Source organism: Paenibacillus sp. JNUCC 34, from assembly GCF_058269055.1.
In genome coordinates this window covers 2412382-2527724 of sequence record NZ_CM177770.1, presented here as the reverse complement: position 1 = coordinate 2527724, position 115343 = coordinate 2412382, and the positions used below count along the sequence as shown (strand labels likewise).

The 115343-nt window shown below is 42.0% G+C and carries 101 protein-coding genes, 6 pseudogenes and 3 riboswitches (2 of these 110 only partly in view); of the genes and pseudogenes, 24 read left to right on the top strand and 83 right to left on the bottom strand.

Annotated features, from left to right (window positions below):
* The 5 genes from AC2TF5_RS11970 to AC2TF5_RS11950 form a co-directional block, all read right to left on the bottom strand.
* Nucleotides 1–400 carry the 5' end (the start) of a DUF5643 domain-containing protein gene (locus tag AC2TF5_RS11970; protein WP_491302359.1) on the bottom strand. 488 nt of this gene lie to the left of the window's left edge, so only the first 400 of its 888 coding nucleotides appear in the window; the start codon lies at nucleotides 398–400; the stop codon falls past the left edge of the window.
* A 177-nt stretch (nucleotides 401–577) separates the two neighbouring features.
* Nucleotides 578–1768 (bottom strand): DUF4179 domain-containing protein, encoded by a 1191-nt coding sequence (locus AC2TF5_RS11965; RefSeq protein WP_491302358.1) that lies wholly within the window; start codon nucleotides 1766–1768, stop codon nucleotides 578–580.
* A complete protein-coding gene (locus AC2TF5_RS11960; protein WP_491302357.1) occupies nucleotides 1734–2327 on the bottom strand; it encodes an RNA polymerase sigma factor in 594 nt (197 codons plus the stop codon). Before AC2TF5_RS11960 ends, AC2TF5_RS11965 begins: the two co-directional genes overlap by 35 nt.
* Nucleotides 2328–2482: 155 nt before the next feature.
* The gene (locus tag AC2TF5_RS11955) at nucleotides 2483–3334 is read right to left on the bottom strand and encodes a DUF2785 domain-containing protein (RefSeq protein ID WP_491302356.1); all 852 of its coding nucleotides are present in this window, start codon (nucleotides 3332–3334) and stop codon (nucleotides 2483–2485) included.
* A gap of 158 nt (nucleotides 3335–3492) precedes the next feature.
* Nucleotides 3493–4473, bottom strand: coding sequence for a phosphotransferase family protein (locus AC2TF5_RS11950; protein ID WP_491302355.1), 981 nt, complete (start codon nucleotides 4471–4473; stop codon nucleotides 3493–3495).
* A gap of 446 nt (nucleotides 4474–4919) precedes the next feature.
* On the opposite strand from AC2TF5_RS11950, the gene AC2TF5_RS11945 reads away from it, so the two are divergent.
* Genes AC2TF5_RS11945 through AC2TF5_RS11935 form a run of 3 tightly spaced genes read left to right on the top strand, consistent with a single transcriptional unit; the run spans nucleotide 4920 to nucleotide 8535 of the window.
* Nucleotides 4920–6272: a glycosyltransferase family 2 protein gene (locus AC2TF5_RS11945; protein WP_491302354.1), complete on the top strand. Its 1353-nt coding sequence runs from the start codon at nucleotides 4920–4922 to the stop codon at nucleotides 6270–6272.
* A gap of 33 nt (nucleotides 6273–6305) precedes the next feature.
* Complete coding sequence (locus tag AC2TF5_RS11940; protein ID WP_491302871.1) at nucleotides 6306–7397, top strand: acyltransferase; 1092 nt, start codon at nucleotides 6306–6308, stop codon at nucleotides 7395–7397.
* A 4-nt stretch (nucleotides 7398–7401) separates the two neighbouring features.
* Nucleotides 7402–8535 (top strand): glycoside hydrolase family 18 protein, encoded by a 1134-nt coding sequence (locus tag AC2TF5_RS11935; RefSeq protein ID WP_491302353.1) that lies wholly within the window; start codon nucleotides 7402–7404, stop codon nucleotides 8533–8535.
* A 100-nt stretch (nucleotides 8536–8635) separates the two neighbouring features.
* Here the strand turns inward: AC2TF5_RS11935 and AC2TF5_RS11930 are convergent, their stop codons facing one another.
* The 7 genes from AC2TF5_RS11930 to AC2TF5_RS11900 form a co-directional block, all read right to left on the bottom strand.
* Complete coding sequence (locus AC2TF5_RS11930) at nucleotides 8636–10111, bottom strand: protein adenylyltransferase SelO (protein ID WP_491302352.1); 1476 nt, start codon at nucleotides 10109–10111, stop codon at nucleotides 8636–8638.
* A complete protein-coding gene (locus tag AC2TF5_RS11925; protein ID WP_491302351.1) occupies nucleotides 10108–10590 on the bottom strand; it encodes an SRPBCC family protein in 483 nt (160 codons plus the stop codon). Before AC2TF5_RS11925 ends, AC2TF5_RS11930 begins: the two co-directional genes overlap by 4 nt.
* A 314-nt stretch (nucleotides 10591–10904) precedes the next feature.
* On the bottom strand, nucleotides 10905–15896 hold the full coding sequence (locus tag AC2TF5_RS11920; RefSeq protein ID WP_491302350.1) for a DUF4132 domain-containing protein: 4992 nt from the start codon (nucleotides 15894–15896) through the stop codon (nucleotides 10905–10907).
* Nucleotides 15897–15915: 19 nt separating this feature from the next.
* Complete coding sequence (locus AC2TF5_RS11915; RefSeq protein WP_491302349.1) at nucleotides 15916–16335, bottom strand: ubiquitin family protein; 420 nt, start codon at nucleotides 16333–16335, stop codon at nucleotides 15916–15918.
* 58 nt (nucleotides 16336–16393) lie between these two features.
* Complete coding sequence (locus tag AC2TF5_RS11910) at nucleotides 16394–16930, bottom strand: SMI1/KNR4 family protein (protein WP_491302348.1); 537 nt, start codon at nucleotides 16928–16930, stop codon at nucleotides 16394–16396.
* 27 nt (nucleotides 16931–16957) lie between these two features.
* Nucleotides 16958–18622, bottom strand: a complete 1665-nt coding sequence (locus AC2TF5_RS11905; RefSeq protein WP_491302347.1) for a DUF6138 family protein — start codon at nucleotides 18620–18622, stop codon at nucleotides 16958–16960.
* A 50-nt stretch (nucleotides 18623–18672) separates the two neighbouring features.
* Nucleotides 18673–20247 carry a HEAT repeat domain-containing protein gene (locus AC2TF5_RS11900; protein WP_491302346.1) on the bottom strand — a complete coding sequence of 525 codons (1575 nt, stop codon included), beginning with the start codon at nucleotides 20245–20247 and terminating at the stop codon, nucleotides 18673–18675.
* 360 nt (nucleotides 20248–20607) lie between these two features.
* Between AC2TF5_RS11900 and AC2TF5_RS11895 the strand changes: the two genes are divergently transcribed.
* Nucleotides 20608–21042: a DUF4259 domain-containing protein gene (locus AC2TF5_RS11895; RefSeq protein WP_491302345.1), complete on the top strand. Its 435-nt coding sequence runs from the start codon at nucleotides 20608–20610 to the stop codon at nucleotides 21040–21042.
* 89 nt (nucleotides 21043–21131) lie between these two features.
* Here AC2TF5_RS11895 and AC2TF5_RS11890 read toward each other — a convergent pair whose 3' ends face one another.
* The 12 genes from AC2TF5_RS11890 to AC2TF5_RS11835 form a co-directional block, all read right to left on the bottom strand.
* A complete protein-coding gene (locus AC2TF5_RS11890) occupies nucleotides 21132–21767 on the bottom strand; it encodes an RNA ligase family protein (protein WP_491302344.1) in 636 nt (211 codons plus the stop codon).
* Between the two features lie 12 nt (nucleotides 21768–21779).
* On the bottom strand, nucleotides 21780–22739 hold the full coding sequence (locus AC2TF5_RS11885) for an AAA family ATPase (protein ID WP_491302343.1): 960 nt from the start codon (nucleotides 22737–22739) through the stop codon (nucleotides 21780–21782).
* Between the two features lie 210 nt (nucleotides 22740–22949).
* Complete coding sequence (locus tag AC2TF5_RS11880) at nucleotides 22950–23774, bottom strand: phosphoenolpyruvate hydrolase family protein (RefSeq protein ID WP_491302342.1); 825 nt, start codon at nucleotides 23772–23774, stop codon at nucleotides 22950–22952.
* Nucleotides 23775–23847: 73 nt separating this feature from the next.
* Nucleotides 23848–25059: a Tm-1-like ATP-binding domain-containing protein gene (locus tag AC2TF5_RS11875; RefSeq protein WP_491302341.1), complete on the bottom strand. Its 1212-nt coding sequence runs from the start codon at nucleotides 25057–25059 to the stop codon at nucleotides 23848–23850.
* Nucleotides 25060–25203: 144 nt separating this feature from the next.
* Complete coding sequence (locus AC2TF5_RS11870; protein WP_491302340.1) at nucleotides 25204–26394, bottom strand: phosphoenolpyruvate hydrolase family protein; 1191 nt, start codon at nucleotides 26392–26394, stop codon at nucleotides 25204–25206.
* 106 nt (nucleotides 26395–26500) lie between these two features.
* Entirely contained in the window at nucleotides 26501–27877 is a 1377-nt protein-coding gene (locus AC2TF5_RS11865; RefSeq protein ID WP_491302339.1) for an MFS transporter, read from the bottom strand.
* Between the two features lie 139 nt (nucleotides 27878–28016).
* On the bottom strand, nucleotides 28017–28442 hold the full coding sequence (locus AC2TF5_RS11860) for a MarR family winged helix-turn-helix transcriptional regulator (RefSeq protein ID WP_491302338.1): 426 nt from the start codon (nucleotides 28440–28442) through the stop codon (nucleotides 28017–28019).
* A 238-nt stretch (nucleotides 28443–28680) separates the two neighbouring features.
* On the bottom strand, nucleotides 28681–29472 hold the full coding sequence (locus tag AC2TF5_RS11855) for a hypothetical protein (protein ID WP_491302337.1): 792 nt from the start codon (nucleotides 29470–29472) through the stop codon (nucleotides 28681–28683).
* A 174-nt stretch (nucleotides 29473–29646) separates the two neighbouring features.
* Nucleotides 29647–30990: an amino acid permease gene (locus AC2TF5_RS11850; RefSeq protein ID WP_491302336.1), complete on the bottom strand. Its 1344-nt coding sequence runs from the start codon at nucleotides 30988–30990 to the stop codon at nucleotides 29647–29649.
* Nucleotides 30991–31269: 279 nt separating this feature from the next.
* Complete coding sequence (locus AC2TF5_RS11845) at nucleotides 31270–31926, bottom strand: GAP family protein (RefSeq protein ID WP_491302335.1); 657 nt, start codon at nucleotides 31924–31926, stop codon at nucleotides 31270–31272.
* Nucleotides 31923–32702 (bottom strand): MerR family transcriptional regulator, encoded by a 780-nt coding sequence (locus AC2TF5_RS11840; RefSeq protein WP_491302334.1) that lies wholly within the window; start codon nucleotides 32700–32702, stop codon nucleotides 31923–31925. Before AC2TF5_RS11840 ends, AC2TF5_RS11845 begins: the two co-directional genes overlap by 4 nt.
* A gap of 90 nt (nucleotides 32703–32792) precedes the next feature.
* Entirely contained in the window at nucleotides 32793–32936 is a 144-nt protein-coding gene (locus AC2TF5_RS11835) for a hypothetical protein (protein ID WP_208919420.1), read from the bottom strand.
* 220 nt (nucleotides 32937–33156) lie between these two features.
* Between AC2TF5_RS11835 and AC2TF5_RS11830 the strand changes: the two genes are divergently transcribed.
* A complete protein-coding gene (locus AC2TF5_RS11830) occupies nucleotides 33157–33828 on the top strand; it encodes a DUF4097 family beta strand repeat-containing protein (RefSeq protein WP_491302333.1) in 672 nt (223 codons plus the stop codon).
* Nucleotides 33829–33940: 112 nt separating this feature from the next.
* Here the strand turns inward: AC2TF5_RS11830 and AC2TF5_RS11825 are convergent, their stop codons facing one another.
* Both AC2TF5_RS11825 and AC2TF5_RS11820 read right to left on the bottom strand, forming a co-directional pair.
* Nucleotides 33941–34480 carry a GrpB family protein gene (locus AC2TF5_RS11825; RefSeq protein WP_491302332.1) on the bottom strand — a complete coding sequence of 180 codons (540 nt, stop codon included), beginning with the start codon at nucleotides 34478–34480 and terminating at the stop codon, nucleotides 33941–33943.
* 131 nt (nucleotides 34481–34611) lie between these two features.
* Nucleotides 34612–36285 (bottom strand): ribonuclease J, encoded by a 1674-nt coding sequence (locus AC2TF5_RS11820; RefSeq protein ID WP_491302331.1) that lies wholly within the window; start codon nucleotides 36283–36285, stop codon nucleotides 34612–34614.
* Nucleotides 36286–36587: 302 nt separating this feature from the next.
* On the opposite strand from AC2TF5_RS11820, the gene AC2TF5_RS11815 reads away from it, so the two are divergent.
* Complete coding sequence (locus AC2TF5_RS11815; protein ID WP_491302330.1) at nucleotides 36588–37325, top strand: hypothetical protein; 738 nt, start codon at nucleotides 36588–36590, stop codon at nucleotides 37323–37325.
* 61 nt (nucleotides 37326–37386) lie between these two features.
* On the opposite strand, the gene AC2TF5_RS11810 is transcribed toward AC2TF5_RS11815, so the two are convergent.
* The 15 genes from AC2TF5_RS11810 to AC2TF5_RS11740 form a co-directional block, all read right to left on the bottom strand.
* Nucleotides 37387–38100, bottom strand: a complete 714-nt coding sequence (locus AC2TF5_RS11810; RefSeq protein WP_491302870.1) for a YjjG family noncanonical pyrimidine nucleotidase — start codon at nucleotides 38098–38100, stop codon at nucleotides 37387–37389.
* Nucleotides 38097–38558 carry a DMT family transporter gene (locus AC2TF5_RS11805; RefSeq protein ID WP_491302329.1) on the bottom strand — a complete coding sequence of 154 codons (462 nt, stop codon included), beginning with the start codon at nucleotides 38556–38558 and terminating at the stop codon, nucleotides 38097–38099. The genes AC2TF5_RS11810 and AC2TF5_RS11805 overlap by 4 nt, the downstream gene beginning before the upstream one ends.
* An 85-nt stretch (nucleotides 38559–38643) precedes the next feature.
* On the bottom strand, nucleotides 38644–39342 hold the full coding sequence (locus AC2TF5_RS11800; RefSeq protein WP_491302328.1) for a Crp/Fnr family transcriptional regulator: 699 nt from the start codon (nucleotides 39340–39342) through the stop codon (nucleotides 38644–38646).
* A gap of 53 nt (nucleotides 39343–39395) precedes the next feature.
* On the bottom strand, nucleotides 39396–39821 hold the full coding sequence (locus tag AC2TF5_RS11795) for a DMT family transporter (RefSeq protein WP_241929417.1): 426 nt from the start codon (nucleotides 39819–39821) through the stop codon (nucleotides 39396–39398).
* 89 nt (nucleotides 39822–39910) lie between these two features.
* Nucleotides 39911–41056, bottom strand: a complete 1146-nt coding sequence (locus AC2TF5_RS11790; protein WP_491302327.1) for an MFS transporter — start codon at nucleotides 41054–41056, stop codon at nucleotides 39911–39913.
* Nucleotides 41057–41120: 64 nt separating this feature from the next.
* Entirely contained in the window at nucleotides 41121–41717 is a 597-nt protein-coding gene (locus AC2TF5_RS11785) for a TetR/AcrR family transcriptional regulator (protein WP_491302326.1), read from the bottom strand.
* A gap of 164 nt (nucleotides 41718–41881) precedes the next feature.
* The gene (gene arcC / locus AC2TF5_RS11780; protein ID WP_491302325.1) at nucleotides 41882–42820 is read right to left on the bottom strand and encodes a carbamate kinase; all 939 of its coding nucleotides are present in this window, start codon (nucleotides 42818–42820) and stop codon (nucleotides 41882–41884) included.
* On the bottom strand, nucleotides 42802–43725 hold the full coding sequence (locus AC2TF5_RS11775; protein WP_491302324.1) for an oxamate carbamoyltransferase subunit AllH family protein: 924 nt from the start codon (nucleotides 43723–43725) through the stop codon (nucleotides 42802–42804). Before AC2TF5_RS11775 ends, arcC begins: the two co-directional genes overlap by 19 nt.
* 34 nt (nucleotides 43726–43759) lie before the next feature.
* On the bottom strand, nucleotides 43760–45025 hold the full coding sequence (locus tag AC2TF5_RS11770; RefSeq protein ID WP_491302323.1) for a YlbE family protein: 1266 nt from the start codon (nucleotides 45023–45025) through the stop codon (nucleotides 43760–43762).
* Between the two features lie 43 nt (nucleotides 45026–45068).
* Nucleotides 45069–46811, bottom strand: a complete 1743-nt coding sequence (gene fdrA / locus AC2TF5_RS11765) for an acyl-CoA synthetase FdrA (protein WP_491302322.1) — start codon at nucleotides 46809–46811, stop codon at nucleotides 45069–45071.
* Between the two features lie 42 nt (nucleotides 46812–46853).
* Nucleotides 46854–47903, bottom strand: a complete 1050-nt coding sequence (gene allD, locus AC2TF5_RS11760; protein ID WP_491302321.1) for an ureidoglycolate dehydrogenase — start codon at nucleotides 47901–47903, stop codon at nucleotides 46854–46856.
* A gap of 42 nt (nucleotides 47904–47945) precedes the next feature.
* Complete coding sequence (gene allE / locus AC2TF5_RS11755; RefSeq protein ID WP_491302320.1) at nucleotides 47946–48710, bottom strand: (S)-ureidoglycine aminohydrolase; 765 nt, start codon at nucleotides 48708–48710, stop codon at nucleotides 47946–47948.
* A gap of 56 nt (nucleotides 48711–48766) precedes the next feature.
* On the bottom strand, nucleotides 48767–50011 hold the full coding sequence (locus AC2TF5_RS11750) for an MFS transporter (protein WP_491302319.1): 1245 nt from the start codon (nucleotides 50009–50011) through the stop codon (nucleotides 48767–48769).
* A 54-nt stretch (nucleotides 50012–50065) separates the two neighbouring features.
* The gene (allC, locus tag AC2TF5_RS11745; RefSeq protein WP_491302318.1) at nucleotides 50066–51298 is read right to left on the bottom strand and encodes an allantoate deiminase; all 1233 of its coding nucleotides are present in this window, start codon (nucleotides 51296–51298) and stop codon (nucleotides 50066–50068) included.
* Between the two features lie 169 nt (nucleotides 51299–51467).
* A complete protein-coding gene (locus tag AC2TF5_RS11740; protein WP_491302317.1) occupies nucleotides 51468–53150 on the bottom strand; it encodes a PucR family transcriptional regulator in 1683 nt (560 codons plus the stop codon).
* A 263-nt stretch (nucleotides 53151–53413) separates the two neighbouring features.
* On the opposite strand from AC2TF5_RS11740, the gene AC2TF5_RS11735 reads away from it, so the two are divergent.
* Nucleotides 53414–54280, top strand: a complete 867-nt coding sequence (locus AC2TF5_RS11735) for an alpha/beta hydrolase (protein ID WP_491302316.1) — start codon at nucleotides 53414–53416, stop codon at nucleotides 54278–54280.
* Nucleotides 54281–54296: 16 nt separating this feature from the next.
* Here AC2TF5_RS11735 and AC2TF5_RS11730 read toward each other — a convergent pair.
* Nucleotides 54297–54570, bottom strand: a pseudogene (locus AC2TF5_RS11730) (recombinase family protein); the annotation flags it as partial.
* Between the two features lie 34 nt (nucleotides 54571–54604).
* Between AC2TF5_RS11730 and AC2TF5_RS11725 the strand changes: the two are divergent.
* Nucleotides 54605–54739 carry a helix-turn-helix domain-containing protein gene (locus tag AC2TF5_RS11725; RefSeq protein WP_491302315.1) on the top strand — a complete coding sequence of 45 codons (135 nt, stop codon included), beginning with the start codon at nucleotides 54605–54607 and terminating at the stop codon, nucleotides 54737–54739.
* Here the strand turns inward: AC2TF5_RS11725 and AC2TF5_RS11720 are convergent.
* The 9 genes and pseudogenes from AC2TF5_RS11720 to AC2TF5_RS11680 form a co-directional block, all read right to left on the bottom strand.
* Nucleotides 54702–55445 carry a replication initiation factor family protein gene (locus AC2TF5_RS11720; protein WP_491302314.1) on the bottom strand — a complete coding sequence of 248 codons (744 nt, stop codon included), beginning with the start codon at nucleotides 55443–55445 and terminating at the stop codon, nucleotides 54702–54704. The two genes, AC2TF5_RS11725 and AC2TF5_RS11720, sit on opposite strands and share 38 nt — an antisense overlap.
* Before the next feature lie 595 nt (nucleotides 55446–56040).
* Entirely contained in the window at nucleotides 56041–56451 is a 411-nt protein-coding gene (locus AC2TF5_RS11715) for a hypothetical protein (RefSeq protein ID WP_491302313.1), read from the bottom strand.
* 4 nt (nucleotides 56452–56455) lie between these two features.
* Nucleotides 56456–56764, bottom strand: a complete 309-nt coding sequence (locus AC2TF5_RS11710; protein ID WP_491302312.1) for a hypothetical protein — start codon at nucleotides 56762–56764, stop codon at nucleotides 56456–56458.
* A gap of 120 nt (nucleotides 56765–56884) precedes the next feature.
* Nucleotides 56885–57658 carry a transposase gene (locus tag AC2TF5_RS11705; RefSeq protein ID WP_491302311.1) on the bottom strand — a complete coding sequence of 258 codons (774 nt, stop codon included), beginning with the start codon at nucleotides 57656–57658 and terminating at the stop codon, nucleotides 56885–56887.
* 79 nt (nucleotides 57659–57737) lie between these two features.
* Complete coding sequence (locus AC2TF5_RS11700) at nucleotides 57738–58325, bottom strand: hypothetical protein (protein WP_491302310.1); 588 nt, start codon at nucleotides 58323–58325, stop codon at nucleotides 57738–57740.
* A 206-nt stretch (nucleotides 58326–58531) separates the two neighbouring features.
* Nucleotides 58532–59122 (bottom strand): annotated as a pseudogene (locus AC2TF5_RS11695) (RHS repeat-associated core domain-containing protein); the annotation flags it as partial.
* 70 nt (nucleotides 59123–59192) lie between these two features.
* Nucleotides 59193–59822, bottom strand: coding sequence for a hypothetical protein (locus tag AC2TF5_RS11690; RefSeq protein ID WP_491302309.1), 630 nt, complete (start codon nucleotides 59820–59822; stop codon nucleotides 59193–59195).
* Between the two features lie 30 nt (nucleotides 59823–59852).
* A complete protein-coding gene (locus AC2TF5_RS11685; protein WP_491302308.1) occupies nucleotides 59853–60506 on the bottom strand; it encodes a thioesterase domain-containing protein in 654 nt (217 codons plus the stop codon).
* Nucleotides 60463–62355 (bottom strand): RHS repeat-associated core domain-containing protein, encoded by a 1893-nt coding sequence (locus AC2TF5_RS11680; RefSeq protein ID WP_491302307.1) that lies wholly within the window; start codon nucleotides 62353–62355, stop codon nucleotides 60463–60465. The genes AC2TF5_RS11685 and AC2TF5_RS11680 overlap by 44 nt, the downstream gene beginning before the upstream one ends.
* Nucleotides 62356–62357: 2 nt before the next feature.
* Here AC2TF5_RS11680 and AC2TF5_RS11675 point away from each other — a divergent pair.
* Nucleotides 62358–62552, top strand: a pseudogene (locus AC2TF5_RS11675) (IS3 family transposase); the annotation flags it as partial.
* A 261-nt stretch (nucleotides 62553–62813) separates the two neighbouring features.
* Nucleotides 62814–63996: pseudogene (locus AC2TF5_RS11670) on the top strand (IS256 family transposase).
* 57 nt (nucleotides 63997–64053) lie between these two features.
* Here AC2TF5_RS11670 and AC2TF5_RS11665 read toward each other — a convergent pair.
* From AC2TF5_RS11665 to tnpA, 9 genes and pseudogenes are all read right to left on the bottom strand, one after another.
* Nucleotides 64054–64683, bottom strand: a complete 630-nt coding sequence (locus tag AC2TF5_RS11665; RefSeq protein ID WP_491302306.1) for a hypothetical protein — start codon at nucleotides 64681–64683, stop codon at nucleotides 64054–64056.
* Between the two features lie 91 nt (nucleotides 64684–64774).
* Entirely contained in the window at nucleotides 64775–66154 is a 1380-nt protein-coding gene (locus AC2TF5_RS11660; protein WP_491302305.1) for an RHS repeat-associated core domain-containing protein, read from the bottom strand.
* Nucleotides 66155–66575: 421 nt separating this feature from the next.
* Nucleotides 66576–67115 carry a hypothetical protein gene (locus tag AC2TF5_RS11655; RefSeq protein WP_491302304.1) on the bottom strand — a complete coding sequence of 180 codons (540 nt, stop codon included), beginning with the start codon at nucleotides 67113–67115 and terminating at the stop codon, nucleotides 66576–66578.
* Nucleotides 67115–67912: pseudogene (locus AC2TF5_RS11650) on the bottom strand (Tle-like phospholipase domain-containing protein); the annotation flags it as partial. The gene AC2TF5_RS11655 and the pseudogene AC2TF5_RS11650, both read right to left, overlap by 1 nt.
* A 75-nt stretch (nucleotides 67913–67987) precedes the next feature.
* On the bottom strand, nucleotides 67988–68614 hold the full coding sequence (locus AC2TF5_RS11645; RefSeq protein WP_491302303.1) for a hypothetical protein: 627 nt from the start codon (nucleotides 68612–68614) through the stop codon (nucleotides 67988–67990).
* A 30-nt stretch (nucleotides 68615–68644) separates the two neighbouring features.
* A complete protein-coding gene (locus AC2TF5_RS11640; RefSeq protein WP_491302302.1) occupies nucleotides 68645–73699 on the bottom strand; it encodes an RHS repeat-associated core domain-containing protein in 5055 nt (1684 codons plus the stop codon).
* A 5-nt stretch (nucleotides 73700–73704) separates the two neighbouring features.
* Nucleotides 73705–74589 carry a hypothetical protein gene (locus AC2TF5_RS11635; protein ID WP_491302301.1) on the bottom strand — a complete coding sequence of 295 codons (885 nt, stop codon included), beginning with the start codon at nucleotides 74587–74589 and terminating at the stop codon, nucleotides 73705–73707.
* A 26-nt stretch (nucleotides 74590–74615) separates the two neighbouring features.
* Nucleotides 74616–76214 carry a hypothetical protein gene (locus tag AC2TF5_RS11630; protein ID WP_491302300.1) on the bottom strand — a complete coding sequence of 533 codons (1599 nt, stop codon included), beginning with the start codon at nucleotides 76212–76214 and terminating at the stop codon, nucleotides 74616–74618.
* Between the two features lie 578 nt (nucleotides 76215–76792).
* Entirely contained in the window at nucleotides 76793–77131 is a 339-nt protein-coding gene (gene tnpA, locus AC2TF5_RS11625; protein ID WP_491302299.1) for an IS200/IS605 family transposase, read from the bottom strand.
* Between the two features lie 45 nt (nucleotides 77132–77176).
* On the opposite strand from tnpA, the pseudogene AC2TF5_RS11620 reads away from it, so the two are divergent.
* Nucleotides 77177–78023 (top strand): annotated as a pseudogene (locus AC2TF5_RS11620) (transposase); the annotation flags it as partial.
* A gap of 310 nt (nucleotides 78024–78333) precedes the next feature.
* Here AC2TF5_RS11620 and AC2TF5_RS11615 read toward each other — a convergent pair.
* A complete protein-coding gene (locus tag AC2TF5_RS11615) occupies nucleotides 78334–78975 on the bottom strand; it encodes an NAD(P)-dependent oxidoreductase (protein ID WP_491302298.1) in 642 nt (213 codons plus the stop codon).
* Nucleotides 78976–79360: 385 nt separating this feature from the next.
* Here AC2TF5_RS11615 and AC2TF5_RS11610 point away from each other — a divergent pair, with 385 nt between their 5' ends.
* Both AC2TF5_RS11610 and AC2TF5_RS11605 read left to right on the top strand, forming a co-directional pair.
* A complete protein-coding gene (locus AC2TF5_RS11610; protein ID WP_491302297.1) occupies nucleotides 79361–79996 on the top strand; it encodes an acetylglutamate kinase in 636 nt (211 codons plus the stop codon).
* Nucleotides 79997–80238: 242 nt separating this feature from the next.
* Nucleotides 80239–81123, top strand: coding sequence for a pentapeptide repeat-containing protein (locus AC2TF5_RS11605; protein WP_491302296.1), 885 nt, complete (start codon nucleotides 80239–80241; stop codon nucleotides 81121–81123).
* Nucleotides 81124–81243: 120 nt separating this feature from the next.
* Here the strand turns inward: AC2TF5_RS11605 and AC2TF5_RS11600 are convergent, their stop codons facing one another.
* The 4 genes from AC2TF5_RS11600 to AC2TF5_RS11585 all read right to left on the bottom strand — a co-directional run bounded on the left by AC2TF5_RS11600 (nucleotide 81244) and on the right by AC2TF5_RS11585 (nucleotide 84032).
* Nucleotides 81244–81759, bottom strand: coding sequence for a VanZ family protein (locus AC2TF5_RS11600; RefSeq protein WP_491302295.1), 516 nt, complete (start codon nucleotides 81757–81759; stop codon nucleotides 81244–81246).
* A 4-nt stretch (nucleotides 81760–81763) separates the two neighbouring features.
* Complete coding sequence (locus AC2TF5_RS11595) at nucleotides 81764–82636, bottom strand: M15 family metallopeptidase (RefSeq protein ID WP_491302294.1); 873 nt, start codon at nucleotides 82634–82636, stop codon at nucleotides 81764–81766.
* Between the two features lie 174 nt (nucleotides 82637–82810).
* Nucleotides 82811–83191, bottom strand: coding sequence for an LSm family protein (locus tag AC2TF5_RS11590; RefSeq protein ID WP_491302293.1), 381 nt, complete (start codon nucleotides 83189–83191; stop codon nucleotides 82811–82813).
* Nucleotides 83192–83399: 208 nt separating this feature from the next.
* Entirely contained in the window at nucleotides 83400–84032 is a 633-nt protein-coding gene (locus tag AC2TF5_RS11585) for an FMN-dependent NADH-azoreductase (protein ID WP_491302292.1), read from the bottom strand.
* Between the two features lie 124 nt (nucleotides 84033–84156).
* On the opposite strand from AC2TF5_RS11585, the gene AC2TF5_RS11580 reads away from it, so the two are divergent.
* Nucleotides 84157–84285, top strand: a complete 129-nt coding sequence (locus tag AC2TF5_RS11580; RefSeq protein ID WP_491302869.1) for an AraC family transcriptional regulator — start codon at nucleotides 84157–84159, stop codon at nucleotides 84283–84285.
* 230 nt (nucleotides 84286–84515) lie between these two features.
* Complete coding sequence (locus tag AC2TF5_RS11575; protein WP_491302291.1) at nucleotides 84516–84950, top strand: extracellular solute-binding protein; 435 nt, start codon at nucleotides 84516–84518, stop codon at nucleotides 84948–84950.
* A 1-nt stretch (nucleotide 84951) separates the two neighbouring features.
* Here AC2TF5_RS11575 and AC2TF5_RS11570 read toward each other — a convergent pair whose 3' ends face one another.
* Entirely contained in the window at nucleotides 84952–87723 is a 2772-nt protein-coding gene (locus AC2TF5_RS11570; RefSeq protein ID WP_491302290.1) for an endo-beta-N-acetylglucosaminidase, read from the bottom strand.
* Nucleotides 87724–88015: 292 nt separating this feature from the next.
* On the opposite strand from AC2TF5_RS11570, the gene AC2TF5_RS11565 reads away from it, so the two are divergent.
* The 3 genes from AC2TF5_RS11565 to AC2TF5_RS11555 all read left to right on the top strand — a co-directional run bounded on the left by AC2TF5_RS11565 (nucleotide 88016) and on the right by AC2TF5_RS11555 (nucleotide 92089).
* Nucleotides 88016–88234, top strand: coding sequence for a hypothetical protein (locus tag AC2TF5_RS11565; protein ID WP_491303037.1), 219 nt, complete (start codon nucleotides 88016–88018; stop codon nucleotides 88232–88234).
* Between the two features lie 219 nt (nucleotides 88235–88453).
* Nucleotides 88454–90076: a glycosyl hydrolase family 18 protein gene (locus AC2TF5_RS11560; RefSeq protein ID WP_491302289.1), complete on the top strand. Its 1623-nt coding sequence runs from the start codon at nucleotides 88454–88456 to the stop codon at nucleotides 90074–90076.
* 291 nt (nucleotides 90077–90367) lie between these two features.
* Nucleotides 90368–92089 carry a MutS-related protein gene (locus AC2TF5_RS11555; RefSeq protein ID WP_491302288.1) on the top strand — a complete coding sequence of 574 codons (1722 nt, stop codon included), beginning with the start codon at nucleotides 90368–90370 and terminating at the stop codon, nucleotides 92087–92089.
* Nucleotides 92090–92334: 245 nt separating this feature from the next.
* On the opposite strand, the gene AC2TF5_RS11550 is transcribed toward AC2TF5_RS11555, so the two are convergent.
* Both AC2TF5_RS11550 and gcvH read right to left on the bottom strand, forming a co-directional pair.
* Nucleotides 92335–93099, bottom strand: a complete 765-nt coding sequence (locus tag AC2TF5_RS11550; protein WP_491302287.1) for a DUF4253 domain-containing protein — start codon at nucleotides 93097–93099, stop codon at nucleotides 92335–92337.
* A gap of 226 nt (nucleotides 93100–93325) precedes the next feature.
* On the bottom strand, nucleotides 93326–93715 hold the full coding sequence (gcvH, locus tag AC2TF5_RS11545) for a glycine cleavage system protein GcvH (RefSeq protein WP_491302286.1): 390 nt from the start codon (nucleotides 93713–93715) through the stop codon (nucleotides 93326–93328).
* 165 nt (nucleotides 93716–93880) lie between these two features.
* Nucleotides 93881–93996, bottom strand: a riboswitch (glycine riboswitch).
* A 170-nt stretch (nucleotides 93997–94166) separates the two neighbouring features.
* Nucleotides 94167–94264, top strand: a riboswitch (glycine riboswitch).
* Nucleotides 94265–94267: 3 nt separating this feature from the next.
* Nucleotides 94268–94379: riboswitch (glycine riboswitch) on the top strand.
* A gap of 101 nt (nucleotides 94380–94480) precedes the next feature.
* Between gcvH and gcvT the strand changes: the two genes are divergently transcribed.
* The 3 genes from gcvT to gcvPB are packed head-to-tail and all read left to right on the top strand — an operon-like array spanning nucleotide 94481 to nucleotide 98390.
* The gene (gcvT, locus tag AC2TF5_RS11540) at nucleotides 94481–95587 is read left to right on the top strand and encodes a glycine cleavage system aminomethyltransferase GcvT (protein WP_491302285.1); all 1107 of its coding nucleotides are present in this window, start codon (nucleotides 94481–94483) and stop codon (nucleotides 95585–95587) included.
* Nucleotides 95587–96936, top strand: coding sequence for an aminomethyl-transferring glycine dehydrogenase subunit GcvPA (gcvPA, locus tag AC2TF5_RS11535; protein WP_491302868.1), 1350 nt, complete (start codon nucleotides 95587–95589; stop codon nucleotides 96934–96936). Before gcvT ends, gcvPA begins: the two co-directional genes overlap by 1 nt.
* Nucleotides 96933–98390 carry an aminomethyl-transferring glycine dehydrogenase subunit GcvPB gene (gene gcvPB / locus AC2TF5_RS11530; RefSeq protein WP_491302284.1) on the top strand — a complete coding sequence of 486 codons (1458 nt, stop codon included), beginning with the start codon at nucleotides 96933–96935 and terminating at the stop codon, nucleotides 98388–98390. The genes gcvPA and gcvPB overlap by 4 nt, the downstream gene beginning before the upstream one ends.
* Before the next feature lie 539 nt (nucleotides 98391–98929).
* Here the strand turns inward: gcvPB and AC2TF5_RS11525 are convergent.
* From AC2TF5_RS11525 to AC2TF5_RS11515, 3 genes are all read right to left on the bottom strand, one after another.
* Complete coding sequence (locus AC2TF5_RS11525; protein ID WP_491302283.1) at nucleotides 98930–99568, bottom strand: nitroreductase family protein; 639 nt, start codon at nucleotides 99566–99568, stop codon at nucleotides 98930–98932.
* A 119-nt stretch (nucleotides 99569–99687) separates the two neighbouring features.
* Nucleotides 99688–100143, bottom strand: coding sequence for an RrF2 family transcriptional regulator (locus AC2TF5_RS11520; RefSeq protein WP_491302282.1), 456 nt, complete (start codon nucleotides 100141–100143; stop codon nucleotides 99688–99690).
* Nucleotides 100144–100239: 96 nt separating this feature from the next.
* On the bottom strand, nucleotides 100240–101187 hold the full coding sequence (locus AC2TF5_RS11515; RefSeq protein WP_491302281.1) for a carbon-nitrogen hydrolase family protein: 948 nt from the start codon (nucleotides 101185–101187) through the stop codon (nucleotides 100240–100242).
* Nucleotides 101188–101431: 244 nt separating this feature from the next.
* On the opposite strand from AC2TF5_RS11515, the gene pdxR reads away from it, so the two are divergent.
* The gene (gene pdxR / locus AC2TF5_RS11510) at nucleotides 101432–102868 is read left to right on the top strand and encodes a MocR-like pyridoxine biosynthesis transcription factor PdxR (protein ID WP_491302280.1); all 1437 of its coding nucleotides are present in this window, start codon (nucleotides 101432–101434) and stop codon (nucleotides 102866–102868) included.
* Nucleotides 102869–102954: 86 nt separating this feature from the next.
* Here pdxR and AC2TF5_RS11505 read toward each other — a convergent pair whose 3' ends face one another.
* The 8 genes from AC2TF5_RS11505 to AC2TF5_RS11470 all read right to left on the bottom strand — a co-directional run bounded on the left by AC2TF5_RS11505 (nucleotide 102955) and on the right by AC2TF5_RS11470 (nucleotide 108636).
* Nucleotides 102955–103530: an SCO family protein gene (locus AC2TF5_RS11505; RefSeq protein ID WP_491302279.1), complete on the bottom strand. Its 576-nt coding sequence runs from the start codon at nucleotides 103528–103530 to the stop codon at nucleotides 102955–102957.
* A gap of 13 nt (nucleotides 103531–103543) precedes the next feature.
* Nucleotides 103544–103882, bottom strand: coding sequence for a c-type cytochrome (locus AC2TF5_RS11500; RefSeq protein ID WP_491302278.1), 339 nt, complete (start codon nucleotides 103880–103882; stop codon nucleotides 103544–103546).
* A 202-nt stretch (nucleotides 103883–104084) separates the two neighbouring features.
* Nucleotides 104085–105014 (bottom strand): COX15/CtaA family protein, encoded by a 930-nt coding sequence (locus AC2TF5_RS11495; RefSeq protein WP_491302277.1) that lies wholly within the window; start codon nucleotides 105012–105014, stop codon nucleotides 104085–104087.
* A gap of 252 nt (nucleotides 105015–105266) precedes the next feature.
* The gene (locus tag AC2TF5_RS11490; protein WP_241929456.1) at nucleotides 105267–105461 is read right to left on the bottom strand and encodes a hypothetical protein; all 195 of its coding nucleotides are present in this window, start codon (nucleotides 105459–105461) and stop codon (nucleotides 105267–105269) included.
* A gap of 30 nt (nucleotides 105462–105491) precedes the next feature.
* A complete protein-coding gene (locus tag AC2TF5_RS11485; RefSeq protein ID WP_491302276.1) occupies nucleotides 105492–106973 on the bottom strand; it encodes an aminotransferase class I/II-fold pyridoxal phosphate-dependent enzyme in 1482 nt (493 codons plus the stop codon).
* Nucleotides 106974–107211: 238 nt separating this feature from the next.
* Nucleotides 107212–107520 (bottom strand): 50S ribosomal protein L25, encoded by a 309-nt coding sequence (locus tag AC2TF5_RS11480; RefSeq protein ID WP_491302275.1) that lies wholly within the window; start codon nucleotides 107518–107520, stop codon nucleotides 107212–107214.
* 40 nt (nucleotides 107521–107560) lie between these two features.
* On the bottom strand, nucleotides 107561–107776 hold the full coding sequence (locus AC2TF5_RS11475; protein WP_491302274.1) for a sporulation protein Cse60: 216 nt from the start codon (nucleotides 107774–107776) through the stop codon (nucleotides 107561–107563).
* 164 nt (nucleotides 107777–107940) lie between these two features.
* A complete protein-coding gene (locus AC2TF5_RS11470; protein WP_491302273.1) occupies nucleotides 107941–108636 on the bottom strand; it encodes a VOC family protein in 696 nt (231 codons plus the stop codon).
* 126 nt (nucleotides 108637–108762) lie between these two features.
* Here AC2TF5_RS11470 and AC2TF5_RS11465 point away from each other — a divergent pair, with 126 nt between their 5' ends.
* Nucleotides 108763–109638 carry a LysR substrate-binding domain-containing protein gene (locus AC2TF5_RS11465; protein ID WP_491302272.1) on the top strand — a complete coding sequence of 292 codons (876 nt, stop codon included), beginning with the start codon at nucleotides 108763–108765 and terminating at the stop codon, nucleotides 109636–109638.
* A 154-nt stretch (nucleotides 109639–109792) separates the two neighbouring features.
* Here the strand turns inward: AC2TF5_RS11465 and AC2TF5_RS11460 are convergent, their stop codons facing one another.
* A complete protein-coding gene (locus tag AC2TF5_RS11460; protein WP_491302271.1) occupies nucleotides 109793–111850 on the bottom strand; it encodes a stalk domain-containing protein in 2058 nt (685 codons plus the stop codon).
* A 509-nt stretch (nucleotides 111851–112359) separates the two neighbouring features.
* On the opposite strand from AC2TF5_RS11460, the gene AC2TF5_RS11455 reads away from it, so the two are divergent.
* Nucleotides 112360–113028: a cupin domain-containing protein gene (locus AC2TF5_RS11455; protein ID WP_491302270.1), complete on the top strand. Its 669-nt coding sequence runs from the start codon at nucleotides 112360–112362 to the stop codon at nucleotides 113026–113028.
* 40 nt (nucleotides 113029–113068) lie between these two features.
* On the opposite strand, the gene AC2TF5_RS11450 is transcribed toward AC2TF5_RS11455, so the two are convergent.
* The 3 genes from AC2TF5_RS11450 to sigJ all read right to left on the bottom strand — a co-directional run.
* Nucleotides 113069–114019, bottom strand: coding sequence for a hypothetical protein (locus AC2TF5_RS11450; RefSeq protein WP_491302269.1), 951 nt, complete (start codon nucleotides 114017–114019; stop codon nucleotides 113069–113071).
* Nucleotides 114016–114558 carry an RNA polymerase sigma factor gene (locus AC2TF5_RS11445; protein WP_491302268.1) on the bottom strand — a complete coding sequence of 181 codons (543 nt, stop codon included), beginning with the start codon at nucleotides 114556–114558 and terminating at the stop codon, nucleotides 114016–114018. The genes AC2TF5_RS11450 and AC2TF5_RS11445 overlap by 4 nt, the downstream gene beginning before the upstream one ends.
* 145 nt (nucleotides 114559–114703) lie before the next feature.
* Nucleotides 114704–115343, bottom strand: the 3' portion of a protein-coding gene (sigJ, locus tag AC2TF5_RS11440) for an RNA polymerase sigma factor SigJ (protein ID WP_491302267.1). Its footprint extends 221 nt past the window's final position; the window shows 640 of its 861 coding nt (coding positions 222–861); the start codon falls outside the window, past its right edge — the gene reads right to left on this strand; the stop codon is at nucleotides 114704–114706.

Below are 115343 nucleotides of genomic sequence, written 5' to 3'. Positions count from 1 at the left end.
TATTGAAATTATCCGGGAGCTTCTGTTTGCCATTTATGGAGTAGGAGATCAAAGCTGTGTTGTTTCCCTCACTAGTAATTATACTGGTAGAAAACATCATTTCTTTCCCGTCAACAGACAATACTGGGAAATTCAACGGATCCATCGTCCCCCCCTCTTGTCGAACAGTAATGTCTAGACGATTTCCGTCATACATAACTTTGGGTAAGCTAAACGTCACGCCGCTATGTTTAATCCCCTTCATCGCTGCGGCGGTGTAACTGGCAGCAGCCGCCTGTTTGGAAGTGTCGGCACTAACGTAAGTAGGAAATTCACTGCCTATGACAGTCATTCCCAATGCTACTATCAATGCAGTTAAAGCGATTTTATTTCTAATGTAATTTGATTTAGTAGAGATCAATGGTCTCGCTCCTATTCTATTATTGTCTGCTATACCTTCTTTGAAAAAGGCCGGTTTTCAAAAAGGTATTCATACTTAGGGTGAATCGGCTCGTCCGAATGGTTATTCAGACGAGCCGATCGCTACGTTTACAACATGCACAAGATGATAAAGCTGATGTATCATCACTTTTCTTGATTATTGTTTAACTGGAATGGTCAATTCCAGATCTTTCAGATATGTTCTATCACCTTGACTGTTCTTCCCTTCGCCGACAACACTCCAATCCTTGGTGTTCACAGTAAGGGTAAACGGCTTGATCGTAATGGTTTTAGGTGTTTCATTAAACGGACTGAACAGTTGATCAATGTGATATTCTGTTTTTGGTTTGCTGTTGAAATACTCAAATCTACTTGGGTTCAGGACATTTCCTTGGTCATCCACAATCTCATAATATACCATGCTGGCGCTGTAATCGCCTCTTTGCTCTGGAGAGTTTGGAACCTGACCCTTACTATCCAGAACGAGACGTGTAGATACTGGTGAAAGGTCCAGCTGCTTGACGGTATAACTGAATTGTCCGTCAGATTTGGAGGCCTCCGGCTTCAGAACGAGCGCTTTATTATTTATATTTACTGGAATTTTGAACTCAAAGGTTCTGTTTACCCCTGTGACATTCGCCTGTATGGTTAGCTCGAATTGGTCAGGCAATTTCAGATCCTTGGTCAATTCAACGATATAAGCATTTCCCTTCTTTGGATAATCCCCAAAACTACCTTCGCTGAAATCCACTTTTTGTCCATTCGCAAGAATGGTTGGCATCTTAATATATCCTTTCTTCTGATCTTTTTCAGGAATCTTTCTGGATTTGATATACTCGTTATCAGGATTTCCAATAATCTTGGAATCTTCATCAATATATGGAGAAGACGTATTCGGCAAATCTACCCCTTCACGATCCAAAATGAAGGACAAGCGGGTTCCATCATATAGCAAATTGGCTACCGTCAACGTGATTCCATCATAAGTTACACTCTGATTAGGTTCAGATACGATTCCTTGCTCTATGGCAGCTTGCACAGATTTTTCACTGGTTCCTTCAAAGAGTGTTCCAAACATTGGAATCTTCTTCAAAGCATCCGCCATTACCGGCGATACAAATCCTGTGCCAATCACACCTGCACCGAGTACTGCTGCGGCAGATGCCACCAACACGGTTCTTTTAATTAAATTAGGCTTTCGTCTAGAAGATGTTCTTGACAATGGACTCTCCCCAATCTTATTCATAATTTGATAACTCATACTGTTCTTCGATAATGACGATTCACGAATCATTTGTTCAATGGCATCCATATCAGCGAATTCCGTTTGTTTCGACAAATTTCCCATGTATCACCTCTCCTTTCTGGCTTGTGCAATCCATCAGTTTTCGACGCAATCGTTCATATCTCTTCCGTAATGTGGCGGACTTGATGCCCATGATCTCGCTTATCTCATCAAAGGTGTACTGTTCTACCGCCTTAAGGAGTAAAATATGACGCTCTTCCGCGGTAAGATTAGTCAAGAGTTCACTAACTACTGACTCGTGTTGAGAGATTTGCAGCACAGGCTGCTGCTCTTTGTAATGTTCGACCAACTTGAGCCAACGACTCTGCTTTTTCTTCATATTGATTAAATGATGATAGGCCAACTTATATAGCCAGGCAGAGAAGGATACTTGTCTGCTGTACTGATGAATATTTTCGTAGGCACGGATAAAGATTTCCTGTACAGCATCTTCTGTCTCCGCATGATTTTTCAGAATATAGTAGCAGTAAGTATACATTTGCCGTTCAAATTGGATAATAATCTCTCTGAATGCCTGTTTGTCTCCTGCTTTGACCTGTTCTACAGCTTCTTCAATTGCATTTCTTTTTTCATCTATTGTCCCGGGGATGGTTGACTGCAAAAGCTCACCTCCTCTCTTCTTTACCTATATAACAATCTCAAACTGTGATTTTGTGACACTATTTAATTCATGTGGTGAAATAGAATAGATCTGCTCAGCTGTAACGAAAAAAAACCCGCCATTAGCGGGTTCCTCCAAATCATTTCCCAAGATCATTAATTCGTACTTATCAAAAATCTGTTCAATTTAGCTTCGGCTGCAAGTATGGTAGCGTTAAGACTATTTCCCCGGCTATCCTGTCCTCTCCTGAAATAGAGGCTTCGCAGAAAGTTCTTGCTGTTCACCCGGGCGATCACCTGAATACGGCTTCTAGGCCACTCGCTACATTGTGCCAAGGCGTTTATCCAGTCATCGATCTCCTGGTGAGGAAGCAGGTCTTTGTCGATCATAATATCCACAATGCTCGAGATCCGCTCATCTTCCTCGTCACTAAAAATATGGTTGCCATTATGCAACATCCCTTGGATAGCGGCAAGAACATCAAGAAGTAAATCTGAATCGCACTCGGGGCACTGTACCAGTTCCACCAAAGCGTCTGCACCGTGGGCCGCGCTGTGAGCCCATCCTCCTTCGGGCAGATAGCCTCGCAGATCCTTCTCCTCCTTATAATAGCGGAGCAGTGAATGCTTTAGGTTTTGAAAATCATTAAAGTTTAGAAAAGGCTTCTGCCTGTGACACCCTACAATTAAAGCTATGGGAAGGACTGAGAATGTTCTTGTAAATACAGTCTGATCACCCTCGCTGCCGATATGATAGAACAAATGCTGACTGTCGGTCAGGACAGTCAGGAGATTGCGCAATTCCTCTTCCGTTAATCTGTTCTCCTCATTAATCCATTCATAAAATGTCGGATAGATAAGATTGTCCCGCAATTCTGGATCAGGATCACCGATATATTGCAGCATCAGAGTTACATAATCCTGAAGCTGCTCGCCTTCACGAAGCTGGTAGTTTTCATTCTCGATTCTTTGCAGGTCCAGCATAAATTCTGCCCTTGACTTGTTCATTCTTCCATTCCTTTCAGAATAATAGTTGATTAATAAATTCATTTTCTTTGATCGTTAATATTTCCCAATTCATTTTATTATACCACATTCTGGATTTGATGCTTCCATAACTATATTGAATAAATGTTGCTAGGCAAATAAGCGCCCCTTCTCTCTAGTCATCTAAAGGTCTGAACCGTTCTTGCGATCAAGCGTTGAAGATCCTGCATCCGGTTTGGGGTGTCTATGGTGGAATTGTTCAGCATATCACACAGGGCAACGAGATCTTCAAGCTTGGAGAGAAGTTTCCAATTGTCTTCAAGAATCGCTCCTTGTTCCTGATAAGCTCGAATAAAAAACTCTTCAAAGATTGAACCATCTTCTTCATATCGCAGCATGTTGCCAATATCAACGTGAGGTCTCCAGGAAAATGCCTCCTCCCAATCAAGAACAGACGATACCGAACACCCGGTTGGACCATACTTCATCAGTATATTTAATCCGTTGAAATCCGAATGAACGAGGACAGGCGGTTTGCTGCTTTCCGACAATAAAGGGCCATATGTTTTGCAAAAAGACCATAACTCTTGTGTGAGTTCCTTACCCAGCCATTTACCGCATTGGTCATGAAAAAGAATTTGTTCCATGAATGAGAGAAATCGATCACCGTCCATCCTTAAGGGATGGTTGATTTTCAAATTCTTGCCGAAAAAACCTGATTCAGTAAAGTGGTAGCTATGTATATTTGCAAGAACGCTGCCGACAGAAACTGCAGCTGAAGTAATATCCTGGAGAGTTCCGCTTCTGAACACATCGCGCAATAGGAAGCCCTCCTTCCACTCCAACACTGCCCAAGATTTATCGAACCTGCTGCAACTTGTTTCGACATATATGAAGTCGGCGACAGGCACGGTTTGTTGCACAAGCCGAGTTATAGCAAGCTCTTTGTCTGCAATCTCCTCACCGCCCCTGAAAAAACGAACCACATAAGGCTCGACGCACCCTTCCAGATGAATTTTGTAGTTCGAATTACTGAGTCCGGTGCTGATTCGTTCAGCTGTGATTACCCTTTTACCCGGAAAGGCAGGTCTGATGATTTCATTTATTTCTGAAAGGTCAAGAGTTATGGGCAGATTTTTTCGTTCCCAGCCTTCTTTCATGCTTGCGCCTCCTGTTTGCAAATCTTATTAGATATTTCGTCATCTTCCTTCTCGTTCTCTAAATAGTAACATTCCGTTCACTCCTATGACATATCTCATTAAATATTGTTTTAATCTCCTAAAATGTAGAAATCCGAACCATAACAGAGGCAGTATTCGAAAAGCAACTATGTATTCGTTTTCTTGCTCCATTGAGCGATTTTACATTTGGAAGCGATCTAAGATAGTTTATTAAATAAGATGTCATTTGGGTTTATATGGAACGAAAGGTTGTAACTGGGTGTATTTATCCCCCGATAATGATTTTTTGTCCCTTGACATCGATTTCTATAGAAAATGTGCTTCATCAAGCCATTTCAGATAGAAATGTAGATGAAATGGACAGAAGCGCAGCCATACTGGTTTTACAAGAAAGAGAGATAGATAGAGAAAAAGGAGTGAGGAAATTGCAGTACTTTTTTTATGGATTAGCAGGTGTATTTCTTGTGTTTCAAGCCCTGTACACGATCATTCCGTTATTGTGCAGCAAGGTCAAAAAACTGAATCCGGATCTTGCCGAAAAATCAATATCGGTTCTCGTTCCTGCTTATAACGAGGAGCTTACGATCCGAAATTGCATTGATGCCATGGCAGGCTTGCATTACAGCAATTATGAGATCATGATCATCAACGATGGTTCCAAGGATGGTACCTTGTCTGCGCTTCACGAGCTGCTGGAATTAGAGCCAGATTACCGGAAGCCAGACCACAAGCTCTCCTATAAAACGATAAGAGGATTTTATCGTTCGAACCGCTATCACAACATTTATGTTATCGATAAACTGAATGGCGGGAAAGCCGACTCGCTGAATGCGGGTATCGATTGTGCTGCCTCGGATATCGTCATTACGCTTGATGCGGACAGCATGCTGGAGACCAACTCACTCAAGTATGTAAATCAATATTTTCATAATAGCGACATCATTGCGCTTGGCGGTACAGTCAAGATTGTGCAGGGTGCCGAGAGGAAAAAAAACGGTGCTATTGTGGAGAACTTTCGCGGAAAAGGGCTAATCAAGAGCCAAATCATCAATTATACACACGGCTTCTATGTCCGAAAATTAACGCAATCGTTCTTTAATTCCATTGTTGTCATTTCAGGCGCTTTTGGGGCCTTTTACAAAGATGTTCTGGTTCAAGTAAACGGCTTCCGTAGCACGGTAGGCGAGGATATCGATATTACCCTTAAAATTCATGAATACATAAAAGCAAATCGCTTAAAGAAAAAGCTAGTATACGCACCCGAAGCGGTATGTTATACCGAATGTCCCGAGAATCTCCCGAACTTCTATAAGCAGCGCATTCGCTGGCAAAAAGCGTTTGTCGATTGTGTCCTGATCTATTGGTCCAGGCTCTCTCAGAAATTCAGTGTCAGTGTGAGTCTGTTTTTTGCCATCGACGGATTTATGTTAGGGACGCTCTCGGCATTTACCACTTTATTTTATCTGGGCCAAGCGCTGATTTCCGGCGGAAATATTATACAAGCGATCATCTTTCTGCTCATTAGCGTGCTGCTCAATGCGGCGCAAATCATCATTTCCCTATACTTATGCCGTAAATACGGCAGCACTTATACTTTAGCAGAGTATCTGAGAATGTTCCTGTTTAGCCAAGTTGAGTTGTTGACCTACCGGAATCTACTGGTCTACATCAATATTGCAGGAACGTTTAAATATTTTGACAATGATGAAGGCTGGGGCTTCGTGGAGCGGAAAGGTGTTGCCACCATCAGCCAGAACATCGCGGCAGGATCGAATTAAGTAATGATGAAGGAGGCTACCATGAACAACAGCATGGTTCAAAATAAAAGAATTATATATATAGATATTCTAAGAATCCTATCTATCGTTGCCGTCATTATTTTGCATTACACGGCGGAGGTTTTGACCAGCACGAATGATTTCAATACCTCCTCGTGGTGGATCAGCAATGGATTTAATTCCATTTCGCGCTTTGCCGTGCCGGTATTCTTCATGATTAGCGGGGCAATGATCCTTAGAACGAAGATCACGTCCTATCGGGAATTCTATACCAAGAGAGTGCTCCCGCTGGTCATTCCCCTCTTGACCTGGTCACTTATTTATGGCTTATACAATCAATACTATATTATGAGAAGCCAGATGAATGCCTATGAGTTCGTTATAGACTTCGGTTACCGGCTGCTTACCGACAGAAATTATATCCATCTATGGTTCCTGTATGCCATTATCGCGATTTATATAACGGTGCCGCTGATCAGCAAATTCATAAAATCGTGCAGCGAGAGGGATCTCCGATATTACCTGCTCTTATGGTTCATCATCAGCATAGCGTACCGTTTCATCTCGGATACTGTATTCCGTGCAACGGATCAATACATCAACATTCCTATTATGAACATCCCTTTTTTCATGGGATTTCTGGGCTACTTTATTCTGGGATACTATCTCTTCCATTACGACCTATCGCTGAAAGCGAAAAATGTATTATACAACTTAGGCATCATATCGTTCTTTCTGACTCCTATAGCCACATACTTTGTCTCACTCCGTAGCGGCGTACTGGATGAGATGTTCTACGGTAACTATTCCATCACCACGTTTTTCATGGCAGTCGGTTTATTTATTTTCTTCAAAGAAAACGAAACCCGGATGAGCGATAAAGTGAATCACAAAATCCAAAAATTAATCAGCTCGATCTCCAGAGCCAGCTTCAGCATCTATCTCATTCACTTACTAGTTGAGATGATGCTCTCAGGCAGAACGGAATTAGAGGCAACATTTCTGGAGGCGACCCTCAGTCTTATCGTGAATATTGGCATCATCTTCGCCATCAGTTACATCACCGTCAAGGTGCTCAACTTAAGTAAAACTGCAACCTACATCTTATTTGGTGGGAGGGGTTAACAGAATGAGAATAAATAAATTTACGAAGATGTTTATCGTTGTGTTGCTCGCAGGCATGAGTCTTTACTTCTACCAAGTATCAGCAGCAGACGACCGTAAAATTACGGCGGTGTACGTGGAAGCTTGGCAAGACTACAAGAACATTAAGCTGTCTGAGAAGGGTGTTGACATTGCCTTTATCGCGTTTGCCAAAATCAAGGGAACGGATATATATTTTCATGAGGACAGTACGACCAATGCCCAGATTAAAGAAAACATTAAAAAGCTAAAAGAGCATAATCCGACCACCCGAATGGTATTAGCGGTAGGCGGCTATGGCGCGGATGGCTTCTCGGATGCTTCATTGGACGGAAACCGCTATCTGTTCACCGAGAGCATCATCAATATGATTAAGGAGCTGGAGTTGGATGGGGTTGATATTGACTGGGAGTATCCAGCATTCCATGCCTGGAATACGCAGAAAGCGCGCCCTGAGGATACGAAGAACTTTACAAATCTGATGAAGGAATTAAGAGAGAAACTGTACAGGTTACCTCACAAGAACAAAAAGTATTTGTTAACCTTCGCATCGGGCACGCAGGACTGGTATTTTCAAAATGTCGAAGTGAAAATAGTCGAGAAATACGTTGACTACATCAATGTCATGGCTTATGACCTGACTGGCAAATGGTCGGACACGACTGGCTTTAATGCCAATCTGTATCCGGATAGTAAGGGTAAATCCAAGCACAGCATCGATCAGATCATCACGATGTACCTGGATCATGATATTGACAGCAAGAAGCTGCTACTCGGCGTCCCGGCATATTCCTACGGTTGGAAGAATGTGAAGAGCGATAAAGACGGCCTATTTGAACCAGGAAAGCCCATCGACATCAACAAGGTGGATTTAAGTTATAAAAGGCTTGAGAAAGACTATTTCAACAAAAAAGACTACAAGCGTTATTATGACGACAAAGCCAAGGCAGCCTACCTCTATAATGGCAATACCTTTATCAGCTACGAGGATAAAGAAGCCTTGAAGGAGAAGGTAAATTACATCAAGAGTAAGGACCTCGCAGGTGCGATGGTCTGGCAGTATGCTCAGGATGCAGAGGATGGAATTGTGAAGTTTCTGACGGAGCATTTGAATGAGTGAGGAAATAGGACTTTAATACATGAACTGACCAAACAAGAGTTGTCTTGCTTGGTCAGTTTTTGTGTATAAGGCGGTTAAATTTTTTTGTATTGCTTCATGATCAAGTACCACAAAAGGTTCGGTAAGAACAGTCGGATGGCTCAGGCAGTGTGGAGTAATCAGCCTGCTCGGTAGAATGCGCATAGGGTCTCGAAAGAGCATCTAGTAGCCGCTCCATCACGCTGTAGTCTTCCTGTAGCACCGCTGCTTCGAGTGCCTCTTCTACCCGGTGGTTACGCGGGATTATAGCAGGATTACTGCTGCGCATCAACTGATGCGAGGAGTCTTTTGATTCCTGCTGCCTGCCTAATCTCGCTTGCCAAAGCTCATGCCACTGAGCAAATTCCGCGGTGCCAGAAAGGCCCGTATCCTCTAACTTATCAAACGTTAATGCGCGGAAGGTATTGGTATAGTCCGCACGATTCTTCTGCATCATACCGAGAAGACCTTTAACAAGGGATTCATCCTGTGGCTCTTCGTTAAAGATTCCCAGCTTTGCCCTCATCCCCGCGAGCCAATGATGATGATACAAATCGGAAAATTCGGAAATTGCATCCTCGGCTAGTTTGATAGCCTGCGCCTTGTCTTCATGCAGCAAAGGCAATAAGGTTTCAGCAAATCTCGCAAGATTCCACGCAGCAATATTCGGCTGATTACCATAGGCATAGCGACCTTGTTGGTCAATCGAACTGAATACCGTTGCTGGATCGTAAGCATCCATGAAGGCACAAGGACCATAGTCAATGGTTTCTCCGCTAAGCGCCATGTTGTCCGTGTTCATCACCCCATGAATAAAACCAACAAGCTGCCATTTAGCAATCAGCTCAGCCTGACGCTTGATCACTTCTTGCAGAAGGAAAAGATAGCGGTGCTCATCAGGATCAACTTCTGGAAAATGCCTGTGCAATGTGTAATCAGCAAGAGTCTGGACATCCTGGGCTGTACCCCAATTCGAAACGTATTGAAACGTGCCGACGCGCAGATGACTCGCCGCCACGCGGGTTAGAATTGCACCAGGCAGATCGGTTTCACGAATGACGGACTCACCGGTTGTAACCACAGCTAAGCTGCGGGTGGTAGCAATACCAAGCGCATGCATGGCTTCACTGATGATATATTCGCGCAGCATTGGTCCAAGTGCCGCTCGACCATCGCCTCGGCGAGAGTATGGTGTTCTACCTGAGCCCTTAAGCTGAATATCAACCCGCTCACCCAGGGGAGTAATCTGTTCACCAAGCAGCAGAGCCCGACCGTCCCCTAGCATGGTAAAATACCCGAATTGATGCCCAGCATAAGCTTGGGCAAGCGGTAAGGCTCCATCGGGAATTTGGTTACCGGCAAACACCGCTGTGCCATCATTGCTTTTCAGCGCTTGGGTGTTCAACCCTAGGGATTTTGCCAACGAATCATTAAGAAGTATCAACTTTGGTGAGCGCACAGGGGTAGGGCTTTGCTTAGTAAAAAATGAATTCGGCAGACGAGCATAACTGTTGTCAAAGTTCCATCCGGCATCTATTATTTCTTTCTTCTCTGTCATCGTATCTCCTCATTTCGCTTATTATCTTGATCTTTCATAGCTTCGCTTCGAACACGCTCCATAAATTCGAATACAACCTTCTGATTATTTTTGAAACCCATTAGCTTCAACATCACCTTGCCCAACCAATTGACTCCTTTGTTCTGACCGCTATATATGAATCGGGTATGATTGTCATCCACTTTAAGAAGAGTAAATGATGTTTCAATCTCAAAGATTCTGGCTAAAGTAAACCCGCTTTTGTTATGTTTTCTGTGCGGTGTATTTTCATATTCAAGATCTTCTACAATATAGGTTTCAATTCGCTTTCCTTCCTTATACTTTTGTCTATACTTGGTTCCAACAACGCCCTCTTTACGTTCGATAACTTCATTCTCCACTACCTGTGGCATAATTCGTTGGATGTTCTCCAGTGCAAACAAGTTCCAGATGGTCTCTATATTAGCCTCAATTATTGTTTCTTCGTTCCATTGGAGCATCAAAATTCTCCTTACTTATCTTTTGTCACATTTGTAAGTAATGTACCGTAAAAGCAGATCATAATCCTACTTTCTGTAATAGCATACCACTACCTCTCGATATTTATTGATTTTTTAATCTAACCTCAGCTATAGTCAATCACGTACCAGTGTCCTCCTTGATTCTTTCTGACTATTGGAATATAACAATAGAATTACAAACAAAGTCGCTACCGGATCATTCGGAGCGACTTTGTCATATTTATATTCAGATGTTATTCCCGCTAAGCTCCGAAATTTAATCGGTTATATGAACTAGATCGCATAACACTTTGTTAGAGCTGTATCAAAATCTGCGGATCTTTGATCTTGTTGTCTTCAGCCAGAAGCACAACCTTAGACAAGACCTCAACCGTTCTCGGATCTTCATCGAGAAACGGAAGGAACAATCGACCACGGTGCTGTGAATGCACCGGAATGATATTCAACCCACCTGTTCCTTGTTTGTAGGCAATTCCACTGCCCAGATGTACAGCATATTCTCCAAGCTTTCCATCAATACGAGCATAATTACCTTCAAGTTTCACATTGTCCAGCTTGAGTAGGCGCAGTGATTCGCACACGATAGCGCTCCGCAATTCAATCGTAGTCAGGCTCGCTTCTGGATCGACTCCACCCACATGTGCCGTACTTACGACAAGATCAATGTCACGCATTGTTTCTGAGAACAATATTGGCGAGATCTGATCCATCGGTATCGGTTTATAAGATTTACGATCCAAGAATTCCACTGTCTCCAGTGTCGGCGCCTCACTGTCAGCAGGTGAGAACCAATCTGCCATAGCATACACGGTGGCAATTACATTTTTTTGATAACTCACCTTCTGCAGACCTTCCTCATAACTGACCGTCCAACCGCGACTGCGCAAAAGCGCTACCGTCTTACTCGGTTGCACCTGATGTCCGGCATAACGCCGCGATTTCATTCTTCCTTCTCGTTCATCCGCATTGGCAAGATACAACTCACGGAACACCTGCTTAAACGGCTGGCGGATTCCACGTTCAAACAGATCTCGCTGGTATTCACTCCAATGGCCGCTTTCATACAGATGCAGCGGATGGGCGATCGTAATCTCATCCTTATCTGCAATCACGTACACTGCACCGGTCGGCCCTTCTAGATGATACATGTCGTCTGCTGCTTTCATGAAATAACCGAGATGACTCCCTGCTTTAAACACAAGCGTGCGCAGCAGCGGCTGGATGACCGGATTGTTCTGCAGAGCTGCTAACTCACTGACGGTAAAGCAGCTTTCCACTTCCATCGAACGCTCCAGCTCCCTCTTGGCCCGGCGATACTGTTCGGTAAGATCGGATTTTACTTCCTTCAATTCGGCAATATATTCGTCTTTTTTAAACCTTGCAGGCACAGATTTCAGCGCCTTACCTTTACTTGTCACTTCAAGCTCTGTATTTCCTTCCTCATCAATCCTTAGGCGTACATTCGTGTCCTCATCCAGTGAACGGGGCTCAAACAGACTTTCCAGCTTTTCCAGCCTACGAGCTTCCATATCCCAGGTCAAACGAGTCACGTCAGCATATCCTGCGCTTCGAGCTAGATTGCCAAGTGCTATTGCTGAAACGACACCCTCACTGGCCCGGCGCTGTGCTCCATATCCCCGACTTTGCTTGAGAAACAACTGAATGAAGTCAAAGCGCTCCCGCAAATCATTCTCTTGAATTGGCCCAAGTGGAATAAGGCTATAGGCTAGCAGATGGTCTTTATTACGCTTATCCGTTACGGACAACTTCATGTCTTCAAGCCGCAGTTGACCGAGCACCGCATCGGCGAACAATTGAGAGCGCCGGTGGTTGGCACCGGCCGAAATATATTTGGCACAGTCGTATAGCAGCTTAAAACGCTCCTCACCGAGCGAATGATATGCTTCTTCAAACCATTTCACATCAAATGCGCCATTATTGAAATCCTCCGGTGTAATCGGCGAGTAATGAGCAACAATCGTTTCTTTTTCCGCCGAAAAGGTCTCGTTGATATGGGCATGGAAATACCAAGCGGCACTGCGCAGCCCTTCCCAGCCCAAATATTTGGCAATAATTTCTATCCATTGCGGTGCATACATGGCGGCTTCAAGCAGACGTTTTTCCGAAATCCCCGTACCTTTTAGCAGCTGTTCAAGTTTCTGTTCGTCGTCACCCTCCTGCGGATAACAAACTTTCAAAAGATGACTCAGCGATTCTTTTTTCGTGATCTGGTCGCCATAGCCGTAAATATAACCGCGCACGAACGTTTCGCCGCCTAAACTGGTTAGAATGCGGATAAATGATTCCAGCCCGTGAATACGTTCAAATGACATCGTATATGGAGTAGCTGTTGTCGTCAGATCTCCGCGCACGAGTTCGATATCAAGCAAGCGCGAAACAATCCGCTCACGCAAAGCCAGCAGTTTCTCACTTCTATTAACTAAAGAATCTTGTGGAGAAGTTAGCACTCTCATGTGACTGCGAATATCTCTGCCCAGTAATTCTTTACAAAGTTCATTTTCCCCGATTATAGCAAGTGTGTACGCTCTAAAATACTGATTCCAATCCATGACTGAATATTCTGAATTCTCCATTTCTGTACTCAACAAATCATATTGGTAGGCAGTATGGAAGAAATTACGGAGTGATTCCTTGTTATATACACGGCTACGTAAAATAGAAAACCAAGGCTTTGCAAGGACGAATAAGGTCGGCTTATCCTGGTCAGACAATTCTTTGATATCACTAACGATTACCTTGGCGAGGGCTTCTCTTACGACTTCAAAAGTGTCACTTCGTTCGCTGTCTCTAAAGAAGGCCTTAACCAGTGTCTCAACCTGTTCTGAATAGCGGAGACCGTCATACAATTTCTGTATCTTTACTATGCGCTCAAGGGGAATCATGCGCTCCAAATAGCTTTTTCGTTCGTTTTCAAGCAATTTGGTCCGTCTCATGACGTCATAATCCACAAAATCAGAGAAACTATGATAGAACTCATACAACGTACCGCTTAAATCTCCTATCAAAATACAGTAGTAGAGCTGCATCAATTCACGTGATTCCACGCCACTGTTCATGAGGTAATTCTGCCATTGTTCAGTCAACGGATAGTTGTTCAGAACGTTCGCTATTTCAAAGTTGTCGTGTTCAATTGGATTTTCATGCTTCTCATACGAAACAGTACATAATTTGACCCCAACAAGCTGTGTTTCTTTCTGTCCAAAATAATTCTCGCACTCATACTCGGTATCACGCCATTCATGAATAAGTTCATCCAGACCGCTTAGAAATGCCGAAGCTCGTTCTTCAGTTAGTGAGAAGATTTGCTCAAAGCTAACATTAGACGTGTCAGACCGCTCAAGCAACCACTCTTCAGTCTCCTGTGGGTTATACAGGCCAAAACCATTCTCGGCGGTATAGTCTCCCTGCTGTTTCAATTTATCCAGCAGTTGCTTCTCCTTTGGTGACGGGCTGGGGATTTTATTTGCTAAGGGACGAAGGGCCTCGTATTGAGTCTCTCGGTTCTGATCATGCTTCAACTCGGTTAACAGCTCAAGGCCTGCAAGGCGCTGCAACTCACCTTTTGCCTTCAGGAGACGCTCAAGACTTAGCGCGAGCTCTTCCTCCGGCTGATGCAGAAGAATGTCGATTGCGCTCTGACGCAAAGAGCCTGTTTTCAGTTTAAGCATGTCTTCAACCTGTTTCCGTTCGCTGTCATTCAGGCTCAGTTTTTTCACCTGACGAAGCGCACGCTCACGGTTCGGCAAACTTTTGTCAGACAGAGCTGCAAAGATGAAAGAACGCTGCACAGTTGACTTGGAATCATCAGTGTAGTAGCTAATCAGGTCTCCCCGTAGGTCTGAACTCATTTGACCTGAGAAACCAATCAGATCGGTGATCCAGGAATCATCCATGTCATATGCGGTCAAATACATCATTTTGCGCAAAACAAGGTCTGCCTGGTAATGGAATTGTATAAAATCAAGCACTCCGGATTGGCCTGACTTTTCTCTCACCGGCACTCCTGTGAGAATGGCTTTGAATTTCTCGAATTCCTTTCTTCTTACATCTTTATCTTCCAGAGCCGGTGTACGGTTGATTTTCAAGAGACGCTCTTGTATCCCGCCGACCTGCCAATCATATTCATAATCGAATGTGTAGTTACTCAGAATCAAATACAGCAGCTCCGGATCACTTTCATCCAGACAGCGCTTCGCGATTTCAAATCTCACTGTATCATTCTGACTGTTGGACAACACGTATTGGGCAACGACCTTCTGATAACGCTCCCCGTTCTCCATCAAGAACTGAATCCGTTCTGGTAGATCATCCTCCTCATAAACGGCGCTAGCCCACAAGCTCAGGTAGACCTGGTTCGCATTCTCGGAAGTCAGCCATGCTGAGCGCTGTTGTTCATCTGTAAGAGCCGTGTAAGCTTGTTCCACAAGCTGACCGGCTACACGTTGATTTACCGCTTCAAGTCCCATTCCCGTCCAAGTGCCGAGGGCTCGGACAATTGAGCTATACCTAATCAGATCATGATCCAAAATAATTCTCAGTATATGTAAATTAGCTTGAAGAGTACCGGCATCCATCTCCTCAGTAATTGACTGACGCAGCCCCTCCTGCAGTCTGGCTGCAACCAGCAGTTCACCAATCATCTCGTACAGTTCGGAGCGGTGACTCATCAGAATTCCCTTGATCATCTCACGCTTCAGCAGCGCGGTCTGATTCTCACCGTATACGATTTCTTTAAGGGCCGCTTCAGCCCAACTATCACCGCAATCCAACTCATATGCAACCAGGTCAGGAATAGCATGGCTGAACCAATAGAGCCCCTCAACATGGTAATCCGGCTTGGTCAAATAATCCTGCAGTGAAAAGTTATTAGCTTGTGCAGTTAACAGCCTATTTAATTTAAATAGCAGAGAACCGAGATGCGTTGCGTGTCTTCGCGTCCGAAACGGTCTGCGGTAATAACCTTGTGCATAGGGATATTCCGCGATATGCTCTGTCATATATCGGACGATGGCTCCGGTCATTTCGCCCGCAAATGCCGATACAGCTTCCACAAGAGGAGTGTAATAAGATTCCGGTTGCTCTACAGACAACATCTTCAGATCCTCGTACAGCGTCTGATATTCATGACTATCACGATCGATGTATGATTCGCGGCTCAGATCGTAAACCTTGCGAATCAGTGTATTCCCGCCTGCCTCCAATTCTTTTACTTTCGTTTCAACACTTTCCCAAAAAGCTTGTTCTTCTTGATCCGTGTATGACATGTCCTTATCCCCCTGTTCTTTACCACATGCCTCCGGCTAGCATCGTAAATCGCATAAATACGATCTTATCACCATCCGTGAGCACAAGCGGCGTATCCAGTTGCTCAATTTCCTCTTCATTTACGAATACCCGGTATAGTCCATCCGTGAAAGCCAACAGAGCCGACTCAACCGCCTGATGTTCATCAGGTTGTCGGTCATCATGAATCGTTCCAAACCCAACCTTCCCGCTACTGGCGCTTGCCGCGATATCCACTTCTGTCAAGTAAGGAATCAGGCTTTGTTCAGCCTGCTTGTCCTTAAAGGCGATTACGCTATCGTGCACAATTCCAGTAATCATTTCACGAAGGGTATATGGCACTTTGTTCAGCCGAAGCTCCTGTGTCATGAGTTCTTTGCGCTTCCCTGGCTTTTTCACCATCACATTCAGCTTCATCATAATCCCCCTTCCTATTTAAAGAAATCCGTTTAATATTGTGCTAGATTCCATTCGCTATCTACCACAGTTCCCATTTCTCCGTGCACAGCTCTATAAAAGAACTTGCAGCTTGCTTACAGTCTTCATATCCCAAGTTGCCAGAATGAGCGATGAGAATAGGATATTCGTTGTTCCTCGCTGCCTCTCTCATATCAAATAAATAGTGATTCCCGCTGCCATCCATCGCAAACGATACGGCAAAAGGCATATACTCCGGCATTTCATAAGCGAAGTTCATTTCCCGGAAAATTTCCGTATCAAAAAATTGAAAACAACGCTCTCCATTTTGGAATTCTCCGCCATTGGAGTATTTCAGAAAATCGATATAGCTTGCAGGAAATTCTCTTTGCGGCAGCTTCCAGCCTGCAGGATCGAATGGTTTGTATTGATCATAATATGGAGACGATTTCGGAAAGGGGTTAACCTGCCGCTCCTTTATTTCGTTGATCTCCTGCTCCGAAAGATTTTTGTTCCATGCATTCAGAAAAATGCTGATTTGCTCATCTGTCACACCTGGATATTTGGCAAATTCATGTTCAAAACGAATAGTCCACATGATGACTAACCTCCACAATGGTTATCTTTATCCTAACAATTCCAACAATTGCTCAAGTTGTTCTTTTAAAGGTGATGACTCTTTTTTTGCCGCCTGCGCCAGCTTTTTGTTGCTTCCGAAAATGCGGTATATTACAACTTCACGTTCATAATCTTCTTTTGTCTCAAGCTCCCGTAAAAGTGCATGACCAAGTTCAGGAGTATCAATTACTATGTTTTTTACAGGTTTCGCCGACTGGTTACCCCCAAGCAAAATAGAGACGAATACAGGCATATGCTCTGCTGTAAGGCCGTGAGCTTCGATAAAAGCTTTAGCATAACCGTCTTGCGCAGACTGATGCTCCTCATCAACCAATTCCATATAACGCTGAACTAACGAAAAATAGGCGTCACTGTACAAGCCGAGACCGAATACCGCATAGGTTCCAGGCATGACAGATTTCTCACTAGGCTCCACATCCTGGTACCATTCGAACTCCTCCATAGCAAGCCCCGCATATGCTGCAAGTTGAGGGAATAACGCTGGATAACGCACTGCATTAGCAAAAAACCGATGATGACCTGACTTCGCCAGCTCTTTTAACGGTAAGTAGTGCTTTTCTTTACTCTTCAGCTTAAGCTTGTACCCTTTCGGAAAACCTTGCCGCAGAAGATTACTGATAAATTCCAGTGCCTCACCGTAGGCGGCTTCTTCTTCGGATACAATACGAATTTCAATGGTTTGTATAACATCATTGGCTTTTCCTTGAATTAGATTGCTATTATACACACTTTCAAAGAGACCGCTTCCTTGTTTCAAGTAGTCCGCTGCTTGCTTCGATCCGAGCTCAACGGCGAGTTTCAAGTACTTCTCTCGGGTGTCTGGTTCCTTTGGTCCGATCTGCAAGGCCGCATAAATGAAAAAGTCCAGCTCTTGAACATTTAGTTCATTACGCTCGGTCTCATTTTTCAGAACCCAATCCAAATCGAAATTTCCGGACCGGTCAAAATATTGATTTAAAAACCGCTCCTCAGCCCAGTTCTTGAAAGCCGAAGTATACTGGTATGTCCACTTATCAGTTCGTTCTCTATTTGTGCGTAGCTTGTCACTAAGACGCCGGATCAACGGTTCGATTATTTCCTGTCGCTGTTCCATTAGATCGGGATTCATTAGATGACGAGCGAAGAAAGACCCGTCGTTTTCTTTTGGCAATACTGGAGGGTCCGACAAAATTTTAGTATCAATAAAGAGATCCAGCGTCTGTTTGAGACCCCGTAGTTTTTCTTCGTTTAATAAACATTGGGAGTGGTACAGTTTAGATCGCTCCCGCTCAAACTCAAACACGATTTCAAACCGGTAATCAAAAAAGTTGGGGCCATAATCGTCCGATTGGAATAGTTTATCCATCCGGTCACACAGAGCTGGGAAAAAATCATGAATTAAAATTTCATCCGTCAATTCTACTATGTAAGTACCCGCTTCGAATTTATAAGAGCTATCGCTCCAAGAGAATGGTTCATAAATGTCGATATGGATTTTGCCCTGGGCCCAGTTGAATTTCCCTTTTCTCCACGCCACTTTCAGGTAGTCATATACTCCCGCCTGAAGCCGACTTCGGTCTTTTAACTCACTAATTCTCTGACTCTCTTTATCGTAAATAGCTGTAATATGACTCCATATATCGTTCAAAAATGCTTCTGCATCCTGGTTCAATGAGTTGTCCTCCTATCAAAAAATCAGTCAATAGATTTCTTTTATGTATTTCATGTGTTTATAAACCATTCTATCTTTGCAAGAACGACATCTTCCATTTCAGACCTGCTGTGATCCAGTTTATTATGGATACGTGTAATGTCATTTTCCCTAGGTCGACCTGTAAACTTGCGATTTGAAGACTCCGCCCAAGTTACAAGCTGCTCCCGTATTTTAACTTTAAACCTATCTTTTCTCGTATATGTCAGTAGATCTAGCAAAATCTCAAGCTGTTTCCATCTATCAAAAGCAGGCAACAGGCGCAGAGCATTCCGCATCACATGATCCGGCTGCTCCCGGGACATTATTGAGGCTAGTTCATCCGGGTTGACCAAGTATGGATATCGTCGGAGTGCACGAGAAGCTTCACGTGAGATACCAGGCTGCTCGCTTTGGAGCGAGTCAGTAAATAGAGATGCATACGGTACAGGGTTTAACTTAGCAAGACCACGCAGAACAGCCTTCCGCACGGAGACACTCGGATGGTCTGAATATTCAAACAGCACTTCGTTCTCAAAATCCTGACCTGTTTCTCCCAAACCTGCGATTGCCGCTGCAAGATGCTGCTCCTGCCCATTCCAGATGACGTCCAGATAATACTCGGAATAATCCATCGGTTGAAGATGGTTCAAATACCGTCGTGCCGTCTCCCTAACCGTCATATTGTAATCCAGAAGCCTGTCTATTAAAATTTCCTTGGCAGCATCGGGGAAATAGACTGCAAGTAAAGCCAGGCTTTCCCTTCGGATGGAAGGTACTGGATCACTTTTCATTCGCAGCAGTATCTTATACAGACTTTCATTTTCAAGCCACATTTCAACCTTTTGCGATGCCCAGCGGCGTATTTCTGTATCACGATCCATGAATGCCTGTTCGATAACAGCTGCAGCATCAGCGCCCTCGGCTTCAACAGATGCCCGATATGCAAACCTGCGAATTTTATTGTCCTGCGAAGTAAGTGCTTCGGTCAGTGCCTCCGTACATTCACTCCCCCGCAGAAGCTGATGAATCGACTTCACAAACGACTCAAAAGAATCTCGGCCGCATGTTAGAAGACGATCAACAAGTGATATGTTTTGAATCCAGTGCCGTGCATTATTGGAAGTACGCCTTTGTTCCAGAGATTTCCTAGCGATATTACGGATCTCCGGTACCCAATCGTTCATTCGCAGGAGCAGAAACGGAAAAGCCCTACCGTTATCCTCCTCTGCTAATCTTTTAACAGCCGCCTCACGGACGTATCCGCTCCAATGCATGCTGCTCATAGACAGTCGAGTAAAGCTGGCTTGGTCCATGGCTTCCACCAAACGATTTGTTACTCTTTTCCACTCCGTCAGAGATGGATGCCAAGCTCGAATATGCTCATTCAGCCAAGCCAGTTCAAGGGCAGGGCAGGAATCAAGTAGCTTAGAAACCGCCATTTCGGCAGAACCCACTATCTTGCCATCTTCGCTATCCATCAAAGGTAGTATATGTGGAATGGCATAGTATTCACCGGACTGTCCTATTTGATCAAGCACGTTAATTCTATTTGGCGTATCCAGATCTTCAATTAAGGAGCTAAGGTAAGGTGACAGTATCCTCATGAGATCTACTCCTTTCACCTAGAGGACTAATTGTACGCGGACTTTCTGATAGCGTCGTACCGTCGAATGTGACAATAAGTTGTTAACCGATGACCTTTACGACGTTACCTTCGGTATCTGTAATTAAACTAAAAAAATCAGGAGATTAGAATCCCTATTGCCCATTGATAGACGAATCAGAAGGAAGGGGTCCAAGAGCCTGATTACTTAATAAAGTATAAAGCTTTATGGCAACAATTATCAATTATGAGCATGATTTATACGTCTGAAAACCTCTTTCGACCTAACTTTATAGTATGTTTTTCCTATTCAATTCTTTTTCCATTGTCGTTACACTGATTCTGAAGGAGGTTGTTACATATGGGAGCATGGGAAACAGGTGTATTTGATAATGATGGTGCGGGTGATTTTTTAATCATCGTGGAACGTGACTACTCTGCTATCGTTAACCAGATAGAATATGTGGAAACTACATGGTCTGAAGAAGAATATATGGAAGTCGATGAAGGAAGCTGCATTCTCGCAGCGGGAGAATTGATTCTCGAAGCATATGGTGTTCATCCAGTTCATCGGCTTTCAGAAAAAATCGATCTGACTGCCGTGAAATCACAGATCACATTGGAGTTGCTTCAAAAGGTCATCGGATTAATCCAGATTGCCTTAAACATGGACAATAGCGACCGGTCAGAAGTGTACGAACTTTGGGTGGAAGCTGATCCTGAGGATTTTGCAAAGTGGAAGCATACGGGGCAAGCCATACTACATCAGCTAGAGCAATTGAGTGTTGGTGCTTAATTTTTTCATAAAATAACAAACAGTTGCCATTTTATATTGGTTTCATTATTCGGGATTACATGATACTCAGCCTCTCCTGTTTATTTAAATTAACAACGGGCTACTCTATTGGGCTCGATCGGTTTACTTAACCAATGCTCATCGGTTTGCACATGATTTTTACGGACAAATTTGGCCGCACAATGCTTGAACTCTTTATATGCAAATGCAGATGTCAGTCTCACCACATAGCCTTCTTGCTCTCCGCCACAGCAGGATTGCTTCGTATAGCACTTTTTGGCGGCTTCTTCGTTCCAAATCCCCCGGTACAACTCAGGGACTATAGCAACTCCAAGGCGGGACGCCCACTCTACGGTCTCATCCCAAGATAGGCTAACGTTATGTTCATTCCAAACGGAAAACAGCATGAAATAGCTGGGCAAAGATGTATACAACAATGAATGTTTGGCATAAACATTTTCCCCACACAACCGATATCCTTCCGGTATCAGATGCTTAATTCCACCATGCAGCGTCTTGACATAATGCCGGGAGGGATGGTCCTTGCTATCAAGGGATCTTGCGTGAATGAAATCAGAGTACATCGTCGTATTCTCCCCGTCCATTTTTTCCGTTATGACCACCTCTTGTCCTGCAAAATGATCGGTATTCCGGAGAATCTTGTCATCATCCGTATAACCCCTTGACCAAGGAAGATGCATCGTTTTCGGATATTTCATTTTCATGGTATCACCTCTTTATTTTGCGAATGTATCTGCTTCAGCGAAGAAGTACATTTGGGCTAGTAAATCCTCTCCGAGCAAATGATAAATTTTAGACGCTCCTGCGTCCCCTCCGTGTAAAATCTCCATGTGGAAACTTACTATATTCACAACCTTCAAGATAAAATCTTGGTCATAACCAAGCTCTTTAAGAACATGACAAGCTATTGCAGCGGATACATGCTCGTGTCCAAAATACGAATAATATCCCCGATTCTGCTTCCATACCTTGCAAAACGGTTTACCCACATCGTGAAACAAGGCTGCTAACTGCATCGCAAGCAAATCTTCACCTTCGTAACAGACGTTGATGTATTCCATGACCGCAAAGGTATGCTCTGACAACGTTTTGGAATGATGGGGATTCTCCTGATCATATCCCAGCATGACTCGGAAGTATGGGGATTTGGACAAATAATCAAACAGCTCATCATGATCCGAATTGCCAGCAAGATGTTTTTCCAGCTCTGTCCTTTCAATCATAACTTCGTCTGAAGTATGGACGATATGCACGGCATGAAAGCCTTCTCCAATGACAGGAAACTCAAAGTTCTTGGCATACTTGGTTAATATCTTGTCGTCGATCCGCCTTTTTCTCGCTTGTATTCGTTCTCTTACGATCTCGTAAGGAGTAATACATACATGGCATTCGACAGGAACATTCTTGAATCTCTTCAAAAATTTAAACCTCCGGTCGCGGCTGACATTTGTAGCGTCAAACACGACATTCCGGCCCGTTTGCAAAGCATGATCGATTTCCGCAAAAGCTTCGTCAAATACCGCATACGCATTTTTTTGCTTAGATTCGCTTCCGAATAACCTGTTTCGAATCGAATCGGTTGCAACGTGCGCAGCCCTTTGTCGTTTGCACAATTCTTTTGCATAATGACTTTTTCCGCTGCCCGGAATGCCGACCAGCATGTGTACAGTGCTCATATTGATCACCTCCTTTCACTCTTTCTACTATACATAAAAATGTCCAAAAATTCAGCGACTTCTTGCGCTTTTATTGATCCCTTACCCATTCAGCCAGGCTTTCATATAACGCAAAAAAGCCATAGCTGGCTCCCCCTTCGACAAATCCAAGTCTCCGGGTGGAACTATAGCTATGGCAGGTGCTATCGTTTCAGGATTTTCAATGCAATCCTACTTCAATATATTTTTAAAAGCTTCCGTTTGCTGTTTGATACCGACTTCCGTTGCAAAACGTTCAATGCTGGATGCTCCGAAGAAACCTTCAACTCCTTTGGTTTTCGACAATACATACTCCGCATCTTTCGGTTCGGCAATTGGACCGCCATGGCAGAGGATCATGATATCCGGGTTGACTGCTTTGCCTGCGTCACAAATCGCCTGAATTTTGTCCACGCAGTCATCGAGAGTCAGCGCAGTTTTAGCGCCAATCGTTCCTTTTGTAGTCAGGCCCATATGAGCGACCAGGACATCAGCACCGGCTTCGGCCATCTTTTTCGCTTGATCGACATCAAACACATAAGGTGTTGTCAACAGATCCATCTCATGGGCTTTACGGATCATATCAACTTCCAGATCATAACCCATTCCTGTCTCTTCAAGATTTGCGCGGAACAGGCCATCGATCAGACCAACTGTTGGGAAGTTTTGAACACCTGCGAATCCTTGCTCTTTAAGCTGTTTCAAGAAAATATCCATAATCCGGAATGGGTCCGTTCCGCACACTCCAGCCAGCACCGGTGTCTCTTTAACAACAGGAAGCACCTCATTTCCCATCTCCACCACGATTTGGTTAGCATCGCCATACGCCATAAGCCCGGCGAGTGAGCCGCGGCCAGCCATCCGGTAACGTCCCGAGTTATAAATAATGATCAGGTCAACGCCGCCTGCCTCAGCACTTTTAGCCGAAATCCCGGTTCCTGCACCTGCACCCAAAAGTACATTTCCAGCCGCTACCTCTGCTTTTAATTGGGCCAAAATCTCTGTTCTAGTCTTCATTGTATGATTGCCTCCCTGGGGGTCATTTAGTTCGTCGTGTTCAGCGATAAATTCAGTTCATAATATTCAGCTGTTAATGTTGCTTCATCATCTCCACCAATTTCTTGGCAGCCGCGATGGCAAAAGCCTGATCATTAATATCTGTGTCTACTTCAATCAGCTCAACCGTCTGGCGGTCAATATTCTGTCTTAGTGTGTTAAACAGCATTTCGTCCTCTTCGGTCCCTCTAAACTGCTCTCCCTCTACATCGAGCATGGAGACACCTTGCAAAGGAAGCATTAACACCGTCGGGCCGTTCGCCTGATTCAATTTATCCGCAATAATTTCACCAAGCTTACGATTCTCCTCCACTGTAGTCCGCATCAAGGTTACCGACGGGTTGTGTTTATACAAATTGCGGCCCTTGAAAGCTGTCGGTACCGAATCATAGGGACCAAAATTGACCATATCCAGCGCGCCAGTCGATACGACCTGTGGTACTTTGCAGCGTCCGGCTGCCTCAAGCCGATGCGGCCCGGCAGCTAACACACCACCGACAAGCTCGTCGCACCATTCGGTTGTTGTGAGATCCAGCACCCCGTCGATAAAGCCTCCTTCGATCAGGCTTTCCATCGTTTTTCCGCCCGTGCCGGTTGCATGGAACACCAGTACCTCGTAGCCCAAATTCTCTAAGTATTCTCTGGCGAAATTCACACATGGTGTCGTGACGCCAAACATAGTGGCTGCGATTAACGGCTTTTTGTCCTGAGGCGGTGCCGATTCAAACTGTACCATACCCGCAATGGCATGTACTGCGTTGGTAAATATTTTGGTGGAAAACGAATTAAGGCCAGATACATCAACGATGGACGGAAACATGATGATGTCACTTGTCCCCACATAGGGTTCTGTATTGCCGGAAGCTACGGTAGATACCATCAATTTGGGAACCCCGATCGGCAAACCTCGCATGCCTGCGGTGACAATAGACGTTCCCCCTGTTCCTCCAAAGGAAAGGATTCCGTCAAATTTCCCTTCTGCATACAGCTTCGGAATGATTATTTCCATTCCTTTTGCCAAAGCTTCTGTCCCGGCAGCCCGGTCTTTTCTGGCAGCTATTTCATGAATATCGATACCCGCAGCCTCTGCAACTTCGGTGTTGGATACATCAGGTGTAAACATGGGCTCGAACACACCACTGTGTATTGTAAATGCGTTTAAACCGAGACTTTCAATGACCGATTTCACATATAAAAACTCTGCACCTTTTGAATCAAATGTTCCTGCAATGGCTATCGTTTTCACTAAATAACCTCCTTCGTTAAACATGCTATCAGTATCCGCCGCCAGCCCTGCCAGGACCACCGCCGTGAACCTTTACAACCCAATATTACAGCGCTTTCAAGATAAAGTAATCGTATGGGTGTATGATATTTATGTATATTTGTCTTATGTTTGTTTACGAAAGTTTTGCGGGGTAACACCGACGTATTTTTTAAACGTTTTACTGAAATGCACATAATCAGGATATCCGACCAGCTCCGCAATCCTTGATAATGAAAGCTTCGTATGCTTCATCACGTCCTGCGCTTTATGAATTCGGTATTTCGCTAAGTATTCCGGAAACGTGCAGCCCACTTCCTTGTTAAAAAGCGCGCTTAAGTGTGTCCGCGAAACATGAATTTGGTCCGCAATCTCTGTGAGTGAAATGTTGTTCATGTAGTTATGGGCAATATGCTCCTTAACAAAAGTCACATAATCATACGGCTCATCTAAAGCGTTCAGCTTATCCATCAGTTGTTGGTCCTGCTCCAAATGGCCAGTAACCTTGAACCGATGTGTTGTATCTACGATCGCCTCCTCTGTCGGAATCCGTTCGAAGCTGGAGCCGCCCACATATCCCATCGCAGTTGTATTATCATACATATACTGCACATCAATCGGAGTATGGACCGGTCCGCCATATACGAGTTTTATAGGATTCCGATTAGAAGCATCACATACAGCAAAAATCTGTCTCGCGATCTCCGCTCCCTTTTCCAGAGAATATACTTTTTTTGTACCCATCAATCCGCCTGCCGTTACCCCCAAGTGGGCGCAGATCACATCGGCCCCCGCATCCAGCATGAAAGCCGCCTGCTCTGCATTAAATACAAAAGCCATCGTAAACATATCCCGTTCATGTGCGAGCCGGACAGCCTCTACTTCTTGAAGGTATGACATTCCCTCTTCCTCCAACGCTTCACGAAACTGTCCGTCGATCAGACCGACCGTCGGATAATTGATGATGCCGGAAAAACCGCTGTTTTGAATCGTATCCAAATACGATGTCAGTTCTATAGTGGGATCTGTCCCGCAAAGTCCAAATACAACAGGTTTATCCCCAACAACGGACAAAATCTCACGCGAGCCATACTCCATTACCATTTCATTGGAATTCGCATAAGGCATCAAGCCTGCAATGGAACCCAACCCCATTTGTCTGAACCGTCCCGAATTCAATGCCAAAATAAGATCTGCTCCGCCTTTTACCGCATATTTAGCTGATATTCCCGCTCCCGCCGCAACGCCAATGATATGCTCTCCAGTTATAGCTTGTTGAAGCATCCGTTCTAAAATTTGCTTTCTGCTTGTTGCCAATTTGATGAGCCCCTTCGTTCAATTAGACCGCCATCTCATATTTTACCCTAGCAGTTCTTTATCTAATATTATAAGGGATAACTTGATCCTGTTAAAAATATACGACTTAATCGCTCCTATCAGCAATACGAAATGATACGATAAAGCTCAATATGACAAACAGCAGCTGAATAAATAAGGTCATCAGGATCCCCATAAAAATACCTTGGCTTATGTTTTCGCTTACGGCAATTAAAGCTCCGCCTATTCCGATGCTCAATCCTGGACCAAACGTATCAACGAATTGAAGGTAGGCAGAAATCTCACCTTCTTCTCCAGCCCGGGCATGCTGCATCGCAATGGCGCCCGTAGTTGGATTTGCCAATCCGATGCCGAATCCTGTTATTATTTGGGAAACCAATGCAAATACAATTCCGCTACTGTCAAGCCCAATAGCCAATATGACTAACGATACACCGACGATCATCAAACCGACCCCGGCAGTAACCCGTTTTTTTCTACCACGACCAAGGTCCCTCTCATCAAGTTTGGATTGCAGCCAAGCAGCTGTCGACCAACTTAACGCGCCTGCGGCAACGATCAGCCCGGCAAGGTCTGCTGAGAATCCCTTAACTTCCGTAAGAGCCAATACAACATAACTTTCAGTGGCAAGGTAGCATGTAACATACAACCCTCTTGTAACAATGATCGCCGGCAACCCCTTTTTGACGAGAAAAGTACCTTCGGGAAGCAGCTTTCTTAGAGGTTGAATCATTATGACCATACCAATAAGCGAAAGTGCGAAGCCTTTCCATTCGGTTACAAATCCTAATCCAGCCAAAAGCAGACCCGCTCCGATCGTCAGCAATAAGGCATAGCCTTCCTTGTGGCTTCTTTTTTTAACCGAGATGTTATTGGCTTGCAGTTTACGAAATGAAGGAAGCGTGAGCAATACGGCCAACCCAATCAATGGCAATACAATCCAGAATACGAATCTCCACGATACATACTCTGCTAGTAATCCGGCAATATAAGGCCCAATCAAAGCAGGTAAAATATAAGCGCTTGAAAAAGCTCCCAAAATTTTTGTTCTCAATGCATCAGGATAGCTGAGTGTAATGCTATAGTAAATGCAAGTTATACTAGCACCGGCACCGAAGCCTTGAAATGCTCTTGCACCGATCAACATCGGCATATTCAAGGAGGTGGCCGCAATCAGAATACCCACAACAAAAATAGCGATAGACAAGGTAAATGAACGAAACACGCCGATTTTGCCAATTTGCTGCCCGATAACCATCGTTCCCAATATTTGCGACAATAGAAATGCGCTGAGTATCCATCCGTATAAATGAATACCGTTTAAATCCTGTGCCAGACTGGGAGCAATCGTCGTGATAGCCAAGCCCTCGAATGCTACGGTAGTAACTGCCAAAATGATGCCGATCGTCAATGCTCTATATTGAACGTCAAAAATACCTGTCTTTCTTTCAGCTTTTTCCATTCTCATGCCTCCATCTACTATTCAAAGCAGTAATTGTCTTAACGAGTAAAAAAATTGCTCAGGAAATAAACTAGTCATGATGATAGTTGCTATAGCAACTATATGACCGAAAAATATCATAAGGACGAAACTAGATTTTTTATAGGTCCTTAACGTTATTGTACATGACAGCAAGTATTCTTCTAAATGTTTCAACTTCATCCTCGGTTAATCCTTCGATCGTTTTCTTATAGGCTTCTATCGATGGTGCAAGGATATCGTCTTTGACCTCCCGGCCTTTAACAGTTAGATATACACGTAACGATCTGCGGTCCGTTTCATGGGTTACACGATGAATAAAGCCCTTTTTTTCGAGTTTGAACAGCATTCGGGCAATGTTTGTCTGATCTTTATAAAGCCTTTCCGCAAGTTCTTTTTGAGTGATCCCTTCCTTCTCCCAAAGTATAACTAAGATTTCCCATTGATCCACGGTTATATCAAAAGGATTCACTACGGATTGATAGTAATTGTTAAGCTTTAAATCTGCACGGTGTACGATAACACCTATATACTTTTCTAATTCCAATGGTATCCTCCTGTATAATAGATATGACTATAGTTGTTGTGACCATTATATATCCGCTCTCGGATAGAGTCAATTCCACACGCCACACTTACCCATCAAAATCCCAACTTAACGTATATTTTCATCTTAACAATCAATAAAGAAGCGATTCCCTAAAAAGGAGAGCGCTTCTTTATACGACTTCAGTGTAATATCTTCATTTACTGAACAGTAAATCAGCTAAATTCGAAGCAGACACTTATTTCAAGAGCTTGGCCTCTGCAGCATGAATTGTACTCCGAATATTCCCCTCCCATACAAATATCTTCTTCTGTGAAGCATGAATTTGGTTGAGATCGCCAATGATCAGCTTTAATTCTGCTGCAGCCTTTATAGCATCTCCCTGCTTGACAGCTGCATTATAACGTTTATTCGCTTCAATTTTATTTTTATTGATGTCTGTTATTTTTTTGTTTTCGGTTGTTATTTGTTTCTTTAGCGTTTGCACCGGTACTAAAGCATCTTTAACGATTTTGGCTTTTGCTGCAGCCTGCTTCTTCGCAGCTGTTAAAGCATCCTTTTTCAATTTGATCTCCTGTCGCGCCGCATTAGTAGAAGCCTTTATACGGTTTCGCTTGAGATCATACAGAAGAACAGACTTTCGATCTTTACGTTTCCTCGCTTCTGTCGCTTTCTTGCCGAGATCAGTATATTCCGCAAGCAAAGGAGCGTATTTTTTCTGAGTCTGGTCTGCTTCTGTCTTTAACTTGTCGAGCTTTACCTTGTCAATGAGCTGTACTTTCGAATTAATTTCTTTAAGCTTGTCATTGTTTTGCTTGCGCAGCACCTGTACTTGCTGCTTATCCTGTTTATTGGCTAATTCCAATGCGGTAAAGCTGTCATGCAACTGGTCAATGCTTGTTAACGCAGCATCCCACCCAGTATTTGAAGCCTCTACATAGGGCGGTCTAGCCACAAGCAGTAGGACACACATGGTTAGAATTACCAGACCACTTATATAACGGTAATATTTGCTTCTTCGTTGCAACAAAACAATCATCTCCCTTATCCATTCATCCTCAAAGGAAGCGCAAAAAAGCACCCCACAAGAAAGGCTTTATAGCCTGTCCTGCGAGGTGCTTCTCCCGCACTTCTTTCGATTTGATAATAGTATATATTGGATCAAATAGGATGTCAATCACTTTTAAGAACATTCGTTCCCGTTTCAAACCCGGTTAGAACGGAATTTGACAAAGGACGTAACGATAAGTATGAGCAGAACCCCAAGACAAGTCCCAATACTGAATCGGTTCTGACTTTCAAAGAGGAACATGGTTGCAATAACTGAAAGACATACAACTACAAATCCTGTCACATAGGGATATCCCCATACTTTGAAGGCAGGTTTAACAGGATACTGCTTACGTAACTTCAGCTGGGATAGAGCAATACAAATCCATACCAGAATCACAACGAATCCCGGAACAGCCATTAGTATACGGAAAAGCTGATCCTGTGCGAATAGCCCCAGCATAGAGCCAGCAAGCAAAATGACCGCACACAGCAAAAGCGTATTTACTGGACTGCCCTTTCGGTTAGTTTTGGCCAAAGACTTAGGTGCCTCACCTGCCGCTGCCATGGAATAAAGCATTCGAGATGCACCGTAAATACCCGAATTGGCCGCCGATAGTACAGCCGTTATTAGGATGAAATTCATAATATGAGCCGCACCCGAAAGTCCGGTCGCTGTTAGCACCTGTACGAACGGACTGCTCTCGGCCCCCAGCTGATTCCAAGGAATTAAACCGCAAATAATTAGAATTGGCAAGGTGAAAAACAGAATGATTCGTAAGATAAAGTTGCCAACCACCTTGGGCAATATACGTTCAGCATTTTCCGTTTCAGTCAGTGTTAATCCGATAAGCTCGGACCCACCGTAGGAGAACATCACGACGAGCATTGCAGAGATTACTGAAGTCCAGCCATTCGGTAAAAAGCCTCCGGCAGTCGTGTAATTTTGCAGGTAAGGTGTATTATTACTTGGAATAATACCGAATATCAGACATGCTCCTAACACGATAAAAATGATGATCATAGCAATTTTTATTCCCGCCAACCAAAATTCAAATTCTCCAAAGGTACCTACACTCAACAAATTGATAAGAACAATAAAGGCGGCACAGGCCAGACTTAGCATCCATAACGGCACTTCTGTAAACCAATATTGCAGGAAGCTTCCCGCAGCAATAACCTCTATAACACACACAGACAACCACATGAAACAGTACATCCAACCCATGACAAATGAGACCTTTTCCCCAAAAGCTTCGCGGACAAAATCCTTCATATTCCGGTTTGGATATACGGTCGCCATTTCTGCCATGGCTGCCATTACAACCAGAAGCAACAGCCCTGCAAATATATAGGACATGATAACCCCAGGTCCAGCCAAACCAATCGTTTCAGCACTACCTTTAAAAATCCCTGTTCCGATTACACCACCCATAGCCATAAAACTGATATGTCTAGGTTTTAATTTTTTCTGTAATGATCCCTCTGCTTGTCCCATTCATATCCTCCTGATGTACATTCATGAATGACTATGTATATTTAAATGCATATTACAGTATAACCTATTATACCTATTTGTGAATATGCTGAATTTTGGACAATAAATGCAAATCACTTTTTTGAGAAAGTAACGAAACTTCCTGCTTCTTTTAAGCGTCTTCAAGTTGTACATGATAATGAAAAATGATGGAGGATAGGATATGAATAAATATTATTACTATTGATTAGCTGCGATTAGCTAATATCAATGACTTATATTGTATTTTAGCCTATTAAATTACAAATTATCTATGCTGTTCAACAGCAGAATAAGTCCGGCAATACACATAATCCAGGAAAGTGCCGATCCGGAGCTTTTGGCGATTTTCACCCTAAGCTTCTCTAAGGGTCTTTGCATCAAACGACCAAATACGAGGTGAAATCCAAACAGCAATAAAGGAGGTAGAATCATGATAAAATTGTATGCAACCAATATGGGAACCCACTGAACAATTGGCAATTTCGCAGTGGTCATAAGCCCAATCGCCGCAAAATAAGGCAGTGCTGTCGCCACCTCAATCAATGAAGTGGTAAATCCGAGACCAATCATCGCACCGATGCTTTTTGATTTTGGACGACGTGGTTCAGATGTCTTATTTGTAGGGACATAAAAACTGGCGATAAATAGGGCTCCTCCAACTATAGCCATGATCCAGCTTACCGTCCGATTCTGAAAAATGCCGGACATTGATTCAAAAACGGCATCTAATCCGAGCATAAGCAAAACGCCAACAAAGAAGTAAAATCCTGCTACTGTTATCAAGTAGACGAGTAAACGTGGTACAAGCCGTTCCTTCTCAGCAAGTAGTAAATAAACGGTTACTCCTATCGTGGCTGGGCTTAGCGTATCTAACAATGACAAAGCCCCAACGGAAAGAAGCAGTTCTATGGTCAAAATCTCTCCTCCTGTTCAGGGTGTTCTTTCTTGCGAGCCAAATATATATCAAATGCTCGGTCCATCAGTTCAAGAAGTTCTTGTTCTATTGGGTATAAACCCATTTGCTCAGACTGATCCGGCGAGTTTCTGATCTCCCATATTTTTTCTACGAAGGCGTCTTCCTCCCCAAAACTCTCCAATCGTTTCTCATCCATTCGTCCTACGATTCGTTGAACATCAGGCGATTCCGGTCCGTCGTTCATATGTCTTTTGAGCTGTCCCAGCAAAGCGATCCATTCTAGAGAGTCAGGATCGTCTCTATTCATATTAGGAAGTAGACTCAGCAATTCCTTTTCGTGCTCTTCAAACATTTGATTACGGAACGCTTGCCTTAACGCCGTATCACTTCCCGATAGTTGGATAAGTTGTTGAATAACTGTCCAACTCGTTTCTCCTTCCACCGCGATACAATGAAGCAACCCTCGCAAAGCAGACTCTATCTGTTCTAACTTTTTTTGTTCATTAAGAACATAGTTTAATTGATTTTTCAAACTAGTTGACCAATTCCACTCTCGGTTCTTGAGCATGTCTGAAATTTCTTGGAGGCTGAAGCCTAAGCTTTTTAAAAATTGAATTTGCTGCAGCTTCTTTAATTCTTGATCGCTATACATCCGATGTTTCCCCTCTGTCCTCGCTGAAGGGATCAATAAACCGATCTGATCATAGTAACGCAGCGTTCTAACGGTGATACCCGTCTGTTTTGTTATTTTTTGAATAGGAATCGATTCAAACACCTACTTTCTTTTTATCGTATAAACCGACTATACAAGGTGACGTTACGTCATGTTCAAGCCTTTTTACGTGAAATAAATAATAAAGCAGCATTAATCCTCTTTTTTAAAAGAAAATTTAATTAGATACCCAATCCCCAAACCGACTAGAACACCTGGAAATGCACTGCCAAGCATTAGCCCTATACCGGCACCAATAATTACACATGCGTAAATAACGATATCTTCTTGCTTCATCTTAACTCCCCCCTCTTTTTCCTTCTCTGTAATTAGATCTAATCACCAATACCATTGTCGAAAGCTAATAAAGCGTTACTTTACGTTGGGATTGGCAGGATTTTTTCATCATACAAGATGACGTCGCGTCACTTACAAGTGTTTTTCTTGAAAAAGCACTTGAAGGTGACGTTACGTCATCTAATACAATGAGATCTAGCAAACATAAGGAGTGGTTAAAATGAAATTCCGATTTATTATGCTTCTAGTTCTTGTCATGTTTTTACTAAGCGCTTGTGGGAACGGAAGCGACGAGGCAACCGAAAATGTACAAAGTGTCTCCCTAGAAGATGTAGATGTTCTTCAAATCGATCATGGTAGCACCAAATTAAATGTGGAATCGGCAGATATTGATTCACTGGAAGTCTCCTTGCTCTTTCACGACAATGGGCCGGGGATTGTTATGGATAAGAGTAAGCAAAAAATCAAAATTCGATTAAAAAACGATATTACTCGCATGTTAAATATCGGAAAGATGCCTCAGATTAAAGTGCGCATTCCGTCTGATTATAAAGGAGAGGTGCTCATTGATGGTTCATCTGGTAATGTTGCGGGAAGTGAGTTACAAACCCATAACCTAGTAGTAAAAGGCAAGAGCGGCAACATCTCTCTTGATTTCGCGAAATTCCATAGCGATATTTCTGTTTCAGTTTCAAGCGGTAATGTGAAGGTATCGTTAAATGATGACAATCCGGATGCCAGTTGGCTCCTGCAATCAGGCAGTGGAAGTCGATCAATTTCCATTCCTTTGGAGAATCATCAACAGAGCAATAAAAAGACGGAAGGTCAATCGGGTAGTGGATTATATAAGGTTAATCTCAAAACAGGTTCGGGAAAAATATCAGTACAATAGACACAAAAATGGAGAGAAGCGATCTACGCTTCCCTCCATTGAAATTGAACAAACTCAGCACTTGCTATAGGCATGTAATTGGGGGCTATTCTCCCCTTTTCGCTCACGCCTTTTACCCGTTGTTATAAGAGACATTGTATAAGGTCTTTTTTAAAATATCTTTTACAAATTCAGTCTTGTGATTGCTGTATGAATCAATATCGAAACGGTGTGTTTCAGCAAGCCTTATTTTTAATAATTCATATTCTTTTCGAGCTAATTCATTTCCACGTAAATAATCCCGAAATGCAATATGTTCTAAATATCCTTTTCCGTCTTTAGGACATACATAAAGATGATACTTCATGCATCCATCGTTAAAAAGCCTCCGAAATGCTTCTCGTCCCTCTGTCCCTAAATTCCCCTCATACTCATATCCTTGCTGTTCTAATCGTTCAACAATGCTTGGAAATACATCATAACTCTCAATGACTACATCAAGATCAATAATCGGTTTAGCTGATAAACCCTCCACTGAGGTGCTTCCAACATGTTCAATAGCTAGAATTAAATCACCGATATAACTCGATATCATTTTCTTAATCTTTTCAAATTCGGTTTTCCATTCGGGGTTATATGGTACAACCTCAATGATTCTTTTTCCTTCTGTCATTTTAACCTTCACCCCCCTTTAATTTAATAAATTCAACTAATGGATGAATCAATTCAAATGTTTTCGCATCCTATATAAATAATATACAAAAAGAATACCCAATGAGCCACTGGGTATCCTTTTTGTTGGTGCTATATTTCAATGATGATTGGTAAAATCATCGGTCTTCTCTTTGTCTGACTGTAAATTAACCGGCCGATATTATCCTTTAATGTTTGTTTAATCACGTTCCACTGGCTCATTTCTGATTCCGTTAAGTTATCCATGATGGACTTTACATTCTCATGAATTTCGTTCATGAGTGCTTCAGAATCTCTCACATACACAAAGCCTCTAGAAATAACCTCTGGTGCCACAAGCATCTGCCTTTGATTTTTACTCAAGGTTGTAACGATGATTAACATCCCGTCTGAGGACAGCTGTCTCCGGTCACGCAGTACGATATTACCTATGTCACCTATCCCTAACCCATCTACCAGGCTGTTACCAGCAGGTATCTTTGGTCCAAGGAGAGCTTTTCCAGCTTCAATCTGTACCGTCTCACCATTACGAACAATGAACACATTCTCATTAGGTATCCCTACTGATTCTGCCAGCAAGCGGTGCTGGTACAGCATCCGAAATTCACCATGAACGGGAATCAAGTATTCAGGTTTCATCAAGGTCAGCATTAATTTAAGTTCTTCCTGGCTACCATGCCCTGAAACATGCATACCTGCTGAACTACCTGATCCATAGACCACTTTTGCACCCAACACGTATAAGTTGTCGATAACATGCGCAAGATTTCGTTCATTCCCCGGGATAGCTCCTGCAGCGATAATAACCGTATCACCGGGTAAAATTTCTATATGGGGATGCTTGGAGCTAGCCAATCGTGACAGTGCAGCCATTGGTTCGCCCTGACTACCTGTGCATAATATCGCAATTTTCTCCGGCGGGTATTGCTCCGTCATTTTTGCATCAATCAGAAGATCATCGGGTAATTTCAAGTAACCGAGATCTTTTGCCACCGATACAACATTTACCATACTCCGACCGAGCAGAACCAACTTGCGATTGGTCTCCAACGCTGCATCGATGATTTGCTGGACTCGGTTTACGTTGGAAGCGAACGTGGTTATGAATACCTGCTGTTCAGCCCTCGCGAATGCATCCAGAATATGTCCACCAACCGACCGTTCTGAAGGAGTAAATCCGGGCCTTTCGGCATTTGTGCTCTCAGATAGAAGCACCTTAACCCCCTGTTTACCGATATCAGCCATTCGGTGTAGATCGGGATAGGGGCCGCTTACGGGAGACATATCAAATTTAAAGTCGCCCGTGTGAACCACATTTCCTTCTGGTGTCTGAAAAAAGATACCCACGCAGTCTGGGATACTGTGACTTGTAGCAAAAAAAGACGCTTGGATGGCACCAACATGAACAGTTGAATCTACATTTATAACTTGCAATTCAGCATTTCTTAGGAGGCCATGCTCCTTAAGTTTAATTTTAATCAATCCGATCGTGAGCTGTGTCCCATACACGGGAACATTCAATTGCTTCAGCAGATATGGGATTCCCCCGATATGGTCCTCATGACCGTGTGTCACGATTAGCGCTCTGACTTTATCACGATTCTCGAGTAAATAAGTAATATCAGGCACGATGAGGTCGATACCCGGTAAGCTCTCATCGGGAAATTTTGATCCACAATCAATAACGACGATATCCTGATCGTACTGAATCATATACATATTCTTCCCAATTTCATTTACGCCGCCTAGAGCAGCAATAAGCAATTTGTTCTCAGCGAGCTTCAAGTTTATGAGACCTCCTAATGATTCTCTCTAAGCCGAGTATGAAGATGTTAAATTTACTCGTCCAATGAATCCAAACTATAAAATTGGGAACTTTCCTGTACTTATTATTTAATACATCGCGAAACTTATGCACCTTTGCTTTACATTAAGACGTAAAGAAACCACATGGAGTTAGACACTATCATGTGGCCTCTAAATATTATTTATGCTTCACTCCTTGAAACAAAGTTTCAAGACGTGAACATTCTGTTATAATTGCTGTATTTGAATTACGAAGATATTTAATATTAGTGAGGTATAACATGGATAATAAATATTTGAATAAGTACATAGAGTTATCAAAGGAATTTAAGTCTAGTAACAAATCTCCTCAAAGCATCGAAAAACTGTACGAGTTCTCAAATACATTAAAGACTGCTGAGGAAGATAACCAAGCGAGACTTATTTTATCCTATGTCTACTCTCTACTTGGTTACCATAAAAGTGCTTATGATATTTTCTTAACCGTTGCCGATTCTAATAATCGAAAAGATCAGAGTAAGCTTTTTGAAATGAAGAAACTGGCAGATTCTCATGGAGATCGTTTTGTTATAAAAAGATTAAAGGCTAAAACTGTTCAAAAAATAGAGAAATTAACAATGGAAAATGTTAAGAAGAAGGATGAACAAGGTAGTGATTGGCTAAGCTATGAAATTGATAAATCGATCATGATTTTTGGGTCTCCATTTGACGGAAAATCGTTAGGAATTACAGTTCATAAAGATGTGGAATTAATAAACAGTACAAATACTCTCACGGAGTACATCGATTGGCTTGGTCACTGTAAAGATGTTTTACAGAAATTCTACAATGAAGAATTTGAAGATGAAGCTAATGATGAATGGTATGAATCTTTAGAAGTGTATCGTGTTCAAGTAACTGTAATCAATACAGGCGATACTTTTGCGGAAATTACATGTGGTGATAATATTTGGTCCGATCATCTGCTAGATATCGAATTCAATGGAAAAGAAGTTGAAACGATGGGTTATGACGGATAGGTCTCTTAGAGAATATAATAGCCGCCCCTTAGGGGCGGCCAGAGTTAGAACGAGTTCGCCATTAAACACTGACTAATCGTTCTCTTTCAACGTTTAAAATCCGGTACAGCTCATCAAGACTTTGTATTTGATAGGTTGGAACAATATCCGTATCATTCGGCTTCAGCTCAGGGTTGAACCAACATGTATTTAGACCCGCTTGCTGTCCGCCTGCAATATCCGCGCTTAAAGAATCACCAATAATTAATCCTTGTTCCACAGAGAAATTAGGAATTCGTGCAAAAACATAATCAAAATATTCTTTCATTGGCTTTTGGAAGCCCGTATCCTCAGAAACAAATATCCCCTTAAATAGCGAATACAATCCTGAACCACGTAAACGTTTATCCTGAGTCTTAGAAACGCCATTTGTTACAATATATAAGTCGTATTTATTGTGCAAGTCCTTTATTAATTTGAACGCCCCATGAACAAGCTGATGCCCTTCTTCCAAGTAGCTGCGATAGTTCTTTTCCAATAAGACTCCATCTACCTCTTGACCATACTCCTTAAACAAGATCGAAAAGCGCGTATTCACTACCTCATCACGATCCAATGTTCCTTCTTCAAACGACTTCCAAAGACCTTGATTTATTTTTTTATAATGAGCTTTCAATTCTGCGGTTAAGGTAATGTTGTGATCCTCGAAAAGCATACACAGCGCTGCGTTTTCTGCTGCACCAAAATCCAATAGCGTATCATCTACATCAAATAATAAAGTCCGGTACTTCTTCAACATGATCTCTCCATCTCCTGACGTACACCGCCCAATTTATATACAATTGCACCACCAACGATGACCAACACACCTAGTAACTGCTGAAATGAAAAAGGTACCTGCTCCAAGCCTAGCCAACCTAAGGAATCCCATAATAGAGCAAATCCCAACTGTGAAGTCAGCACGATCGAAGTAGCAAGCGTAGGACCTAGCAGCTTTATTCCTTGTGTCAAACAGATGACTACACCTACTCCAATTACACCGCTGAACCAGTACCATAGCTTCATATTTTGCAAAGTAAATAAATGCCCTCCTTCAAACAGGAGACCCGTCATAAGTGATGCCAAAAATCCCATGCCCAATACGATAGTTGTCGTAGTCCAAGTGCCTACACGTTCATTGACTTTACTATTAAAAATATTTTGCAAACCGACTAACGAACCTGCAACCATCGCAAGTAGCAGTCCTTGAATCATAACCTTTGCACTCCCAATAGTAGATTGCATTCAGATGCATATCATTATAGCCGTACTGAATTGCTTGCTACATGAACACATGCGTTTATTCATAAATATTGTGACCGGCGAGCGCTTGTAATCCTTCCCGATCCTTGACAAGGATGAACGTCTTGTTGCGTTCAATCAGTCCCTGTGTACTTAACTGATGAATAACTCGATTAAGATGTCTATAACTCGTTCCAATTAAATCGGCTGCATCCATTAAACTGCTTGAAGAGAGCTGCCCTTTAAATTCAGAATTGGATTCATCAAAAGAGACAGACAATAAATAACTTGCCAATCGCACTTCTACCGGATACATCAAGTTGAAGCTCATAGAATTAGATTTGACGCAAAATTTCCGCGTAATAATATCTAACAAAAATTGTAGCAACGGCGGATATTCTTTTCCGAATTTTTTCAGCCAATGACGACGAACAACGATCATACAGACAGGCGATACGGCCTCAACCGTATTGATCATATCCATGCCTTGTACGTATTCAATATCACCTACTACCTCAAGCGGCGTCTTAAAAGAGAGAATAAGTTTCTTACCTTCCGGGGATATAGTAGAGATTTTGATCTTCCCTTTAACTAGAACATATACATACTCTGAAGGCTCTCCTTGGGAACAGATGAGTTCCCCTTGCTCATAGCTGTACAACGTTAAATACGGTAGCAATTGTTCAGGAAAAATGGATTGAATCTGGTGAGCATGCAAATATTGATTGAGTTGCTTTCGGTCGTTACTTTCTTTCATTACTCGGATACACCCCCAACCCTTTCCCCTATTCCATGGAATTAATCAATTGATCACAAGGCTAATATTACAACACCAACAATCATCATCCCAATGCCGATGAATTGTGGCAATCTCAGCTTTTGCTTTACCACACCGAACCATCCATTTCGATCAATAAAAAAGGTTAGACTCAGCTGGGCAATCAGTACAGCGGATATCGTTAGGGTAGCACCAATCTGATGAATAGCTGTAATGTTACTAAAAATAATAATCGCCGCTAAGGCTCCGCCAGTCAAATATAATGGCTTTACTTGCTTGAGCATTTTCCATTTTCCATCTCGGACGAACATCAGGACCAGCAATGCGATTATAAATCCCGTTAATTGAGTAACTGTCGCCGCTTGCCAAGTACCAATATCTTGGCTTATGCGAGCATTGGCGACACCTTGCAGCGTAATAAAGGCTCCGCCAAAAAAAGCGAATAAAAATCCTCTCATCTGTTCTCCCTCGTGTAGATGTTTCCTTTATTACATAACGAACTCATGTATTTGCAAAGGACATATGTCCTTAACTCGCTATCCCTATTTCAACAATCAGTCTTTCTCTTACGCAAATATGGAATTAATGAAATGAAACCTAAGGTGGCTAAACAAGCCCCCAGCCATAAAGGCGATACAAATCCATATCCTGCACTGATCCCTATACCGCCAACTGACGAACCGATTACAATACCAAGCGTAATAAAGGAAGTATGGACGGTGTTTACCATAGTCCCACTCCCTGCTGTCTTCATTATTCGTGCAACCATGGCCGGATTCATCGCTACACCTGTCAAGCCAATTAATATGAGGGAAATGACAGTAATATTTTTACTTGTAGCACCCGCAGCAAATAGAACTAACGCCGCTAGTAATAAAGATAATCCAGTTACAAGTACTTTCATTGTAAAACGATCAGCAAACCTACCAATCACAATGTTTCCAATCACTGTCGCACTGCCGTAAAGCGCAAGCAAATATGGAACACTTGTATTCGAAAATCCCGAGACATTTGTAAGAATAGGAGTAAAATAACTAAATGCTGCAAACGTTCCGCCTATGATCAACATACTCGTTACATACGCCGCCCAAAGATGGAAATTTTTAAAACTCGTAAGCTCTCCCTTCAAATCCATCTGGTCTGTGGTTGATGTTGACGGCAGCAACCATTGAATCATTATTCCGGATAGTAATACAAGGACTGCAACTGCCCAAAAGCTAATCCGCCAGCCGAATTGTTGTGAAATTATTGTTGCAATAGGCAGCCCTAGTACAGTTGCGAGCATTAAACCCGCAAGGACAATCGAAGCTGCTTTTCCTCTTGAATTAGTATGAACTAAAGTTGCTGAAATGGAGACAGAAACTCCAAAAGCTGCGGATGAAGCTATACCCGTAATAATACGCGCGATCATCATTGAGTCATAATTCCAAGCAACTGCTCCTAACGATTGGCCTATCAAAAAGACAAGAATTAAAGCAACCAGTGCTTGCTTACGACGAATTTGCAGAAGAGTTGCAGTTAAAATGGGACCTCCTATAACCATCGCGCCTGCATAAGCAGTAATTAAATAGCCGATGGATGATACCGAAACCTGGAATTCAATAGCAAGCTCGTTCATCATACCTGCAACCATAAATTCAGATGTGGTCATAGAAAATATCGTAAAAGCTAACAAGTAAATAATAGATGGCATAAGATAAAACTCCCTATTCATTATTGTAGTGATCGGTACAAAATTAGTGAAAAAAAAGAGCGCTTTAAGCGCCGAAAATTAAGTCCATTGTTCCATTCATAATTTGTTCAGCCAATGTCCTATTTTGCGTGGATGTATTAAGCACACGGAATCCGTAGTAACTGCTTAAGAATAAGCTTGCTAAATCTACAGCTGATTGTTTTTTTGAAATTTCGCCAGTTCTTAAGCCTTCCTCCATTACCTTCTCTATCGCTTGTATAAGAAGTTCAACATGTCTGGATACAATTTCTTCAACCATTGGATCATCTTTAGCCCGTTCCAAACCGGCGTTAATCAGCAAACAACCCTTTTGGTCGGTATGTTCAAAATCTTCTTCCAATGCCCATTTCAATAAATTTCGTAGCCGTTCTTTAACTGAAATCGAACTTTCTAATATTGCCTTCTGTTCTCTAATCCCAGTTTCGTGGTAGCGTTCCAACACTTGTGTATAAAGCTCATGTTTACTGCCAAAAGTATTATACAAACTGCCTTTGCCAAGCCCTGTATCACTGCATAAGTCCTGCGTAGAACAGCCCTCATATCCTTTTGTCCAAAATGTTTTCATGGCAACATCCACGATGGAGGAGTAATCAAAATCTCGGGGTCTGCCGCGTTTGCTCAAGTGGTATCCTCCTTTCATTTCAAGGTACTATGGAAATAATACACTTTTTGTACCGATCAGTCAATAAATATCAGTGACAGGCCGTGGGCTAATAAAAAAAGGAGTCTTGTCAGTTAATGGTGACAAGCTCCTTTTTTGAATCCAACCTTGTATCCTATGCTAGATTACTGGATGATGCGGGTACCCGCTGCTCCTTCCAGAGCGAGATCAGCCTGATCCAGGGAACAAATGATAGAAGTGCCGCCCTTTTCTGCAAAGCCTATGGCAGATTCCATCTTAGGCCCCATACTTCCGACACTAAACTGGCCCTCATCCGCATATCGCTTGGCTTCTTCCAGTGATATCGTTTCCAGTGACTTTTGATTCGGCTTTCCGTAGTTCACATATACATTATGAACATCGGTCAGAATCATAAAGATATCCGCCTGCACATCCTGGGCCAGCTGATATCCGCTGCGGTCTTTATCGATGACGGCTTCCACACCGATAAGGGTCCCGTCTGTCTGCCGGGATACAGGAATACCGCCACCTCCTGCGGCAATGACAATGGCTCCCTGACTAGTCAAAGATTTGATTACATCCGCCCCAACAATGGACTGTGGCATTGGAGATGGAACTACGCGACGCCAGCCTCTGCCTGCATCCTCTTTGACAATCCAGCCTTTTTCTTCAGCAAGGCGCTTAGCTTCTTCCTCACTGTAAAACACACCAATAGGTTTAGTTGGATTTAGAAATGCAGGATCTTCCAAAGATACTTCAGTTTGTGTCAGGATGCTTGTAACAGCCTGATTTAGTCCCAGTTTTTGCAGTTCATTCTTCAAGCATTGGTCCATCATGTACCCGATAAAGCCTTGGGATTCCGCACTGCACACATGCAGCGGAAACGGCGGAACCACTTCTTTGGCTTCGTCCTGCTGACGCAATATATTCCCTACTTGAGGACCGTTCCCATGCGTAATAATTACTTCATAACCTTGCCTCACAATGCGGGCAATCACTTCACAGCTTTTCTGGATATTTGCAATTTGATTCTCATAGGTTGCCTGTTGTTTAGGTTGTAGAATAGCATTGCCGCCAAGAGCAATCACAACTTTTTGTGCCAATTTGAATTCCTCCTAATAATCAGCATACCGATCAGTATGCCGAATGCTGTATCCAGACCTGAGCTGTGGCCTACACGCAACAATTCCCTGGTCCGCTTAATCAAGCTGTTTGTATCTTGTTGCAAAAGAGCATTCATGACATCTGTCACTGTTGAACTGAAGTTTCGCTTCAGCGCATACTTTAGGTATTCCCGGCTGATATCGGTAGTTAGTGCTTCATTCTCCACCAGTTCAGATAAATGTAAGCGGAACGTATCCGTGAATATCCCTGCTGTTGCATCCACCGCAAGCATTCCCGCCAGCATGTCATCTCCGGCAGGGGTTAGGCCTTTTCCTCGCCCAATCCAATATCTGAGTATTTCATCTATCTGTGACAAATTTCCGGCCGGTACCGTATTTATTAACTGTATAATTTTTTGTTCACTATCCGAACAAGTTGCATGATCTTCCTTAATGAAACATTCGATGAAATGATCTATCGAAATACCTGTGCCTGTCAGCTCATTATTAATTAACAGCTCGCTTGCAAACGCATTCAGAAGATGGAGAAGGGATTCCGGCTGGTCCATTGTCGGTGCTATCTCAGACTGATAAGTTACCTGAGGGTCTAATTTAATACAAAATGAAGAAAAGAGAAGAGACGATGTGTCGCTATCATAATGAATCATTTGATCTTCTTCATCTTGCTGGAGCATAGAAATAAGCTTCGGCACTTGTTTGTCTTCCAGATGGATACCGAAAGGAAGCTGCCCGTTCTTTGTGGTGCCTATAAAAATAAGCCCATCTCCCATCAGGATATTCCAACCATTGTGAAATATACTATGCACATATCCTGGCTTACCACTATGAAGGAGAGGGAGAACAGCTGCGCTGTATACTCCGTCTACTTGGATTAAATGTTTCATGCGACTGCCACTCTCCTCTGTTCCTTCATGTTGTTTAAATTAGACCTAGTTTTTGGGCATACGCTTCAAGCGCTTTTTCAAAGCAAGCTAGAGGTGCGCGAACTGTACCTGCCCCGATTTGACCTACTCCTGGCTCTTTGTGGGCGATCCCGGTATTAATTACTGGTGTAATGCCTGTTTCAACGACTTTTCTTGCATCAATACCGAGACAGATTCCCTGGAAGTTCCAAGTTGGAATCGTAAAGTTAGGGTTATGACCAATGCAAATTTCAGCCATTTCATTGCTGGTTGCCAGTGCATCGTCAAAACCGCCCGCACCTACGAAGCGGGTCACACCTGGAGCAGCCACCATGGCCATGCCTCCTACACCGAATGCCTCCGTAATGGCGCTATCACCGATATCAGGATTCGCCATTTCTTGGGAATACCCGGTGAAGAATAAACCTTGCGGTGTATTGACTGGAGCGGTAAACCATTCGTCTCCCAGGCCGCTGATTCGGATTCCGAAGTTTTGGCCGTTTCTACACATTGCCGTTACGACAGTGCCGTGCTCAATCATTCTTGCAGCATCTAGTACCGCTTTAGAAGTTGCCATTGCAACATTGAGGAAAAACTGATCGGTATCAGCCAGGAACTTCACTACAGCCAATTTGTCTGCTTCGGTTGCATCTGTTTGTAAAATATAAGGACTTATTTCTTTCAAAAATACGAGAGAAGCTGCGATATTCCGCTGATGGAATTCGTCTCCCATTGTGATCGACTTCGCCATCATCACATTAATATTCAGACCTTGTTCAGTCTGATGTAGAGCTTTAGAAAGGGTAGGTCCCAGCACGTCTCTCATCCATTGCAGACGCTGAATAACCTCTTCGGAATAGGCTCCGAAGCGCAGCACTTTACCGATTCCTTCATTCATGGTGCAGAAGGCGCGGTTACCATCTGTCTGATTTTCAACAACTAGCAGCGGCATGTTGGCGGAAGTGATTCCGCCCATAGGCCCCACAGCTTTGACATGATGACACGGAATAAAGGTTACTTCTCCTTGCTCCAGCATGGTCATCGCTTGTTCTTCGTTCGCTGCCCAACCTTCGAACAAGACCGCCCCGATACAAGCGCCCTGCATGGGGCCTGTCATGTCTGCGAATTGAATGGGTGGACCTGCGTGCAGAAGCACTTGTCCATTTAATTCGTCCACCACTGATTTGGCAGGAACGACATCTACCAAGAAAGGGGCACCGGCTACAATTTTTTGAATGACTGCCTGATTTGCTTCATCGATCGTTTGATATTGTCCATACATGCTGCATATCTCCTTTTATTTAAGAGGTTGTTCAAACTTTAATTTATTTGAGTAGGCTCAGAATTTTCCGCATCTTCTCATTGCCTCCAGCTACCGGGCGCCAGTCAAAGTGAACGGCATTTCCGCCGTGACTGGTTACTGCATTCACAAATTTTTTGAGTCCCACATTCACAACTCCCGGCTTTCCGCTCAGCAGTGTAATGATGGATTCAGAAACGTCGATGTTTCCTTGTTCGGTCTGCACTGCAAGAGTGAATGATTTATCCTTATCCTGAAGCTGGATGCCCATCATCGCCAGAGCGGTCCGCACAGCCTGATTGTTACTATCTTTAACAATAACGCCTGCTCGTTCAAGTTTGGCCTTTTGCTCTTGATAATTTTGCGGGTCTTGTTCGGTTCCACACACTGTTGCTACGAAATACAAGTTTTTACCTTGTGCTGCAGCTTCACTCTGTGTTTTCTCAATGACAGGCAACAGTGCGCCAGCCATATCTTCATGAGAACCGTATCCTAGAACGACATCCAGCATAATAATCGCTGTGGATTTATCCTGAGCTGCCTGCTCGATGTAATGGATTCTCGTTTCCGGATCAATCATCGGGTGTGGTTTACCTTGTGTATATTTGTCATCTCCCAGATCAATCACTTCATGACCTTTAGCTTTTAACATGTATCCATCTTCATGAATTAACTGTCCTAGTTCCAAGCCTTTGGACATAAGAACTGCAGCTTCGTAAGCGAGTGTACCACCGGAATATAGGCCTTTAATCGTTGTCTGCTCCGGTGTCAGCTTAGTCTGTGGAGCCGTAATGTTCTGTTTATTGTAGTTCGCCCTAACTTCTCTGCCTTTAGACAAATCCACGGCAATCATAGCAGTCTCTTCCAGCGTATATGCATAATGTACTGTGCCTTCATGTGTTTCTGGCTCCTCACCGACAAAGATAGCTACTACCGGTTTGGATAAACGGTTTAAAAGTTGAACTACCTGATTTCGCACTTCGATAGCGGGCGGTTTGGAAATAACGACGATCACTTCAGTAGCTTTGTGATGCTCTAGGCCTCGAATAGCATCCAGCATCGTAATCGCTCCAATCGGTTCAGACAGATCACGTCCGCCTGTTCCGATAGCCTGGCTCACGCCACTGCCCAGCCGGTCAATGAGGGTGGTAACTTCTTGAATCCCTGTGCCTGAGGCACCGATAACGCCAATGTTGCCTTGTTGTACTACGTTGGCAAAGGCTATCGGAACACCGGATACAATGCCGGTTCCGCAGTCTGGGCCCATGACCAGCAAGCCTTTGTCATGCGCTTTTTGTTTTAGACGCAGTTCATCCTGGACGTCAACGTTATCGCTAAAGATAAAGGCGTGCAACCCACGGTCAAGCGCTTGTTCCGCTTCTTCCGCTGCGTATTGGCCAGGGACAGAAATAAGAGCAAGATTAGCATTAGGGAGCGCTTGCAGCGCTTTATCCCAAGTCCGTACAGATTGGAATTCCTGCTTGTTGCTACTTACCGCCTGATTTTTCAGTTCCGATTCAATGGTATCTAACACCTCGGATACGTGTTCTTCACTATTGGTCTTGATTACGATACACATATCGTTAGGACCCGCTTTGTCGAGTTCATCCGTGTACATACCGGTATTTTGGAAAATATCTTTATTCGCCGGCGTCCCCATCATAATAGAGGCCTGCTCTACTCCATCCAGCGTGGAAATTTTGTTAGTTAAGAGCATGAGGTTAACTGAATCTTGATAGGAATTTTCTTTAATGATGGAATATAGCATAAGTACAAGCTCCTCTTCGGTCAGAATAGCCAATTTGTGAAGTTACTTCGCAAATGGATCTTTGTTGTCATACTGATTTCTATGAACGACGTCTGATACCAGATATTCATAAATTTCGTCTACAATTTCAATACCATTTTTCTCGTATTGTTCTTGAATCAGATCATTATTTTGTCCGGGGAACAGCACTTGCTCAAAGCCAGGCGCCGGTTTAATTTGATTCAGATCGTCCATTGTATTCGAAATATGTTGTTTAAACATGTCAGGATCCGTGAAAAATGCAGGGTTAATTACAAGATGTAGCTGACCAAGATTTCGGTATTCGGTTAGATCATGGTACATCGATGAAACTTTATTCCCAAATGGCAGGCCGAGCAAAATACCTGAGAGCACATCCACCATCATCATCAGACCATATCCCTTTGGACCGGCAATTGGGAGTAAGGCATTGACTTTAAAGGGATCTGTCGTCGGATGGCCTTCTTTATCGACTGCCCATGAATCCGGGATCGACTCGTGTCTTGATCTGGCATGAAGGATTTTGCCCCAAGCTTGTATCGTTGTTGCCATGTCCAGCGTCATGATCCGCCCGTCATGGGCAGGAACGGCAAACGCAATCGGGTTCGTCCCGTAATAAGGTTCTGAACCGCCGAAGGGCACGACCATCGGATCTGATTGACACATCGAAATACCGATCATTCCGGATTTGGCTGCTTGCCGTACAAAATAAGATAGGGCTCCGCTATGTCCGATTCTTCTGATGCCAACAGCTGCTATCCCATGTTCCTTAGCCATCTCGATGGCCTCATCCATAGCTAGTTTGGCAGCGACATGGCCTACTCCATTATCCCCATCAAATGTCGCTGTGCTGGGGCCAGTTTTGTTAAATTTAAACTCGGGATTTGTATTTAATCCGCCTTTGGCGATTCGTTCCGCATAGTACTCCACTCGCATAGCGCCGTGAGAATGAATGCCTCTTATGTCGGCATGGACCAGAACATCTGCTACGCCGGCGGCATGTTCTTCTGTTAAACCCGCCTTGTGCAGCTTTGTTGTGATTAGCTCTTGTAATTCTTGTCTGAATATTTTCAATGTTAACACCTCTGTTAATTCGATTTGCTACATGATAAGAGCTTAGAGATCCGCATCCCGATTGCAGTCTTTAGAGTAAACATAAGCAAGTTTCTCACGACCAACTGCATAGCAAGCTTGTTGCACATACGGCCCCATAAAGATATAGTCGCCTTTTTTTACCGGAATCCACTTGTTATCCAGATTGTACATTCCTTCACCAGACAGCAGGTAAGCTCCATGTTCCTGTACATGCGTTTCGATGAATGGATGGCATGCACCCGGATCGAAGGTTAATATGTGAAAATTCATATCGAAAGCGAGATCTTTAGGAAGTAAATCCTGAATTCGCATATTTGTCATTCCGTCATAATCTTCTTCTGGAATGTTGCCTGAGTGCCCAGAGACGACCCATGGTTTCAAGTTTTTTAACGGTTTATGCTTTTGTTTGTACAAGAACAGTTTGCTGTCGCCGTCTATCAAGTTGTTCAGATACATCTTCGTTCCTGGCGGACAGTACAGGTAGCCGCCGCTTGTCAGCTTATACGTCTTATCAGCAGCAGATGCCTCGACTTCACCTTCCAGTACATAAACAAACGTTTCGACCTGTTCTTGTCCGCCAAAACCATCCGTATTTGCGCCGCCTTTGTGCATAGTAACAATATAATCGACAAAGCTTGCTCCAAGTTTTGGAGTTGCCAGAATAGATATAGTGCAGTTGTCAAAGCCCGGAACTACGTTATTAACCAGACCTTCTGGAGTGATTAAGGCATATTTGCCATGTTTAATGATAGAACGGCTGGACAGCAGATCAGTTGCATAACCCATTGTGTTTCTCTCCCTTTTCTCTAAAGTTTGTGTGTGAAATAAATGCTATTGTTCTTTTACAGCGCAGGGCGCTTCCTTAAATTTGCGAAGAACAGGAATACAGTACCTACAATAATGATGCCGATAGCTAGGTAAAAGCCCAAAACCTTGCTGCCTGTAGCGTCTGAAATCAAACCAGTTACGAACGGAGCGATGACCGAGGACATCATTCCGAAGAAGTTAAACACGCCGAATGTGGTACTATACCCTTGCTTAGGCGCAATGTCTGCTACGTAGGAGATCATGATCGGGTCAACAGCCAGTTTACCGAAGAAACCGTACATAATCAGGAACAAAATCAGCAGTTCGTTACTTTGAATAGCCACTGTTAGATACAAGGTAACTGCGGCAATAGCTTGCAAAATAATAACGACCATAATCTTCTTGTTCTTAAACTTGTCGGATAACCGGCTGAACAATAGCGCACCTGGCACAGATGCAAAGGCAACCAGAGCTGAGGCAAAACCGATAGCAGCACCTTGGAATCCTCGCTCCATTTGCAGGTAACTTGGCAGCCAAGTCACAATCATGTAATACCCGTAACATATTGCAAAGTAAATAACGTAAGCCGAAATCATTCGGATATCGCCAAAGAGCGTCTTCATCGTTGCTTTATCATTTGCATCTTTTTCCATGTTAGTTGCAACGTTATTCGCTGCTGGTTTTTCCTTAATGACTTTGGCAAAGGCGATCACCATAATAATAACCAGGGCAGTTGTGACAAAGAGCAGCGGTCTCCAGTCCCAACCTAGCCCTTTCACCAAGTAAGAGGAACCGATATATCCGATAGCCATTCCGAGTGCTGAACCGCTGTTGATAATGGCGGTAGAGAAGCCCCGTTTCTCAGCCGGGATTGTGGACGATGAGATCGAATAAGCAGGTCCGTAGTACGTTCCTTGTCCAAGTCCCGCCAGGAAGCTACCTACCAGTAGGAAAATTAGGGACGGTGCGATTCCGACGGTAAAAACTCCGAAAGCAAAGATAAGGAAACCCGGAATCAGCATTATTTTCCTTCCGAATTTATCAGCCATAAAGCCGGATGGAATCTGCATTGAAGTGTACGCTAGAAAAAACAAACTGGAGATCAGACCCATGCTGGCATCCGATTCAACGCCAAGTTGTATTTTGATTTCAGGTAAAATTGGATTCAGTATTGTTCTGTATATCCACATGACAGTCCAACCAAGGCAAAATAAAATGACGACCTTTTTCCAATATTCAAGTCCACCTTGTTTAGCTGTATTAGGGGTTTGTACCTTCATCTTTTTTTGCTCCTTATAATAAGGTTGTGGGCAAGTTATTTGCCAAGACGTTGTTTATTCTTTGTATGCCAGATTATATAGAGTTCCGATCAGAACCTTCACACCTTCGGCTAAATCATGAGGCTCGGTATATTCTGCCGGATTGTGGCTAATTCCTTGTCTGCTTGGAACAAAGATCATGGCCGATGGTACAAAAGGAGCCATAATCTGGGCATCATGCCCTGCCCCACTATGCATCAACTTGTAATTCAAACCTTGTTCCCGGCACTCGCGTTCAATGACTTCTACGACATGTTTATCCATAGGAACAGGATCTGCATCCATCCACATATCGATTTTCAGTTCTACTTTCCGTTCTTCTGCAATGTTCTTCAAGGAAGCTGTAATTTCTTCAGTAAATTGAACAAGTGCGTCTTTCTCGGTATGGCGGATGTCCATAGTGAACAAAGCATATCCTGGAACTACGTTAACTACATTTGGCTTCACTTCGATTTTGCCGATCGTTGCCACTAACGGATCTCCGTGTTTGTCTGCGCGGTTTATAACGTCAGAGATCATAGCGCTTGCAGCTTGGACAGCATCTTTACGGTAACTCATCGGAGTCGTGCCTGCATGGTTAGCTTCACCTATCACTTCCACGGTAAATCTGCGCTGCCCTACAATGCTGTGGACTACACCAACAGGTTTTTGCTCTGTTTCCAGTACACTGCCTTGCTCGATATGGATTTCTACAAACGCTTTCAAGTCATTGCGAAGTTCTCTAGATTCCTGACGGAAATTAAAGTTGCATTCTCTCATCGCATCTACGAAAGCTACACCGTCAAAGTCTACAATACTCTCTACGTCTTTACGTTCTGCTGTGCCTACGATGTTTTTTGACCCCCAGAATGTATAAGGGAAACGGCTGCCTTCTTCTTCAGCCATTGATACGACCTGAAGATTGCGTAGCGGTTGCCCATAGGTCTCTTTCAAGTATTTAACCGCAAGCAGACCTGCGACAATACCGTATTGTCCATCGTATAAACCACCATTGCTTACTGTATCCACGTGAGAACCGGTCATAATCGTTTCATCTGGATACTTCGTTCCTTGTAGACCTCCAAACAGATTGCCCACCTCATCAAAGTGAACATTAAAACTTTCTTTGTTCATCCAATCTTCTAAAGCTTTCTGAGCGTTGAGCCATTCTTTGGAATAGAGTAGTCTGGTAATACCTCCTTCAGGATCATTTCCAAAACACCCAAGCCATTCTAACATCTGCATGATATCTTTACTTAGTTCTCCCATACTTACCGTTCCTTTCTACGATGATAAAAGTACTTCAAAAGTGCTGATTAACTTTGTTGCATCTTAATTGTAAACGCTTACTGATGTGTCTTCATTAACAAAGGTGGATAAAAGAATAACTGCTTCTTTATCCACCTTGGGTAAAAACAGGGTTTATTTAGTTTAAATTTTAATGTTCTTCTTCGTTATTTACCAAATTTAGAATTTTTAGACCAACCCGGGTTTCCAGCATCTCTTCTGAATTATCGAAATCCATGTCGCTAATTTCTTTGATCCGTTCCAGTCGGTACATTACCGTTTTGTAATGGACAAACAAATCCTGAGCTGCTTTCGCAGCATTTTGGTTATGCTGCAAGAAGACCTCAAGCGTATGCAGCAGATCTTTTTTGATGGCGCTTTTGCTTTGAACGAGCCTGTTTAAAGAAGCGGGAATAAACGAGGTCAGTACGGCAGGATCTGGATACTGACAGAGCAGGCGGAATAAACCAAGCTCGGCGAAGGCGGTAATCGATTCGCTGCCATAGAGTGTACCGCCGAGGTTCAGGGCTTCTTGCGCCTCTTGATGGCTTCTCGCAATATCCATAACAGTGGCCGCCACGTTACCGATGCCGACCTGCACTACAATATCTTTGGTTTTCGTGCGGATGTTGTCTTGAATCCCGTGGACTTTATCTTTAACTGTAGGCAACCAGTTCTTCTCTTTCCCTTCCTGCAAATCAACAGGTAATAGCAGAATGATGGTATCGCTTCGGCTACGCATAATTGCGTCTGGAAAATGAACGTCAATAGCTTCATGTAAATAAGTAAACGTTTTACTCTGCAGTCTGCGCAAATTTTTAGGTTTAAACATTTCTTGATGGTTGAACGAGGTGAACTCTTCTTTCACATGAAATAAAAGCACAGCATATGAACGATCTAAATCCCAGCCGATCAGGTTAGCTCGTTGGTACACCGTCTCCAACACCTGACCTTTTCCAGCTAGCAGGTCATCAATAATGTCATTTTTATATTCCCGCTCGACCTCCGCTACAGCAAACTGTTTGACCAGTTCCAGGGATAGAGCAGTAGCGGCATTCTCTATTGCAATGAAATCTAATTCTTCTAATTCTTTATGAATTTCAGTGATGACGAGATGCACCTTAATACGGTTTACTGTCCGAATAGGCACGACTACCTGGTAGACCGATTTCATCTCCGGTTCGGTAACTTGCGTAGTTATCCAATAATAAGGAAATTTGGTTTCGAATATTTTCTCACGTTCTACAATGTGCTCCTGTTGTAGTATGGGAGGCGTGTATAAGGAAATAGGTGTCATGCAGACAAAATTCCGATCATAGATGGCAACAGGGTTTCCGATTAATTGTTCCAATGTAGTGATAATCGGTTCCATACCGGTATCTGTTAAGGAAAGTGTAGTGAAGCGATCATGCACCTCTTTAAAATATTTGAGCTTCATTACCTGATTATTAAACAGTTCCTCCATAACCGGATAGAGCACATCTACATAAGGGATGTCCTGTGGGATTTGGATAATAGGCAGCCCCGTCTGTTCGCCTATTTCTATGATAACCTCGGGTATGTTCTTGACAAAACGGTGGTTTTTGATCATTATGGCACTGACGCTTTTGTCAGCCAAGCGGAACATAAAGTCGCGTTGTTCTGCCTCTGTATAATTGAGGATCGGATATAGACTGGTCAGCAGCATCTCTCCACCTTTCAGCCAATCTGCGATGTCGGGGGCTTCCATAATTGTGATGCCTTTAATTATATTCGTAAGCCCTTTGCTGCCCCCTAGCACTTTTGCATTTTGCAGTCGAGCCATCTTTAATACATGTTCTACTCTGAATTCCATATCTCTAACTCCTTATGAATGCAAGTCTGATGTCTTCTATTTGTTATTGTATCGGAGTAAGGGTGGAGTATAGCATAATAGTGTATTCGCTTTCACTCATGCCCAATGGATTACCTTTGAAATTGAAGCACAGACTACACTACAATTTTGAGCGAAAACGGACGAAAGTGTTTTGAATTTGATGCATATGGATCAGCTCCTTTATATGTATGTATAAAGGATAAACAATCTAGAAAATGAAGTCAAAAATAGGGGGAATATCGATGAGAACGATTTGTTATAAAACAGTTGAAGGTGTTGAGTTGCTTGGAGACTTTTACAGCGCTTGTCAGACTAGTTCTTCTGTAATCGTCTATATTCATGGAGGCGGATTAATATTTGGTTCAAGAAAAGATATTTTGCAAGAGCAGGTGAAGCAGTATAATCAGGCTGGTCTGCACGTCCTGTCCATTGATTATCGACTAGCCCCTGAAACGCGGCTTCCAGCTATTATTGAAGATATTCAGGATGCTCTTCGCTGGCTACGAGAGCAAGCATTCACCGAGCTTGGTTTTGAGCCATCCGCTATAGCCGTCGTAGGCAGTTCGGCAGGTGGATACCTTGCTCTGCTCGCCGGATCCAGGGAGCCGGCTTTAAAAGCGGTCGTGTCTTTTTATGGTTATGGGGATATTCAAGCCAGCTGGTCTTCGAGTCCTAGCTCGTTCTATCTACAAAAACCTATTGTGCCTAAGGAACTGGCCGATCAGTTAATTACGAACCGGACGATTGCTGAAAGTTCCATTCAGCAAAGATTTGGTCTCTATTTATATTATCGTCAACAAGGAATCTGGGCTCAAGAGGTTACAGGGTTAGACCTTGTTCAAGATAAAGAGGAGCTGGACTTGCTATGTCCGGTACAAGTTGTGGGCGACTCTTTCCCACCTACTATGCTGCTGCATGGAGAGGTTGATCAGGATGTGCCTTGTGAACAATCTATCGGTATGGCGCAGCGGTTGCAAAGTGCGGGAGTTGAGCATGCGCTTCTTACTCTTTCAGGCGAGGATCACTTGTTTGACATGCAACTGAATAAGGAAAATGTTCGACAGGCATTTGCACAGGTTCTAGAGTTTTTGCAGCGTCATTTAGTTTAATATAGTAGCTGTTACAGATTTGAAACACCAATTCTGACAATGACCAGTCAGGGAACAGTTCCTTTAGTTCAAATACTCGTTGTACGTCTAATGCTTCATCGAGATTGATTTCGATTGCCTTCTGACCTTTCTTGGCTTTGTAACCGAACGCCGCCCTGTTGGGCTTTCTTGTTGCGTCCTCGGCTTAGCTTCATGGAGATTTCTAGCCGTTGGTAAGCGTCAAGCAGTTCCATGGGTTCGTTGATTAGGAAGTCTGACGGGTCTTTCTTGTAGATAATGTAAGTCGGCTGTTAAATCCTTTTCACATCCACGCTTGCACGAAGGATGAACATACGACCAAGCACAGTAAATCATCTCTGCTCCGATAAGGTCAATGCGGCTTACTTCGATACGTTGGAGCAAATTTGCCGGACACTCAAGATCAGCCTGAACGAACTTCTTGTTTTGGAAGATGACTAACCTTATCGGACAGAACAGCACAAGGAAGCGTAATCGATTCTTGCCATTGCTCCGCCGCGAGTGAATTCAGGTCAATAACTTCTTGCGTTATCATTTGTTCCTGAATTTTCTTGCGGTAATAGGGGGTCGTATCCTGCGGTAGAAGTTCTCCTTGCTGAATCTCCTGAACTAGCCACCCCACCTTCGGGGAGAACTTGGATAAGTCCGTCAGCACAGCACATAGATACTTACTGTTAAACTGCGGCGGATATTGAATCAGTGAAGCAAGCAGTATCTTCCCCTTCGGTGCACATACAATCTCCACCCTCGTTTGCTTTCCTTTGATTTTCTGTCGCCTTGTCTCCAACAACTGACGTTTTTTTGTCATACACCCGCCAATAGCCATCTTCTTACGTTGATGCTTGCCGTTGTAATAGCGAGTACCTTTGAAAAGTCGTAGCTTATGACCCTTCTTAGACATGGTGAACAGGTCTTTTATGGGATTAGGGATGTCGAAAGCCACATCGCACCGCACAAACAAGATTTGATTGGCATAGTCTCGGATTTGTTCGAGCCAATGTCGGAAGTAAACAAGCGACTTCGGATAGACTTCAATTCTCAGCGTGTTCTTTCGAGTTTTCGGAGCAAAGACTAACTTGTAGGAGATATGCAGGAAGTGTTCTCCTGTATTGATTCTGATGCGGTATTGGAATCCTCTATCCCCCACCGTCATTCTTACTCCGTAGAAATGGTAGATATGCTTGTGGAACTCGTTGAAGAAATCTTAATAGACATCTGTAAAGTCTACTACAATGCGGTCAATGGATACAGTAACCCCTTTCATGTGCCACCCCCTCCCGAATTTTTTCATGAATTTTGGGCTTAATTAAGGGGCAGGTGGCTAGCCTTTAACACATGACCTTCCCGTTGTGAAATGTTCAGTTATGTCCTGACAGTATAGTGGTCGGAATATCCTGCATTTTATTTACGATGACCTCGACAGTATATCCATCGGGGTATCTATTCGGAAAGTTGCGATTGATTTCAAAAAACTGCGAGAAAACGAAGACAATAAAGAACAGGACAATCATGGTGGTATCTGACCATAATCGACCTGTTTGTTGTAACGCAATAGCGTTATTAAGGTTATACTTTTCAAGCATTTGATGTGCGTACAAATAAGGTGGTGAAATCTTCATACGGGTATTACATGGGTAATATCTGTTTTTGAAAGAATAATGAGTTCATTCGGTAGTGGGTAGCCCCCCTCAAAAGAAAAAACCTTGAAAAGGCATATTGCCAATCAAGGTTTCTGCACTATATTACTTCATTCCAAAATAAGGGTCTTCGACATGTCCATCTAGTTCGGCAACAGTTTCTTGAATAGCGATTCTAACTTCATTTTTCACATTATCATTATTTAATAAATTTTTCAGATGCTTATAAACTTTTACTAAACCTAGTCTACCGATAATTGATGCGATCAACTCAATTTCATCTATTGATTCTTTATTACAAATACCAATTATCCAAGTTTCAATTTCACTTTTCACATCAGAGTCCAGTAACTCATACGTATGCCATTGCCTGTCCGATAATTCAAACAATGACTCTAAGGCAATTTCCACATCAATAGTTCGTGAACTAATTGAAAATAAAAATTCTTCAAACAGTTCTTTTAATTGAATTGTAGAAATGTAATCAGGTAACGATTTATAATAATCCAACAACATTTTTTTACCTCCCAAAATCAACAGGAATGTGGGTAATATCGCTTGGATTTCTATAGAATTTACCGTCTTGCCCAAGCAATTTGTTTCCGATTTTTATTTGTGCAGTCCACTCACTTCCAGAATTGCTACCCGGAAATCTAGAAGCTGCATTGGCATCAGGGGAATGCCATTTGATTTCAACTTTTGTACCGTTGATTTCATAGTTATACTTGTATCCAACAGCAATTGTTGATGATGGTCTAAACCCGTTTGTAGCTCCGTTAGGAACCATATTCTTCAAATTCTCTATTGGGATTCTGCCGTTCTTCAGCATCTGTTGAGCAGCAAATTGAGGGTTATAAGTTGCTATTGTAGCTTGACCCGTCCCCTAAGTAGTAATCTTAAACTTAGGAATAAAAAGATGATAGCCGTTTTACCAATTACCACCATTATATCAGCTTGCTAGACGCTCTGTCAGAGGACTTGCTATGTAAGGCGTTTTGTTCTTCATCATGCTGTAAATGATGTTTACAAGCCTTCTCATGACACATATGAGGGCTTGTTTCTTCGTCTTACCTTCTGCTAGCTTACGTTGATAGAACTCGTAAAATAAGGGATTGCGTTGTCTCTTGTTCTCCCCTTTGGCTACTTGTATTTGTTGAACCGCTAGGTTGTGAAAGATGCTGTTCAATACTCTATTTCCTTGTCCACTTGCTTGGTCTTTACCCTTGCCGCCCGAACTAAAGCGTATCGGTGCGATTCCTGCGAATCGGGCTAACTTGTCTGCACTGGAGAAGCAGTGAATATCACCAATTTCAGTAACCAGTTCTGACGCTGTAACCACGTTAATACCGTCCATAGACTCTAGCTTATAGTCGGTTTGGGCTAACACCTGACGAATCTGTTCCTCTGTTTGTTTGATTAGCTCTCTGCTTCTTCGCATGTCATGAACCATACTGACGATGAGGAAGTCTCTGTATTCTTGGAAGTTTCGCTTTGTCTCTCCATCCTGCTTAACCAGTTCAAGTATTTCTTCTGCTTTACGGGTAGAACAAGTATTGTTACTCGATTTACGTAGGTACTCGGCTAGTTCTTCGACGCCCACCGTTAGTGCTTGATGCGGTGCAGGATACTTCTCCCAGAAAGCAAGAGCGGCTTTACCATCTATGTCACAAAAGAACTTCTTATAAGACGGAATTAACCAAGGGTGCGAAATGTGAGGGATCAAATAAAATAGCCGTCCTCCTCAGCAGTTGATTGCTCGAAGGGCGGCTCGACTAAGACAACGCGAGAGTTAGGGACTACTATTATTTCTTGGATGTAATAAAAGTGTTCTTTATTGGTTGCGTATAATCCCAACTTATTAATTTGATATTGTACTTTCTAAGCAACTCATCTGCCTGAATAACACCGCTACTAGTTCTTCCATCCTCATATTGTTCAAAATAACTAGCATCTGGAAAAGACTGTTTATATTCTTCATACTCTTTCATATCTCCCATGTAAAATCGTGCACTTCCTACTGAATAATAGATTTCTTGTTTCACAACTTTTCCATCACTCCCTAGGGCAACAGGATTATCGACTTCCAATAGTAATAGTCTCTCTTTCCCACTGGCTAAATATCCTTTCCATTTCCGATATTTACCTTGCCCCTCATCCCATCCATATCCATCAAATTCACATATTAAAGTATCTTGAATAATCTTTCGTTGCCCGTTTAACTCATATTCCAATCGAAATGGAAATTGTCCATATATGATAGTTGGTTGCGATGGGTTCGGTTGTGAATTGATTCCAATAATCAAGAACATCCAAGGCCACGACACATAGATAATTACTGCAAGCATTAAGAAACATACCAATCCTGTTATACTAACCAGCTTTTTTTTCATTATTGGCCTCTTAGAGCTTTCTGTACCGCTTCCATTGAATGATTTTGAATACGTTTATCCATGACTACGCCGAATCCTCCTTTAAAAACTTCCCAATAAGTCCACTTATATTGAATTGGTAAGTAAACCGTTTTTCCAACTGATGCTTCTCCTAACAACCAATTTAATATATCACCCGATACCACATAGTTTGTTACATTACCTTTATATCCTTTCTTACTTAAACCATATTGAATTAGATTTGGATTTGCAGGATTAAATGTAATGGCATTTTTATTATTAGCAACTGCATTTACAATCGCTTCTGCTCCTCCCTTAGAATGACCAACCATTGTAATTTCATTATTTTTATGTGTATTAACAAATTTAGTTGATTCTAAAATTGAAATTTTCATATCATCAGACCACCCGAAAGGTTGCTGAAAATTATTAGCCCAGTCCCCTTTGCTAGAGGGAGTGGTGCCCTTATTAACCAGAGCATACTCTAAAGTCCCATCCTTCTTGACTTTAAAATACACACCAATTTTTAAGCCTGCATTCGATTTGGTTATAATGTAATTAAGTGCCCAAGTACCACCAGATACAGATTTACCATAATCCTTATTTGTTGCACCATAAATATGTTCTGCCATTTCAGCAGCTTCCATAGGTGTTGGAATATGCCCACTCGGATCCACAAATGTCAAAGAATTATTCGCAACATACGTATACATATTCAAACTCAGCGGATTATCAATCTGCCCCTCATACGTATCCTTACTTGTAAACCTACCATCCATGGGGTCATAATATCTAGCCCACTGGGTGGGGCATCCACCAAAGAAAAAACCACAATATGATGGTTAGTCGCATTGTGGTTGATGAAATTTAATTAACTCTACTTGATGTTCCTGCTAAGATGTCTATTTTGAATTTCTCTTCAGGCAAGCGACCAAGATCTTTTGTCGTGTACAGAATATATTGGGATGCAATGTCCGATGGTTCAAGTCTCACCCAATGATTAACCTTGCCAACTCTAAGACCTATAATTTTATTTGTCTGAATATCGACGGGAATGTAGATTACTGTTCCCGAACCCACATCCTTGAGGTAGAGCCGTGCGTGACTGTTCCTTTGAAACAAATTAATTAAATCGATTCGATACTCATACTTGTTATCTGCTGTAATTTTGACTGTGTCGCTTTCAATCTTTTCCTTCGCCCAACCGTGGGTGTTAACGCTTTGAATCAAAGCGGCTGAGAGTAGTATTGAAAACAAGAGCGCTACAGAAATTCCAACATAGTCTATTCTACTCGTTGGATTCCATCCTTTAATGAGCAATATAGTAAAAAATCCAACAAACAAGAGAACAGGAATAGCCGCCCCCCAAAATACTGTAGTCCCTATAATATCCATCCCACGTTGGAAATATGCTGTTGAACCTAATAGAAACCAAACAAATGATGAAACACTAAAAATTATAACCGCTATCAGTAGAAGTCGTAACCATATTTGCATATTAGCCCCCCTTTTGAGTTATATATAACATTATTGCAATTTTAATATGGGCTGAATATACTTTTTCCAAATATCTACGTTGCTGTGCATTGCTGAATGAACTTGGACTTTAGTCCCTTTCTTCTCAGCATCCTTAGCTCTAACATTTTCAGCTCCTTGGAATTTTCGTGTAGAAGGAAAAAGAACCAACCATTTTCCTCCAAAGTCTCCTTGAACGCTATCACGGTTATTATACATCTGAATATGTTGCCCGACCTCTGTTTTGAGTTTGTATTCCCTCACAGGGGTTGCGACAGTAATTAATGTTTCCACTTCCATTCCCTTTTCCTCTAGAAGATTGGCTAGCATGATTGCCACATTTCCCCCATGACTATGCCCTACTAATCTAATAGGCTCATATGTTCCATCTTTTCTCTTATTTTTAATTTGCCATTCATAAACCTGTTCAACAAAATCTTTAGCCGCATCTGAACGAGCACCTTTAGTATTATCGCCCGTCCAGTTTAGCTTATCACTTGACTCATTAAATAAGTTTCCAACATACGTCACAAATTCAGGTGTCCAAGTATCCCCATCCGAAAAAGTACCATGAATCAACCAAACTCTATGTCCAGTAGGGTCTGTATAAATCAACGGATTATTATGCACATACGTATACAGATTTTGACTCAGCGGATTCGTCAATTTCCCCTTCATACGTATCCTTACTTATAAACCTACCATCCATTGGATCATAATATCTCGCCCTTAAATAATAGTAGCCCGTCTCTTCATCAAGAATTTCTCCGGCATATTTGAAGGAATTCTGAATCTGTTCTTGCTCCGAGAGAATGTTACCCCACTCATCATATTGATAATTATTTACAACTTGACCAGTAGGATCAATAATCTGAACAACATCGCCATGGCCATTGTACAAGTAAAAGTAGTTCTTCCCTGTTGCTGCTTCTTTCTTCGCCAATAAACGATCCGGACCCCATATATAATTCGCGATAGCTTGATTAGTTCCGTTCAACTCTGCAATGACTTCACCACTATTATTATATGCATATCTCGTCGTTGAGGCATCTGTTGTCTTCGATAGTCTCAAACCTTGCATTTCGTAGACATAGTCTGTCTTTAGACCATCTTTTGTAGTTGATTCGAGTTGATCCCATACATTATACGTTGAGGTGATGTCGGAATATGACTGAGTCAGTCCGCTAGATGAAAATGTACTCCGATTGCCTCTCGCATCATACGTATAATTAATGGTTTGTCCCGATGGTCGCGTCACTTTGGTCAATCGATTCAGCTTGTCATATGCGTAGCTTGTCGACCCTGTTCCATCTGTCACTGTCATGATGTTACCGTTATTATCATAGGTATATTGGTACTGAGATAATACCTCGGTATTTTTCTTATTCACAACTTTTAATAAACGACCAATACTATCATAAGTATATTCGCTCTTAATAATAGCTCCGCTCGCTAAAGTTGGATAAGTTATACTTTTTAATTTCCCATTAGCTTCATATTCATATTTTGTGTTGGCATTGTCTGCGTTGTTTACTGTAGATGCACCATTCATCTGAACTCGATTAACCCGAGTTTTGTCATATTTATATTGTGTAACGACATTGAATGGATCTGTTACGCTCAGAAGCTTGGATTGGTAGTCATATTGATGCTGAGTTTCAAAATCAGCGTTATCATAGACAACACGTTTATACTTTTGATTGCCCAACATATCATAGCCATTCACTATGTTCTTAATATTGGATCCACTATTATACTCACGTTGAACCACAGGACCAAACGAACTGAATTGATATTCATTTTTAAGCATCGTGTTATTGATGTTTTTAATGAGAGCACGGCCAATTTCATCATAGCTGTAGTTAATAGAATTATTATTGGCATCTTTTTGTACTGCAATTTGACCTAATGCATTTCGAGTAAAAGTATCTTTACTATTTGAAGCATCTGCGCTTACCTTTAGGAATCCTGTTTCATCATATTCTTTTGAGGTTGTCCAAGTAGTCGCCCCATCCGTTTGCACAGTTGATTTCAAGTTTCCTAATGAATCATACAAATAGCTTGTCGTTTGATTCAATGGATCTGTAACAGAAGTTAAGCGATTCAACTTATCATAGGTGTAGCTTGTACGAGATCGATTTGGATCCGTATATCCAATCACATTACCAAGATAATCATATTCAAAGTTTTCTTCTACTGTTGGAGCTGTTGACGGCCAGTTAGGATAAGCTCTTCGATTAATCTCTCTACCCCAAACATCCAGATAGGATTCAAGTACATTTTTCTTTAAAGTATTTGCTGGATTACTTCTAAATGATGCAATATCACCAGCAGCCACCAAATATGAAGTGTTTTTTCGATTGATGATATCATAATCAGTTTTATATAAATTACCTAATGGATCAATGGCTTCAAATGGTCTTCCCCGACCATCATAAGATACTGTTGATGTATTTCCATAAGCATCCACTACATACTTTGGACGTGCCATCATATCATAATGATATTGTTGCATTCGACAACGCTGTCATCGAGAACTTCTTTGGCATCATAAAATCTGAATTTCTGTATTTAAAGGAATTTGAAAGTATCGCACATTTTAAAAAAGAGCTATCAAAATACATCGATTATTACAACAACAAGCGTATTAAGGCAAAACTAAAAGGCATGAGTCCGGTACAGTACCGAATTCATGCCCAACAAGTCGCCTAATGACATTACCTGTCTAACTTTATGGGGTCACTTCAGAGTTGTTACACTCGCATGTGGCATTTAAGTTAAATTAGATTTACCAATTTAGTTATTAGAGTATAGTTAATTTCAATTAATGAAAATAATTATTCTAATTTAACTGCTTTAGCATCTTTTGAGAGCGTAAAATATCTTGTGTAAATAGATAAATAGCAAAAAGGAAGACCTTTTCTTGTAGAATTGAGTTACCACACAACAATTCATAGAAAAGAGGTCTTCCCTATGAATCATTTTACATCAGATTTAGTCCAAGCTCTAGTCACGAAACAGGATGTGACGGAAGTTTTTCGTTCTCACCTAGAATCAGCTATGAATCGTTTGTTAGAAACGGAATTAACGGCATTCCTAGATTATGAAAAGTACGACCGGATAGGGATAAATTCAGGTAATTCGCGTAACGGAGTGTACACACGTACACTTCATACGGAGTATGGTGACCTGCAGCTCCACATCCCACGAGATCGCAATGGAGAGTTTAAGCAGCAAACTGTGGCTCCGTACAAGCGTTCCAATGACACGCTCGAATCCTTCGTCATTCACATGTTCCAGAAGGGTGTGACGATGACAGAGATTGCTGACCTTATTGAGAAAATGTACGGACATCATTACACACCTCAAACCGTATCTAACATGACCAAAGTTATGGTTGAACACGTAGAGTCCTTCCTGAAGCGCACACTAACTAAACGTTATGTTTGCGTCTATTTAGATGCGACTTACATTGCGATAAGCGAGAAACTGTATCTAAGGAAGCGATATATCTTGCTGTTGGGATTCGTGAAGATGGCTCAAAAGAAGTCTTAGCATACGCCATTGCGCCAACTGAATCGGCCTACGCATGGAAAGAACTCCTGCAAGACGTTCGGGATCGTGGTACACAAGAAGTACTACTCTTTGTCTCAGATGGATTGAAAGCATTGTAGATGCAATTAGAGAAGTCTATCCACAGGCCAAATACCAAACGTGTTGTGTTCATTTGGCACGTAATATTGCCCATAAAGTCCGTGTATCTGACCGTGCAGAGATTTGTGGGGACTTTAAATCGGTGTACCGGGCGGACGGTGAGAGAGCCGGTAAGCCAGCTCAAGAAACCTTCTGTGACAAGTGGAAATCTACTTATCCTAAGGTCGTTAAATCTCTACGAGAAAATCCATATATCTTCACATTCTACAGCTTTCCAAAGCCCATATGGAGAAGCATTTATTCGACCAATCTAATTGAGTCCTTCAATAAACAAATTAAGAGATATACCAAGCGCAAAGAGCAATTTCCACACGAAGAAGCTCTTGAGAAATTCTTGGTTTCACAGTTTGAAAGCTATAACCAACGCTTTGCTACACGCTGCCATATTGGCTTTGACCAAGCTCGATCCGATCTACTGGCGATGTTCTCCACCAAAGACTAGCACCATCTTCTACAAGACAAGGATATTTTCATTTACACATAATTCTTGACGCTACCTTTAGTTATTCAATCTCATTGATTTACTATTAATTAAGTCAATTTCATATTGTTCCTCTGGCAAAGGAAATTCTTGAGTTGTTTTCAATGTATAGATGTTCGGATTTGATGTCGGTTCCAAAACAATCCAATAGTACTTTTCTTCCATAAATAACACTTTGATTTTATTTACTTGCATAACTAGAGATATACGAGTTTCTTCTTCTGTATCAATGTTTTTTAAATAGATCCGGGCAGTGCTATTTCTTTGTAGTGAATTGATAAGTTCGAGATGGTATTCATATTTTCCATCTGCTGTTATTTGTGTAGAATCAGTTGTAACATTTTCAGACAACCAGCCACTAGTGTTTACATTTTTATATAATATTAGGCTAAGAAATAATATACAACAAATTATCAAAATAACACTCAGAATGCCAGAAATAGATGAAGGGTTCCACTTTTTTAATACTAAAATGAATGATAATACACTCAATAACAGCGATGGTATTCCACAATAAACCAAAATGACCGTTTCTATTATATCCATACCTCGTTGGAAATTTGCAGTTGATCCCAATATGAAATATACAACTGCCGCCAAATTAATTAAAACAACTACCATCCATAATACCTTTATAGAATAATACAAATGCATCCATCCTCTTTAAATTAATAGGAATTCTCCAAGAGTAAAATAAACATGCGGACTATATATGTTTTGCCCGCATGTTTAGTCAATCTTATTTTTTCTTAAATTCTGTCAATTGATTTTTGATATATTTTTCCCAGACACTCACATTTGAATGCATAATCGAATGGTTTTTAATTAAATCCCAACTATTTTGAAACGGTATTTTAACCTCTATATTTTCAGCATTTTTGAAGGTCCGTTTCATTGCATTGCCTAATTTCCATATGCTTCCGCCGTTAGTTTGAATCATATCACCTTGATTATATACATGGATGTGTTGACCTACTTTAACATTAAGTTTATATTCTCTTACTGGGGTTGCAATTGTTACAAGAGTGTCCACATCAATTTTCTTTTCTCCCAACATATTTGCTATCATTATTGCTACATTGCCTCCATGACTATGGCCCACCAATCTAATGGGTTCATTCGGGTTCTGCAATTTCCATTGAAGTATTTCTCTATAAATATCCCCTGCCGCTTCTTTTCTCGATGGTTTGTTATTCCCTCCAGACCAACGTGGGTTAACCACATGTTCATTATATAAGCCACCTATATATTTAATGAAATCAGGTGTCCAAGTTGCTTCTGGATTGACGATATCTTTATCAAGTTTAGTTCCATGAATAAGCCAAATTTTATGACCACTTGGATCAGTATAAATCAACGGATTATTATGCACATACGTATAAAGATTCATGCTCAGCGGATTCGTAATATCCCCTTCATACGTATCCTTACTTATAAACCGACCATCCATTGGGTCATAATATCTAGCCCTCAAATAATAGTAGCCCGTCTCTTCATCAAGAACTTCTCCGGCATATTTGAAGGAATTTTGAATCTGTTCTTGTTCCGAGAGAATGTTCCCCCACTCATCATATTGATATTTATTTACAACTTGACCCGTAGGATCAATAATCTGAACAACATCGCCATGGCCATTGTACAAGTAAAAGTAGTTCTTCCCTGTTGCTGCTTCTTTCTTCGCCAATAAACGATCCGGACCCCATATATAATTCGCGATAGCTTGATTAGATCCGTTCAACTCTGCAATTACTTCTCCACTATTATTATATGCATATCGAGTCGTTGAGGCATCTGTTGTCTTCGATAGTCTCAAACCTTGCATTTCGTAGACATATTCTGTCGTTAGGCCGTCTTTTGTGGTTGATTCGAGTTGATCCCATACATTATACGTGGAGGTGATGTCGGAATAAGACTGAGTCAGTCCACTAGATGAAAATGAACTCCGATTGCCTCTCGCATCATACGTATAATTAATGGTTTGTCCCGATGGTCGCGTCACTTTGGTCAATCGATTCAACTTGTCATATGCGTAGCTTGTCGACCCTGTTCCATCTGTCACTGTCGTGATGTTACCGTTATTATCATAGGTATATTGGTACTGAGATAATATCTCGTTCAATTGTGAGGCTCTCTGTAGGTGTTCTCTGACCGATGAGTTCGATACTAAAGCCTGCTTTCAAGAAAATCTCCATTTGCGGCTCTCCCGCATGGTTAGCTTATACAGCTGAGAGTTTAAAAGCTGGGGCATACAAGATGTTCCTCCCGATACCGGCTTACGTTCGGATTGCACTCCAACAGTCTGATCTCTGTTTCAGTAAATCCTGTTATGATTTTCCTCATGATGTTCATTCCCCGTGTATTCTTGATAGTATGATTAAAGCACAAAAACCCGTAAGAAGTCACTTTTTTCAAGTGTCCATCTTACGGGTTACAGTTCACTTTCTGGACAGCCTCTTTTGTTTTTTGCAAAGAAGAACCACATGGAGTTGTTACACTTGCATGTGGATAAATTATTCAAACCATACTCAACCTAAATGTGTTTAAGAAAAAGAATTCACAATTGGTTGTGTGTAATCCCAACTTATCAGCTTAATGTTGTATTTTTTTAGTAAATCGTCTGCACTAATAATTCCACTATGAGTTATTTCCCCTTCAGTTTCAATTACCGCAGCATTTGGGAATATATGATTAAAAGTTTCGTATTCCGCTAAATCGCCCATGTAGTAATCGGAACTGCCTGGTGGATAATATATTTCTGTTGAATTATCGACTTTTAACAATGTAACACTTTCATTCCCACTAGCTAATCTTTGACTCCATTTCCGATACTTCCCCCTCCCTTCATCTGAACCAATACCATCATATTCACATATTAATGTATCTTCTATGACCATTCGTTTCCCATTTAACTCATATTCCAATCGAAATGGAAATTCTCCATATGTGATGGATGGTTGCGGCGGGTTCGGTTGCGAATTGATTCCAGTAATCAACAACATCCAGGGCCACGCCACATAGATAATTATTGCAAGTACTAAGAAACATACCAAACCTGTTACACTAACCAGTATTTTTTTCATTATAAACCTGCAAGTCCTTTCTTTACCGCATCCATTGAATGATTTTGAATACGTTTATCCATGACTACGCCGAATCCTCCTTTAAAAGCTTCCCAATAAGTCCACTTATATTGAATTGGTAAGTATACCGTTTTTCCAACTGATGCTTCTCCTAATAACCAATTTAATATATCACCCGATACCACATAGTTTGTTACATTACCTTTATATCCTTTCTTACTTAAACCATATTGAATTAGATTTGGATTTGCAGGATTAAATGTAATGGCATTTTTATTATTAGCAACTGCATTTACAATCGCTTCTGCTCCTCCCTTAGAATGACCAACCATTGTAATTTCATTATTTTTATGTGTATTAACAAATTTAGTTGATTCTAAAATTGAAATTTTCATATCATCAGACCACCCGAAAGGTTGCTGAAAATTATTAGCCCAGTCCCCTTTGCTAGAGGGAGTGGTGCCCTTATTAACCAGAGCATACTCTAAAGTCCCATCCTTCTTGACTTTAAAATACACACCAATTTTTAAGCCTGCATTCGATTTGGTTATAATGTAATTAAGTGCCCAAGTACCACCAGATACCGATTTACCATAATCCTTATTTGTTGCACCATAAATATGTTCTGCCATTTCAGCAGCTTCCATAGGTGTTGGAATATGCCCACTCGGATCCACAAATGTCAGAGGATTATTCGCAACATACGTATACAAATTCAAACTCAGCGGATTATCAATCCGCCCCTCATACGTATCCTTACCTATAAACCGACCATCCAATGGGTCATAATATCTAGCCCACTGGGTGGGGCATCCACCAAAGAAAAAACCACAATATGATGGTTAGTCGCATTGTGGTAAACAAAATTATTACTACTTGATTCTATCTGACTTTCCTGCCCTAATGTCAATCAAAAATTTTTCCTCAGGTATACCAAGTTCCGTTGTCGTGTAGAGAATATAATAAGATGTATTGTCCGTTGGCTCAAGCTTCACCCAATGGTTAACCCCACCAACCGCAAGGGTTTTAATTTTGCGTGTCTGAATCTCAGTTGGGATATTTTTTTCCTCCCCTGTACTAATATCTTTAAGATATAATCGTGCATGACTGTTCCTTTGGAACAAATTAATTAAATCTACTCGGTATTCATATTTTCCATCTGCCGATGTTTTTAATGTGTCACTTCTTATCTTTTCCTTTGCCCAACCGTGGGTGTTAACGCTTTGAATCAAAGCTGCTGAGAGTAGTATTGAAAACAAGAGCGCTACAGAAATTCCAACATAGTCTATTCTACTCGTTGGATTCCATCCTTTAATGAGCATTATAGTAAAAAAACCAACAAACAAGAGAACAGGAATAGCCGCCCCCCAAAATACTGTAGTCCCTATAATATCCATCCCACGTTGGAAATATGCTGTTGAACCTAATAGAAACCAAACAAATGATGAAACACTAAAAATTATAGCCGCTATCAGTAGAAGTCGTAACCATATTTGCATATTAGCCCCCCTTTTGAGTTGTATATAACATTATTTCAATTTTAATATGGGCTGAATATACTTTTTCCAAATATCTACGTTGCTGTGCATTGCTGAATGAACTTGGATTTTAGTCCCTTTCTTCTCAGCATCCTTAGCTCTAACATTTTCAGCTCCTTGGAATTTTCGTGTAGAAGGAAAAAGAACCAACCATTTTCCTCCAAAGTCTCCTTGAACGCTATCACGGTTATTATACATCTGAATATGTTGCCCGACCTCTGTTTTGAGTTTGTATTCCCTCACAGGGGTTGCGACAGTAATTAATGTTTCCACTTTCATTCCTTTCTCAGCCAACAGATTTGCCAACAAAATTGCTACATTTCCTCCATGACTGTGCCCAACTAATCTTATCGGTTCGTCAGGATTTTTACTATGCCATTGATATACTGTGTTTACAAAGTCCTCAGCCGCATCAGAACGTGCACCTTTGCTATTTTTGCCTGTCCACTCTAGCTTTTTACTTGACTCATTAAACAGACCCTCCACGTATTTCACAAAATCCGAAGTCCATGTGTCCGCATTTGAGAAAGTACCATGAATCAACCAAACTCTATGACCTGTAGGGTCAACATAAATCAACGGATTATTATGCACATACGTATACAGATTTTGACTCAGCGGATTCGTCAATTTCCCTTCATACGTATCCTTACTTATAAACCGACCATCCATTGGATCATAATATCTAGCCCTCAAATAATAGTAGCCCGTCTCTTCATCAAGAATTTCCCCGGCATATTTGAAGGAGTTCTGAATCTGTTCTTGTTCCGAGAGAATGTTACCCCACTCATCATATTGATAATTATTTACAACTTGACCGGTAGGATCAATAATCTGAACAACATCGCCATGACCATTGTACAAGTAAAAGTAGTTCTTCCCTGTAGCTGCTTCTTTCTTCGCCAATAAACGATCCGGACCCCATATATAATTCGCAATAGCTTGATTAGTTCCGTTCAACTCTGCAATTACTTCACCACTGTTATTATATGCATATCGCGTCGTTGAGGTATCTGTTGTCTTCGATAGTCTTAAGCCTTGCATTTCGTAGACATAGTCTGTCTTTAGACCATCTTTTGTGGTCGATTCGAGTTGATCCCATACATTATACGTTGAGGTGATGTCAGAATAAGACTGAGTCAATCCGCTAGATGAAAATGAACTCCGATTGCCTCTCGCATCATACGTATAATTAATAGTTTGTCCCGATGGACGCGTCACGTTGGTCAATCGATTCAGCTTGTCATATGCGTAGCTTGTCGACCCTGTTCCATCTGTCACTGTCGTGATGTTGCCGTTATTATCATAGGTATATTGATACTGAGATAATATCTCGGCATTTTTCTTATTCACAACTTTTAATAAACGGCCAATACTGTCGTAAGTATATTCGCTCTTAACAATAGCTCCGTTCGCTAAAGTTGGATAAGTTATGCTTTTTAATTTCCCATTAGCTTCATATTCATATTTTGTGTTGGCATTATCTGCATTGTTTACTGTAGATGCGCCATTCATCTGAACTCGATTCATCCGAGTTTTGTCATATTTATATTGTGTAACGACATTGAATGGATCTGTCACGCTCAGAAGCTTGGATTGGTAGTCATATTGATGCTGAGTTTCAAAATCAGCGTTGTCATAGACAACGCGTTTATACTTTTGATTGCCCAACATATCATAGCCATACACTACGTTCTTAATATTGGATCCACTACTATACTCACGTTGAACCACAGGACCAAACGAACTGAATTGATATTCATTTTTAAGCATCGTGTTATTGATGTTTTTAATGAGAGCACGGCCAATTTCATCGTAGCTGTAGTTAATAAAATTATTATTGGCATCTTTTCTTGTTGTAATTTGACCTAATGCATTTCGAGTAAAAGTATCTTTGCTATTTGAAGCATCTGCGCTTACCTTTAGGAATCCTGTTTCATCATATTCTTTTGAGGTTGTCCAAGTTGTCGACCCATCCGTTTGTACAGTTGATTTCAAATTTCCTAATGAATCATACAAATAGCTTGTCGTTTGATTCAATGGATCTGTAACAGAAGTTAAGCGATTCAACTTATCATAGGTATAGCTTGTACGAGATCGATTTGGATCCGTATATCCAATCACATTACCAAGATAATCATATTCAAAGTTTTCTTCTACCGTTGGAGCTGTTGACGGCCAGTTAGGATAAGCTCTTCGATTAATCTCTCTCCCCCAAACATCCAGATAGGATTCAAGTACATTTTTCTTTAAAGTATTCACTGGATTACTTCTAAATGATGTAATATCACCAGCAGCCACCATATATGAAGTGTTTTTCCGATTGATGATATCATAATCAGTTTTGTATAAATTACCTAATGGATCAATGGCTTCAAATGCTCTTCCCCAACCATCATAAGATACGGTTGATGTATTTCCATAAGTATCCACTACATACTTTGGACGTGCCATTACATCATAATGATATTGTTGCATAACCAGATCTTTATCTGTGTATCCATCGTACTGGCCTTGTAGTATCAGGTTACCAAATCCATCATAGAACGAGCGAGTGACATTATCATGACTGGCTGAATTATCACTAATACGTGTTATTTTTCTTTTGGAATCCACACGTGTTGTAATGACATACTTGTTTTCACTATCCATGTTGTTCGGCGAATTATCTACGGTCTGATCATAAAAGTCAACGATATCCTCGACTTGGAATGTGTCACCACTTTGATTATTCACCACAGGATAGGCTGTTTTGGTGAGTCTTCCATACTTATCATATTGATACGTTGTGGTCTTATTATTGGCATCTGTCGATGAGGTTTGAACACCATATAACAAATCGTAGGATGCCTTTGTCTCAGAAGTCGTCAATTGACCCGAGTCGTCTGTATAATATGTTTTTATCGAAGTTGGGAACAATTGAGAAGTCGTATTTCCATATAGTGTAAGGGTTTTTGCTGCTTTTCCATTTTCTAAGGACTTCGTAATTTCTTCAGTTCTACCGTCTGTAGTCGTTGCATAATTAATTGTTGTGACTTCCCCGTTTTCATTTGTTGAGGTTTTTAATCTTCCCTGGGAATCATAGGAGTTTGTAGAAGTGAGTAATGTGGAAGAATTCTGGTAAGATTCTGTTTTTGTTGGTAGTTTAAAGTTTGAATCATATTCATACCTCATTGTATTTTCTTTGACTTTAGTCGCATCCAAAAGCTGTGAAGCAGTTAAAGGCTTCGTTTCAGATTGCAAATCTCCCCATGAATAATACTGATATTGAGTATACAATGTATCCTGTTGACTACCCTTAATGACTTTGCTTTCAATCTTGGTAGGTTTATATTTAAAATTCGTATCGTAGGACTGAATCGTTTCAATTTGCTTCTCGCCATTTGTAGCCGTCTGCTCTGTTGTTAGTAATTGTTTCTTTCCGTTATACGTATATTTTGTATTTACTTGATCATTGTTCACAACTTCGGATCCGAAGCGATAGCTTTCGGGTATAACTTCTTCAGAACTGTACGACGGATAACCTGTAACATCACCAAAATAGGTATAGTCCCTTGCATGATACACTCCACGTGCTACTATAGAAGGATTGGGTTGATCATATTTATAAATGTTTAAACCATCCCATCGAGCGGTAACTCGGAATGTTTGATATGCACCTTGACTTCCCCAATTTCGTGGTACTTTATCGTATTGATAAAAAGTTGTTGAGTGAGGATACATCGCATATTGTAATAAATAAACAGCTGTGCCTGCTGAACTGCTCAGCGATTTGCTAACGGCATCAAAGTTTTCTAAAGCTTGGTAATAATTATAGTATGTTGAACGCCCATTTTGATCTATAACTGAGGATAAATATGGTTCATAACGCTTACCGATTACCGCCCCATTTTGCCTGATCGTTACGCTTTCTCTTTTCTTTGCATACGTTAATGTAATGGTTTTAGAGGGAACCGAAGAATGTGTAACCTCTATAGTGATATTCTCGGTCATATTCTTTGAATCAAAGTTAGGATCATTTAAATTTGTTTGATATGTGAAATTAATATTTCGACCAATGGAATCAACAATTTTAGAAATTACGGGGTATGATGAACCATTGAGTGTTCGATTAATATGTGTAAACTTAATTTCATTCCCAAAGCGGTCTTTGATCCCGATTAACCGACCATCACTTCCAAAGTATGTTTTCTTTTTATTTTCATCTTGTAAGACATAACTTGAAGTTACTTGACCATTAGAATACGATGTATCATTAAGCAATTCAACATCCGTTCTTCCATAGTCCTCTAGTTTGCCACGCCTGTTACCATCAAATGAAACCGTGTATGCCCCTCCATTACCATCATGGTAGTGGATATATCCACTATCCATTTGCAGTGAAGGGAAGGCAAAACTCCAACCTCCACCTAAATCATACCGCAATCTACTATATGAATTTTCATCAGGGTAGATTTTTGTGGTTGTATTATACGTAATTTGAACATAGAGGACACTATTGTATTCAATGTCGTAGCCATTTTGAATATATACTTTATCACTATCAGGTTGATTTTTATAGAAATAGGAGTACATATTATATGCTTGTTCGTAGGTTGTATAATAACCTGGGGAATGAACTCCTATATTATTAGTTCCTTTAACAATGTAGTATAGATATAAATAATAACCAGTTCCATAACCTTCTCGCTGCTCCGTTGTTTCCGTTACAGAAACCCTTTTTGTGCCAACCTCCGCTTGGCTGGAACTATAAAATCGTCCAATGTTTAGATCTAGTCCGTCTTTCCCCGGAAGCACAAGATCCGTTTCCTTTAATAATAAAGAACCAGAGGCTGGATCGATACTCTCGCTAGTTAATTGACGATCAGAATATTGAGCTTTATTTGATCCATTTACAAGTTTGGGTGTTAATAAACCATTTAAAACCGACTGCATAAGATCTCCGCTAACTGCTGCATGAGCAGTGCCACTACCGATTTGGGATCCTATGATAAAAACCATTAATCCAAGAACTATATTTTTTAGTATCTGTATTGGCCTACGCATCAAACTCACTCCTTTTTCACCAATATTTCGTCTACAGAACTTTTGGCCTTAATAAAATTGTCCACAAGTTCATTTAATGGCTGCCCTGATTGCTCGGATATCTCCTTTAAACTTTCTAAGACGATAGGGTCAATTGAAAAAGAAGAAGTTTTTGTACCTTTAGATAGCATTTTTTTGTCTGAAGACTGATTCATGCTCATAACCCCTTGCATACCTTTTGCCTTGAACTGTTGGATTAGTTCGTCTATCGTTCCTTTACCTTGTTCAAACATACTCAGCAACATCAAATTATCGTTATTATTAAATTTTTCAATCATAAGAATTCCATATTCTTTTGGGAACTTCTCTTTAAAGTGCAAAAGATGTTCTTCTAGCTGTTCTTTTTGAACAGTTGTTTTCAGGGAGTCCCAATCTAATTTTAATTCCTTTTTCTTGTTAGAAAGAGTCTCTGGATCAATCAGTAGTTCATTAGATAATTCATCTAATTTATAGACATCTTCAATGGAATAACCTTCAGAGATAAGCTGTTCAATCTGTTCTTTGGTTAAGTTAAAAATATCCTTCTTTTTTGTATTAATCTGTAGAGATTTAGCAAGATTAGGATTCACTTTTGATTCTGTCTTTATTGATTTGTGAACAACTTCTTCCACTCCCGTAGCTTCACTAAACTTTAAAAGGTCATTGTTTTGTGTGGCAGTAATATTAGGTTCTGCATTTGGGACTTGAATCATGTGGTTACTTGACGGCAAGCCCAGAACCTTCTCATTAAATTGTTCTACTACTTCTCGAGCAAAACTAGTTGTAACAGTGGAAAACATAGAAGCTACTAATCCTACGCATAAAGATACGGCGATCAGTTTCTTGGAATTTCTTTTTTTGAATATTTTCATTTTCATCACCTTTTCATTAATATTTATTAACCCAGCAGTACTTTTCTTATTAAATTTCCGTTATTATCATACACATATGCTAGTAGCTTGCCTGATCCATAAGAAATATGCCATAAACTTCCAGAGGCATTGTATGCATATTGCGCTGATGTTTCTGAGAAAACGATAGGTTCCATCATTTGCATAGTAATTCGACAGTTCAATGAAGCCGTACTGCTATAAGTACGAAGTTTTATGTAATATTTCTGTCCGGTGTTCGGTAGAAAGGTAATAGAAGAAAAAGCTGTCCCGTTGTAATCGTCATTGCTAGCAATTAATTTAGTAAGTGCCGCATCAGAATAGATTTCAAGAACGGTATCATTATGTCCCCCTACACCTCCATAGGGTCCAGTGAATACTCGGTGTGCTTTTGTCTTTGTTGCTGTAAATTCATAAACCTGAGAAATACCTGGATCAAGACTAACATCAAAAAATTGATTCGTATTGATCGTCACATTACTACTCGTTAATGCTTTTGTTGCAGCTGCAAATCGGAGATATTCTGTTGGTATTTGGTGATCAGAATACTTTAACTCAACCAAATAGTATCCCTCGGTAATAGAAGGATCTCTTTTTACGGTTATATCTAGATTTTCTTCTGAATGAATATTTTTATATTCCTCTTGGGAAATGATTGTTTTCATCAGAGGTAATTGATCATTGTTGACTTCCTCTGTCTCGCTTTTATTATTTTGTTGATTATTAGCGCTTTCAGGTTGATCATTGTTGACTTCTTCTGTCTCGTTTTTATTATTCTGTTGATTGTTAGCACTTTCAGGTTGATCATTGTTGACTTCTTCTGTCTCGCTTTTATTATCCTGTTGATTGTTAGCACTTTCAGATTGATCATTGTTGACTTCTTCTGTCTCGCTTTTATTATCCTGTTGATTGTTAGCGCTTTCAGATTGATCGTTCTTGACTTCTTCTGTCGCGCTTCCATTATTCTGTTGATCATCTTGTACATGATAGACTGTAACCGTAACACTGATAACTTGTTTATCTGTTAAAACAGACCTTCTTATTTTAATATCTTCAGTCTTAGGTGTGAAAACGGATTGATAAAGCGACGCTCTTAATTTCTCATCCACTGGAACATTTAGCGCTTTAGAGTACTTTACAATTGCTTCTTGATATTTCTGCATTAAATTGTTAAATTGTTGTTCCTTGCTCTTATAATAAGAGTTCATTTGTTCCTCATATTTTGATTCCTCACCTTTGATGTATTTTTCTTTGAAATCATGAAGCAACATATTCTCATTGTTCAACTCAAGGTACTTTAATGAGATTTCAATTGATAGATTATTCGGTTCTTCTACTGCTTTCTTACGTAACTGCAACAATTCATTTTCTAAGTCCAAAAGCTTTTGATCAATTGATTTAATTTTAAAAATTGATTTCTCCGAAGTAATCTTGTTCTCACCCAATGGATTAACCACATCAGAGTTTTTTGTAGGAATCTCATTCTGTCCAGATGATCCTTCACTATTTTCTACGGAATTATTTCCAACCTCTTCCTGTTGAACTGAATTCACCTGTGTTAGGTCAGACTCACTATTTGTAACAATTGGTGACGCTTGTACATTCATAGTTGCACTCGTAAATAATAGAAAGGCAGTACTAAATGCAATAAAATGACTTCTCTTCTTGAATACATTCCCCAAAATTATCATCCCTTTTCTCTGAAATTTTAATGTTTTAATATTTAATTTCTACATACCATCACCCCTCTAAGTGGTAAAGATTGTGGGAACTTGTCAGGAATATCATCAATTATTTTGTTATTTTGTAATTTAGTTGGTTTATTTGTATAATCATGTATTTTTAGTATATATTAGTTTGGTTATTTCAACAACCAAGGAACCTGATCTTCTTGAGGGTTTCTTCAATCTATGAGATTTCTACAAACAGGCTAAAGGCTAATCCGAAATTTTGGTGAGTTCAAAGAAAGTCACTTTTTGGGGTGTTGGGAGCCATGATTTGGCTTCATCATCATAAAATGCTCTGAGGTCCGATTGAAACACATCTTTGATTGGTTCCTCCGTAAACTTCAAGTATGACGACACACAGCCATCAAAAAACTCGCATTCATCTTCTGAACGACCCTGCACTAAAAGTGCAGGGAAATGTCCTCTTGCTAAAGCAAACTGAAGTTCGTGACTGAAACTCACTCTTCTATTTTGAAGGTCTCATCGTGATCATCCTTACCCTGGTCTTCGATATACTGTTTGATGATCTCTTCCGTTACAGTGCCGACTGTTCTGCAAAAATAGCCAGATGCCCACAGATGCTGGCCCCAGTATCGCTTTTTCAGCTCCGGGAATTCATCCTGCAGCATCTTCGATGACCGCCCTTTCAGATATTGCATGTTTTTACTCGGAGCCAGCGTCGGCGGGCATGAGAGCAACAGGTGCACATGCTCTTTTCCTATACTCCCTCGGACGATTTGGATATTTCGCGCTTCACAGCCCTGACCAATTAAACGACCACCTGCTCTGAACTGCACCCCAATTGTTAGACACCATCTAACTATTGGAGGTGCAGTTTTTATATGACCAGATTCAGTACAGATGAAAAAATACAAGCAGTTATGCGTTACCAAAAGGGATCCGACAGCTTAAAAGCTACCGCAAAATCCATAGGCATTCACCATACTGTCTTTTTAAACTGGATTAGACAATATGAGCATCATGGTGATGAAGCTTTTAAAAAGGGCTATAAATCATATCCTGTACAGTTTAAACTAGACGTACTTAATTATATGAACGAATTTGGGACGTCTGTTAGAGAAACGGCTGCGGTATTTAATATTGCGAGTCATAGTACCATTTTAAGCTGGCAAAGGAGCTTAGAATTACATGGAATGGACGCTCTACAACCAAAGAAAAAGGGGCGTTCACCCATGAAAAAAGAATCTAGTAAACAAAAGAATCAAACGTTAGTAGAAGGATCTGTAGAGGCTTTACATGCAGAGGTAGAGCGTTTACGAATGGAAAATGCATATTTAAAAAAGTTGAATGCCTTAGTTCAAAACAAGGAAAAATCACCAAACAAGACAAAGTTCAAGTAGTCTATGAACTAAGGAACGAATTTTCGGTGAAAGCACTTCTACAGCTAGCAGATATCCCTCGTAGCACGTATTATTATGCGATAAAACTTTTGTATGCCAGATAGAGATACGAAGTTAAAAGACATGATCCAAGCCATTTGCCATTTATGAGGAGCATGAGGGGCGCTATGGTTATCGTCGTATTCGTGACGAGTTAGTGAATCGTGGATACCGTGTGAATCATAAAAAGGTACAACGTTTGATGAAAGTATTGGGATTAAAATGCTTGGTACGCATGAAAAAATATCATTCGTACAAAGGGACGGTTGGCAAGATTGCACCGAACATAACTTTCCTCCATGAAATAGCCTAAATCCCCGTCATGGAAAAAAGCGCGATGATTGGGCCTCCCCGACCTGTAAATTTGTTGCCGACATTAACCGTTTACGCCCTCCTTTCTAGATGGAGAGCGATCTGCTTGCGTTAGCGGTCATCAACGTTTGTTACATCACGTTGTTCAACCCCCTCAGGACTCCTTTTGGACATCATAAAAAAACTCCCATCATGGTAGAAGTAGAAGTTTTTTTCTTCTACCATGATGGGAGTATATCAATGAAATCTCGGGTAGCCTGCTTTAGCTATTTTCTGAGAAAAGTTTATTATTCTGCTTCAGAAACAACGGTAAATCGTTCATTTATGTGCTGAGGTTTTTCGATCTCATCCAAAATCGCGATTGCATAATCTGCATAGCTTACATAGCTGTCACCTTTTGCATTTACGATCAGGTTGTCTTTCCCTTTTTGGTAAGAGCCTGTTCGCTTTCCATCTGGGTTAAAGAACGCCGCTGGACTCACAAATGTCCACTGAATTGCGCTTTCGTTCTGCAGATCTTCTAGATTTTTTCCTTGGTTAGTTGCTGTAGCTAAATATTCCTTAGGGAACTGAGGCGTATCCATCAGTCTAACGGTTTTTGCTTCATCAACATAGAGACTTCCTGCACCGCCAACGACAATCAATCGAGTTTCTGTAGCTCCTTTAATTGCGTTGATCAACACTTTTCCTGCTTCAACATGAAGATGCTCTTGACCGGGAACAGCTCCGAACGCATTGACGACTACATCGAATCGTTGAAGATCGCTAGATGTTAAATTAAAGATATCTTTTTCCAAAATGGCTGTTTGAGATTCGCCGATTTTAGAGGTATTTCTCACAATCGCTGTGACTTCATGTCCACGACTTACTGCTTCCTTTTGAATAGCTACTCCAGCTTTACCAGTTGCTCCGATGATTCCGATTTTCATAGTTGAACCCTTCCTTTTCCTCATATTTTGATGGTATGTACCATATATTTCACAGGCCAAAACCAATGCTAGATTTGTGTAACTCCTGCCCTTTCCTGTAACCACAACCGTTACATGTAACTATAATAGTTACAATTACTCGTTATGTCAATACTTTTATTTAAATTTACCTAATCAATCTCTCAGGCTCCCCTCTGTTTTAGTCCAAGAAAAAAGGACCGACGATTGTCAGTCCTTAATGCTTTCCTATTTTATGAACCACATACCTATCTCTGCTGTCCCTTTAAAGCTCATGTTATTGTAGGCCGACTCAAATCTAACGTGAACACATCGGGTCAATTGCCCATATTATGGGGCATATCATTACAAAGGGAGGATAAGTAATATGTATCCTTATTGGGGATTCAGCACTTTCACACATAAAATACCTTATTTCGTTCCAAATCAATATCCCACTTATTTCACGACGCGCTCTAAATGCATAAGCGAGGCACAGGTTGATCTTATGAATTACATGCGTTTACTATGGGAACAGCATGTTGCATGGACTAGAATGGCTATTATAAGCATCGTTTTCAGTTTGCCTGACTTAGATGTTGTTCTAGCCCGGCTCCTCCAAAATGGACCGGATATGGGGAATTCACTTAAACCCTTCTATGGTGAAAGAGTAGCAAAAATGTATAGTAACTTAATAAAAGAACACTTAGTGATTGCTGCAGAACTGGTTAAAGCAGCTAAAGAAGGTGATACAAAAGCGGTGGCCGATGCTGAAAAACGATGGTACTCTAATGCAGATGAAATTGTTGAATTTTTATCTCACATTAATCCATATATCCCTAAAGAAGAATTCAGGAAAATGTTCTATGAACATCTGGCATTGACGAAAGCAGAAGCAGTCGCGATGCTGAATAAGGATTACAAGTTAAGTGTTCAATTGTATGATAAAATCGAGCTGGAAGCTTTAGAAATGGCAGACACAATCAGTGGTGCAATTATTAAACAATTCCCACAAATGTTTTGAAAAAACCCCCTCCTTATCCAATAGCGATAGGATTCATAAGTAATCCAGACAGTTACATTGAAATGAAATGATCAAAGGTCGCCCAGCGCGACCTTTTGTTTTTGTAAACGATATTAATTCATATTACGCACAAATTTTTTCACGTATCATCGAAAATCTCTATATACTACCATCATTTTGCTATAAAATAACTATAACAATCTATGACTATACGCTGAATCGAAAAGGAGATCATGCAAGTTATGTTTGAGAATCCAGAATATTCAGAATCTTTATCCGATAAAAATCCTCTAAGTATGCATGGTGACTGTGAGAACTGCTTCGGCTTGTGTTGTGTCGCGCTTCCCTACGCTGCTTCTTCAGATTTCGCGACAGATAAGGATGCTGGACAGCCTTGCCGCAACCTGCAACCGGACTTCCGTTGCGGCGTTCACGACAGCCTCAGGCAGCTGGGCTTTCGCGGTTGCACGGTTTATGACTGCTTCGGCGCGGGACAAAAGGTTTCACAGATTACCTACAGAGGACGGGACTGGCGGCAAGCTCCCGAGTCCGCGAAGCAAATGTTTGAGGTGTTCCCTATCATGCGTCAGCTTCATGAGCTGATCTGGTATCTGTCAGAAGCACTAACGCTGGAATCGGCCCGTCAGATCCATGCTGATCTAAGATTAGCGCTTGACGAGACGACACGCTTGACTTACCTCAGTCCTGACTCTCTTATGAACCTGGACGTAGCAGCACATCGGGCAGACGTCAATGTTCTGCTCTTGCGGACCAGCGAACTTGTAAGAGATGAAGCCCGCCGAAAGCACAAAGGTCCACCAATACGTCATAAGGCTCAAGGTAGAGGCGTTGATCTCATCGGCGCCAACCTAAGAGGAGCTGATCTCAGATATGCTAACTTGAGAGGAGCATACCTTATTGCCGCTGATCTCAAACGCGCCGACCTAAGAGCTGCTGATCTGATTGGTGCTGATTTTCGAGACGCTGATCTTAGTGGCGCCAACCTCACTGAGAGTATTTTTCTCACCCAAGCGCAGCTCAACGCAGCAAAAGGCAACGCTGACACAAAGCTGCCACCGTCACTCGTTCATCCGATGCACTGGCTCTCTCCAGGCAAGCAAAGTTGAATCAAAAGGAAGTATTTAATGACAAGCTAAAAGGTGATTTCGAAGAAATTCGAAATCACCTCTTTTCAAACTACAATTACCGTTGAAGTGTTTAGATCCAGCCGACTCTTTGGATCGTATTTAAGATTCCCTTGTGCCTACCAATGCAGAACCCGCAACACTACCTCCTCCATACATCCACTTCATGACTTGAAAAGCTCCATAGCCAAGTAAACCTCCGGATACATTAAGGATGAGATCATCCACATCAAAGATTCCCATTGAAAATAGTACCTGTGAGCATTCCAAGCCTAGGCTAAAACCAAAGGAACTCATCAATACACTTAAAAATTTGTTTTTGGTTAATAAACTGATGAATATTCCGTTAGGAACAAATATCACGATATTACCGATGAAGTTAACCAGGTTATGCCCGCTTGAAAGCCCATGGAGGTTTTGTTTGATCGATTTGAAAGCAGTCAAATTACCTGATTGCAATCGATTCATCATATATTCTGGATTCTCAATAGATTCATGAAGCTGCTGCCATAGAAACGGAATATCCACTGAACCAAACTTAAACAAGATGACCTTAACTAGCACAAATAAATAAAGGGTAAACAGCGTCAATACGATAAGTTTATTCCATGACTTCATGACCTTAACCCTCGTTTTGACGAATGGTTACAATTACCCCATCCACATTATTACCTGATAATTCATAGTGATGCTGAACGGGTACCTGAATCGACATGTTTTGAGAAACAGGCACAAATGAAATATCGTATTTCACGCCATCTATTGTTGTGATAAAGTTCTTTTGTTCCTTCAGAAAGTCCAGATACTCCTCTAATGTAAAATTCTTTTCTTTCATGATTTTACTGTGAGGTAAGCCCACATATCGAAAATGCCAAGGCTCAAACTGAATGCCCGTAATCTCCGTTTTATCCTTCGGATACCTGAGAATAAACCCGAATTCCGATGCGTTCTCTTTCAACCATTCTCCCTCAGGTGCTTGATCGATCGCCTTGAGGGTTGACCCTATATCAAGTGAAAAACCGATGTTATGTTCGCTGTAGCCCGCGGGTAAAGCGTAATCGGCACCCTTATCACGATATAACTTTTCCTGCTCGGAAGCATCTCGGTAGCCGCTACTTATCATAAAATGACTGACCCCATTCTTGCTTGCAGCATTTATCATTTCTCCAAAATTTTGCGCCACGCTTCTCGATAACTGTATCGTATTATCCAGCAAAGCGTATCCTTGGATCAGCTCTTTATTTTGATACAAGTTAACGATATCAGTAGGAATGCCATCCTTATGGATTGGGTGCTCCTTATTGACCAATACTAAATTCCCCTTATATACCTGTTCCTTGGGTATCAAAATTGTATCATGGGTAACTTCTGGAACGGATTCCGAAACTTGATCTTTCGTGTTCTCCTGAACATTAATGTCGTTGTTTTGCTTAGGTAGCACGGATTCACAACCCATCAGCAATAAAAAAGATAAACATAAAAACCACTTCTTCAACTTCAACATCTCCTTAACCTTTGTTCGTCTAAGATAGTATAAAATGCTTAAAAATAAGTGTGGAAAAGTTAAAGATTTTCTAAAGAAAGGTGAGTGAGGGTTCGCTAAACAGAAAAAAACGCTGAGCAGAGCCCAAGCGCCAGAATGAATCATTTATGTCTTCCGTATATATCGTTAAGCTTTCAATAATCCCATCAATGGCATAATTGATTTTATCATATTCATACCCACTTGAATATGAGGCATGATTTGTCCGAAAAACCCAAATAGGCCAAGCCCATTGCTTCCACCTTCCGCTGCTGCTCCAGAGGGGCTGTTAAACCCGCCAAAAAGAGAACTTAAGAAGCCTGAAATTTGAGCTTTATTCCTACTTTCGATAACGGAAGCTGGAAGTTTCTTTTCAGGTCGCAAGCCGGAAAGTGTTAATTTATCGTCATCTATGCTGTTCATTGTTCCGATATAATAACTTCCATCTTTTAAGACAACCATGACAGGTTTTCCTAACCATTGAGCTGTTGATGGTGGTTTATGGTTTGTTCTTTTTTTTGAAGGCATTTTATTCACCTCACTTTCACTTTCTTAAATATCATTTTATTCAGCTTATGTTCGTATTCTTGTGTCTTTTGACTCCGGATAAATACCCGAAAAAATGAATATACCTTCTGGATACGGTATCACACAGCTAATTCCTTCTCGGTCGTATAGGAATAGAAAAAGAGAACCTACAATCATTGCAGGTTCTCTTTTGAGGATATCGGTAATATTATGCCAATTGGTGTGTAAGCTGTGCAGCAGCTTCTTTTACTTTTGCCAAACCTTCGTTGATGATTTCATCTTTACGGTCCGGGAATGCGTTATGGCCTTCAATCACGACTTCATTGATGATTTCCATACCGAAAACACCGCCAACAATGTTACGCAGATAAGTTGCGGCCATTTCCATAGGAGCCGTTTCTGGAGTTGAATATATTCCACCGCGTGCGGATAGAAGGATCGCTTTTTTGTGAGTCATTAAGCTCATCATTTGACCTTGTTCATTAAATTTAAAGGTGAAGCCAGCTTGATATACATAGTCAATGAACGTTTGCAACTTAGCTGGAATTGTTAAGTTCCACAGTGGGAATGCGAACACGATCACGTCAGCAGCAGTTAAAGCGTCCATCGCTTTTTGTTTGGCAGCCAGGATGCGTGTTTCTACATCTGTTAATTCTCCACCAGATTGTACTTTACCAAATGCGTTAAACAAATCTTGTCCGAAGTAAGGCATGTCTTCTTCAAACACGTCGTAAGTCGTAACATTCAGATCTTTTACTTCTTCCATAAATGTTTCGTACATTTTGCTAGATACTGCCTCAGATGCCGGGCGGTTATTAGCTTTTACTACTAAAATATTCATTCGTTTACTTTCTCCCATCATGTTGTAGTAAATGAGTTCTTACCACTCACTGATAATAGTATAGCATCTTTATCTTATTTAGTCATTTCCCAGTGTCCTTCCATCGTATCAATCACAAGAACGAATTCAATCGACAGATGAGAAAATTTCCTACATCGCGTTTTCCGTCGGCTATAACAATCTCAATTATTTCTATACGCACTTTCACAGCTTTTTCGAAAAATCTCCTTCTGAACTGCGGGGAAAAGGTTAACAACGAACGCTGCAGAAAGGAGGATATCGATGTTTAAGCACCCAAGACACACACGCATCTTAATGATCATCAGTCTAATATTGCTACTCACATCATATACAACCGGCTGCTTCCGGTAGCCTGGTCATAACGACGATAACTATGATGGTGACACGGTAAACCTGATCTATTATACGATAGGAGAGCCTGACAAGGATCTACGGCTCGTAAATGATAAAATCAATGAAATCATGGCTCGTAAAATAGGCGTAACGATCACCTATGTCAAGGTAGGTTGGCAGGATTATGAAGATCGGCTGAACACGCTTATATCCGCCGGAAGTCCATTTGACATTGCTTTTGCACCCGATTATGCAACCAGCGCGATGCGCGGCGCATGGCTGAGACTTGATGACTACCTTGCAGGCCTGGGTAAGGAGATGTACGACGCCATTGACCCAACCTTTTGGCAAGGGGTACGTATGAACGATGGCAGCATTTACGGTGTGCCGACCAATAAAGAGTTAGCCGTGCGTGTAGGTGCTAGTAGCTTCGCTTCCTGCGAGCGGAGCGGCTCCAATATTGAAATGTTGATAGTATCAAAAAAAGAGGCCCTGAAGCTAATAGCTTCAGGGCCTCTTCACCGATTTTTTCGAATTGTATATCGGTTCTCACGTGTATGTTGACTTAATTTACAGTTATATGTTTGACCTCTGACATATTCCCCATATAATCTTCCAATGTAATACCAATGACGGATCCCTTCTTAGGCACAGCAAGTCCATTCAAATCATGATATCCTCTAATAAAGTAATCCGTTGTTGTCCCGTTATACTCTTTCTTAGGTTTTACCGCCTCGCCATTGATTGTAATGTACATATGCCACCAATCTTTTGATGAAGGAACATCAATCCCTAATGTATTGCCATCGATATAGTAACTACCATCGAATGGTTCGGAATAAATATCTTTCATTTTACCTGTGTAACTGACGGTATCAATGGCTTTGCCTGTAGAATCCAAATTTGATATTTTTAAGAGGTAACGATCATCGTCTTTCACGGGCACTTCAAATTTGGTAGAAGCCAGCTTTTTATCTACCGTCTTGGTGTACGTATCTTTTCGACCATCGGTAAAGCTTAAGTCGAATCGAATCTTACTACCGCTGTTTTCTTTGCCCCAGCTTATATCAAATCCTTCATTCGTTTCATTAACCTTCACATTTGAAAGGTAGTTCTTACTGTTAAGAGAAATAATAGCCGGTTTACTTTCGGTTTGATCGGAGCCAACGGCAGTCAATTTAAGGGCTACAACATGTTTATCTAAGTTTTTCACATAAAAATTGTCGCCGTATACACCGCCCAAAAATTCCTCTTTACCATTATTCAGTTGTGCATAAAGATTGTATTGTTTTACCTTGCTATAATCTTCTAGATTCCATACGACATTGATCTCATTCGTATCAAACCTATCTTTGACTTCAAACCCAGTTGGCGTACTTGGCGTATAATCTTGCCCATCTGTAATTTTAAGCTCGCCGATATTGACTTGATAATCTTGGACAGATGCTCCCTTTGGATCAAACGCTATTCCCAAGACTGCAATTTCTCGATTTGCGTAAGCGCTTAAATCAAGTTTTGCTGTGACATAACCTTTTGTTCTCTCACCACTATTAGGTACAGCGATATATTCAACTTGATCGGGAGCATCTTTGAAGATAATCCCTAACTGAATCTCAGAACGATCTTTAGCTGACGTTTTGTTATACGTAATCGAAGCTGTTGATGTACTCTTTACATCCAGATCAGTTTTATAAAGGCGCAGGAAGTTTTTCGCATCTAGAGTTCCGTTCACGACAAGTGAGCTTCCACCTTTGTAGCCACCAATCTGTTGATAGGTGAATTTATCGCCGTTCTCCACTGAGTTCCCATAATCAAAATCTGCTTGCAGCTTGGTTCCCTCTGTGTCGATCCACCACTGCCACGTTGGAAGAATATCCTGTAGATTGATGTTCGACCACTCTTCGTCATTCGATACTTTGCCATTCATATAGTATTTCATGCCGTGCCCTGTATTAAAGTTCGTCACAAAGGTGCTTTCATCAATGACAGAACGTTCTGTGATGTATCTGGAAATCCCAGTCCATTCCGAAGCGTCTTTCACGCCCACATCAGGTCTTGCGTACCCTTTCTGTTCCTCAGTATCGGTCGGATCAATCTTAACGCCGGTATACCACATACGCTCACGCTCGGCGATCATCCATTGATGATTGTCATCTGCACGAAGGTTCTTGCTCGGATCTCCTAGATGCTCGTCCAGTGCATGCTGAACGAAATTTCCGCCCAATGTTGCAATCGATGTCAATGGATTCCCTGTCTCTTGATCTAAAATGATATCCATATTGCGAGTCGAGTTATGGGATCCATCAAAGCTTCCCATTCCTGCCTCTACACCGGAAAAGACAGTTTTCAGCGGATCGATGCCTCTCCGTTTCGCTTCTTCAACAGATTTCTTAATATACTGTTGATCCGTGCTATCTCCATTATTCCAACCATCCGGCGAATTCCAGTTATAGTTCATAAAGACAGAGTTATTTATGGTTCCGCCCATTTCGTCATCTCGAACAAAAGAGCTGTGGGATGGAATAAGCGAAGGCTGATAGGTCAGTTTCCCCTGTTTATCATCCACCGTGTCATACCACTGTGTGTATACCCCTGCATCTATCAACGTTTTTGTGAATGCTTTATATTTCTTAATATGTTCAGGTTTGATCGAGGTTTCCTGGTTGATGAAATACCCGTCAAAGCCAAAGTATTCTTTGATTTCAATGAGCTTCTCGGCTACTGGGAATGTACCGTCTTCTCGTTGTTTGAGCAAAAGATCATAAGGCTGACCTCCGCGGGGGATAAAAAGAGTACCTACGGATTTTACGCCATTTTTGTGCGCCGCATTCGTATAGGCCGGATTAGGCAAATCTAAGATACCAAATTCAAATGCTCTTTTCTCCCACGATTCCGTAGGGTCAAACAAATTAGTAGGCACATCCTCTGTTGCTTGTCCATGCCAACCACCGTAATAGTCTGTATACTGCCAGAAATTAAATAAATAGTTCGAAAACTCGTTATTGTAAGGTGTAGATCCAAAGAAATAGTTGTCATAATCCCCGGTCAAGTTAAAAAACTCGGTTTCTGGACTTAATTTCGGATTGGCTTGTGTTGGTGCAAATGACTGGTTTCTCTTTTGTAAAGGCACATGGGCTCTTAATCTTTCTGCATCCGGGTCAGTCTCTGGATTCCAATTCTCAATGTCCACAGCTCGATATCCGTGGGTTACCGGTTGATTCTTCTTAAAGACAGCATCGCCTGTAGGCGGCATGGCGTCTCCTGCAAATACATGAAGGGGAGGTGTTGAAAGCGTCATCACTAATGCTGATAGAAGTGCTAATTTTCTTTTTTTCACTGGTCTTTCCTCCTAGGTTGTAATGTTGGCCCTCTGCTACTTGAGGCAATGGAGACTAGTGTTACGTACAGACTGACAGTTCCAGCATTTTTCAAAAAATGAGTGGAAGCGGTTTCACAAAGACTGTGAAATTGTACATGGCACCGCCTCATCCACGCCTTGTCGGCTGCTTTTGAAGCATCCATAAACGGCTTCCTTTCCTTCAGCGCCTTAGCTCGAAAATCATCAAATCATAGCTCATTTGAATTCCTCCAGTTCTTGGCTGTCTCTCTTCTTCTATTGTAATGATCGCTTGTTCCAAGTCTATCCATCTTTCGTCTCAATTTTGAATCGTACACCTATCCGTTCTTTCATTACACCAAAATCACTGGTTCCTTGGTGTAGCTATCTAACCATAAAAATGACGATCATCATCATAGCCCACCGGCTGTCCACGATCCGCCATGCGGACCAGGTCAACGTGATGGAGCAGGACCGGGTCATCCAGCAGGGCGCTAACTGGATCATCTAAAGTTTAGTAGAAGGTTCTTCATTGTAAAAAAGTACTATAAAGAAGATGGTTGGAATGGTAGAATAAGGATGCATGTGGATGGTTTATCTGAATTCGCCTTAGCAATCTGAAAGACTATGAGATTCAGTAACGTGAATCCACAGGTAAGGAGTTGAAAGCGTTCACTAAGCGTGTCACCAAGACGTTTTCAATCGTAGAAGCGAACAATAGGAGGGAATTATGTTTAAAAAGATTGTTATACTTTCTATGGCTATCATGCTTTGTATAGGGACAGGCAGTACACTGGCATATCGCGCACAAACGCAGGCGTATTCTGATGTTCCGAATGATTGGGCTGCTGGCAGTATTTATAAGTTATCCGCATTAGGTGTGATATCAGGCATGGGAAAAGGCACGTTTAAAGGAGATGCTGTTCTTACGAGAGAAGCTTTTGTAAAAATGCTGATGGCTTCGCTTCAAGTAGACTCCTCCACAACCCAAACCATGAAATTACAAGATATGCAGGATCCGAACCGTTGGTCGTATCCTTATATTAAATACGCTTATGAGCAAGACTTGATTGATTTTATGATCAAGGACAACCGCTTTAATCCTACCCAAGAGATTACAAGAGAAGAAGTCGCTGTACTCACCGGCCGTATGCTGCTTCAAGACCTGGATGATCAGAAGCAGGCTAGCTGGAATCAGACAGGCTGGAAGTCCGAGGCGGACAAACGAAAGTTCAAAGATGCCACTCAAATTGATCCAAGCTATCAGGCAGAGCTCTATTACAGCGCCCAGTTGGGCATGATGGTTGGCGACGCAGCAGGTAAATTCAGTCCAAAAGCATCATTGACACGCAAGGAAGCCGCTGTGATCATCGAACGAATGATCAATGAGCGAATAAAGAAAACCGAGGTAGCGGGCATTGGTTATTACGCTATTGAATCCTTCAAGCAGGCTCAGCAGATGCAGTTCTTGAATGAAGTGAAATTCGGTTGGTCGGAGCTGTCTTACACGGCGGATGGCATAGCGGCTCTGGATCTGGATAATAGCTTTTATTCTGTACCAAGCGGTTGGGAGTCTGCCATCCAGATTGCTGATCAGTATCAGGTTCAGAAAGAGCTTAGTTTGTTTTCCGATAACAGGGATCAAAAGTTGAGCAAATTTCTAAAGGATCTCCCAGCGCAGAAGGCCTTCATCCAATCCGTGAAGGATACGATGAAGAATAATCCGTATGGATTTACCGGGATCTCGATCGATTTTGAGGGATTGAAAAATTCATCAGAGCAATCTGCTTTTGTTACCTTTCTTAAGGCATTAAGACAGGAACTTGGTGGACTCACCCTATCGGTAACGGTTCCTCCAACGGAATGGTACAAAGGTTATGACTTACGCCAAATTGGCGCAATTGCAGATCAAGTGATTGTTATGGCTTACGATTATACGCATTTGGAGAGCGACCTGCCTTCGGCCCCGCTTCCATTAGTCAATGAAACAATCCAGACTGCGCTTGAGAATATTCCGAAGAACAAACTGGTTCTCGGGATCTCCAAGCAAGCGAATCAATGGATTACGCGCAAGGATGGAACGGTTGTACTTGAAAATCCGGCCATTAAGCTTGTGGAAGAGCGGGCAGCTAAGACAAGCAGCAAGTCAGTGTTTGACTATCCTTTCTTTTTAGAAAAAATTACTTTTACAGATGACCGCGGCAGTCATGTGATCTGGTACGAGGATGAACAGAGCATCGAAGCCAAGATATGGCTGGCCAAGTATTATGGACTTCACGGGGTTTCCTTGTGGTATATGGGGAATTACACGGCTGCTGATTATGAAGTTGTAAGGCGGGATACGAACAGGTAGCTTCCGTCCATCTGTCGAGCGAGCGGGGTTACGAGATAGCGTTTTATACACGGTACAAGCAGTTCTTATAGTTTTTTATGATTCCTATTTCGTTTTTCGCATAAGGGCAACACCCGTCAAAAGCGCCTTTCCGGCCGCCATTGGCGGTCTTTTTTTATTTTCCAAAAAGATGATTGTAACACCTGTCTCTAAATACATATTTATTTCCTATTTAAAGGCTGGACAATCGCCTCTCATTGTGATTGATTTGTAAAATATGCTATAATCCACAAAAAAAGGAGATGGATACAAATGCCCCTCCTCACAAACGAGAGTATTAATCTTATTTTTCCTCATGGAATAGAAATGAAAGGAGTGAGATTAACTGAGCAAGACTTCAATGAGCTTGAACTTAACGCTATCATTCATATGATAGACAATAACCGCAAACACTTTAACGATATTCGGAATATATTTAGACAACTAAGCTATGATCCTGAAACAATAAAATTTAGGTTAGATATTATAGAGGACTTGTTGAATAACTCTGAATTGTTGCTATGCCTAGAGGAGAGTTTGTCTATCATTGCTGATATGCGGTTTGTATCTGGAAAGTATTCCAGCGTAAGCGTCGATATGTTGCAAACAGTATCGAGACTCAAGGAATTGGGTATTTATGTACATTTTGTAAAACAATTACGCAAATCCTTTACCGAAAAAGCCCACTTAAAATCCGAAGGACTTATTCGTCTGAGAGATCGTATTATTCAAATTTCGGAAGATTTCGACTTCAAAAACCTATCCGAGCAGCTTCCTAAATTGCAAAAAGGGCTAGATTCAATTTCGAGCGTGACCATCGGCATTAATTTTGATGCTCAATTAAACCCTGTTGAAGCAACACTTGTCTCTATTAATGATAAGAGATTTTCCGGGAACTCTCTTATCGGCAAACTTTTTGCAAGCGGTAATGAGTACCAAGGCGTATCCGAGTTATACAAAAACCCAGAACATGTTGAAACCGTACATATTTCTAAAAATGATACTTCCACTTACGACATGTCGCCTGAAGAGACCGAACTGCGAAGACTATTGTTCCGTGATTTGAAAAAGGTGCTTAAAAATGTTTTGAAGCCTATTCAACCGATGATTGAAAGATATTCATATCTTCATTTCAACTGGATTCTCTCGCTAGAGACGGATATAGCCTTTTATGTTGGTGCTGTTAAATTCATCCACAAATTGCGAGATTGGGGCATGCCGATGTGCAGACCTACTCTGCTTCCATCAGACGAGCGAAAGGCCCACTTGAAAGGGAATTATAATCTTAATCTTGCACTTAGAATGTCTACACGATATGAGGATGGAAAATTGGGAGACCATATCGTAACCAATGACGTTATCTTTAATGATCATGGTCGCATATTTATTCTAACGGGTCCTAACTCTGGAGGAAAAACGACATATGCCCAAGCGATCGGTTTGACGCAAGTTTTGATGCAAGCAGGGCTATATGTCCCTTGTGTTGAAGCGGAAATTAGCCCTGTAGATGGACTTTATCCTTATTTCAACGTTGAGGAAAACTCCAATATGGAAACGGGACGGCTAGGCGTTGAATCCAAAAAAATAAGTGAAATTTTCCAGAACGCAACACCCAACAGTTTAATCTTGCTTAATGAATCATTTTCTTCAACCAGTCCAGGGGAAAGTTTCTATTTAATGAAAGATATTGTTTGTGCGCTTAAATTGTTGGGACTTCGCGCTGTTATCGCCACACATCTTCATGAGCTGGCAGAAAGCATTAATGAAATTAATTCCCAACAAGCCGGTGAAAGCAAGCTCATTAGTATGGTAGCAGGAATTAAAGAAGAAATAGAACATAAATTAACTGAGTCCAATCGCTCATATAAAGTAACTCCCGGGAAGCCGCAAGGACAAAGCTTTGCAAGAGATATCGCTCGGCAGTACGGCATAAGTTTGAAGCAACTTACCCAAACCATTCATGAACGAAATCTTGTTACAACCCCCTCCGAATAACTGATCAAGACCCTATTTTATAGACACTGAAAAAAGACCCTAGCCTACAATCTGGTGATAGGGGGACTGACCCCATAGCGTGAGACAAATCAAAACACCTTCAAGTGAAATCTACTATGTCGTAAGATATAGAGACAATCTTGGAGGTGTTTTCACTATGGCACCAAAGTGAGTTACCCAGTTGAAGTGAAAATGAAAACGGTCGATGTTGGACACTATACTAAATGGTTCCTATCCAAACTCCATCAATCCCACCAAAAATACCACACATCATGCTTCATCAAATAATCCGCGTAATCCCCTAAGCTATCATGACCTTCCAACACGTATGAACAAAAAATAAAGTGCTCTTTCGCCAGCTTTAATGCATCCTCATATGTCTTCGGGCGTTTTCCTGTTTGCATAACCCATGTATCGTCCGATACAGCGAGAAGTTTAATGCCATGTTCCTTCTGCCAGTGCTTTATAACAACCGACTGATGTACTGGGAAAGGACATTCATTAAAGCCTCCCATTGGAATCCACAACGGTGCTTCATATCCGGATTCCTGCGGCAATGTCAAAACAATTAGCTCATCATCTTCTTCTATGCCTTCCTCCAGCCACTCTGTAGTTACAAGAAATGGTTCCGTCTCCGTTTCACATTGCTCTTCACTCAAAAGCTCATGCCCATCCCATAACAAAGAATACGACCGATAAATCTCATTAAAATTTTTGCCCTCCAGATTTTTCTGCTCCGAAGATAAATCTGAATACTCAAGTTGAGACCCTACAATCTTCCGCCATACATCCTCGACACTTAGGCTATGTACTTCTTCAAGCTGACCGCGAACATACGCAGAGAGTGATTCTTCTTCCTCCATTGTTTCTTCCATCATCTCTACCAAATTGTATCCAGGCAGAACCAAAATGCTATGCTTTCCTTCTTTTGTCGCAGGCAGCGACACGTTCTCCACCTCTACAACTTCAATGTCACATTCCTGTAGATAATCAGATAATTCTTCGATCATACTTCCACCTCTTTTATAAAAATATCTTCGACTCTATCATCCATCATTTGTTAATTCTAGCATGCGTTTATCTGTTACATCAAAAAAAGAAACGCTTTTGAACCATCCAGCTTAAGGACGAAAAGCGTTTCTTCGAGAAAAAGTCCACGATCTTCATCGTGGACAACGCTCATTCACGAGCTATTTTCATAATATATCTTAATTTTTATAATTTCAAAAAATTAAATCAATCCACTTTAGCCCGATATGCTTCCGCAGTAAGCAGTTTTGCAAGCGCTTCCTCTAGATCGCCTTCAACTTCGATTTCAGCGATCCAGCCACCCTCGTACGGTTCACTGTTCACCAGCTCCGGCTGCGCCTCAAGATCTCCATTCAACTTGGTTATTTTACCGGATACCGGACAATAAAGCTCCGATACCGTCTTTACAGATTCTATCGATCCAATACTATCCCCTTCAGCCACGTCTGATCCAACCTCCGGCAACTCTACAAAAACAATGTCTCCCAGTTGACATTGTGCATGATCGGTAATACCAATACGTACGATGTTGCCTTCCACCTTCAACGCCCATTCATGATCTTCGCTGTACACCAATTGCTCTCTGATTTCACTCATTTGAATTTCCTCTTTTCTTAATATGAAATGGATTCAAACAGAATAAAAAAGGACAGGAAAAGACTCACGCCTCTTCTCTGTCCTCGGTACCTGAGAGTTTATGAATGCCCGTCTCTTCACGGCCCTTCGTTTCCCCTTTGGCGGCTTTCGCTCTCTCCAGAGTTGCGTCAGATAGCGGTACTTTTACCTGAGAGATTACTCGTTAACTGGCAGGTGTAACGAATTGCTCCTTCGGTGCCGCCGCCTTTATTGGCGCTGCGGTCTCTCCCGTCCATCGTCATCCACATATGTAATTTGGTTGATTTCTTCCACAGGATAAAGCACTTAGCAGATCATGTCAATATAGCTGACAAAAATAATGTTTTTTGACGAACTAAAGGTTGACACGTTACTGAGATCGACGGTTATAATGATGTGAAGAACAAAAAGCATAATAGAGCTGAATAAGCGGATGAAGGTATTGGGAGAGATTACCGACTAACGGGTAACGCCGAAGGAGTAAACCGAAACAACGGTGAATCTCTCAGGCAAAAGGACTTTTACTGGACGCACCTCTGGAGAGAATCCTGATACATTTAGGATCACCAAAGGGGAAACTCACACGCGCTTCATATCTTGCTTACATAATTTGTGTAGAGGTAACTCTCAGGTACAAAGGACAGAGCAGAAGGACAATGATACGGCAAAGCTTGCTTTGCGCGTATGTTATTCCTTTTGCCTGTCTTTTTTTGTGTAGTCCCAATTCATGCTAAAGAGGTGCTCAAAATGAGTTCATTGCAACGAACGCCGCTTTACCCGCTTTACTCGGATTTCCCATCTGTCCGCTGCATCGATTTTGGAGGCTGGGAGCTGCCTGTACAGTTTCACGGAATTGTTCGAGAACACGAAGCTGTACGCCGACAAGCCGGTCTGTTCGACGTTTCCCATATGGGTGAATTTCTGGTAACCGGGCCAAACGCCGAGGTTTTTTTGCAGCAAATGGTTACTAATGATGTTTCGCGATTGTCTGTTGGTCAGGCCCAATATGCTCCCATGTGCAATGATAACGGCGGCACCGTGGACGATCTGCTAGTCTACAAGCTCTCAGATAATCAATTTATGCTAGTTGTGAATGCATCTAACATTGACAAGGATTTACAGTGGTTAAAGGACCATATCATCGAAGGTGTAGACCTTCAGAACATCTCTGCAGAAACAGCGCTCATTGCCCTTCAGGGCCCTGAAGCCGAAGCTATTTTGTCAAAGGTGTCCGCTGAGCCTGTTCATACACTGTCATCTTTTCATTTTATTCAAAATGCGGATGTATGCGCTACCTCCGTTCTCCTCTCCCGTACCGGTTACACCGGCGAAGACGGCTTCGAAATATATTGCCCAGCTGAATCTGCTTCGGCCATATGGACAGGGCTGCTCGCTGCCGGCGAGCCGAACGGCCTGATTCCGGCAGGGCTTGGTGCGCGTGATACTCTTCGATTCGAAGCTAAGCTCGCACTGTACGGCCAAGAACTGTCAGACACCATTTCTCCGCTTGAAGCAGGTCTTGGATACTTCGTAAAGCTGGACAAAGGCAACTTTATTGGACGGGATGCATTAGCTCTTCAAAAAAACGAAGGTGTACAGCGCAAGCTCGTTGGCGTTGAACTGATTGATCGCGGGATCCCCCGCTCTCATTACCCGGTGTATGTGGACGATTCTCTAATCGGTGAAATCACTAGCGGTACGCAGTCACCAACGTCGAAGCGAAATCTCGGTCTTGCACTGATCGACAGCAGATATACTGCAGTAGGGACTGAAGTCTCGATTGAAATTCGCGGCAAACGACTTAAAGCGGTGGTTGTAAAGACGCCATTTTACAAAAAAGGAGAAACCTTATGATGAAGCATCGTTATTTGCCGATGACTGAGCAGGATCAATCGGAAATGCTTGCTACCGTTGGGGCAAAATCGATTAAGGATCTATTTGAGGATATCCCTGCTGAGGTGCGTTACGACGGCGTTCTGCCGATGTCCGAAAGACTAAGTGAGCCTGAACTTCTAAAGTATATGAACGGACTTGCCGCTCGCAATGCAGATTTTGAACGATATGCCAGCTTTCTGGGAGCAGGGCTGTACGATCATCATATTCCCGTAGTAATTAATCATGTTATCTCAAGATCCGAATTTTACACAGCGTATACGCCTTACCAGGCGGAGGTCAGCCAAGGTGAGCTGCAAGCGATTTTTGAGTTTCAATCTTATATTTGCGAACTGACTGGGATGAAGGTAGCCAATGCCAGTATGTACGACGGCTCCACTGCTCTTGCAGAAGCGGCGGCACTTGCGTCAGGCGCTACGAAACGCAAGAAGATAGTCATTTCCCGTACCGTTCATCCGGAAGCTCGGGAAATACTCCTCACCTCCGCTCACGGCCTTGGCCTTGAAGTTGTGGAGGTAGGCTTCAAAGACGGCGTTACCGACACCGATGCTTTGACGGCTGCTATTACAGATGATACGGCTGCTGTTCTTATCCAATCTCCGAACTTCTTCGGATGCATTGAGGACGTAAAAGCCATTGAGCCGCTAGTTCATGCCCAAAAATCACTGCTCGTGCTTAGTGTGAACCCGCTTTCCCTTGGCTTGCTCGAATCACCTGGAGAACTAGGTGCAGACATCGTTGTCGGCGATGCCCAGCCCCTGGGCATACCGGCTTCGCTTGGCGGTCCAACCTGCGGTTTCTTCGCGGTATCCGAGCCGTTGATGCGCCGTATTCCAGGCCGGATTGTCGGCCAGACGGTCGATCAGGACGGCAAGCGCGGCTTCGTTCTTACGCTGCAAGCCCGTGAGCAGCATATCAGGCGCGAAAAAGCGACATCGAATATTTGTTCCAACCAGGCATTATTGGCACTTTGCGCCTCTGTGTATATGTCTACCCTTGGCAAGATGGGGATGCAGGAGGTCGCATTGCTTAATGTCCGTAAATCACATTACGCCTCCGAATGCATCACGAAAGGATCCCTAGATATAGAATTCGCTTCGTCATTCTTTAATGAATTTGTCGTGAAATTGCCGGATGGCGTTGATTTAAAAGAAGTTAATGCGAAACTTCTCAAGGCTGGTTACATCGGCGGCTACGATCTTGGGCTAGCCTATCCTGAGCTGCAGGGTCGCATGCTCCTCGCCGTTACGGAACGGCGAACTAAAGAAGAAATTGAGCGATTCATCGGAGAATTGGAGGCAATCGTATGAAACCGGAAAAAGCGCTGATCTTCGAACTAAGTAAACCGGGCCGAGTGGCCTATTCCTTACCTGATTGTGACGTACCGGAAACGGACGTTTCAGAATGGATTCCAGAAAACATGCTGCGTTCCAAACCGGCCGAACTTCCAGAGGTGTTCGAGGTGGATGTCATTCGCCATTACACGGAGTTGTCACGTCGTAACTTCGGCATCGATAACGGCTTTTATCCGCTTGGTTCCTGCACGATGAAATACAACCCAAAAATCAACGAGGATGTGGCCCGCTTTCCCGGATTTGCCAAGATTCATCCTTATCAACCCGAGGAAAGCATTCAGGGAGCTCTCGAAATGCTCTATACGCTTCAAGACGATCTCGCCGCTTTGACCGGGATGGATCAAGTGACATTGCAGCCAGCGGCTGGCGCTCACGGGGAATGGACCGGACTGATGCTGATTCGTGCATATCACGAGAGCCGTGGTGAGCAGCGGACTAAAGTGATCGTGCCGGACTCCTCACACGGAACGAACCCGGCCAGTGCTACAGTGGCAGGATATGATACGATTACAATTCAATCCAACGAGCGCGGTATGGTCGATCTTGATGCTCTCAGAGCTGTTGTTGGAAGCGACACAGCAGCATTGATGCTGACGAACCCGAGTACGCTTGGTCTGTTTGAAGAACAGATCGTGGAAATTGCTGAGATCGTACATGAAGCAGGCGGCCTTCTCTATTATGACGGAGCGAATTCCAATGCGATCATGGGAATTACCCGCCCAGGAGACATGGGCTTTGACGTGGTCCACCTTAATCTGCACAAAACGATGAGCACGCCACATGGCGGAGGCGGCCCGGGGTCGGGTCCGGTCGGGGTAAAAGATAAGTTGATCCCTTTCCTTCCTAAACCGATTGTTTCCAAACGTCAGGACGGAACATTTTACTGGGATTACGATCGGCCGCAGTCGATTGGCCGTGTGAAAGCTTTTTACGGTAACTTCGGCATTCTGGTGCGTGCCTTTACGTACATCCGTAGTTACGGGCCGGACGGTCTTCGCCGGGTATCGGAGCTTGCGGTCTTGAATGCCAACTATATGATGCATAGGTTGGCGCCTTATTACGAAGTCGCTTATCCCGGTCTTTGCAAGCACGAATTCGTATTATCCGGCAAAAAGTTAAAGGAATACGGCGTTCGGACCCTCGACGTTGCGAAACGATTACTCGATTTCGGCTATCATCCGCCAACTATTTACTTCCCGCTGAATGTCGAGGAGTGTATCATGATCGAGCCAACCGAAACCGAAAGCAAAGAAACGCTGGACGGTTTTATCGATGTAATGATTCAAATCGCACAGGAAGCTGAAACGAATCCAGAGCTAGTCATCAATGCACCTTACACAACGGTTGTGAAACGCCTTGATGAGACTACAGCTGCACGCAAGCCGGTCTTGAATTGTACTTGCGGTTAATGAGGTTGAGCAAGGGGCTATGGGACCGCCGTCATGCAACGCCAAATCGCGCGCTGCTTTACTCAAATAATCTAACAAGATTCAGTGAGTGTGGTATAAAGTGCAGTCATATATCATGACATCACGGCGAACGACGAATTGTTGCATGTAATGCAACAAAAAGGACAGATTTACCTCGTTCCAAGAGGAATTGTTGTAGAATTTACAGCAATATAAGTAGGTTCAAGCATTCTGTTCGTCCAATGTTGTATAACATACAACATTACTCATCACATCATGTTTGATCATTCTAGCAGCCCTTTAAGACGTTAGACATATCCGTAACTTCATCATTGCAACCTATTACCTTCCATATAAATAATCTTCAGACACTAACTTTAGTGGAGACTTAAAAAACAGATATTCTACAGAAAAAAGTAAAAGCAGGTCGCTCGAGGATTCATCCTTTGGGCGACCTGCTTAGTTTTAGGGTGCAACATGTTCTGCTTGATTCGGAGGCAAGAACGATTGTAGGAACGATTATTACACGTAGCGTCTCCTTATTTTATTTCATTCCAAAAAGCCACTTGATTCAAAGGAAGTCTTACAGTTTGGCGCGCCGGTTGAGCGGCTTTACCAATCGCAATCAGCATGATGCTCTCATAGTTCGAAGGAAGGTTAAACGCTTCTTTAAATTTATCATGGTTAAAACCTCCCATAGGCACGGTATCATAGCCTTTTGCCCGCGCGATTAGCATAAGCTGCATGGAGATTAGACCTGCATCGATATCCACAATGCTTCTCTTTTTGGAATCATCCAGATGGCGATATATTTGATTCGCAGTTGCGATCATTTTCTGTTTAATTTCCTCCGTCATATATCCCGCTTCCTGCGACTGTGTATAAATATGTTCCGCTTTGTCATACCACTCCATATCACCTAATACAGCGATGACGGCGGATGCATCTAATACTTGTGCCTGATTATTAGCAATTGGATAAAGCTTTTCTTTCAAGGCCTGATCATCGATGACGAGAAATCGCCAAGGCTGAAGATTGCTTGAGGATGGTGCAGATGTGGCATCCGTCAGCATTTCCTGCATCTCTTCCCGCGATATTTTTACCGATGGATCGTATTGCCGTACAGAATGGCGTTCTCTTACAACGCTAAGAAAATCTTTTTGTGTCAAAGTTGACATGGTTGAACACTCCTTAAAATTATTGTGCAAAATAATGCACAGTTTAGATCGCACTTATACTGTGCCGATAATTGCACAGTATAATGCAAATATATTTCGTTTGTCAATACACAACATCGTTACATCATTCTTTCGACGATGTCAGCGATCGTATAGGATTTCAGTACATTAAGTGTGCTTTCCTCAACCTCAGATAAAATATCAGAAAAAGCGTTTTTCATCTGCCCACCTAAGCAGTTGTCTCTTGCAGCGTCCAACATGCTGTCAGCGATGGTATTATGGATCTGGAGCGCCGAATAAATATCACCAAGCGATATGCGATCTGCACCTCTAACTAAACGGTATCCTCCGTCTCTTCCTTCACGGGATTCGATGATATGTTCTAAGGCCAATGCCTTTAAAATTCTTCTGATCAGCGTCGCATCGATATGCAGATGAGTTGCGATATCACCGCTGGAACATTTACCGCCTGAGTGTTTCTCAAGAACAACAAGTGCTTGGAGTGCTAAGCTAAAAGTTTTATAGGTGGATGGGCAGGCCATGGCCGATTTCTTAGAAGACGATACTTTATCCACTTTGTTGTACCTCCCCATTTATCGTAGTTCATTAGAATATTGTAACTTAAAACCTAACACTCCAGCAAGGTAACAAAAAGGTATGAGTATTTAATTTTATAAAAATTGTGTTATGTCCTGCTTTTTCCGGTTAACTACTAACTGAAATACATCTGGACGGCTATAGTGACCTACCACATCAAAATCATAACGACTTTGAACGATTTGAGAAAGATCCAGCGTTGCGAACAGAATGCCTTTTTCATTATACAATGGTTCAACGACATATTCTCCAAGAGGACTTACAATAGCACTTCCCCCTCTGTTCAAAATATCGGGATCTTGTTCAACATCTTCATAACAAGCTAAATCAGCGGGATATGAGTCTTTGGTCGAATACTGATTGCAGGAGATGACGAAACAGCGGCCTTCACAAGCAATATGGCGCAGTGTAGCCTGCCATGTATCGCGTGCATCTGCTGTTGGAGCGATGTAAATATCAATTCCTTGTGCGTACATAGACGTGCGAGCAAGCGGCATATAATTCTCCCAACAGATAAGTCCGCCAATTCTTCCAAACGGCGTATCGATAACCGTAAGAGTACTTCCATCACCTTGTCCCCACAACAGGCGCTCCGAACCCGTAGGTACGAGCTTCCGGTGTTTACCGAGAACCTCCCCGTCTGGTCCGATATATACCATGGAATTGTATAAGGTCCCTCTGCTGAACTCCTGATCTCTTTCAACTACTCCGATAACAAGATAAACACCTGTTTCCTTAGCAAGTTCCCCTAATGCGTCTGTCTCCGTTCCAGGAATATCGATCGCGCTTTCCCAATATCGTTCCCAGTCTTTTCTGCCATCAGCATTTCTGCTCCCGACACGGGTTCCAAAACCCAACCCTCGAGGATAGCCCCCTAAAAAAACTTCTGGAAACACAACCAGGTCGGCTCCTTGCTCTGCAGCATCTCTCGTATGAGCATCAATCTTGTCCATAGCTGATTGTTTATTAAACAAAATAGGAGCGTCCTGTACAACGGCTACACGAATATGTTGACTGTTCATGTCATCCTTCCCCTCTCGAACGATAGCATCTGTCTACGCCTAAAAATATCGCTCACACCATTAACTATTTCAATATTTTTACTATGATATATAATATATGACAAACCCTCATTTCAAACCGTCCATTCATGAATGAATTAAACCATCCAATTTATTCGACAATTTCCCCATCCATGTTCAACATATTGATAGAGTTTTGTCGTACATATGATAAAAATTTATACAGACCGAAAGGGTGAATAATGTGTGGAAACCTGATCGCAAAAGCAATCAGCCTCTTTATCAACAAATCGCAGATGATCTCGAACAAAGAATATCCTACGGGGAGTTTCCACCTGGAAGTTTGCTTCCTTCCGAACGAAAATTAGCAGACCAACTGGGGGTAAATCGCAGCACCGTTGTACTTGCATATGCAGAGCTGCGGTCGCTTGGAATCATAGAAAGCAGATCTGGAAGCGGTACCCGGGTCAGCAGAACGAAATGGGGAGCAACACCCAAACATACTCCAAATTGGCATCGTTATGCAGAAGGTGGTAATTTCTTGCCTAACCTGCCTTTTTTGCGCCGAATTCGTGTCGCTCTGGAGCAGGATCCATCCATCATTGATTTTGCCAGTGGTGAACTCGCTGGAGACTTGGCACCCATTGACGAGATTAATGCAATAATGAACGAAAAACAAAATACGTCGTATTTGGGATATGACAACCCCCAGGGATATATGCCTTTGAGACAGGCCCTGGTATCGTTTCTAAAAGAGTATCGAGGTATCCATACGACTGAATCGTCAATACTGATTACATCCGGTTCACAGCAATCTTTATACTTGATAACCCAATGTTTGTTATCTCCAGGGGACGCAGTCGCCATAGAAGATCCATCGTACTGTTATTCATTGCCCATGTTCCAGTCTGCTGGTCTTCGATTGTTCAGGCTACCCGTCGACGAGCGGGGTGTGCAGCCTGAAGACATTCGTTCTCTATTCAAGAAACATAAAATCAAAATGGTGTTTATTAATCCCAACTTTCAGAACCCGACGGGTACTTTACTTGCAGAAGAGAGAAGAAAAAAATTGCTTGATGTTGCAAGCGAACTCGGACTACCAATCGTTGAAGATGACCCTTTTAGCTTAACGGCATACAAAGGTACGCCCCCTTCACCGTTAAAATCAGCTGATGCGATCGGGTCTGTGCTTTATATCGGGTCTTTTTCCAAAATTGCCGCATCCGGCTTGCGTGTTGGTTGGATGGTAGCTCCTCATTCTGTTGTCGAACGACTGGCTGATGCTAGACAGCAAATGGATTTTGGGCTTAGTGTTGTACCGCAAAGGGTTGCTGCTACATTCCTGGAATCACCGTATTTTGATCCCCATATGGATCGGTTGAGGTCAACCCTTCTTTACAAGCGGGATTTAATCATTGAGGCCATTCAAAAAGAGATGCCAGATCTTGTTGAGTATCATATTCCTGATGGAGGACTGCATCTGTGGTGCAAAATTGTACCTAAGGTGAATGACAACAAATTACTGGATGCCGCTATTCAAAAAGGGGTAATCTTCGTACCTGGAAGTGTATATGGATCGGATTCCAGTTACGTTAGGTTTACATATGCCCGTGCAAGAACTGAAGATATTCATACTGGTATATCCAGATTTGCGGAAGCGCTTCGCTTAAGCATTAGATAAAGAAAATTAGAAAAGGTGCATGATAGGATTCAATGTTCGTAAAGAATCTTTACCATGCACCTTTTTGTATATCTTCTTCTCGTCATTTACTTCTGTAAAGCTTTCACATCTTTTATAATTTTGTCGTATGGAGTATCCATAGTTCCATCATACTTTGCAACGACCGTTCCAGATTGATCAACCAAGTAAAAGGAAGTGCCGTGTATTACTTGATCTGAAGCAGTATCCAAGATAAGTGGCGTCTTGAAAGATTTCAGAACAAACGATTTGATGTCTTCGTATTCGTAACCGGTTAAAGCATGCCAGTTCGTAAAATCAGCATCAAACTTCTCTAAATAGCTTTTTAATGCCGCAGGGTCATCACGCTCGGGATCAACAGAGAATGAAACCAGTTCAGCTTCTACCCCTTCTTTTTTCAATCGTTTCTGAAGTTCTGCCATATTGGCTGTCATTGTTGGGCACACCGTAATACAATGTGTAAAGACAAAATCCGCAATCCATACTTTACCACTTAGATCCGATAACGATACGGTCTCCTCATCTTGGTTCATATATTCAAATGGTTCAACCGGGATGCTAAACTGGTTTGGCTTGGAATTGCCGCATGCCGTTACCAATCCAAGGATCATGCTGAGTAAAGTAACTATAGCAAGCTTTTTCAAAACAAACTCCCCCTTATTTCATTTTTGCCAACCACCCAGCTAAAATCTCAATCTCGTTATCCTCTAACAGCTTTTTAAAAGAAGGCATTCCCTTCGATCCATCCCGAATAATTTCGTTTATTTTTTCCTCCGTCATTGTTGAGCCGATATTTCGCAGGTCCGGCCCCACTTTTCCGCTTAAATCCATTGCATGACAGGAGATGCATTGATTTTTATACAATGCGACAGCCTCTTCATCCTCGGGAGACGTAATCGTTGCCCGTAATGTTGAATCATCCACCGCTTTCTGGTTGCAGGCGCTTAGGAGAAGTACTGCTAATATGGCAATGATTAAACCGCGTATTCTTGTCACTGCTTTTCCTCCCTAACCGTAAAATTCATAATGGTTTCATTAACGTATCTTGCTAGCACCGTCATGATCGACATTACTGTATAAGAGAACAGCTGGAGTGTCACCAGCCGCTCTTGCAGAAAAATTAGCAGGCCATGTTCAATTTTCTGTAACAAATGTCACATCATAATTAATCTTGTTTCATTTCTTTGAACGGTCCGACTTACCAGTGTCTCCTCTTCCACGACCGAATCGACAAAGTAGTCAGTATACTGAATAAGAAGGTGGCCAAAACATTATGAACAAGACTGGCAAACAGATATGCGTCTGGATCATTCATGACAAATGTGAGCCATGCTCCACTGAAAATCTGTGCTGTCACAAAAACAAGCAGGCCAGCTGTCGGGAATGTAAGCTCTGAGTGATCATTTTTCACTTCGTGCCTGCGAACAAGAATAAACAGAATAATGGCCAAAACCAATAGAAGCGCAGCTGCTACCCGATGAATGAATACGATCCCTGACGCGCCGTGCATATAAGGAATGACTTGTCCATTGCATAATGGCCACCCCATACACCCAGCATCCGACTTGGTATGACGAATATACGCGCCAAGATATATGACTATACAGCTATGCACCCATGTTCCCCAGACGATGACTCTAATGGGGGTTGGGATGGGAGCTGCATGAAAGCTCACTCTTTCTTTTTGCATCTGGTACATCCATACGACTAGAAGCATGCTGCTGGCTACTGCAAGCAGAGCGATGCCGAAATGGAGTGCCATTACAGCTGGCTGCTGCGGCCACATAACAGCGGCAGCTCCCATTAAAGCTTGAACAATGGTAAAAAACAGTGTTCCTCCAGCGTAGTACAACGCTTCCTTATGTAACTTGTAATAACGCCATGTCGCTATGAAGGTTGCAAGAACCAACAGTCCCACCACACCTGTTATCATGCGGTGAGAATATTCGATCATGGATTCCAGCGTATAGGCCGGGACAAATTTGCCATTACATAATGGCCAATCGTCACCACAGCCTCGACCTGATCCCGTTTTGGTTACGATCGCTCCAGCAAGCAATACGAAGAACATACCGATAAACGAGGACCACGTCAGTAGTCGATAACGGAACGAAAACAATTGAATCACCTCTTATGTCTGTTTTTATAAGCTACCCTCAACGAATATAATGACTATCATTTCATTCGTGACCATCCATTTTTTATTTTGACTCACCATCCATTGGACACATTTCTACTGGTGGGGAATGCCTTTAGCCTTAGAAAGAACAAAAAGCCCCGTTTAAATATCTGTTCGAAGGAACAGATACTTAAACGGGGCTGAGATGGTATTATCCAATGTCACTCCACTTCTTTGCCGGGGAAGTAACGCACGATAACCTTATTTAAATATCATCCAAATCACAATAAACGCTATCAAAGAAAACACATAAATTAAGGTTAATTTTGTGACATTCGCTCTAGTTTTACGTTCATAATTGGGGTTTGCTTTCTTATTCTCTTGAGAGTGACCGACAAGTAATGTTGAAACTCCCCCGATTAATGCTAATGTAATGACGATAATGTACATGCCCATCGCTATCAGCCCCTCTTTTAAGGTAATCTTTTAGTTCATATGTCTATCCTTATGCAGTTCAACAACAACCTTAACCTCTTTTGTTGTTGAATCCTCAGGTCCTTTAATCGGTAATCCTGCCTTTACATGCCGAATAATATAGTCAACGACATCCTGGGATATAATCTGTCCAGGCATAAGAATTGGAATACCCGGGGGATAAACATAGATGGACTCAGCGATGATCCGCCCCGATGATTGTTCAAATAAAACGGTTTCAGTATCTGCATAGAAAGCATCTCTTGGTGACATTAAAAATGGTGAAGCATCAGGAATGGTGGCAGGCGTAAGAGCAACTGCACTCTCTTTTTTCCTGAACGTATCATCCATATGTTTCAATGCGAGTATTAGCTGGTTAACTTCATACTCGGTGTCCCCAAGCGTGATAAGACATAATATGTTCGACAGATCGCTTAACTCTACCTCGATGTTATATTGTTCACGCAACCACAGCTCCGCCTCATAGCCCGTAATGCCAAGTCGTCCAACATGAACGCACAGCTTCGTTGGATCATAATTGTCTACACCTTTCAGGTCGAGTATTTCTTCGCCATAGCAGTAAAGCCCAGGAAAGACATTGATGTGACTTCTGGCTTGATTCGCTAAATTTATAGCGTTCTCCGCAAGCAGTCGCCCATTTACAGCTAACTGCCGTCTTGCAGTATCCAAGGAGGCTAGAAGGATATACGAGGTTGAAGTCGTTGTCAACATACTCATAAGAGTGCGGATCCGTTCTATATTTACTAATTTCCCCTTCACATTGAGGATCGAACTCTGAGTTAATGATCCCCCAAGTTTATGCACACTGGTTGCCGCCATATCTGCGCCCGCTTGCATAGCCGACACAGGCAGATTCTCATGAAAGTGAATAAGTGTTCCATGTGCTTCATCCACCAGAACCGGTATCCCATAGCCGTGAACGAATTCGACCATCTCGGTCAAGTCCACGCTCGTTCCATAGTAGGTTGGGTTTATGAGTAGAACCGCTTTCACACCCGGGTTCTGCTCTATCGCTTGCTGGATCGATTCTTTCAACACTCCATGCTCGATCCCTAACTTGTGATCTCGTTCAGGCGTTACCCATACCGGAATCGCTCCAGCAAAAATAATGGCCGACAAAATGGATTTGTGGGCATTGCGCGGCACGATGATCTTGTCACCTGGCGCACAAACAGACATGATCATTGTCATAATTGCCCCAGTGGTCCCTTGTACGGAAAACAACGTATAGTCTGCGCCAAAAGCTTCTGCCGCGAGGCGCTCCGCTTCCAGAATAACTCCTGACGGCTGATGAAGATCATCAAGTGGGACAATATTGATTAGATCAATGGCTAGAGCATTGTCACCCATATAGGATCGGAATTGCGGATCCATCCCTTTACCTTTTTTATGGCCGGGTATATGAAAAGGCAACGGGTCGCTCATTGCATGTTGTACTAAAGCGTCAAACAATGGAGTTCTATGTTGGTTCATGGTGATCTTTCCTTTCAATGAACTATCCTTATCGAGTGACTTCAAAGAAGCCATATCAATCAAATAATACTGGCTACAATACCAATCGTAACCATCCAATTTTCAATTTTGTATACCATCCATTTTGAAAGAAATAAAAATTTTTGCTATATAGTAGAATAACCCCCAAAGCCATTCGATTGAATAGCCTGGGGGTTATTGTCATAAGCTTATAAAGTTCATCATTCGTATAATGGCTCTATGCACCAGCAGCGGCAGTTCCGCCTGCAATCAGCATGTCAACGTGGATAATATCTTTTGTAACCGGATTGCGTTGGATTTCTTTCAGTTCGACAGACACGGACGTTCCTCCGTCAATCGACAACTCTAATGTCTTGGATAATCCGTCCCGCATCAATAGAGAGAATTCCCGTGCGTTTATATGAACCATACCAATGGTCCCCTTCTTCCCGAGCAGATTGCAAGGCAATCTTCCCTCTTTACGCAGATTCCGCAAATCGGAACGTTTCTCATTCTTTCTTGTAAGCGCTTCTAAATGATGTGTCATATCAACATACTCCTTCTAGGTTATCAATAATTAGTCGTAACTATGGTTCATGCTTTCCCGTATGATCACTCGTTCGGTACACGACCAGAATGCTGCTTAGTTGCTCAGACGTATCTCGATTCGAGCGATATCCCGCGAAATACTTAATGTCAATCACTTGCTCGTCCTGTAACGTTGCCAGAAATTCATTCGCTTTCTTCTCCGCCGTTACGGAACCCCTATCTAGAAACTCTTTCACCTGAATCATCGCATCCATCCTTCCTCACCTGACCATTTAATGTAAAATCATTCTAACTATACACAAAGGCACTTCGCCCGTGAGGGAGCGAAATGCCTCGTTGTTTATACTGTATCAAGATTGGTGCACATTGTCAACGTTACCTGATGTATCCATTAAAAGTAAATTCTGAATAAATGCAGTTATTTCCTTTTAACCATAGGATCAGATGATCTTAATTCGTACATACCGTTTTGGAGAACCATACGGGCGGAATCGGTACCTTCAATGGAAACCCTGGTGTCGAATAAGCCAGGGATACGCCCGTCTGGAAACCAGGGCCGGTGCTTGTCCACAACAATTAATCTACCTTCCGCGTCTCCAAGCGCAGCGAATTGCTGGCCATCCCCGCTCCACAGACGAAGTCGGAATGTTTCGGTAAGTTCTTTAACGACTTGTGGGACATTATCGACAGGAAGGCCGATCTCACTGATACATAGTAAATTTTCTGACCCAAAAGTTTCATCCGTCGTATTGTTAAGCATATGGTGAGCAATGAATTCGATTAGGTTGCCGGCTGGATCGTAGAAGTAAAATGCCGTTGCACTCCAGTTCTCGAACAGGAATTCATTTTGACCATCCTTGGAAAATAACGTGATTCCTCGTTCTCTCACCCACTGCTTCGCTTCTGAGAACTTATTGGCAGGAATCGTGAAAGCAATATGATAATATGGTTGATCCTGAGGAGAAGCCTTACGAAAAGCGAGAATTGTACTCCCAGCCTGAAATAATAACTGAGACGGTTGATCCTCCAGAACATCCAGTCCCAATAGAGAACCGTAAAATCCCTTTATCGCTTCGAAATGTTGAGTACTTAATAAGACTTTCGATAATTTCATTCGGTGTACCTCCCACATTGTTATTTCTCATCCTTGCCCTCATTATAGATTTACCCATATAATAGTTCAATACTATATATTCTATATGAATAATAGCATAATCCTATGATAAAGGAGTTTTCTTAGGTGGAAATCAGACAATTACACTATTTTCTTATGTTATGTAATGAATTGCATTTTTCTGAAGCTGCATATAAATTAGGGATTTCACAACCAACATTAAGTCAACAAATACGGGTGATCGAAGATGAGTTAGGCGTGCCTTTGTTTGACCGGATTGGCAAAAAGACAGTTAAAACCGAAGCGGGAGAACTTCTAGAGAGCTATGCTTTACAAATTGTTCAAACATTAGAAAACGCAAAAAATGCTATCGCCGATCTTAGGAATTTGGACTCTGGACAAGTGCGTATAGCTGTATTACCTTCGGATCTGGATTATCGATTAACATCATTACTCATCGATTTTCACAAGGATTTGCCTAATACCAAAGTTCAAATGATTCCATCCATAGATATTTTGAATAAAGTGTTGAGCAATGAAGTAGATATTGGCGTTGGTTTAGCAATTCAAGATGATCCTCGTCTCATTCACATCCCCTTTTATACGGAAACGTATAGTCTTTATGTAGATAATGAACATGACTTAGCGATGAGGGATATTATTTCACCTGAAGATTTGACGAAGATACCTTTAGTTATGTACCCTAAGGGTTTTTATGGACGAGATTTAATTGATAACTGGTGTAACGAACAAAAAATCACGATCCACACCGTAATGGAAACAGGCTCTGCCACTTCCTTGTTTCAACTGGTTGAAGAAGGCATTGGAGCTACTATTCAACCAAGCCAATTGAATGATATTCTCAAGTCACCAAATATCCGTGCCATTCCAATTGAGAATTCCCCCATCAGAGAATTAGAGATTATTTATCGTAATGATAAATATCTAAACCGAGCTGCAAAAACATTCATGAAAAGGTTGGAAGTGTTTTTTAGGATATAACCATCATTCCATTCATAGAATCGTCAATAACCCCTCTATGCGATTGTCGGTTTCACCCGAACTGGGAAATCATAGTATTAGAAAAAGCAGGTTACCCGAGAATTCATCCTTGGGTGACCTGCTTGGTTTATATCTATAGTTAATTTGACTTGATTTATTTTCTCGCTGGTAACGGGGTGAACAGCAAGTTAACCGGGAGATTACTGCCTGGAGCTGCCGTCAACAGAATCTCAACCTTCTGTTCGAATCCGCCTGTACGATACAGTACGGATTGTTCATCAGGTCTGACCTGACCCAAGGAATAAATAGGGACGATATCCCCGTTTACCATAGCATACCCGGAATATTTGCCTCCACGTGGATTAAAGGAAATCAGTGTATTGGGTGCTACATTATCAAGGGTGATTTTGTAAAGAACTCCAAAGTTACCAGCATTGGATGCTACCTCTCCATACATAGGATCCATCCCCGACAAATTGGGATCATCTTGGTTGTCACCCAAGATGAGGCGCTGTGGTTCTCCCCCTACCTGGTCTGAGTATTGGATGACGCGAGTAGAGTTGGGATACGTTCCACGGTTGTGTACTCCATCACTATCCAGGATAGGCAGTTGGTCTATTACGCTTAATGGTTCCGATTTCTCATCAATCATGATTACATCAAACTGTACAGGCAAATCGCTGTACATATCCGAAAATAGAGAAATAACATCCCCTGTTTTCATTCTTTGTTTATTGAGCTCTGTCATGACGATTTTACGTTCACCCGGCTCAAGTGTAATCGAAGATTGCTTTGATCCATCTTTCATCGATTGGAAATAATTCTGAACTGACTTTTTACCCGCTGCTGTCGCTATATATGAAGGCCCTGCAAATCCTAAGTAATCCGTTCTAATGGTTGCTGCTGTACTGTTCTTATTTGTAGCCACAACGTACATTTTTACATTTTTATCAAGATTGTTAACATGGTGAATCATAAATCGCATATCGCCGACGGCCGTCTCTCGATATACAATCCCTTCAGTGTCTACGGTTTCTGGACTATTACTTCGAATCAAAGTACTCGGTTCGTCATTAAATGTGTAATTGATCTTGGACCGAGAAGAAACATTTGAAGTGAAGGCGAATTTCTCACCTGCAGGTATAAAGAGCATATTAAAATCATCTTCGGAATAGAGTGAATCACTTGTAATATTAATACTTGTTTCATAAGTAGAGCTCAGACCCTTGTTATCCGTTACAGTGAGTTTGATTGTTTTGGGACCTGGAGTAAAAAAGGCAAACTCCTTGTTCTCCCATTTCGTAGTCTTAATCTCCCCATCATCAGTGCTCTCGTCTGTATAAGTAATCAATTCACCCATCTTGTACTCAGACTTGTCTGTTGAGAAAAAAGCCACAGGAGGTTGATTTGGCTGAATTACGGTTATGGTTTGTGTATAAGGATCACTCCATGATCCACTTGAATCCTGTACAGAATAACTAATTTTGTATTCTCCTGGAGCATCAAACACTTCTTGTTTGCCTTCCCACCGTTCATCAACAATAGGAAGTCCAAGTGATGACTCCGATTCTGTCTTATATGTAACGATGGTCTCACCTGCAAAAATCTCTTTAGGCTGCACTGTAAATTTAGCTGTCGGTTTAGTCTCCAGATTCATAATAACTCGCTTACCCACATTGTCTGCTTTGTATGGAATATTTAAAGCTTGAGTTATTGCTGTTAACGGCACCATGAACGTGCTGTTTGTCTGATAGGAAGTACCTTTCATGGTCTTTGTTTCACCATTTACCGTATATTTATTGCTATCTGTTTTGAAACGAAGCTCGTTGCTGCCTTTAAGGATAATCGTTTCCTTTGTTTTCTTATCATAAGTGACCTTGAAGCCAACACGGTCTACAAGGGCACGAATCGGAACATAGGAGACTCCATCTTTAACTTGCATAGGCTGGGGTGCATTATAGACTTTACCGCCGTGTTCCATTTTAGTGCTATTGAAGTATAAGATCAGTTCATTCATATTTGATGATACCTGAGTTATAGGTTCCTCGATATCGTCGACGTTAGGCATCGTAGCGTTCGGATCATAAACTTCTTGAGTAACTGTCCCTTGTGGAATATCCGTGTTACCCGCTTCCGCCCCTACAGGGACAACTGTTGCTACCTGGGAAAGGGCTAGCACCGTTAACAAAATCGATAGTTTCTTCAGTTTCATTCTCAGACTCCTTCAATCTCTAGTTTTTATTTTCCAATTAGTCATAGTATTAGACGTCTGTTTGTATAAATAGTTTCTATAATTGCCCAACAAATATTGAATAATGTCTAAAAAACGAATTTTTTATAGTATGCATCAGCTAAAATGTCGATTTTTCTGCAAAAAAAATGACCGTTTGGAAAACTTGTCCTCTTTCTTGCCTATGAAACCATGTCATATTTAATCATAGATATTCACTCATGTACGCGGAGTGTCTTCCAACAGAAGTAAAGGCTGCCCCGCAAGATCTAAGATCTTTTGGGACAGCCCCGTCATTTTTAATTGAGACGAATTTTGGAGCACGGCTTGCAAAGCAAATACTATTGTCATTTGTGAAGTTAAAAAAGTGATACTGTTTACGAAGAAGAGGAGATCTTTCACTAAGCGTTATGTAGCACCCCTCTAAGCAACGTCATATGATATGTCATCGGGTCAAACACCCATCCTAAAACAAAGGCGGTAATAAAACGATGATATCTTATATGGATTTCACTTCACCCTCTGTGCAATTTTTCTATGATCTAAGCCAAAATCAATTTTTCAAAAAAGACAAGTGCAATTATATTAATTCTCTCTCCGTCAATCAGCTTAATACGTTAGGTAACGTCTCTTTGTTAGATATTTTTCTTAGTAAATCGAACGTAGTCGAGCCGCATACTCATCAAAATGCATCAGAATTAGTCTACTGCATATCAGGTGCCGCAGTTGTCTCATTAATTAATCCATTTACTAAAAAGCTGGTTAACATCCCTATTACACCTGGGCAAGTAGCCAATGTTCCACAGGGGTGGTGGCATTACGAAATTGCTACCGTGGATAATACACATTTATTAGCCATATTTGATGCTCCCGTACCAGAATTCATAGCAGGATCAGATCTGCTGCGTTTAACACCTGCTGACATTTTGGCGCATACGTATTGCTTGGATGAGGCGAAGGTTCAAGAAACGTTGGCTCCTATTACAGAAACTGTTGTCATTGGACCACCGTGCAATTGCAAAAACGTTCAAAATGGAAATGAAAACTGTGCACCAACACAACAGTATAATCAAGGGCAAAATAATACGTATGACTACACAAGAACACAACAGCATCCGCAACAAGTTATCGGAAATGGATGGCAGTATCATCAACGCTAGAAACAGAGTCTAACGGAGTTGAAACTCTCTTGCTATACAATTATTTCACCTGAACGAGCTGTTCCTTACCTTTCATAACTCGATAATGTCGAACACCATCGTCAGAGGATAGTTTGAATGTTTGACTCTTAGGTTCAAAGGTAACGGAATCGCTTGATTCTGCGTCCAGAGCGCTATTTACATCCGCCCATACGATCTCATCACCTCTTTTTTTAATGATAAAAACTTTATTGTCGAATTTGATGTCCGTTGTTGCAATCAGTTCCGCAACTCCATCGCCATCCAGATCAGCTTCGTGGCCTTCTGAGTTGAGTGTATACTTAAAATTGACATGATCATCCCCGACAGTTAACAGATACGTACAGATCAGGTTTGGTCCGCATTCCCCGGATAACGTATGCAGATTGTCTCCAAATGCTTGGCTCCTTCCCCACTTAACATGTTTCAGGGCGCCGTACCCCAGTTCAAGCAGTTCTCCCGGCCTGGAAACCCCTTCTAATTGAAGGCCTTGAAAGACAGCTTTCCCTCTCTCATCTGATCTGGTGTAGATTACATAGCTGTCTTTCCCGTTTAAATCGATGATTTCTTGCAGGTCAACGGATGATGTACTCAACCTAGAGAACCGGCTTTCATATTCCTCCCATAGTTCAATATTCGTATTAGGTATAATAACCGGTTCTTTGGTGAAGGTCAGTTTATTCTTTTCTGTCGAAGTTACTGTCGGTTTCAGCTCGTTATTCTGCGGCTGGCCGGGCGCAGCGCTTTTATAAGACTGGAAAGGATCAGCGATGCTATCCCAGAAAAGAATGAGTGTCGCGATGGCACAAATACCGATCATTGTGGAGAATGATATTTTCAGATAGTTATGTTGTTTCATACTCTTCTTTTTATGCTGAACGTGGTGGATGACGTTTTCTTTCATCTCCGATGTAAAATCCCCTTTAAAACTGCCTTTGAATTCAAGGTACCAATCCGGCTTCGTAGGTTTCATCTTACCCGCTCCTCCCTTTTCTTCCATTCCTTCTCGACAGCATTTCGTGCCCGATAGAGTCTGGATTTTACCGTTCCTTCGGACAGCCCAAGCAGCCTGGCCATTTCTTTAATGGTCAGATCATGTTCCAGATCCAGCACGAGGACCTCCCGGAGTTTGATGGAAAGTTTCATCACGATGTCCCATATCTCCGCTGCAGCTTGATTGTTGAGGAATGCCATCTCCGCAGATGGCGTGACTTCACGGTTTGTAATCCTCTCGAACAACAGGATTCTGCGAAAATAACTTGATTTTAACTCGTTGAGTGCTACATTTCTCGTAATAGCGAACAACCATGTTTTAATAGAGGACTGTCCACGAAACGTATGTATTTTGTAAAAGGCTTTAATAAAGACTTCCTGGGCGACGTCCTTAGATAACTCCCGATTCTTGGTTATAGCATAGGCATAACCCCATACATCATCACCATACAAAGTCATCAGATTGTAAAGCTCCGTGGAGTCAACTGTGACAACATGATTTAAATAGTCCGTATCCATCACTCTTCACCTCCAACCTTTTTGACAACTGCCATTCAGTAAAAGTTCCCTACATAATTTATACGGCAACAAAATGGTGGAACATCAAGAGGGTCACTTACGTGACCCCTTAAAGTACACCCTCCATTGACGAGTTAGTCTATAATCAGACATGCGTCAGCTTTTCTGGGTTACGTATGATATAGATGTTTTGAAGTAAATCTTGTTTCATATTCATAAGTACAATGTTTGTAGCATGATTACCTTCACGAACTATAATTCCAACCTGATTGTTTATACGTACCATTTCGAAACCGGATGAGTCGCTATCGTCTTTTGGCGCTTTGCTGATTATGCCGAGCAGGAACCTGGCAACCAATTCACGAGTTTTAATTGGACGAACAGCGGCTGATACTTTGCCGCCACCGTCAGAAATGACTTCAACGTCCTCGGCAAGCAAAGACAGCACAGAATCAACGTGACCTTGCGATAGCGCAGCAAGAAACTGGCCTATCCACTCCTCTCGCACCGCTTCAGCGTTTGTTAAATCCTCTTCCGATATTCCCATCTTCCGTCTAGCGCGACTCATCAGTTTGCGACAGTTCAGTTCGTTTTTTTCAACCAGCTCGGCGATGACGGAATAATCAAAGTCCAGCGCCTCCCGCAGGACAAATACTGCCCGCTCTGAGGGAGAAAGCCGCTCCAGAAGCACAAGCATCGCATATGACAGCATATCGTTACGTACAACCTGTTCATATGATTCGTCTTCCGTCATCAGGATCGGTTCCGGAAGCCAATAACCGAAA

Bases quoted from the DNA above. Each gene is read 5' to 3' on its own strand.
- AC2TF5_RS11490 (WP_241929456.1), bottom strand. From the start codon at position 105,461: ATGGGCATGTACATTATCGTCATTACATTAGCATTAATCGGGGGAGTT.
- AC2TF5_RS11640 (WP_491302302.1), bottom strand. From the start codon at position 73,699: ATGCGTAGGCCAATACAGATACTAAAAAATATAGTTCTTGGATTAATG.
- AC2TF5_RS11630 (WP_491302300.1), bottom strand. From the start codon at position 76,214: ATGAATGTACAAGCGTCACCAATTGTTACAAATAGTGAGTCTGACCTA.
- AC2TF5_RS11615 (WP_491302298.1), bottom strand. From the start codon at position 78,975: ATGAAAATCGGAATCATCGGAGCAACTGGTAAAGCTGGAGTAGCTATT.
- AC2TF5_RS11920 (WP_491302350.1), bottom strand. From the start codon at position 15,896: ATGTCATACACGGATCAAGAAGAACAAGCTTTTTGGGAAAGTGTTGAA.
- AC2TF5_RS11890 (WP_491302344.1), bottom strand. From the start codon at position 21,767: ATGAAAATGAAATATCCGAAAACGATGCATCTTCCTTGGTCAAGGGGT.
- gcvPB (WP_491302284.1), top strand. From the start codon at position 96,933: ATGAAACCGGAAAAAGCGCTGATCTTCGAACTAAGTAAACCGGGCCGA.
- allC (WP_491302318.1), bottom strand. From the start codon at position 51,298: ATGGGAGAACTAAGTAAAGATATCATGCAGATGTTAGAATGGCTTGGG.
- AC2TF5_RS11550 (WP_491302287.1), bottom strand. From the start codon at position 93,099: ATGATCGAAGAATTATCTGATTATCTACAGGAATGTGACATTGAAGTT.
- AC2TF5_RS11610 (WP_491302297.1), top strand. From the start codon at position 79,361: ATGTATCCTTATTGGGGATTCAGCACTTTCACACATAAAATACCTTAT.
- AC2TF5_RS11930 (WP_491302352.1), bottom strand. From the start codon at position 10,111: ATGACAGAGAAGAAAGAAATAATAGATGCCGGATGGAACTTTGACAAC.
- AC2TF5_RS11880 (WP_491302342.1), bottom strand. From the start codon at position 23,774: ATGAAGACTAGAACAGAGATTTTGGCCCAATTAAAAGCAGAGGTAGCG.
- AC2TF5_RS11480 (WP_491302275.1), bottom strand. From the start codon at position 107,520: ATGACACATCATTTAGAAGCGCTTACAAGAAAGAATGAGAAACGTTCC.
- AC2TF5_RS11680 (WP_491302307.1), bottom strand. From the start codon at position 62,355: ATGCAACAATATCATTATGATATGATGGCACGTCCAAAGTATGTAGTG.
- AC2TF5_RS11475 (WP_491302274.1), bottom strand. From the start codon at position 107,776: ATGGATGCGATGATTCAGGTGAAAGAGTTTCTAGATAGGGGTTCCGTA.
- allE (WP_491302320.1), bottom strand. From the start codon at position 48,710: ATGGGTTATGCAACTGATCTGCTGTCCAGCCGTTCTATCATTAAACAT.
- AC2TF5_RS11605 (WP_491302296.1), top strand. From the start codon at position 80,239: ATGTTTGAGAATCCAGAATATTCAGAATCTTTATCCGATAAAAATCCT.
- AC2TF5_RS11645 (WP_491302303.1), bottom strand. From the start codon at position 68,614: ATGCAAATATGGTTACGACTTCTACTGATAGCGGCTATAATTTTTAGT.
- AC2TF5_RS11715 (WP_491302313.1), bottom strand. From the start codon at position 56,451: ATGTTGTTGGATTATTATAAATCGTTACCTGATTACATTTCTACAATT.
- AC2TF5_RS11710 (WP_491302312.1), bottom strand. From the start codon at position 56,764: ATGCTGAAGAACGGCAGAATCCCAATAGAGAATTTGAAGAATATGGTT.
- AC2TF5_RS11555 (WP_491302288.1), top strand. From the start codon at position 90,368: ATGCCCCTCCTCACAAACGAGAGTATTAATCTTATTTTTCCTCATGGA.
- AC2TF5_RS11460 (WP_491302271.1), bottom strand. From the start codon at position 111,850: ATGAAACTGAAGAAACTATCGATTTTGTTAACGGTGCTAGCCCTTTCC.
- AC2TF5_RS11940 (WP_491302871.1), top strand. From the start codon at position 6,306: ATGGTTCAAAATAAAAGAATTATATATATAGATATTCTAAGAATCCTA.
- AC2TF5_RS11825 (WP_491302332.1), bottom strand. From the start codon at position 34,480: ATGACAGAAGGAAAAAGAATCATTGAGGTTGTACCATATAACCCCGAA.
- AC2TF5_RS11515 (WP_491302281.1), bottom strand. From the start codon at position 101,187: ATGAACAGTCAACATATTCGTGTAGCCGTTGTACAGGACGCTCCTATT.
- AC2TF5_RS11925 (WP_491302351.1), bottom strand. From the start codon at position 10,590: ATGCTCCAATGGAACGAAGAAACAATAATTGAGGCTAATATAGAGACC.
- AC2TF5_RS11470 (WP_491302273.1), bottom strand. From the start codon at position 108,636: ATGAAATTATCGAAAGTCTTATTAAGTACTCAACATTTCGAAGCGATA.
- AC2TF5_RS11850 (WP_491302336.1), bottom strand. From the start codon at position 30,990: ATGGGACAAGCAGAGGGATCATTACAGAAAAAATTAAAACCTAGACAT.
- AC2TF5_RS11525 (WP_491302283.1), bottom strand. From the start codon at position 99,568: ATGTCAACTTTGACACAAAAAGATTTTCTTAGCGTTGTAAGAGAACGC.
- AC2TF5_RS11885 (WP_491302343.1), bottom strand. From the start codon at position 22,739: ATGAGCACTGTACACATGCTGGTCGGCATTCCGGGCAGCGGAAAAAGT.
- AC2TF5_RS11910 (WP_491302348.1), bottom strand. From the start codon at position 16,930: ATGTGGACTATTCGTTTTGAACATGAATTTGCCAAATATCCAGGTGTG.
- AC2TF5_RS11585 (WP_491302292.1), bottom strand. From the start codon at position 84,032: ATGAATATTTTAGTAGTAAAAGCTAATAACCGCCCGGCATCTGAGGCA.
- AC2TF5_RS11690 (WP_491302309.1), bottom strand. From the start codon at position 59,822: ATGCAAATATGGTTACGACTTCTACTGATAGCGGTTATAATTTTTAGT.
- gcvT (WP_491302285.1), top strand. From the start codon at position 94,481: ATGAGTTCATTGCAACGAACGCCGCTTTACCCGCTTTACTCGGATTTC.
- AC2TF5_RS11725 (WP_491302315.1), top strand. From the start codon at position 54,605: ATGAACATACGACCAAGCACAGTAAATCATCTCTGCTCCGATAAGGTC.
- AC2TF5_RS11455 (WP_491302270.1), top strand. From the start codon at position 112,360: ATGATATCTTATATGGATTTCACTTCACCCTCTGTGCAATTTTTCTAT.
- fdrA (WP_491302322.1), bottom strand. From the start codon at position 46,811: ATGCTATATTCCATCATTAAAGAAAATTCCTATCAAGATTCAGTTAAC.
- AC2TF5_RS11800 (WP_491302328.1), bottom strand. From the start codon at position 39,342: ATGAAAGAAAGTAACGACCGAAAGCAACTCAATCAATATTTGCATGCT.
- AC2TF5_RS11935 (WP_491302353.1), top strand. From the start codon at position 7,402: ATGAGAATAAATAAATTTACGAAGATGTTTATCGTTGTGTTGCTCGCA.
- AC2TF5_RS11770 (WP_491302323.1), bottom strand. From the start codon at position 45,025: ATGTATGGACAATATCAAACGATCGATGAAGCAAATCAGGCAGTCATT.
- AC2TF5_RS11445 (WP_491302268.1), bottom strand. From the start codon at position 114,558: ATGGATACGGACTATTTAAATCATGTTGTCACAGTTGACTCCACGGAG.
- AC2TF5_RS11950 (WP_491302355.1), bottom strand. From the start codon at position 4,473: ATGAAAGAAGGCTGGGAACGAAAAAATCTGCCCATAACTCTTGACCTT.
- AC2TF5_RS11955 (WP_491302356.1), bottom strand. From the start codon at position 3,334: ATGAACAAGTCAAGGGCAGAATTTATGCTGGACCTGCAAAGAATCGAG.
- AC2TF5_RS11865 (WP_491302339.1), bottom strand. From the start codon at position 27,877: ATGGAAAAAGCTGAAAGAAAGACAGGTATTTTTGACGTTCAATATAGA.
- AC2TF5_RS11450 (WP_491302269.1), bottom strand. From the start codon at position 114,019: ATGAAACCTACGAAGCCGGATTGGTACCTTGAATTCAAAGGCAGTTTT.
- AC2TF5_RS11830 (WP_491302333.1), top strand. From the start codon at position 33,157: ATGAAATTCCGATTTATTATGCTTCTAGTTCTTGTCATGTTTTTACTA.
- AC2TF5_RS11805 (WP_491302329.1), bottom strand. From the start codon at position 38,558: ATGATTCAAGGACTGCTACTTGCGATGGTTGCAGGTTCGTTAGTCGGT.
- AC2TF5_RS11600 (WP_491302295.1), bottom strand. From the start codon at position 81,759: ATGAAGTCATGGAATAAACTTATCGTATTGACGCTGTTTACCCTTTAT.
- AC2TF5_RS11655 (WP_491302304.1), bottom strand. From the start codon at position 67,115: ATGAAAAAAATACTGGTTAGTGTAACAGGTTTGGTATGTTTCTTAGTA.
- AC2TF5_RS11795 (WP_241929417.1), bottom strand. From the start codon at position 39,821: ATGAGAGGATTTTTATTCGCTTTTTTTGGCGGAGCCTTTATTACGCTG.
- AC2TF5_RS11485 (WP_491302276.1), bottom strand. From the start codon at position 106,973: ATGAACCAACATAGAACTCCATTGTTTGACGCTTTAGTACAACATGCA.
- AC2TF5_RS11775 (WP_491302324.1), bottom strand. From the start codon at position 43,725: ATGAAACATTTAATCCAAGTAGACGGAGTATACAGCGCAGCTGTTCTC.
- AC2TF5_RS11915 (WP_491302349.1), bottom strand. From the start codon at position 16,335: ATGATGAAGCTGAATGTGATGGTGAAAAAGCCAGGGAAGCGCAAAGAA.
- AC2TF5_RS11560 (WP_491302289.1), top strand. From the start codon at position 88,454: ATGTTTAAAAAGATTGTTATACTTTCTATGGCTATCATGCTTTGTATA.
- AC2TF5_RS11735 (WP_491302316.1), top strand. From the start codon at position 53,414: ATGAGAACGATTTGTTATAAAACAGTTGAAGGTGTTGAGTTGCTTGGA.
- AC2TF5_RS11740 (WP_491302317.1), bottom strand. From the start codon at position 53,150: ATGGAATTCAGAGTAGAACATGTATTAAAGATGGCTCGACTGCAAAAT.
- gcvPA (WP_491302868.1), top strand. From the start codon at position 95,587: ATGAAGCATCGTTATTTGCCGATGACTGAGCAGGATCAATCGGAAATG.
- AC2TF5_RS11750 (WP_491302319.1), bottom strand. From the start codon at position 50,011: ATGAAGGTACAAACCCCTAATACAGCTAAACAAGGTGGACTTGAATAT.
- gcvH (WP_491302286.1), bottom strand. From the start codon at position 93,715: ATGAGTGAAATCAGAGAGCAATTGGTGTACAGCGAAGATCATGAATGG.
- AC2TF5_RS11815 (WP_491302330.1), top strand. From the start codon at position 36,588: ATGGATAATAAATATTTGAATAAGTACATAGAGTTATCAAAGGAATTT.
- AC2TF5_RS11790 (WP_491302327.1), bottom strand. From the start codon at position 41,056: ATGCCATCTATTATTTACTTGTTAGCTTTTACGATATTTTCTATGACC.
- AC2TF5_RS11700 (WP_491302310.1), bottom strand. From the start codon at position 58,325: ATGAAAAAAAAGCTGGTTAGTATAACAGGATTGGTATGTTTCTTAATG.
- AC2TF5_RS11590 (WP_491302293.1), bottom strand. From the start codon at position 83,191: ATGCCTTCAAAAAAAAGAACAAACCATAAACCACCATCAACAGCTCAA.
- AC2TF5_RS11900 (WP_491302346.1), bottom strand. From the start codon at position 20,247: ATGAGGATACTGTCACCTTACCTTAGCTCCTTAATTGAAGATCTGGAT.
- AC2TF5_RS11575 (WP_491302291.1), top strand. From the start codon at position 84,516: ATGGCTCGTAAAATAGGCGTAACGATCACCTATGTCAAGGTAGGTTGG.
- AC2TF5_RS11835 (WP_208919420.1), bottom strand. From the start codon at position 32,936: ATGAAGCAAGAAGATATCGTTATTTACGCATGTGTAATTATTGGTGCC.
- AC2TF5_RS11635 (WP_491302301.1), bottom strand. From the start codon at position 74,589: ATGAAAATATTCAAAAAAAGAAATTCCAAGAAACTGATCGCCGTATCT.
- AC2TF5_RS11895 (WP_491302345.1), top strand. From the start codon at position 20,608: ATGGGAGCATGGGAAACAGGTGTATTTGATAATGATGGTGCGGGTGAT.
- AC2TF5_RS11965 (WP_491302358.1), bottom strand. From the start codon at position 1,768: ATGGGAAATTTGTCGAAACAAACGGAATTCGCTGATATGGATGCCATT.